The 115,343-nt window shown below is 42.5% G+C and carries 80 protein-coding genes, 1 tRNA gene and 2 pseudogenes (2 of these 83 only partly in view); 33 read left to right on the top strand and 50 right to left on the bottom strand.

The window, feature by feature from the left end; genetic code table 11:
* The 8 genes and pseudogenes from INE92_RS18245 to INE92_RS18210 form a co-directional block, all read left to right on the top strand.
* A protein-coding gene (locus tag INE92_RS18245) for a hypothetical protein (protein ID WP_211421214.1) crosses the window boundary here: on the top strand, positions 1 to 4,308 show its 3' portion. 2,250 nt of this gene lie to the left of the window's left edge; 4,308 of the gene's 6,558 nt are visible here — the last part of the coding sequence; the start codon falls outside the window, past its left edge; it ends in the stop codon at positions 4,306 to 4,308.
* A gap of 350 nt (positions 4,309 to 4,658) precedes the next feature.
* Positions 4,659 to 5,294: pseudogene (locus tag INE92_RS18240) on the top strand (LPP20 family lipoprotein); the annotation flags it as partial.
* A gap of 30 nt (positions 5,295 to 5,324) precedes the next feature.
* Positions 5,325 to 5,906 carry an LPP20 family lipoprotein gene (locus INE92_RS18235; RefSeq protein WP_004317057.1) on the top strand — a complete coding sequence of 194 codons (582 nt, stop codon included), beginning with the start codon at positions 5,325 to 5,327 and terminating at the stop codon, positions 5,904 to 5,906.
* Between the two features lie 68 nt (positions 5,907 to 5,974).
* Positions 5,975 to 6,982: a hypothetical protein gene (locus INE92_RS18230; RefSeq protein ID WP_004317059.1), complete on the top strand. Its 1,008-nt coding sequence runs from the start codon at positions 5,975 to 5,977 to the stop codon at positions 6,980 to 6,982.
* Entirely contained in the window at positions 6,979 to 8,553 is a 1,575-nt protein-coding gene (locus INE92_RS18225) for a hypothetical protein (RefSeq protein WP_008770532.1), read from the top strand. The genes INE92_RS18230 and INE92_RS18225 overlap by 4 nt, the downstream gene beginning before the upstream one ends.
* Positions 8,554 to 8,565: 12 nt before the next feature.
* Positions 8,566 to 9,852 (top strand): hypothetical protein, encoded by a 1,287-nt coding sequence (locus tag INE92_RS18220; RefSeq protein WP_004317061.1) that lies wholly within the window; start codon positions 8,566 to 8,568, stop codon positions 9,850 to 9,852.
* Between the two features lie 215 nt (positions 9,853 to 10,067).
* Positions 10,068 to 10,361 (top strand): nucleotidyltransferase family protein, encoded by a 294-nt coding sequence (locus tag INE92_RS18215; RefSeq protein ID WP_004298496.1) that lies wholly within the window; start codon positions 10,068 to 10,070, stop codon positions 10,359 to 10,361.
* On the top strand, positions 10,345 to 10,731 hold the full coding sequence (locus tag INE92_RS18210) for a HepT-like ribonuclease domain-containing protein (RefSeq protein ID WP_004317062.1): 387 nt from the start codon (positions 10,345 to 10,347) through the stop codon (positions 10,729 to 10,731). Before INE92_RS18215 ends, INE92_RS18210 begins: the two co-directional genes overlap by 17 nt.
* Here INE92_RS18210 and INE92_RS18205 read toward each other — a convergent pair.
* The gene (locus INE92_RS18205) at positions 10,695 to 10,904 is read right to left on the bottom strand and encodes a helix-turn-helix domain-containing protein (RefSeq protein WP_232286457.1); all 210 of its coding nucleotides are present in this window, start codon (positions 10,902 to 10,904) and stop codon (positions 10,695 to 10,697) included. The genes INE92_RS18210 and INE92_RS18205 overlap by 37 nt on opposite strands.
* Between INE92_RS18205 and INE92_RS18200 the strand changes: the two genes are divergently transcribed.
* From INE92_RS18200 to INE92_RS18180, 5 genes are all read left to right on the top strand, one after another.
* Positions 10,849 to 11,208, top strand: coding sequence for a Gfo/Idh/MocA family oxidoreductase (locus tag INE92_RS18200; RefSeq protein WP_004312271.1), 360 nt, complete (start codon positions 10,849 to 10,851; stop codon positions 11,206 to 11,208). The two genes, INE92_RS18205 and INE92_RS18200, sit on opposite strands and share 56 nt — an antisense overlap.
* A 68-nt stretch (positions 11,209 to 11,276) precedes the next feature.
* Positions 11,277 to 12,554: a DUF3575 domain-containing protein gene (locus INE92_RS18195; protein ID WP_004312272.1), complete on the top strand. Its 1,278-nt coding sequence runs from the start codon at positions 11,277 to 11,279 to the stop codon at positions 12,552 to 12,554.
* A gap of 9 nt (positions 12,555 to 12,563) precedes the next feature.
* Entirely contained in the window at positions 12,564 to 13,571 is a 1,008-nt protein-coding gene (locus tag INE92_RS18190) for a DUF5119 domain-containing protein (RefSeq protein WP_008775268.1), read from the top strand.
* 54 nt (positions 13,572 to 13,625) lie between these two features.
* The gene (locus INE92_RS18185) at positions 13,626 to 14,591 is read left to right on the top strand and encodes a fimbrillin family protein (RefSeq protein WP_004312274.1); all 966 of its coding nucleotides are present in this window, start codon (positions 13,626 to 13,628) and stop codon (positions 14,589 to 14,591) included.
* Positions 14,592 to 14,855: 264 nt separating this feature from the next.
* Positions 14,856 to 15,695, top strand: a complete 840-nt coding sequence (locus INE92_RS18180; protein WP_134993417.1) for a helix-turn-helix domain-containing protein — start codon at positions 14,856 to 14,858, stop codon at positions 15,693 to 15,695.
* Positions 15,696 to 16,319: 624 nt separating this feature from the next.
* Here the strand turns inward: INE92_RS18180 and INE92_RS18175 are convergent.
* The 4 genes from INE92_RS18175 to INE92_RS18160 form a co-directional block, all read right to left on the bottom strand.
* Complete coding sequence (locus tag INE92_RS18175) at positions 16,320 to 17,075, bottom strand: succinate dehydrogenase/fumarate reductase iron-sulfur subunit (RefSeq protein ID WP_004298485.1); 756 nt, start codon at positions 17,073 to 17,075, stop codon at positions 16,320 to 16,322.
* 36 nt (positions 17,076 to 17,111) lie between these two features.
* Positions 17,112 to 19,091 carry a fumarate reductase/succinate dehydrogenase flavoprotein subunit gene (locus tag INE92_RS18170; protein WP_009038855.1) on the bottom strand — a complete coding sequence of 660 codons (1,980 nt, stop codon included), beginning with the start codon at positions 19,089 to 19,091 and terminating at the stop codon, positions 17,112 to 17,114.
* 37 nt (positions 19,092 to 19,128) lie between these two features.
* On the bottom strand, positions 19,129 to 19,833 hold the full coding sequence (locus INE92_RS18165) for a succinate dehydrogenase/fumarate reductase cytochrome b subunit (protein WP_004298481.1): 705 nt from the start codon (positions 19,831 to 19,833) through the stop codon (positions 19,129 to 19,131).
* Positions 19,834 to 20,044: 211 nt separating this feature from the next.
* Positions 20,045 to 20,914, bottom strand: coding sequence for a helix-turn-helix domain-containing protein (locus tag INE92_RS18160; protein ID WP_004298479.1), 870 nt, complete (start codon positions 20,912 to 20,914; stop codon positions 20,045 to 20,047).
* 273 nt (positions 20,915 to 21,187) lie between these two features.
* Between INE92_RS18160 and INE92_RS18155 the strand changes: the two genes are divergently transcribed.
* Positions 21,188 to 22,150, top strand: coding sequence for a glycoside hydrolase family 18 protein (locus INE92_RS18155; protein ID WP_009038856.1), 963 nt, complete (start codon positions 21,188 to 21,190; stop codon positions 22,148 to 22,150).
* A 332-nt stretch (positions 22,151 to 22,482) separates the two neighbouring features.
* Here INE92_RS18155 and INE92_RS18150 read toward each other — a convergent pair whose 3' ends face one another.
* The gene (locus INE92_RS18150) at positions 22,483 to 26,601 is read right to left on the bottom strand and encodes a hybrid sensor histidine kinase/response regulator transcription factor (RefSeq protein ID WP_009038857.1); all 4,119 of its coding nucleotides are present in this window, start codon (positions 26,599 to 26,601) and stop codon (positions 22,483 to 22,485) included.
* A gap of 190 nt (positions 26,602 to 26,791) precedes the next feature.
* Here INE92_RS18150 and INE92_RS18145 point away from each other — a divergent pair, with 190 nt between their 5' ends.
* From INE92_RS18145 to INE92_RS18125, 5 genes are all read left to right on the top strand, one after another.
* Complete coding sequence (locus INE92_RS18145; RefSeq protein ID WP_008775264.1) at positions 26,792 to 29,923, top strand: SusC/RagA family TonB-linked outer membrane protein; 3,132 nt, start codon at positions 26,792 to 26,794, stop codon at positions 29,921 to 29,923.
* 14 nt (positions 29,924 to 29,937) lie between these two features.
* Positions 29,938 to 31,788 carry a RagB/SusD family nutrient uptake outer membrane protein gene (locus INE92_RS18140; protein WP_065539838.1) on the top strand — a complete coding sequence of 617 codons (1,851 nt, stop codon included), beginning with the start codon at positions 29,938 to 29,940 and terminating at the stop codon, positions 31,786 to 31,788.
* A 13-nt stretch (positions 31,789 to 31,801) separates the two neighbouring features.
* Positions 31,802 to 32,476: a DUF3823 domain-containing protein gene (locus tag INE92_RS18135; RefSeq protein WP_008642297.1), complete on the top strand. Its 675-nt coding sequence runs from the start codon at positions 31,802 to 31,804 to the stop codon at positions 32,474 to 32,476.
* A 68-nt stretch (positions 32,477 to 32,544) separates the two neighbouring features.
* Positions 32,545 to 33,552 carry a family 43 glycosylhydrolase gene (locus tag INE92_RS18130; RefSeq protein WP_008646688.1) on the top strand — a complete coding sequence of 336 codons (1,008 nt, stop codon included), beginning with the start codon at positions 32,545 to 32,547 and terminating at the stop codon, positions 33,550 to 33,552.
* A gap of 89 nt (positions 33,553 to 33,641) precedes the next feature.
* Positions 33,642 to 35,228 (top strand): glycoside hydrolase, encoded by a 1,587-nt coding sequence (locus INE92_RS18125; RefSeq protein WP_009038860.1) that lies wholly within the window; start codon positions 33,642 to 33,644, stop codon positions 35,226 to 35,228.
* A 171-nt stretch (positions 35,229 to 35,399) separates the two neighbouring features.
* On the opposite strand, the gene INE92_RS18120 is transcribed toward INE92_RS18125, so the two are convergent.
* From INE92_RS18120 to INE92_RS18035, 18 genes are all read right to left on the bottom strand, one after another.
* The gene (locus tag INE92_RS18120) at positions 35,400 to 36,038 is read right to left on the bottom strand and encodes an HU family DNA-binding protein (protein WP_009038861.1); all 639 of its coding nucleotides are present in this window, start codon (positions 36,036 to 36,038) and stop codon (positions 35,400 to 35,402) included.
* 677 nt (positions 36,039 to 36,715) lie between these two features.
* Entirely contained in the window at positions 36,716 to 38,311 is a 1,596-nt protein-coding gene (locus INE92_RS18115) for a S41 family peptidase (RefSeq protein ID WP_009038862.1), read from the bottom strand.
* 69 nt (positions 38,312 to 38,380) lie between these two features.
* Positions 38,381 to 38,836: a pantetheine-phosphate adenylyltransferase gene (gene coaD, locus INE92_RS18110; RefSeq protein ID WP_004311084.1), complete on the bottom strand. Its 456-nt coding sequence runs from the start codon at positions 38,834 to 38,836 to the stop codon at positions 38,381 to 38,383.
* Complete coding sequence (locus tag INE92_RS18105; protein WP_008642302.1) at positions 38,833 to 40,710, bottom strand: DNA topoisomerase IV subunit B; 1,878 nt, start codon at positions 40,708 to 40,710, stop codon at positions 38,833 to 38,835. The genes coaD and INE92_RS18105 overlap by 4 nt, the downstream gene beginning before the upstream one ends.
* Positions 40,711 to 40,719: 9 nt before the next feature.
* The gene (locus tag INE92_RS18100) at positions 40,720 to 41,856 is read right to left on the bottom strand and encodes a GNAT family N-acetyltransferase (RefSeq protein WP_008642303.1); all 1,137 of its coding nucleotides are present in this window, start codon (positions 41,854 to 41,856) and stop codon (positions 40,720 to 40,722) included.
* A gap of 177 nt (positions 41,857 to 42,033) precedes the next feature.
* Positions 42,034 to 43,953: a sialate O-acetylesterase gene (locus tag INE92_RS18095; RefSeq protein ID WP_211421213.1), complete on the bottom strand. Its 1,920-nt coding sequence runs from the start codon at positions 43,951 to 43,953 to the stop codon at positions 42,034 to 42,036.
* Positions 43,954 to 43,971: 18 nt separating this feature from the next.
* A complete protein-coding gene (locus tag INE92_RS18090; protein WP_004317074.1) occupies positions 43,972 to 44,751 on the bottom strand; it encodes a DUF5040 domain-containing protein in 780 nt (259 codons plus the stop codon).
* Positions 44,752 to 44,753: 2 nt separating this feature from the next.
* Positions 44,754 to 47,486 (bottom strand): alpha-L-rhamnosidase, encoded by a 2,733-nt coding sequence (locus INE92_RS18085; protein WP_211421212.1) that lies wholly within the window; start codon positions 47,484 to 47,486, stop codon positions 44,754 to 44,756.
* Positions 47,446 to 48,840, bottom strand: a complete 1,395-nt coding sequence (locus INE92_RS18080; RefSeq protein ID WP_004298410.1) for an MFS transporter — start codon at positions 48,838 to 48,840, stop codon at positions 47,446 to 47,448. Before INE92_RS18080 ends, INE92_RS18085 begins: the two co-directional genes overlap by 41 nt.
* 10 nt (positions 48,841 to 48,850) lie before the next feature.
* The gene (locus INE92_RS18075) at positions 48,851 to 50,020 is read right to left on the bottom strand and encodes a glycoside hydrolase family 130 protein (protein ID WP_211421211.1); all 1,170 of its coding nucleotides are present in this window, start codon (positions 50,018 to 50,020) and stop codon (positions 48,851 to 48,853) included.
* Between the two features lie 26 nt (positions 50,021 to 50,046).
* Positions 50,047 to 51,408: an apiosidase-like domain-containing protein gene (locus INE92_RS18070; RefSeq protein WP_211421210.1), complete on the bottom strand. Its 1,362-nt coding sequence runs from the start codon at positions 51,406 to 51,408 to the stop codon at positions 50,047 to 50,049.
* A 4-nt stretch (positions 51,409 to 51,412) separates the two neighbouring features.
* On the bottom strand, positions 51,413 to 52,453 hold the full coding sequence (locus INE92_RS18065) for a glycoside hydrolase family 5 protein (protein WP_120144415.1): 1,041 nt from the start codon (positions 52,451 to 52,453) through the stop codon (positions 51,413 to 51,415).
* A gap of 10 nt (positions 52,454 to 52,463) precedes the next feature.
* A complete protein-coding gene (locus INE92_RS18060; protein ID WP_211421209.1) occupies positions 52,464 to 55,034 on the bottom strand; it encodes a glycoside hydrolase family 2 protein in 2,571 nt (856 codons plus the stop codon).
* Between the two features lie 18 nt (positions 55,035 to 55,052).
* Positions 55,053 to 56,138, bottom strand: coding sequence for a glycoside hydrolase family 5 protein (locus INE92_RS18055; protein WP_004298400.1), 1,086 nt, complete (start codon positions 56,136 to 56,138; stop codon positions 55,053 to 55,055).
* Positions 56,139 to 56,197: 59 nt separating this feature from the next.
* Positions 56,198 to 57,370, bottom strand: a complete 1,173-nt coding sequence (locus INE92_RS18050) for a glycan-binding surface protein (protein WP_211421208.1) — start codon at positions 57,368 to 57,370, stop codon at positions 56,198 to 56,200.
* A gap of 29 nt (positions 57,371 to 57,399) precedes the next feature.
* Positions 57,400 to 59,163, bottom strand: coding sequence for a RagB/SusD family nutrient uptake outer membrane protein (locus tag INE92_RS18045; protein WP_212702073.1), 1,764 nt, complete (start codon positions 59,161 to 59,163; stop codon positions 57,400 to 57,402).
* A 12-nt stretch (positions 59,164 to 59,175) separates the two neighbouring features.
* Positions 59,176 to 62,427, bottom strand: a complete 3,252-nt coding sequence (locus INE92_RS18040) for a SusC/RagA family TonB-linked outer membrane protein (RefSeq protein ID WP_004298393.1) — start codon at positions 62,425 to 62,427, stop codon at positions 59,176 to 59,178.
* 119 nt (positions 62,428 to 62,546) lie between these two features.
* Complete coding sequence (locus tag INE92_RS18035; RefSeq protein ID WP_117809046.1) at positions 62,547 to 63,524, bottom strand: glycoside hydrolase family 5 protein; 978 nt, start codon at positions 63,522 to 63,524, stop codon at positions 62,547 to 62,549.
* A 311-nt stretch (positions 63,525 to 63,835) separates the two neighbouring features.
* On the opposite strand from INE92_RS18035, the gene INE92_RS18030 reads away from it, so the two are divergent.
* The gene (locus tag INE92_RS18030; protein WP_008770544.1) at positions 63,836 to 65,833 is read left to right on the top strand and encodes a DUF2961 domain-containing protein; all 1,998 of its coding nucleotides are present in this window, start codon (positions 63,836 to 63,838) and stop codon (positions 65,831 to 65,833) included.
* On the opposite strand, the gene INE92_RS18025 is transcribed toward INE92_RS18030, so the two are convergent.
* Positions 65,830 to 66,819, bottom strand: coding sequence for a calcium/sodium antiporter (locus INE92_RS18025; RefSeq protein ID WP_141408604.1), 990 nt, complete (start codon positions 66,817 to 66,819; stop codon positions 65,830 to 65,832). The two genes, INE92_RS18030 and INE92_RS18025, sit on opposite strands and share 4 nt — an antisense overlap.
* Before the next feature lie 127 nt (positions 66,820 to 66,946).
* Here INE92_RS18025 and INE92_RS18020 point away from each other — a divergent pair, with 127 nt between their 5' ends.
* Complete coding sequence (locus INE92_RS18020; RefSeq protein ID WP_004317084.1) at positions 66,947 to 68,803, top strand: mechanosensitive ion channel family protein; 1,857 nt, start codon at positions 66,947 to 66,949, stop codon at positions 68,801 to 68,803.
* Positions 68,804 to 69,008: 205 nt separating this feature from the next.
* On the opposite strand, the gene INE92_RS18015 is transcribed toward INE92_RS18020, so the two are convergent.
* The 9 genes from INE92_RS18015 to INE92_RS17975 form a co-directional block, all read right to left on the bottom strand.
* On the bottom strand, positions 69,009 to 69,941 hold the full coding sequence (locus tag INE92_RS18015) for a metallophosphoesterase (RefSeq protein WP_004317085.1): 933 nt from the start codon (positions 69,939 to 69,941) through the stop codon (positions 69,009 to 69,011).
* A gap of 167 nt (positions 69,942 to 70,108) precedes the next feature.
* The gene (locus INE92_RS18010; RefSeq protein ID WP_008997600.1) at positions 70,109 to 72,919 is read right to left on the bottom strand and encodes a TonB-dependent receptor; all 2,811 of its coding nucleotides are present in this window, start codon (positions 72,917 to 72,919) and stop codon (positions 70,109 to 70,111) included.
* A 191-nt stretch (positions 72,920 to 73,110) separates the two neighbouring features.
* Entirely contained in the window at positions 73,111 to 73,599 is a 489-nt protein-coding gene (locus INE92_RS18005) for a hypothetical protein (RefSeq protein ID WP_004317088.1), read from the bottom strand.
* A gap of 20 nt (positions 73,600 to 73,619) precedes the next feature.
* Positions 73,620 to 74,273, bottom strand: a complete 654-nt coding sequence (locus INE92_RS18000; RefSeq protein ID WP_004317090.1) for a hypothetical protein — start codon at positions 74,271 to 74,273, stop codon at positions 73,620 to 73,622.
* 47 nt (positions 74,274 to 74,320) lie between these two features.
* Positions 74,321 to 75,511 (bottom strand): class I SAM-dependent methyltransferase, encoded by a 1,191-nt coding sequence (locus INE92_RS17995; RefSeq protein ID WP_009038869.1) that lies wholly within the window; start codon positions 75,509 to 75,511, stop codon positions 74,321 to 74,323.
* A gap of 69 nt (positions 75,512 to 75,580) precedes the next feature.
* The gene (locus INE92_RS17990) at positions 75,581 to 76,360 is read right to left on the bottom strand and encodes a M15 family metallopeptidase (RefSeq protein WP_009038870.1); all 780 of its coding nucleotides are present in this window, start codon (positions 76,358 to 76,360) and stop codon (positions 75,581 to 75,583) included.
* 211 nt (positions 76,361 to 76,571) lie between these two features.
* Complete coding sequence (locus INE92_RS17985) at positions 76,572 to 79,475, bottom strand: DUF6493 family protein (protein WP_032850984.1); 2,904 nt, start codon at positions 79,473 to 79,475, stop codon at positions 76,572 to 76,574.
* A 13-nt stretch (positions 79,476 to 79,488) separates the two neighbouring features.
* Positions 79,489 to 82,476, bottom strand: coding sequence for a DUF6493 family protein (locus INE92_RS17980; RefSeq protein ID WP_015531826.1), 2,988 nt, complete (start codon positions 82,474 to 82,476; stop codon positions 79,489 to 79,491).
* Positions 82,464 to 83,819 carry an SWIM zinc finger family protein gene (locus INE92_RS17975; protein ID WP_195436737.1) on the bottom strand — a complete coding sequence of 452 codons (1,356 nt, stop codon included), beginning with the start codon at positions 83,817 to 83,819 and terminating at the stop codon, positions 82,464 to 82,466. The genes INE92_RS17980 and INE92_RS17975 overlap by 13 nt, the downstream gene beginning before the upstream one ends.
* Positions 83,820 to 84,411: 592 nt before the next feature.
* On the opposite strand from INE92_RS17975, the gene INE92_RS17970 reads away from it, so the two are divergent.
* On the top strand, positions 84,412 to 84,915 hold the full coding sequence (locus tag INE92_RS17970) for an RNA polymerase sigma factor (RefSeq protein ID WP_004296608.1): 504 nt from the start codon (positions 84,412 to 84,414) through the stop codon (positions 84,913 to 84,915).
* 163 nt (positions 84,916 to 85,078) lie between these two features.
* The gene (locus INE92_RS17965; protein WP_195436738.1) at positions 85,079 to 85,855 is read left to right on the top strand and encodes a Cof-type HAD-IIB family hydrolase; all 777 of its coding nucleotides are present in this window, start codon (positions 85,079 to 85,081) and stop codon (positions 85,853 to 85,855) included.
* A 112-nt stretch (positions 85,856 to 85,967) separates the two neighbouring features.
* On the opposite strand, the gene INE92_RS17960 is transcribed toward INE92_RS17965, so the two are convergent.
* From INE92_RS17960 to INE92_RS17940, 5 genes are all read right to left on the bottom strand, one after another.
* Positions 85,968 to 86,041 (bottom strand) — tRNA-Ile (locus INE92_RS17960).
* Positions 86,042 to 86,132: 91 nt separating this feature from the next.
* Positions 86,133 to 86,444 carry a DUF4491 family protein gene (locus tag INE92_RS17955; protein WP_004296605.1) on the bottom strand — a complete coding sequence of 104 codons (312 nt, stop codon included), beginning with the start codon at positions 86,442 to 86,444 and terminating at the stop codon, positions 86,133 to 86,135.
* Positions 86,445 to 86,449: 5 nt separating this feature from the next.
* A complete protein-coding gene (locus INE92_RS17950; protein WP_004302580.1) occupies positions 86,450 to 86,914 on the bottom strand; it encodes an Lrp/AsnC family transcriptional regulator in 465 nt (154 codons plus the stop codon).
* Between the two features lie 160 nt (positions 86,915 to 87,074).
* Positions 87,075 to 87,953, bottom strand: coding sequence for an FKBP-type peptidyl-prolyl cis-trans isomerase (locus INE92_RS17945; RefSeq protein WP_015531823.1), 879 nt, complete (start codon positions 87,951 to 87,953; stop codon positions 87,075 to 87,077).
* 20 nt (positions 87,954 to 87,973) lie between these two features.
* Positions 87,974 to 88,558 (bottom strand): FKBP-type peptidyl-prolyl cis-trans isomerase, encoded by a 585-nt coding sequence (locus INE92_RS17940; RefSeq protein ID WP_008023341.1) that lies wholly within the window; start codon positions 88,556 to 88,558, stop codon positions 87,974 to 87,976.
* Between the two features lie 472 nt (positions 88,559 to 89,030).
* Here INE92_RS17940 and INE92_RS17935 point away from each other — a divergent pair, with 472 nt between their 5' ends.
* Positions 89,031 to 89,729: an SIR2 family NAD-dependent protein deacylase gene (locus tag INE92_RS17935; protein WP_195436739.1), complete on the top strand. Its 699-nt coding sequence runs from the start codon at positions 89,031 to 89,033 to the stop codon at positions 89,727 to 89,729.
* Positions 89,730 to 89,747: 18 nt separating this feature from the next.
* On the opposite strand, the gene INE92_RS17930 is transcribed toward INE92_RS17935, so the two are convergent.
* The 3 genes and pseudogenes from INE92_RS17930 to INE92_RS17920 form a co-directional block, all read right to left on the bottom strand.
* The gene (locus INE92_RS17930) at positions 89,748 to 89,972 is read right to left on the bottom strand and encodes a hypothetical protein (protein ID WP_015531822.1); all 225 of its coding nucleotides are present in this window, start codon (positions 89,970 to 89,972) and stop codon (positions 89,748 to 89,750) included.
* Between the two features lie 13 nt (positions 89,973 to 89,985).
* Positions 89,986 to 90,336, bottom strand: a complete 351-nt coding sequence (locus INE92_RS17925; RefSeq protein WP_004296599.1) for a helix-turn-helix domain-containing protein — start codon at positions 90,334 to 90,336, stop codon at positions 89,986 to 89,988.
* A gap of 74 nt (positions 90,337 to 90,410) precedes the next feature.
* Positions 90,411 to 91,184 (bottom strand): annotated as a pseudogene (locus tag INE92_RS17920) (class I SAM-dependent methyltransferase).
* A gap of 442 nt (positions 91,185 to 91,626) precedes the next feature.
* On the opposite strand from INE92_RS17920, the gene INE92_RS17915 reads away from it, so the two are divergent.
* On the top strand, positions 91,627 to 92,484 hold the full coding sequence (locus INE92_RS17915; protein ID WP_015531819.1) for an SGNH/GDSL hydrolase family protein: 858 nt from the start codon (positions 91,627 to 91,629) through the stop codon (positions 92,482 to 92,484).
* Between the two features lie 12 nt (positions 92,485 to 92,496).
* Here INE92_RS17915 and INE92_RS17910 read toward each other — a convergent pair whose 3' ends face one another.
* The 8 genes from INE92_RS17910 to metG all read right to left on the bottom strand — a co-directional run bounded on the left by INE92_RS17910 (position 92,497) and on the right by metG (position 102,152).
* Positions 92,497 to 93,246, bottom strand: a complete 750-nt coding sequence (locus tag INE92_RS17910) for a glycosyltransferase family 2 protein (RefSeq protein WP_009038874.1) — start codon at positions 93,244 to 93,246, stop codon at positions 92,497 to 92,499.
* The gene (locus INE92_RS17905) at positions 93,239 to 94,504 is read right to left on the bottom strand and encodes a glycosyltransferase family 4 protein (protein ID WP_015531818.1); all 1,266 of its coding nucleotides are present in this window, start codon (positions 94,502 to 94,504) and stop codon (positions 93,239 to 93,241) included. The genes INE92_RS17910 and INE92_RS17905 overlap by 8 nt, the downstream gene beginning before the upstream one ends.
* 10 nt (positions 94,505 to 94,514) lie before the next feature.
* Positions 94,515 to 95,633, bottom strand: coding sequence for a glycosyltransferase family 4 protein (locus INE92_RS17900; RefSeq protein WP_008642337.1), 1,119 nt, complete (start codon positions 95,631 to 95,633; stop codon positions 94,515 to 94,517).
* On the bottom strand, positions 95,606 to 96,628 hold the full coding sequence (locus INE92_RS17895; protein ID WP_015531817.1) for a hypothetical protein: 1,023 nt from the start codon (positions 96,626 to 96,628) through the stop codon (positions 95,606 to 95,608). The genes INE92_RS17900 and INE92_RS17895 overlap by 28 nt, the downstream gene beginning before the upstream one ends.
* Positions 96,625 to 97,488, bottom strand: a complete 864-nt coding sequence (locus INE92_RS17890) for a LicD family protein (RefSeq protein WP_015531816.1) — start codon at positions 97,486 to 97,488, stop codon at positions 96,625 to 96,627. The genes INE92_RS17895 and INE92_RS17890 overlap by 4 nt, the downstream gene beginning before the upstream one ends.
* Positions 97,489 to 97,543: 55 nt before the next feature.
* Positions 97,544 to 98,596, bottom strand: coding sequence for a hypothetical protein (locus tag INE92_RS17885; protein WP_074908628.1), 1,053 nt, complete (start codon positions 98,594 to 98,596; stop codon positions 97,544 to 97,546).
* Complete coding sequence (locus INE92_RS17880; RefSeq protein ID WP_151935984.1) at positions 98,583 to 100,040, bottom strand: lipopolysaccharide biosynthesis protein; 1,458 nt, start codon at positions 100,038 to 100,040, stop codon at positions 98,583 to 98,585. The genes INE92_RS17885 and INE92_RS17880 overlap by 14 nt, the downstream gene beginning before the upstream one ends.
* Positions 100,041 to 100,112: 72 nt before the next feature.
* On the bottom strand, positions 100,113 to 102,152 hold the full coding sequence (gene metG, locus INE92_RS17875; protein ID WP_004317103.1) for a methionine--tRNA ligase: 2,040 nt from the start codon (positions 102,150 to 102,152) through the stop codon (positions 100,113 to 100,115).
* Positions 102,153 to 103,088: 936 nt separating this feature from the next.
* On the opposite strand from metG, the gene INE92_RS17870 reads away from it, so the two are divergent.
* From INE92_RS17870 to INE92_RS17840, 8 genes are all read left to right on the top strand, one after another.
* Positions 103,089 to 105,149 (top strand): acetate--CoA ligase family protein, encoded by a 2,061-nt coding sequence (locus tag INE92_RS17870; RefSeq protein WP_015531813.1) that lies wholly within the window; start codon positions 103,089 to 103,091, stop codon positions 105,147 to 105,149.
* A 196-nt stretch (positions 105,150 to 105,345) separates the two neighbouring features.
* Positions 105,346 to 105,672 (top strand): Glycosyl hydrolases family 43., encoded by a 327-nt coding sequence (locus tag INE92_RS17865; RefSeq protein WP_015531812.1) that lies wholly within the window; start codon positions 105,346 to 105,348, stop codon positions 105,670 to 105,672.
* A gap of 121 nt (positions 105,673 to 105,793) precedes the next feature.
* Positions 105,794 to 107,089, top strand: coding sequence for a Gfo/Idh/MocA family oxidoreductase (locus tag INE92_RS17860; RefSeq protein WP_004317105.1), 1,296 nt, complete (start codon positions 105,794 to 105,796; stop codon positions 107,087 to 107,089).
* Positions 107,086 to 107,331, top strand: a complete 246-nt coding sequence (locus tag INE92_RS26970; RefSeq protein WP_008016134.1) for a hypothetical protein — start codon at positions 107,086 to 107,088, stop codon at positions 107,329 to 107,331. Before INE92_RS17860 ends, INE92_RS26970 begins: the two co-directional genes overlap by 4 nt.
* A gap of 60 nt (positions 107,332 to 107,391) precedes the next feature.
* Positions 107,392 to 108,810, top strand: a complete 1,419-nt coding sequence (locus tag INE92_RS17855; protein ID WP_004317106.1) for a Gfo/Idh/MocA family oxidoreductase — start codon at positions 107,392 to 107,394, stop codon at positions 108,808 to 108,810.
* Positions 108,811 to 108,875: 65 nt separating this feature from the next.
* Positions 108,876 to 110,225 carry a 3-keto-disaccharide hydrolase gene (locus INE92_RS17850; RefSeq protein ID WP_004317107.1) on the top strand — a complete coding sequence of 450 codons (1,350 nt, stop codon included), beginning with the start codon at positions 108,876 to 108,878 and terminating at the stop codon, positions 110,223 to 110,225.
* A 167-nt stretch (positions 110,226 to 110,392) separates the two neighbouring features.
* A complete protein-coding gene (locus INE92_RS17845; RefSeq protein ID WP_004317108.1) occupies positions 110,393 to 111,190 on the top strand; it encodes an FAD:protein FMN transferase in 798 nt (265 codons plus the stop codon).
* 500 nt (positions 111,191 to 111,690) lie between these two features.
* Positions 111,691 to 115,343: the 5' portion of a hybrid sensor histidine kinase/response regulator transcription factor gene (locus tag INE92_RS17840; protein WP_008770548.1), read on the top strand. 376 nt of this gene lie beyond the right edge of the window; only the first 3,653 of its 4,029 coding nucleotides appear in the window; it begins with the start codon at positions 111,691 to 111,693; the stop codon falls past the right edge of the window.

Raw genomic sequence — 115,343 nt, 5'->3', positions numbered from 1 at the left:
AGTGATACGCTGAACGTGCTGGATGCACTGGCCCAACTTAATAATAAAAAGGCGAACAAACTGATCCAGGAACTGCGCTTTTACAATGGTGAGAACCGCTCGCTGGACTTTATTGCACGAAACTTCTTCGGACGCATTCAGGGTACGTCTTCCGTAAACTATGCGCGAAAGAACTGGCGTTGGTATTTCCAGAAGACGGCTCCGGGCTATACAGCTACGATGAGCTATGGGGAAATCGACGCAAACGGCAAGCAGAGCAGCCCGACGGCTACGGAAGGAAAGAAGAACCTGTTCCGCCTTCGTACGAACTCAGTAGGGGCGAAACTGGCGTGTCCAAAGTGTGACTTCTCAGACTCATCCATGACCACCAATACCGGTGGTGCCAAATTTATTAACGATGGGATGAAGGAGATGGGTATCCTCACCCCGGCACAGCAGTATGTGGCAGACCACTCGGACACTTGCAAGGATGACATTCGCTCGGCCATTGACGGTTTGCCGTGTGACTTGTTTGTGGCCAAGAGTATCGACGAGGAACTGACGTATTACGGCCAATATAACATGAACAACGAGAAATCAGACTCCTACCCGATATTCGGGCAGGATAAGACGATTGGCGGTGAACAGTGGGGCACCGGTGACACCTTGAACTACCTGCAGGCGAACGGCGATCAGCCTAAGGAATATATCCCTATCTGCATCGAAACACTGAACAATTCGAACGACCTGTGCTTGTTTCACTGGCTTCCCTCAACGGAGCCGGACCATACGGACTTCATGGACTTCAACTTTGACAACGGATTTGAGTTCAACCACCCGAAAGATGTGTTTTGGGCCGATGGCGGTGGTGATGCCGAGGAGGAACCGAACCTGAAGGAGCATCTTGGACAGAATGACAAGTACGATAAGATGTACAAGGCGCTGGACCGCATGATGGGATTCCTTTACCGATGCGTAAAGGAAACACCGGCAGGAAAGAACCTGACATACAACAAGGAAACGCACACCTTCGACGGGGTGGACTATGAGGATGACGGCGACAAGTTCCCGACGGCCAAGTGGGTGAGCCCTACCTTCCAGAAAGAGGCTGACAAGTACTTCAACCTGGCTAATCTGGCGGCTTATTACCTGTATGTGCAGTTCAATCTGGGCGTGGACCAGTTGGCGAAGAATATGCTGCTGCGCACGTGGGACGGTGTGATGTGGTGGATAACCTATTACGACGGGGACTGCCAGTTGGGTAGCGACAACAAGTCGTTCTTGACAGGCAAGTACAACGATAACCGGCAGACAAAGCGCGACGGTGCCTACGTAATGCAGGGCCACAACAGCTGGCTGTGGAACCTGATGCTGGGCAACAAGATGCCTTTCATGGAGGAAATCATGACCAAGGGTGTGAAGGGCGGTACGAGCTTTATGAGTGCATTTTCCATTCAGAAGGCCTTGGACCACTTCGATACGGAGCAGATGAAGCGGTGGTGCTCGCGCTTGTACAATAAGAGCGGACTCTTCAAGTATGTGTACCCGTTCTTGAACGAGATGCCGGTGGGTGCGGACGGTGCTAAACAGACGTATCCGCAGATTTACGGTCTGAAGGGTTCATTGAAAGCGCACCGGAACTACTTCATTCAGCGCCGGTACGACCTGAAGCAGGTGGAGTACGGCTATGTATCTACGCTGGGTGCCCAGTTCTACCAGAGTACGGCATCGCTGGACAAGGCTTATAAGCTGCAGCCGATGCAGTATCGGCTGACTATTCCGTACCGTGTGCAGATTTCTACGTCTAACGGAGTACAGGCAGACAGCGGTGTGGTGGACGGTGATGTACTGCATACGCTGCAGATGACCCGTTCGTTCGGCGAGAATGACCCGCTGACGATTGTCGGTGCAGCTAAAATAAAGGAACTGGTATGGCATGAGGATGCATTCGCAATTGGTTTCAATTTTGGTTTGCTGACGAACCTTGTGAAATTGGACATGAGCGTGGAGAAAGCCAGCGGGTACCGGAACGGTTCGTTCATGGCCTCGACGAACGGGATGCTGCTGCTGGAAGAAGTGAACATGCGGAATAACCAGCTTGCTCGGAACGGGGACAACGGGAACGTGGCCACCCTGGATTTGAGCTGGCAGGGGCGGCTGAAGAAACTGGACGTAAGAGGTACGGGGCTGACACGAGTGAAACTGGCCACCGGTGCGCCCGTTGTGCAGTTATGCCTGCCGGACACGATCGAGGAGCTGTTTCTGGAATATCTGACCAAGCTGCAGGACAGCGGCCTGGTGCTGGAAGGTATCAACAACGTACGCGGCTACCGCTATACGAACTGCCCCGGCATTGACGGGTTTGCCATGCTGGAACGCCTGCATCAGGCCAAACTGAACGGCAGCGGCAAGCTGGAGCGCTTTGTGCTGGAGATAGACCGGGAAGACGACGGAACGCTGCTGAAGAAGTATTTCGATTACGGAACGTACACGCAGACGGGTGCGGTGGATGACCGGCATTCGGGCCTTCGCGGTAAGCTGACGCTGACGAAGTATCTGGCTGACGAGGAACTGGAGAAGTATGCCGCCCGTTATCCGGAACTGACGATCAAGCAGCCGCCTTATACGATGATTGAGTTTGACGACAGTGTGGCCGACGATGCCAATGTTTCGAACCTGGACAACAAGACGGGGTACAAATTCGGCAATACGTACAAAATGAGCGGGCATGTGAATGCTATCCTGTCCAAGCGCCACCGCGTATTGGCCAAGGTGACCAAGATGCCCACGAGCCGGAAGGTGGAGATGGCCGGGCAGCAGGTGGAAGTGAACAACCCGGACGGGGTGATGACCTATTTCCCCCTGCATGACGAAAGTTCGAACTTCTATGCCGATGCGGAGGATATGAACGACTGCACGGTGGCGAAGCTGGACGGCAGCGAGGGTGACTGGATGATGTATGAACCGTTCTACTGGAGCAAGGGTATCAATGACTATCTGAACAACAAGAAGTATGCCTGCTACAGCAGTTATCCGGAGGACGAAATGCCCCCGATTCCGGAGGCGACAGTACTGACGCTGGATGCCATCAAGGAAACGCAGGGCGGCTGGCTGGGTGAACGCAAGATCATGAGCGGAAAGCCCACGCTGAAGGAATCCTATACGACGGACAAGGCCTATTCGGTATGTAAGGTGGACGTAGCCGGTTACAAGCGCGTGCGCTTCCCGAGCGTTCCCGGTACGGGGCTTATCGGCAGTGTGTTTGTGGATGATGCAGGAAACATCCTGAAGAGTATCGTGGTGCCGACCATCGGCTTGAAGTTTGAGGCCGGCATGTATCTGATAGCAGACGTTCCGGAGCGTGCGACCGCTCTGCATTTCTCCATTCTGAACACGGCTGAGTTTGACTGCGTGGTACTGAGCAACAGCGACAAGATAGAGGACATGGAACCGGATTGGGTGCCCAATGAGGAGCATCTGTGTGCCGTTGTGGGCAGTTCTGTAGTGGGCAGCAAGTTGCGCGCCTGCATAACCGGCGGCTCGACCACTGCCAGCATGACGTGGACGGACTTCCACTATTACAGCCAGCAGCGTGGCATGCAGCAGATAGATGCGCTGATGCACAGCCGCATCGCGAACCTGAGCTATGCAAAGTACGGGCGTAGGGACATGCAGGAACAATGCGGTGCCGGTCAGCATAACAATAACCGGACAACGGGTGGAACGGCAGAACACGGGATGACAGACACCATCGGCTACGATGAAGCGTATGCCATCAACAACAAAATCACGAATTCGCTGATTGAAGATCTGGTGCACCAGTTTGCCTGGTATAAGAGCCGTGACGAATACGGACAGGCGACTGTGGTGCAGGTGAACAATATCTGCTGCCTGGGCTATGAGGACATCTACGGCAACAAGTATGACATGATGGACGGCGTGGATCTGCCGCCCGGCAGCGGCAATGTGGGCAAATGGCGCATCTGGATGCCAGACGGCACGGTGCGCTGGGTGCAGGGGAAAAAGGACAGCGGACAGTGGATTTCAGGCGTGGCACACGGCAAGTATATGGACATGGTTCCGGTAGGTAATTTGAATGGATCATCTTCTACCTACTATACCGACATGTACTGGATAAGTACCGCCACAGTCCGTGTGGTCTTTCGCGGGTACTACGATGCGTACGCGGCTGGCGGTGTGTCGGGTGCGAATGCGAATAACGATGCTTCGAGTACGTATGCGCATATCGGCTCGCGTCTGGCCTTCCGCGGCAAAATCGTCCGGGCGCAAAGCGTGGCAGCGTACAAGGCGATACGCGAGGTGGCGTAAGCGCAAAGCGCCAAAGCGTGGAGCGAAGCGACTAAAACGAAAGAACGGGATTCGGATGGTTTCCGAATCCCGTTTAAAAGGTATTCAAATACCGGCGAAGCCGGTCGAATTTTTTTAGAATATTGATAGGGTAGGGGAATACAAAACTAAACTGATTTGAGGGTAGACAACCTCAATTTAACTATGTAAAGATAGTGATTTTTGCTGATATTTGCAAGTGATTTATCTGTTATTTTTAGCTTATGGATGGCCTGCCCAAATGGGATAAAGAGTGCTTTAAATTATACATTTCGTTTTGTGAAATGAACTTTTCGTTTTAAAATGCGCGAACATTTCGATTTGCGGATTATACATTAGTACCTGAAAATAAGTCCGCTTCTCAAGGCAAGAATATGGCGGCGCGTGAATTGATAAAACGGTTGAACCGGGAGTTTGCACGTGAATTGAAGAAAATAACATTCGACAGAACCGGAAAGATTCCGGAAAGACAGAAGATGTTGCCGGATGTTCCTGTTCCGATAGTCGGTGCTTCCGTACCGGAAAAAGAAGCTGATCCGGTTATATCTGTCCCTGTTGTGGTGCCGGAAGTTATTCCTGCTCCTTTGGTTCCGGTTAAGTCCGCCAAACCAGAGAATCAAAAGGCAATTCGGGTTGAATGGTTGGATGGTGTCTTTGTTGAATTTGACAAACTTGCAACTTTAGGAGACAAATCGAGGATACATCTTAAGATTGTGAATACAAATGCTGACGATTGCGAAGTGGACTTATATAGTGGAAATCTGACGGTTATAAACGAAAAAGGTGAAGAATCTCCGATTGTCAGTGTCAAACTGGGTTCTAAGTTCAATGACCGCAGAGTCACTGCGCTCATTGTGCCTGATCTGCCTACGGAGATGGTTATTGAGGTAAGTAAGTTGCAATCTGTGGCACTGCTGCAATTGAAGGATTTCAAAAATAATATAGTGAAGTTGAGAGGCTTGAAATGAATCATATATTAACATTAAAAAAGACTTGAAATGAAAAGAATTAATTTATTGGGAACAGCATTGCTAACCATTGCTGTTATGACAAGTTGCGGTAGTTCAAAACCTGTAACACAAACAGTGCAGCAACCGGCAGTGCAACAGGACGTAGAAATTAATGTTCCTTGTTCGGGACCGGAATTTCAAACGAACAAAGAGTATTTTAGAGCTAGTTCGATGGGACTTTCTACGGATATGTCTATTGCAAAGAAAAAAGCGATGACGGAGGCCCGGGCTGAAATTGCTACTGCTATCAATGCAAAAGTGAAATCGGTAACCGATAGTTATGTTTCCTCTTATCAGCAAGGTGAAAATGATGAAAGCAAAAGTCGTTATCAATCATTGACCCGTACGGTAGTGGAACAGGAATTGAGCGGTACGCGTGTAATTTGTGAAAAAACCATGAAGACTCCTGATGGTAAATACAAAGTATATGTCTCTCTTGAACTGGCAGGAGAGGAAATCATGAATGCTATGGCAAATCGTATTAAGAATGATGACAAATTGCGCATTGACTTTGAATATGAAAAGTTCAAAAAGGTATTTGAAGAAGAAATGAGTAAAAACGCCCAATAATCAGCTTGTTTAGAACACAGAGGATAGTAATGATCTCTTTAATAACTACCCAACTATTTGAAGATTGAATGATGAAACTTAATTTGTCGGATATAAGATATAATTGGGTAGTTATTTTTATTATCCAGTTGCTTTTGTCTCCCGGTATTGATGTGTTTTCACAGGCAATGCCTGTTGATACAGTTTATAACCAATCTTATGACTGGAGACCGGGACAGCGGGAGACTTTGCCGGAATGGGTGTTTGCTTCTCAACGGAAAGGCCGGGTAGTTGGTATATCTGATCCTTGTATGAAATCCGAAGCTGCAAGGATGCTTGCTTTGCAAAGAGCGGCTTATCTGTATTCATTGCAGCAAGGGGTACAATTGAGACTTCTCTCGGACGTTTTTTCCACCATGGAGACTGCCAGTAATACATACGAAGACCAAAGAGACAAAATGCTTGTATTGGGAGTGATCGAACATCCCGTTCAACATGTTTCCTACCGGATTGAGCATGAATATACTTCTATATTTGGAGAGAAATTTCTGGAGGTATCTTTTACTCCATCGAATGATAGTTGCGATTTTTCTTATCATTCCATTAGTGAGTTGATGCTTTTGTTTACGAAAGAAAGGGTTGAGGAAGAAGAGGTGAAATTCAATTTATTGTTGGAATCGGATAGTTGTAGGGAGCAATCAGACCAGTCATGGTTTCAGCTTAAGGGAACACAGTCGTCTCCTCAAATAATTTCATATATGAACGGAGTTGAAATTTGTTCTTCACAAGAAGACTGTTGGTATGAAGATGTCGGTTTCGGAGGTCAGGGCGGACTGGAGAAGATGGATATGAGGAATGCCTTTTGGAATGCCTATATGTCTTCTTTAGTGAAGGCGTTGTTGTTATATCCGTTTTCTGATGTAAATGTCAAGCAGGTGGACGATCGTTTCAATGGCGGCACTGATTCCGGTTGTGGTTTGTATCGGGAGAAGGTTGTCGCTGTCTTGTCTATTTCCCCCTTTATCAAAGATATACGGAATAATAAGCTGTATGTGGATTGGCAGATAACAGAACAACAAAATATAATAAGGAAATGAGGAAAAATAGGATACGAATACTATCTATGGTAGTTTTTTCATTGTGTTTGCCGTTTAGTCTTTTTGCGCAAATAGATAAAGACATGAAGGAGTTTGACGATTTTGTGAAGCAGCAGCAAAAAGAGTTTGATGATTTTGTGAGCGAACAGAATAAGGAATTTGCCGAATTTCTGAAAGAAACCTGGAAAGAGTATGACTTGCAGAAGCCGGTGGCACGTCCTCAAAGGCCGGAGCCTGTAAAACCGGTCAGCTTTGACCATAAGAAGCCGGCAACAAAACCGCAAGAGGTTAAAGTAGGGGAGGTGACACGACTCCCCATTCCGACAGTGACTCCAAGTGCGACATTTTCTCCTTCAAAGGGGAAAACACAGGTTCCGGTTGTACCGGGAGGTAAAGATGTGGCTGTAGAACCGGAAAAGGATTTTGCGGTGCTCCCTGAAATAAAACCGGAAGTGAAGCCTGAAGAAACCGTTCCGGCCAAACGCTCACTTTCCGGTGTAGAGTTTTCGTTCTACAGTAAAGATTGTGTTGTCAATGCTTCATTGAAGAACCGGCTCACTTTAAAAGGGATTGCAGAGAAAGATATTTCTGCCGGATGGGAGACGTTATCGCGTAGCAACTATCAGCCTTTGATAGACGACTGTTTGGCTTTTAAAAAGGATAATGCCCTGAATGACTATGGTTATCTGCTGTTGACGAGGAAAGTGGCTACTGAACTATGTGGAAGTACTCATTCCGATGAAATAGCTCTTATGCAAATGTTTCTCCTTTCTCAATCGGGATATAGGGTTAAGGTGGCGCGTATGGATAACCGCCTTACTTTATTCTATGCTTCGGGTAACATGATTTATGCTACCTGTTTTATTACTTTGAATGGAGTAAACTATTACAGGTTTGATACTACCCCGAATAAAACTAATTCTATTTACACTTACAACCGTGATTTCGCCAATGCGAAGAACCCGGTAAATATGAATATCACTACTCCCCAACCCTTTTCAGGAACTTACGTGGAGAAAACGTTGCAAGCGAAAGCTTATCCATCCGTCAAAGTCTGCTCGAAAGTAAATTCGGGACTTATTTCTTTCTATAAGGATTATCCGCAATGTGACTTTTCTGTCTATGTGGGAGCTCCTGTCAGTCAGGAAGTACAACAGACGGTGCTTCCATCATTGCAAGCTGCCATACAAGGGAAAAAACAATCGGAAGCCGCTAATATACTGATTAATTTCGTGCAGACAGCTTTTGATTATAAGACAGATGGTGACCAGTTTGGTTATGAAAAGCCTTTCTTTGTGGATGAGCTGTTCTACTATCCTTATTCCGATTGCGAAGACCGTGCTGTGTTATACTCTTATTTGGTACGTACTCTTATGGGGCTTGATGTTGTATTGTTGGAATATCCCAATCACATGGCAACAGCGGTCTGTTTTGATGAAAACATTGACGGAGATTATATAACTGTAAGCGGAAAGAAGTACATTATTTGTGATCCTACTTATATCGGAGCTTCTATCGGGCTTGCCATGTCGCAATTTAAGAACGTGGCAGCCAAGGTGTTGAAATATTAATTTTATTATATTATGAAGAATATTAAAAAGTATTTGTGTGCCATTGTAATGATGGTTATTTCGATGACTGCATTTGCGCAGGAAGATGTTTTTAACGGTGACTGGCTAGGAGCAAATAAAGAAGGCGATTTAAAGGTTGCGTTCACATTGAATTGTGATGGTAATTGGCAATTGAATCCTTATAATGAGAATGCCAGATGCAATGGATTTATGGAAGTGAATATGCTGGAACCCGGTGGAAGGGAATCTTTGATGGCAACTTATGAGTTTTACGTCGAGAGTATGAACGGGAATGAACTGACTCTTTCTTTTGTAGGCGGACGTCCGGAGGTTGATGCCGGGATTTCCGGTCAATGCAAAGTCGTTTATAAGGATGATAAGTTGTCGTTTACCGGACTTGATAAAGGCGGAAAAGATGCTGCCTTTAATGGATTGACACTTGTAAAAAGCGGTAGTGGAGCTGATGCAATAGCTGATGCTGCGGCGGATGACGGAGTTCCTTTGGGAGTAAAGATATTGGCTGTTCTCCAACTGATTTTGTATATTGCCGTTGTTTTATTTATTGTGGGGCATATGTTTTTTGTATGGTATAAGGGCGCACGTTATAAAGAGGTTTTTACGGTAGAAGGAATGTTGAATAAACGCCTTGCAGCCGGAATGCCGGAGAAAATGACGGATGAAGAGATAACGGAGGCGTGGAAACTGATGGATGAGGCATTCGCTACTTGGACGGTGATTGAAAAAACAGATGATGATGAATTCAGAAAGCCGACAAAGATGAAGCAAATTAAGAAATCTGTTCTTTTGATTGATCAGGTTATCGGTATGTGTCCTACTGACGCTGATGTCATAGAACGCTTAAACTCATTGACTGATGTGATTAATAGTGGTGAAGAACGTCATTTTGATGGTTCCAGGAAATTAATCTGGTTAGGTGTCATTGTGGGTATCTTGATGTATTGGATGATGGGAGTCGGTATGATGTTTTCTACTTTAATAGCTACCGGTTTGTATGTGGTAGCGAGCAGGACGCCTCAATTCTTAATTGATAAGCGGGCACTTCGTGGCGGTGGAAACATTCATAATGGTATTTTTGCCGGAGTGTTCGGGTTATTGGCAGGAGCGCAGACAGTGCGGACAATATACAAGTTTAATGATGGTCATAAAGAATATTCTGATGATCATTCACAACATTGGATTGCTTTGGCAATCGGACTTGTCGTTTTGTTTGTATTGGCAATGATGATGGCGTTCTGGGCACTTCTGAACTATTTACGTAATTATGTTCTGTACTTTTGATGGATAAAACTAACATGATTGTTAATAATGGATTCGGCAGCATAATTAGGCTATTTATGTTTTGAAGTAGAATTTAGAGTAGTAGGTGTACAGGGGATCGATGAAAATTTGATGACCTGTGCATCTTTTTTTAATTAGTGATACCACAAAATATGATTAAGAATTTGCTAATTCCAATATTAATTTTAATATTTGCATTATAACAATAGTGTCAGTTGAAAACAAAAGATGAAATAATCGCTATTCTCCGGAATTTTAAGGAAGAATTTGGGGAGAGATATGGAATTGAAAAGTTAGGACTTTTTGGTTCTGTGGCTCGTGGTGAGCAGAAAGAGGATAGTGATATTGATATTTGTGTAAAGCTTCAAGATCCGGATTATTTTACTCGAATGGAAATAAAAGAGTCATTAGAAGAGCGTTTTAATGCAAAAGTGGATGTCGTGTCTTTAACCGCAATTATGCGTAGTTTATTTCGCAATCATATAGAGAAAGATGCAATCTATATCTAATGCTGACATATTGGATATGCTTCTTTTTGTAGAAGAGCGTATTAATACAACTATAGAAAGATGTGGTAGTGTCATTTCTGTAAATGATTTCTTAGCTTCTCCTGATAAGATGGATATTTTTGATGCAACTTGTATGCGTTTGCAAACCATAGGTGAGACTGTTAAGAATATAGATAATCTGACTAATCATGAATTATTGATAAATTATGCCGGTACTCCATGGAGGAGCATCATTGGACTGCGCAATATTATTTCTCATGAATATTTATCTATTGACCCCGAAGAAATTTTTAAAATAGTAAAAGTGCATCTGCCTGGATTGCTTCTTGCAATTCAGCAGATCAGGAATGATATTGCTGCTAGTATATGAGACCTTTGTAGCTTTCCTATTTTTTTATTATGCAAACGGTAGTCTTTAGGTGCCACTCCTATCCGCTTTGTAAACTTCTTATAGAAATGTGATCTATTCATAAACCCACTTTGATACATGATTTCTTCAATGGTGAGTGAAGTGGTCACAAGAAGTCTTGATGCAAAATTGATCCGTTGTTCTTTAATGAAGTTTTTGGGTGGGGATAAAATATCTCGTAGAAAATTCTTGGCGACTCCCGATCATAGCTATTTCCCGATTTGTATGGAGGCGATGAAGCTTGGCATCCATGTGTATGTGGAAAAGCCGCTTGTCAGAACTTCCTATGAATGTGAACTGCTGATGCAGGCGGAACAGAAGTACGGTGTTATCACGCAGATGAGTTACCAAGGACATTCTTTCTGTTTATTATTGACCTTAAACTCTCAAAACTTGCAAAATCGTTTCAATCGTTTCACAGAATCTTTCATGTCTTGATTTTTGTTTTAAAAGTATGATTCGGTTTGTTTTCTAACTTCTATATTTGTCAGCAGAAACGAACGACAATGAAACATGGTATCTATATATTGGCTATTCTTATGGTTTTATTAGGCCTTCCAGAAAGTGGGTATGCTTCGATTCCATTTTTCGCTGTTGCGAATGATACAATCCGGCGGGTAATGATATATTTTGATGCGAATGATGCGGGAGTGAATTCATGTTATAAAAGTAATAATCAGGCAATTGCAACTTTGGATTCTTTGCTTTCCGGGAATTTGGGTACGAAATATGTAACTGCGCTTAATGTGAAAACTTTTGTTTCTCCTGATGGCAATGAGTCTTATAATAGAGGTTTGGCTGCCCGAAGAAATGATTCGATAAAGGAATTCTTACAACGGTATAATTCGGATGTTAGTGTTGATAAGATTCATTTTTTTTCAGAGGGAGAGGATTGGTCGGAGTTTCGTAAGTTGGTGGCATCCGACTCCAACTTGCCGGATCGGGAAGAAGTGCTGATGTTGATTGATTATCATAAGAATGATATCGACAAACGGAAGCGACTGTTGCGAAAATTGAATCGGGGAATTGCTTACCGATACATTGTTCACAATATTTTTCCGGAACTGCGGCGATCGGTTATTACGATTGTTGGAGAAACTTCGAAATTAGGTAAAGAGGCTTTTGAACCGGTATCTTCTGTCTTCGGGTTGTTTGTTTCAAATCAGGAAGAGGCGCTTCCGAAAGATCAACCTGATAAGTCTGTGGGAGAAAGTGAAGAAAAACAGGCCTGTGAGGTCGATATATCGGAGACAGAAGGGCCGGTGAAAAGCCAAACTGTACTTGCAGTGAAGAATAATCTGTTATATGATTTGGCATTGGCACCGAATATAGAAGTAGAAATTCCGATAGGTAAGAGGTGGTCTTTGAATACTGAATATAAATGTCCGTGGTGGCTGAATAGTAAACACGATTTCTGCTATCAGCTCCTTTCTGGAGGGATGGAAGGACGTTGTTGGCTGGGAAACCGGCAGAAACGCAACCGACTGACCGGACATTTTATAGGACTTTATGCTGAAGGTGGAATATACGATTTCCAGTTACGTGGAGATGGGTATCAGGGTAAGTACTATGGAGCTGCCGGAGTGACTTATGGATATGCACGGCAATTGGCACGGCATTTTTCTCTAGAGTTCAGTCTTGGCATAGGGTATTTGACAACAGAATATAAGAAATATACTCCTTATGAGGGAGATATTATATGGACAAACAGTGGGCGTTATAACTTTATTGGCCCTACCAAGGCGAAAGTTTCTTTGGTATGGTTGATAACAACAAAGAGATAGGAGGGCGCAATGCGAAATACAAGATACAGGTTTCTTGTGCTTTTGTCCTCGCTGCTGATGCTGACCGGGTGTAGCCGTCGCGATATATTGGATGATTATCCCGTAAGTGGGGTAGATATAAAGCTGGATTGGGATGGAATGACAGATCAACTGCCGGAGGGAGTTCGGGTGATTTTTTATCCGAAGAACGGAGAAGGCAGGAAAGTAGATAAATACCTTTCGGTACGAGGTGGAGAAATGAAAGTTCCTCCGGGACGGTATTCGGTAGTAACTATGGGTTATAACTTTAACTCGGATCGTATACGAATTAGAGGAGAAGAGTCCTATGAATCTATAGAAGCTTATACAGAATATTGCAATGATTTGGGGATTGCAGGAATGGAAAAGATGGTTTGGTCACCCGATTCGTTGTATGTATTGAATATAGATGAGCTGAAAATAGAGAAGAGTGAAGAAGTGCTTCATTTAGACTGGAAGATGGAATCTGTAGTGAAGAAATATTTTTTTGCAGTAGAGGCTAAAGGTTTGGAGTATGTTGCAACAGTGGTAGGGAGCATTGATGGATTATCCGATTGTTACTGTATAGGCAAAGGTCGTGGAGTGTGTAGCTCACAACCTATCTACTTTGAGGTAAAGAAGGGAGACAATAAGGTAACGGCATCTTTCACCGCTTTCAAACAAGTAAAGGAAATGACAATGCCGACGCGAATGTCAATATCAGAGAGGGAAACTTCTAGTGAGAAAGATGCTATAATATTAATATTGAAATTTATCAAAACAGATAATACAGTTCAGGAAGCAACAATTGATGTTACTGAAATAATAGGTACACTTGAAAATGCTGGAACAGGGGAAGATGGAAAACCAACCCCACCACCGGAGATTGAGTTACCGCCTGATGATAAGATTGAAGTTGATAAGCCGGAAACACCACCGAATCCTGATGGAGGTGGAGGAATGGGTGGCAATGTTGATGGATGGGGACCCGAAGATAATGTTGAGTTACCCGTGAAATGAAATAGACGCTATAAACAAAATATAACAATATTATAAACTTAAAAAAATACAGTTATGAAGAAGATTTTATTGGCAGTAACAGCTGCTTTGGCAATTACGGGTTGCTCACAGAATGAAGAGTTTGAAGCCCCTTCACAGAAGGCCGAAATTAATTTTAATACGGCGGTAACTAGAGCTACTGAACTGGATATAGACGGTTTAAAGAGTTCTGGCTTTCAGGTTTACGCGTATAATACGAAGGCAGAGGAGATGAGTGCTACGGTGACTCTTTCGACACCATGGATAAATGGTTCTGCTACTTATTCGGATTCTAAATGGACGGTATCTGGAGGTCCATATTATTGGCCTCTTGCAGAAAATCTGCAATTCTTTGCATACTCTCCAAAAGACGGAGTTACATATACAGCTCCGAATGGTACTACTGATAAAGGATATCCTAAGTTTACTTATACAGTGGGAAATACAGCTGCCCTTCAAAAGGATTTAGTGATTGCATCTGTGGCAAATGCTCAAAAGAAGACAAATGAAGCAGCAACAGATGTTTCTTTAACTTTTAAACATGCATTGACTCAAGTAAATATCGAGGTGACAAAAGAGGCTGGTTATACCTATACTATATCTAAAGTGGAATTGACTGGAATTAAGGGAAGTGGAACATTTACATATGCAGGTGTTAACGCAGGGACTTGGACTGCAGGTACAGAGACAAGTGTCTCTTATGCATATGAACTTGGGGCTTTTTCAGATGATAAGACAGCTGTAAAAGCAGGTAATGCGTTGATGTTAATACCGCAAGCTCTTACTGATGCAAAAATATCTATAGAATATACCGTAGAGAAAGATGGAAGTAAGATTGCTGAAAATAGTAAGGAAGTATCTTTGACAAGTACTGCTGCATGGGCGTTTGGAAAGAAAATACTATATAAACTAACATTGCCTATTGGTGCTCAAGAAGTTGGTATCACTGCAACTGTTACTGGTTGGGATGCTGAAGATCCTGTAACTCCAACTGTTGACTAACACAAGATTAAATCTATGGAACCGATGTAATTTGTATGTTACATCGGTTCTTCTTGTGTTTTGGAATTATGATAGAAAATATAGCCTAGTTTCTCCAGAAAAAGACTGGGAATTTTAATTCTATATGTTACTTACATTTTTGTAGTGGATACCTTTTTTCTCTTACCTAACCTCTTTTTCACTTTTCTCTCTTTTTTTATGGCAATATGAAAAATTTCATATATTTTGCTGTTAACGTAAAATAAATGCAAACACAGCCAGCGTATGCCATCTATTTGTCAAGGAACTTGGGATTGCCAAATATGTCCAAAAGCGGTGAGTAATGCCATTACTCATGTGATTTATCAGCGTGGTTTTCATAAACCGGCTCAAAAGTGTGAAGAAAATCTTATCCTTTTTTTGATGAAGGGAGAAATACTGGTCAATAGTAAGGAATATGCAGGGACCATGCTTAAGGGAGGTGAATTTATCCTTCAGGCCATTGGTTCTATGTTTGAGATGCTTGTTATGACTGAATGTGAGTGCATTTATTATCGTTTTATTCAGCCGGAACTGTTTTGTGATTTCCGTTTTAATCATATCATGAAGGAAGTATCTCCTCCACTTATTTATACTCCATTAAAAATAATACCTGAATTGCAATATTTCCTTAATGGGTCTATCACTTATCTGAAAGGGGATAAAGTCTGTCGGGATTTGCTATCTCTGAAACGAAAAGAATTAGCGTTTGTGTTGGGATACTATTATTCTGATTATGATCTTTCGAGCTTGGTGCATCCACTTTCCAAGTACGTAAACAGTTTCCAATACTTCGTTATTCAAAACTATAAGAAAGTAAAGACAGTAGAAGAACTCGCTCAATTAGGCGGATATACTCTTAGTACATTCCGTCGTATTTTCAATAACGTCTTTCATGAACCTGTTTATGAATGGATGCTGGCACGGCGTAAAGAAGGTATTCTCGACGACTTGAATAACTCTAAATATAGCATTTCGGAGATATGCTATAAATATGGCTTTGAATCTTTACCCCATTTTTCTAATTTCTGCAAGAAATCTTTTGGTGCCTCTCCACGTAATTTACGTAGGCAAGACATTTCATAAATGCAACTATGTAAGATAATTGCGGTTCACCGGTTTCACCCAATTCTCTAAATGCCGATGAATAAGGTAACAGCGGGTGAAAGCAAGGAAGAAATTCAGGTGAAACTGAACCTTTCCGGTTTCACCTATTGAGTTTATTCATACCGACTGTTGGACATATAGATCCAAGATGCTGGATATATAGCTCCAAGATGCTGGATATATAGATGCAACAACTCAAGTATTAACACATGAGAACTAAGGTGTTAAGACCTGGCGGCCAAAGTGTTATATCCGCACAGTTCACTCATTAACACCTGAAAGCGGATTTGCTATAAGCATATCCGGATTAGCTATAATGATAATTGTTTTAGCTCAAGGGATATTTTAATAAGACAGGTGAAAGCGATAACGAATGATTTTACCTTATTTCAATCCTCGCTTTCACCCGTAATTCTCTCATTCATAACAGTTTCGGCTATAAGGTGAAATCGGTGAAACTTATGAATTAAAAGTTCATGTTACTGATCCGTATTAATAATAATTGTGATCTACTCATACATAAAGAAATCCCCTGTCGGACTAGCCGGCAGGGGATTCTGTCATTAATCAAATTAAGCTCTCGCTATTGAAATCTAGCAATTTCTAGTCTTTTAATTTTGCGATGATGAAGTCGCGGTTCAAGCGGGCGATGTTGCTGATAGAGATGTTCTTCGGACATTCAGCTTCACAAGCACGAGTGTTTGTACAGTTACCGAATCCCAGTTCGTCCATCTTTGACAACATAGCTTTTGCCCGACGCAAAGCTTCCGGTTTACCTTGCGGCAGCAAGTTCAACTGGCTGACTTTTGCAGAAACGAACAACATAGCAGAACCATTCTTACATGCAGCTACACAAGCACCGCAACCGATACAAGAAGCAGCATCCATAGCTTCGTCAGCGATAGGTTTCGCAATCAGGATAGCGTTAGCATCCTGCGGAGCACCTGTGCGTACGCTTACATAACCACCAGCTTGCATAATCTTGTCGTATGCAGTACGGTCTACCATCAAATCCTTGATGACAGGGAAACCAGCCGAACGCCAAGGTTCAACAGTGATGGTATCACCGTCGTTGAAACGACGCATATAGATTTGGCAAGTAGTAGCACCTGTTGCAGGACCGTGCGGGTGTCCGTTGATGTAAAGAGAACACATACCGCAAATACCTTCGCGGCAGTCATGGTCGAATACTACCGGTTCTTTTCTTTCGCTGATGAGCTGTTCGTTCAGAATATCCAGCATTTCGAGGAAGGAAGTATCGCCAGGGATATCTTTCATTTGGTAGGTTTCAAAAGCACCTTTAGCCTTCGGACCAGCTTGGCGCCATACCTTCAGTGTAAATGATATATTTTTATCCATTTTCTTCTAATTCTTTTAAATGTTTAACTTCACCGATTAGCTCTTGTAGTTACGGGTTTGAACCTTGATAGCTTCGTATACCAACGGCTCTTTGTATAATACCGGAGCTTTTTCATCGTCACCTTGATATTCCCAACATGCTACATAGAAGAAGTTTTCGTCATCACGTTTAGCTTCTCCTTCTTCAGTCTGGTATTCTTCACGGAAGTGACCACCACAACTTTCGTTACGGTTCAATGCATCGTAAGCAACAAGCTCACCCATAGTGATGAAGTCGTACAGACGGATTGCTTTGTCAAGCTCTACGTTCATACCTTCCTTAGAACCGGGGATAAACAAGTTCGTTTCGAATTCCTTGCGGATTTCTTTCAGTTCGGCGATACCTTTCTTCAGGCCTTCTGCCGTACGTCCCATACCTACATATTCCCACATGACATGACCCAGTTTCTTGTGGATAGAATCAACAGATTCTTTACCCTGGATGCTCATGAACTTGTCAATCTTAGCTTGAACTGCTTTTTCAGCTTCAGCAAATTCAGGAAGATCGGTAGAGAAACGAGGAACAGTGATCTGGTCTGCCAGATAGTTCTGGATAGTGTAAGGCAATACGAAGTAACCGTCAGCCAAACCTTGCATCAATGCAGAAGCACCGAGGCGGTTTGCACCATGGTCGGAGAAGTTACATTCACCGATAGCGAACAGACCCTTGATAGTGGTTTGCAGTTCGTAGTCTACCCAGATACCACCCATTGTATAGTGGATAGCCGGATAAATCATCATCGGGTTATAATATTTCACACCACTGATTTCTTTAGCCAGTTCGCCCGGATTAACATCAGTGATTTCTTCGTACATATCGAAGAGGTTACCATAACGTTGAAGAACAACGTCGATACCCAAACGGTTGATAGCTTCAGAGAAGTCGAGGAATACGGCCAAACCTGTGTTGTTTACACCGAAACCAGCGTCGCAACGTTCTTTAGCGGCACGGCTGGCAACGTCACGCGGAACCAGGTTACCGAATGCCGGATAGCGGCGTTCCAAATAATAGTCGCGGTCTTCTTCCGGAATATCACTTCCTTTGATTTCGCCTTTCTGGAGTTTTACAGCATCTTCTTTCTTCTTCGGAACCCAGATACGACCGTCGTTACGGAGAGATTCAGACATCAAAGTCAGCTTAGACTGCTTGTCACCATGTACCGGAATACAAGTCGGGTGAATCTGAACGTATGCAGGATTTGCGAATACAGCACCCTTGCGGTAGCAAGAGATAGCAGCTGTACAGTTACAACCCATAGCGTTAGTAGACAGGAAGTAAGCGTTACCATAACCACCAGTAGCGATTACTACAGCGTGAGCGGCGAAACGTTCCAATTCGCCTGTTACAAGATTTTTTGCGATGATACCGCGGGCACGTCCGTCAACGATGACAACATCCTGCATTTCGTAGCGGGTATACAGTTTAACAGTACCTACGTTTACCTGACGGCTCAATGCAGAGTAAGCACCCAGCAGCAACTGCTGACCAGTCTGGCCTTTAGCGTAGAAAGTACGGGATACCTGTGCGCCACCGAAAGAACGGTTATCTAGTGTACCGCCATATTCGCGAGCGAAAGGAACACCTTGCGCTACACATTGGTCGATGATAGCGTTAGACACTTCAGCCAAACGATATACGTTTGCTTCACGGGCACGATAGTCGCCACCTTTTACAGTATCGTAGAACAGACGGTAAACCGAGTCACCATCATTTTGATAATTCTTTGCAGCATTGATACCACCCTGTGCAGCGATAGAGTGTGCACGACGGGGAGAATCCTGAATACAGAAATTGAATACTCTGAAACCCATTTCACCAAGTGAAGCAGCGGCAGAAGCACCTGCCAGACCCGTACCCACAACGATGATGTCCAAACGACGTTTATTAGCGGGGTTCACCAATTTCTGGTGAGCTTTATAGTTGGTCCATTTCTCAGCCACCGGGCCTTCTGGAATTTTTGAATCTATCTTGATCATAATATTATTTACAATTTAATCATTTACAATTTACTATTTAGCAAGCACCGCCACAAATCAGTGTTTTCACGAAGAATACCACTACTACCAGTGCGAAACCGAGTACAACAATCGTAGAATAGATGTTAGAAATACATTTCCAACGATTGATCCATACTTTGTTGTTCCATCCCAGTGATTGCATAGAGCTCCAGAAACCGTGAGTCAGGTGGAACCACAAAGCAAACAGCCAAACGAGGTAAAGAACTACGTAAACCGGGCTAGAGAAAGTCTGCTGGATGTGATAAGCACCGTTAGCGGCATAAGCCAGCGTCAGTGTATCAGCGTGCATGCCCATGTTGTGCATCAGTTCCGGCAACTGCATTTTTGCCCAGAAGTTGAAGAGGTGCAAACCAAGACCTACGATGACGATCAGACCCAGCACCAACATGTTTTGAGATGCCCATTCTACAGTTTTCGGTTTGTCAACCACTGCATAGCGTTCGCTACCACGCGCTTTGCGATTCTGCATGGTCAGCCAGAATGCGTAGATGATGTGAATCACGAAAAGAGCAGCCAGTCCTGCGGTAGCCACTAATGCATACCAGTTTGCTCCCAGGAACTCACAAATCATGTTGTAACCATCAGCCGAGATGATCGCAACCAAGTTCATCGCCATGTGAAATGTTAGAAACAGGACAAGGGCGATACCGGTAACGCTCATCACCACTTTCCTTCCTACAGATGAATTACTTAACCACATAAATGATTGAATTTAAATTATTTAATTGTTAGAACTAAAATTTCGACGTTTTACACCTCTTACGGACTGCAAAAATAGGGGAAATAGATTGATTGAGCAAGGAATTAAAGAAATAATTCTTTAATAATGGATCAATACGCCAATGTGTCAATATGCCAGCCAGTATGCGCGCATGGTGCAACTGATTGGCACATTAGTAGGATGGGACTGTTTATTGTACCTTTCCGATTTTCTCACCACCGGCTGCTTTTTTGCGTAAAGCGCGTGGGGTATCGCCAAAAGAGTCTTTACAGAAGTGTGCGAAATGCGACAGGGAGTCGAATCCGTATCTGTTACAGATTTCAGTGATTCGCATTTTGGTGTGCTGCAGGTCTTCCAGGATTCCTTCCCGTTTCTTTTCCAGTATCCATTCGTATACGGGCACACCATAGAGGTTTTTGAAAAGGCGGCGGAAAGTAGTGGTCGTATATCCTCCCAGATGCGCAAATTCTTCCACGTTCTTCACGTTGCTGTAATTCTGCATGACGAAATAGTGGAAACTTTCCGTATAAGTGCTGATCGGATAGAAGAATGAACCCAGTTGGGGCAGCGGATAGAAGTTGGTAATCAAGAAAACCAGTTCTTTGCATTTTAAGTCGATATACTTGCTGCAAGGGTTTTCTTCAGCGAGGAATTCGGGCATACTGGTGACAAGGTGGTAAAGCCTTTCGCTCATAATCAGTGGAGTGTAGGTCAAAGGAGCTTCCGCCTGTTCCATCATTTCCTTATATCGGTCTTCGCAAAGCAAAGGCAGTTCGTTGAACCAGTAGACAACGTATTCAACATCTGTCAGTGCCAGTATTTCGACCTTGGAGCCAATAGCTTGCAAAACAATTTGTCTCTCGCGTAACGTTATTCCGGGATGCTCTTCGCTATTGATAAGTAATTCGCCCTTTATCATAAAAAGCATACAATTCTGCGTACACTTATCCTTGGGGATATGCTCTCCTTTAGGTAAGTTTCTATATACAAGGATATTCTCAACATTTTTTGGACATCCCGTACAGTTGGTATATTGTATGCAAAATGAATCTCCTGGCATGAGTTTTATGCGTGATTTATTATCTTAACGGAACAAAGATAGGCTTTTTTTGCGGAAAATGGAACTCTTTCTTTTATTTATGTTTTAGTAGAAACCTGCAAATATTATTCTTATCCCTTTGGATGATGTTAGAGAATTCAATATTTATCTGTTGTAAATTTCTGAATAGAAAACTTTATGTTGATTTTTGGAAGTATTATAGTTGTTTTTGAACATCTGTTTGCTTTTGATATGCGTATTTTTGCGATCTAAACGTTTTAATTATCAATCATTATGCTAATGCTAAGAAAAATTGTATTCTTCCTTTTTGTGTTTGTTGGATTATCATTGTTTGCACAACAAGACTATATGGTCAGTTCTTATGTGCGGGGTAATTTTTACAACCGTGGTCGTATCTCTACAGAAAGCTTGCGGGCAAGTGACGACCTTATTTTCTTGAATGTTCATCCTAATAAAGACGGATCATTGTCATTTGAGAATCCACGTGCATTTCAGGGAAAAGGGGTGACCACTTGGGAAGGTTTGATTAAATCGGTTCGTGCAAAAGTAAAAGGTACAAAAGTGAAAATACGTTTGGGAGCTTCCAGTGGCGAATGGAAAGCGATGGTGGCCGATGAGGCCGCTCGTACGACGTTTGCAAAGAACATAAAGACTGTACTGGAAAAGAATAAACTGGATGGCATTGATCTTGATTTTGAGTGGGCAGAAAATGAGAAAGAATATAAAGATTATAGTTTGGCTATCCTGAAGATGCGGGAAGTGTTGGGAAACAAGTATCTTTTCAGTGTATCTCTGCATCCTGTTTGTTATAAGATTAGTAAGGAAGCTATTGAAGCTGTTGATTTTATTTCACTTCAGTGCTATGGTCCTTCACCGGTTCGTTTTCCGATAGAGAAATATTGTTCGGATATACAGATGGTATTGGAGTATGGTATTCCGAAGGAAAAACTGGTGGCAGGAGTTCCTTTTTATGGGGTGACCAAAGATAATTCAAAGAAGACAGAGGCTTATTTCAATTTTGTACAGGATGGATTGATTACAAGCCCGGCACAGAATGAAGTGGTATATCAGGGAGATACTTATGTATTTGACGGTCAGGATAACATTCGTATCAAAACCCGTTATGCAAAGGAACAGAAGCTGAAAGGTATGATGAGTTGGGATTTAGCTACGGATTTGCCGTTAAGTGACAGCAGGTCATTACTAAAAACAATGACTGAAGAATTGAGGGAATGACTTAGTTCGTACGACTGCTGCTTGTGAATCCTTTTTGTAGATGCTGTCTAACAGGCTCTGTTTTAATAGGTTCCTCCCCTCCTTTATTATAATTAGATTTATAAAGAATGTGTTAAAACACTTTTCTTTAGAGAAATACTTCTGCCGCATCGTTTGAAGTGGCCTCCAAAAAAGTTGGACGGTTTATAAATTAGCAAGATAGATAAAGAGTTCGGTATTAGCACCGGACTCTTTCCTTTTAATTTAGGCATTATGACTTTACCCTCTTCTTTTTCGGTAGGAGCTTAATTCGTTTTTCAAAACGTATTAAATGTAAATGGCTCTCTCCCTTTTTATGATTGTATGATCTGCTTCAGGTAGTCCGAAGGCGAGACGCCAAATTCCTCTTTAAAGCATTGACGGAAATACCCCGTACTGTTCATTCCTACCTTATAGGCGATTTCAGAGATGTTGAACTTCCCTTCAAGCAATAAACGTTCTGCATTCTGCATTTTCACTTTCCGGATATATTCGTTGGTCGATAATCCTGTCAGTGCTTTCATTTTCCGGTAGAGGGTGGAACCGCTCATACACATCTTGTCTGAAAGATAGGTAATATCAATTTTCTCCGAAGAGAGGTTTTCTTCGATTAAAAGGGTGATTTTTTCAATAAATTCATTATCCAGCTTGCTTAGAGCTTCGGCGATTACGATACGTTTTTCTTTTAAATCTGCCTGATTGCCCGGAACGGATTGTGTCTGGAATTGAGCTATCAGTTTCTTTCTTGATTCCAGCAGATTATTGATACGGCTACGCAGCAGAGAAGCACTGAAAGGCTTTGTCAGATAAGAATCGGCTCCTACCTCATATCCTTCTTCTTTATCTTGCAGAGAATCCTTGGCTGTCAATAAGATGACAGGGATATGACTGGTTCGTACGTCCTCTTTCAATTGCCGGCAGAGGGTGATACCGTCCATGACAGGCATCATAATATCGCTGACTACAATATCTGGGATGCGGCTAAGAGCTTGTTGCTTCCCTTCTTCTCCATTGTAGGCGGTGAGTACTTCGAACGAATCAGCGAAGGACTCGGCGATATATTTCTGTATCTCTTCATTGTCTTCTACAATCAACAGGATTGGTTTGCCGGTATCCAGTGTGGTTTCTTGTGGATATTCAAGGCTTGCTTCCTGATTCGTATCTTCTTGAATCGGTTCTGTAGAATCTGCGTGTAAAGCATTGGGATAGATATTATCCGTCAATAGGCTGATATAGAAGGTACTTCCTTCGTTTTGCATACTTTCTGCCCGGATTTCTCCTTCATGCAGGGTGACCAGATTTTTCACTAGGGCCAAGCCAATGCCTGTTCCGGATGCCTGATGCTTGCCGCTTTCCTGATAATAACGGTCAAAAATATGTGGCAGGGCTTCAGCAGAAATTCCATATCCCGTGTCACTGACTTTTATCTCCGTATAAGCAACTTCATTGCGCATTGTCTGATACAAACTTAGAGTGACGCGTCCCTGTTCCGTATATTTGATCGCATTGGAAATCAGGTTGTCCAAAACGATGGTAATGATTTCCTTATCAAAGAAAAGGAGCATTTCTTCTTTCTCTATCTGAATCTGGAAATCAATCCTGGTCTTTTGATTTAGTTCTTTGTATTTAAGCCCTATCTCATAGATCAGAGGAGCGATATTGCCTTTGCTGACACACAATTTCTTGTTTTGTGTCTCTGTCTTCCGGAATTCCAGTATTTGATTAATCAAGTTGAGCAGCCGTAGTGCACTCTGATGAATGACAGATAACTTCTGGGCTTGTTTTGCCGGAAGTGAGGTTTCTTTTTGCATATCTTCCAAGGGACCGAGGATTAAGGTCAACGGTGTACGTAGTTCATGGGTGATATTGGTGTAGAACCGCAAACGTTCCTGGTTCAATTCCTGTTCCTGCTCATGGTTTTTCTTTTCCAAAGTATAGAGGCTTTCCAAATCCAGCTTCTTTTTATATGCATGCAGGATAAGATAAATGATGCTGATAGATACCAAAATATAGATAAGTTTTGCCCACCATGTCAGCCAAAGAGGGGGATTGACACGGATGGTAAGTGAAGTCGCTTCTTCCGGCCATTCCTGATTATGTACCCTTGCTTTGATGAGGAATTCATATTTTCCCGGAGGAATGTTTCGGAAAGTGACGCTGTTGTTCTCATTGACGGTGTACCATGAGTTTTCAAGCCCTTTCAGCATATAAACATATTCCACTTGGTTGACTAGTGAGTAGTTTTGTACGTTAAATGTAAGTCCAAAGCTATTTTGCGCATGACTTAGTTCTACATTCTGTCCTTTGGATAAATTGATAATCATGTCATTATTTTCCAGGTTGCTCAATCGTCCGAGTATTTTCATTTCTGTGATAACTGCTGCCGGAGCTGGTTGTTCGTTCATGGTGATATCGGGATTGAAGCAGCATACTCCATTGATAGAACCGAAATAAATCCATCCGTTCTTGTTTTGTGTTACACAACTGCTTGAGAAACTTCCCGCCGGTACATCATCAGAGTGACCATAGTTGTAAAAACAGTCTTTGCTTGTAACATAACAGCTGATCCCTTTGTTGTTACTAAACCAGATATTTCCTTTTTTGTCTTCTGCTATAGCGCAGATATTCGTATTGATCAAGCCGTCTTTCCGTTGATAAGTCTTATAATTCAGTTCATCGGTAGACAGGAAACAAACCAATCCCTCTCCTGTTCCTATCCACATTCTTTTTTGTTTATCTTGTATGATCTGGTTGATAGTATTGGAACAGAAACCATCCCTTTGAGTGAACGTTTTGATTTTTTGTAAGTCCGGAGTGTATATACCAAGTCCGTCTCCGAAAGTCCCAATCCAGAAACGCCCTTTCTCATCTTGAGCTATGGAGCGTATAAAGTTGCTTTGTAGTTCGCTGTTTTCTGTATTATAATGTCGGATAATCTCCATTGTAAGAGGGTTCAATACAACAATCCCTCCACTGTATCCTACCCAAATGTTGTGTTGGGCATCTTCATAGATCGTACGAACATCCTGATTAGACTGCCCCATAAGAGAGATGGAACGGAATTTTTTATTCCGGTTATCATAATAGCTGATTCCCCCTTGGTAGGAACCAAACCATAAATTACCTTTTGAATCCTGCAAAGAGGCTAATATAAAATTCGAAGGAATATTTCCACTCTCTTTTTTATAGATAGCGATACGTTTCTCTCCTTCAAATACATTGATTCCTCCACCGTCTGTTCCGATCCAAACCCGTCCTTGTCTGTCCATACAGAGGCTACTGGCTACTTTATTGTTCAAACTGTTCTCATTGTTTGGAATAGGAGAATAGCTCAATGTGGTGAACAAAGGTGATTTACTGCTGATAAAATTGATTCCTCCTCCCCATGTTCCTATCCAAATGTTATCAAAAGAATCCTGAAATATGCATCGGGCACTTGCGTTAGAGAGGCTTCGGCTATCGTCACCTTCCTGTATGTATTCAAGAGAAATCTCCTCTGGTGAGAGAAACATACTTTGTTTTAGGTTCAATATAGCAATGCCATTCAGCTCGGAGGCAATCCAAAGCTTATTATCTTTTAGTTGGCGGATAGATAATATACGACTGCATAAAGTGTCATACTTGTCATTCTTGTTTTTTTTGAACGTAATGAAGTTTTCATTAGCAGCATTATATAGGGCCAATCCTTTATTTGTACCTAACCAGATATTTCCGTTCGTATCTTTTATAATACAAAACACATCATTACCGGGTAAACTCATTGGGTTTCCGGCTTCGTTCCGGAAGTTTTTTACACTTTTATCTTTAAGAGAAAGAATACTGAACCCGCTTCCGACATGTCCGATATACAAATTCCCATCACCTCCGTCCAATACTGTCCATGTTTGCTCACAGGGTAGATCGGGAACTGTATTTTTATTATAATGAGTGAATTGTCCGCTGGTGATATCAAGATATTCTATACCTCTATAATAGGTACTAATCCATAAACCATCATCATGTTGAGTGGAAGGAGAAATGTCTGTTACGTCATTCGTAATCAAACTATGTGGATTCTTCGGGTTATGCTGATAAGCGGTAAATGTTTGCTCATTATAATTATATGCATTTAGTCCGTCTCGTTGAGTGGCTATCCAAATAATGGGACGTTTCGTGTCAGCATACACCCGGTTAAGCTCGTTGCCGGTGATTCCCTGATTGTCCTGTGTCAAATCATTTTTATAGTAAGTAGTAAAGCGGGTACCGTCAAACTTATTAAGTCCTTCTTCTGTGGCAAACCATAAGAACCCTTGTTTATCTTGTGTAATGCTGACTACATAATTATTTGATAATCCTTGCTCTATCCCCAATCTTTTTACGGAATGAGACTGGGCTATCAACTGAAAAGTTGATAACAAGAATAAAAATAGAATAGAAGCAATGTGTTTTTTCATAACTCGTGCTTATTTGTTTCAATTACAAGTCCAAAAATAGGAATAAATATTTTATTTAGAGTATACAAATCGTTCATTGCATGATTTGTGTAGTTCTTCTGCATGATTTTTGTTTATTCAGTCTATATCAATGACGTATATTTGTGTTCGAAAAAACAACAAAAAATGTTTAATCTTTAAATTCTAATTTATGAGGTATTTAAGAATCTTATGCATATGTGTCATACAGCTGTTTCTGTCTGCTGTTGCATTTGCACAAACACAAGTTACAGGACATGTAGCTGATGTAAGGGGAGAGGATATCATTGGTGCCAATGTAACTGTAAAGGGAACTTCTAATGGGACAATTACAGACATCGATGGTAATTTTACAATTAATGTAGATGATAAGAATGGAACACTGGCAGTCTCATTTATTGGTTATAAGACTAAAGAAGTGAAGATTGGCGAAAAGGCACGTCTTCAGATTGTTCTTGAAGAAGATACCGAAACTTTGGATGAAGTTGTAGTGGTAGGTTATGGTACACAAACCAAGAAAAGTTTGACCGGAGCAATCAGTGATGTCAAGTCTGATGCGTTGACACGTTCTGTTTCTACTACTACTGCCGGAGCGTTGTCCGGTAAAATAGCAGGTGTATCTACACGTGCTGTGGATGCTCGTCCGGGTAGGGGAATTAATCTCGAAATTCGTAATATGGGTAGTCCGCTGTTTGTAATTGATGGTATTCCTTATGGAGGTATGAATAGTCGTGACTGGTTGCAGGCATCGGATGTTTCCGGTAGTGATGTCTTTAATGCTCTAAACATTGAAGATATTGAAAGTATCACAGTCTTGAAGGATGCTTCTGCTGCTATTTACGGTTTGCGTGCATCAAATGGTGTGGTTTTGGTAACTACCAAGAAAGGTAAAAAGAATGATAAGGTAAGTATCAATGTAAATGGATATTATGGCTGGCAAAACCTGACCCGTTTCCCGAAATTGGCAAATGCGGGACAATATGTAAGAGGGCTGGCTGAAGCAGCGCAGAACAGAGGCGAAGATCCAAGCAAGCTATATAGCCCCGAAGAACTGGCGAAATGGGAAGCTGGTACGGAACCGGGATATAAGAGTTATGACTATTATGATATGGTGATGAGAAAAAATGTGCCGCAGTATCACATCAATGCTAATGTGACGGGTGGCTCTGAAAAGACTAACTACTACCTTTCTGTAGCCCATACCGGACAGGATGCTATGATGCGTGACTTCAAATATGAACGTACTAACCTTCAGTTGAATATTGATACAAAGATTACAGACCGTTTTACGATCGGTGCACAGATCAGCGGTAAATACGAAAAGACCGAAGATGTAGGTTTGCCTGGCGGTGATGGATATTATTCGGCTATTTTGTCTATGTTCAAAATGCAACCGATTGAAAGTCCTTATGCTAATGATAATCCGGAGTATATCAATAATGTACATGAGAATGGTTACAATCCGGCAGCTTTTAGCCGTGATATTGCCGGCTATAAAGATAATCTGACTCGTAATGCCAATATCAATGCTTATGCGCAGTATGATTTCTCATTTGGTTTGACTGCAAAGGCTACTTTCTCGTACAATTATACTAACAGTCGTTTTGACGGTTATCAATATGCTTATCAGATTTATACCTACGATAAAGAGAAAGATACTTATAATGGAACTCCTGCCGTAGGACGTTGGAGAAGTCAAATTGATCGTAGCGTTCCTGCGCGTTATATGCAGTTACAATTGAATTATGCCAAACAGATTAAGAATCACAATATTTCGGCTGTTTTGGGTTATGAAGCCTCCGATTACGATTGGACTAAGAAGACTTATGGAACAGAACCTTCTACCGACTATTTGCCGCTATTGCAGTTCGATGAACTTAACAGTTTCGGTGATGAATGGAGCTACGAGGCACGTGCCGGATGGATTGGCCGTATCAATTACGATTTTGCTCATAAATATCTGGTCGAATTACTGGCTCGTTATGATGGTTCTTATCTTTATGCAGCGAATAATCGTTGGGGATTCTTCCCGGGTGTATCTATCGGTTGGAGAATCTCGGAAGAGAAATTCTTTGAAAAGTTGAGACCAGTTGTAGATGATTTAAAGATTCGTGCTTCTATTGGTCAGACAGGTACAGAAAAAGATGTAAAGTTGTTCGATTACTTGAGTGGTTATACCTGGAATAATGGTAACGCTGTATTGGATGGTGAACTGGTTACCGGACTGAATCAAAGAGGATTGCCTATTACAAATTTGTCCTGGACTAAGAATACGACATCGAATATCGGTTTTGATTTGACTATGTTCAATAATCGTTTGAAGATCACAGCCGATGCTTTCCGTAAGGATATTACTGGTGTGCCGGCTGCTCGCTATGATGTATTGCTTCCGAGCGAAGTAGGCTATTCGTTACCTAACGAAAATTTGAACAAACAAGCTTATATCGGTGCGGAGGGTATGGTTACATGGACCGACCATATCGGTGATTTGAACTATACTGTAAGCGGTAACTTTACTTTCTCACGTTACAAAAGTATTGAGACTTACAAACCGCGTTTTAATAACTCTTGGGACGAATACCGCAATTCGGCGGAAGGCCGTTGGGGAGGTATTTATTGGGGGTATCAGGTTATCGGACAATTCCAGTCGGAAGAAGAAATTCGTAATTATCCGGTAAACCTGGATGGAAATAATAACCGCACCCTGCTTCCCGGTGACTTTATCTATAAAGATGTGAATGGTGATGGCATCATCAATGGTATGGATGAGCGCCCTATCGGTTATCCTGAAGGCTGGGCACCTATCATGTCATTTGGTGGTAATATTGGTTTGCAGTGGAAGGGCATTGACTTGAATATCGACCTTTCCGGTGGTGCTATGCAAGGATGGAGACAGAACTATGAGTTGGCCAATGCATATCATGGCAACGGAAACTCTCCGGTTTATTTGTTGGAAGACCGTTGGCATCGTGCCGACTTGTATGATCCGGATAGTGAATGGATACCGGGACGTTATCCGGCCATCCGTAAAGGTGAATTCAGCTATAACAATAAGAATAGTGACTTTTGGTTGCACAACGTACGCTATCTGCGTATCAAGAACCTGGAAGTGGGTTACAGCCTGCCGGCTCAACTGTTGAGACCGATCCGTGCACAGAAGGTACGTGTTTATGCGAATGTTTCTAACTTGTGTTCGTTCGACAATGTGGGTAAGTTTGGAGTCGATCCTGAAATTACCGCCGCAGCTGCAGTGGTATATCCGCAACAACGTACATTCCTCCTTGGATTTAATATTACATACTAAAAACGAAAGTGATCATGAAAAGCAAATCTATAAAAATACTTCTGATGGGAGCTGCCATCACTTCCATGTTGTCGAGTTGTGGTGACAGTTGGTTCGAAAGAGAACCCAAAAACATTCTTACTAATGAGTTGGTATGGAATGATCCGAACATGATTAAATCGCAGTTGGCCAATCTTTATAATCGTATTCCACAGTTGCACGGTGATTTCAATACCGGTGGTATGTGTGAAACAGACGATGCGATGTATTGTGGTACATTAGATCAGAATTATCGTAACGAACTGCGTTATGGAAACGATTACGGACGCTGGTGGGATTACGGACTGATACGTGACATCAATATGTCTATTGAGAATATCGATAAGTATGGAACCGATATTTCGGCAGATGAGAAACTTCAGTTCAAGGCAGAGTTCCGTTTTATCCGCGCCTACGTTTATTTTGAGCTTGTAAGACGTATGGGTGGTGTACCATTGATTACAACGACTTTGGAGTATGACTTTAGCGGAGATCCTTCTTATTTACGCAATCCACGTGCAAAGGAACACGAAATATATGATTTTGTATATAGTGAATGTGAAGCGATTAAGTCGCAATTGGGTAATAAAGGCAGTCAGACTCGTGCCAACTATTACACAGCGTTAGCGTTAGAAAGTCGCGCTATGTTGTATGCCGGTTCTATCGCTAAGTACAACGCGCTGAAAACTCCTAATATTGTGACTTCCGGTGGAGAAGTGGGTATTCCGTCCGATATGGCAGATGATTACTATCGCAAATCATTGACAGCTTCGCAAGAGATTATCACAAAAGGTGGATATGAACTTTATGAGAAGGAGTCAGATAAAGGGGTGAACTTCTATAAGATGCTTATGGACAAGACCCTGAATAAGGAAGCAATTTGGGTGAAAGATTATAAGAATCCTCTGAAGGTGCATAGCTTCGGTTATGATAATGTAGTTCATCATTTAAGAGAGGATAACGACAACTCTTCTTGCATCGGCCCGTCACTAGGATTGGTAGAGGCTTTCGATTATCTGGATGGAACTCCGGGAACGTTACATTATAAGAATGGTGATGATTATGTAGTATATGACACTCCAAGCGATATTTTTGCCAATAAGGATGAACGTTTGTATGGTACGATTATCTATCCGGGTTCCAAGTTCAGAAATCAAGATGTGGATATTCAGGCAGGAGTAGCAGTTTGGAACGATAAGACCGGTTCTTATGACTTGCTGACAGACCCGAAATTGGGAAGTTTTTATGAAGATAATAAAACTTTTGTCGGCCAGGACGGACCTCAAACCAACAGTCCTAATGTGAGCAACACCGGATTCTATATCCGTAAGTTTATCAGTGAGGCTTCCGGTTACACTCTCCGTAACTACGCTGAAAACTGGTGGCCTTGGTTCCGTTTGGGTGAAATCTATTTGAATGCCGCCGAAGCTGCTTTCGAATTGAATGACGAGCCGACAGCTTTACCCTACATCAACCGCTTGCGTCAGCGTGCCGGTTTCCCGGCCAACAGCTTGACAAGCTTGACAATAGAAAAGATTCAGAACGAACGTCGTGTGGAACTGGCTTTCGAAGATCACCGTTATTTTGATATGAAACGATGGAGAATAGCTGATATTACCTGGAACGGAAATATTGATAATGATAAAGCTATCGTATATGGTTTATATCCTTATCGTATTGCAGTGGCAAAACCGGGAACACAGGATCAGGACAAGTACATTTTCGTAAAGACCAGATCCGAACGTTTCAAGGTGGCAAGAACCTTCCAGCAGTCCAACTATTATTCATTCATTGCTGATGATGTAATTAATAACAATCCGACGATTGTTAAGAATCCATTCCAATAAAAAATAAGAGATTATGAAAAAGATTATACCTTTCTTTATTATGATATGTTGTTTGTTGGCAGTAAGCAGTTGCAGCTACGACAACTTTGAGGAACCTAAAGCCACATTAACCGGAAAAGCTATTTATGATGGTGAGGCAGTAGGGGTTAGAAGCGGAAGTTCCGAATTTGCTTTGTTTCAGGATGGTTATGCTCTGAAAGGTTCTATTCCGGTGTATATTGCCCAAGATGGAAGTTATTCCGTGTCGCTTTTCAATGGTGATTACAAATTGGTGCGTATGGGTAATGCACCTTGGGAAAGGCCTTCTAATGATACGATCTATATTAGCGTAAAAGGAAACACTGTGCAGGATATTCCTGTGACGCCGTATTTCTTTGTCAGAAACGTGTCTTTTGCTAAAAACGGTAACAAGATTACAGCACGTTTCACCATTAACAAAGTGGTTGCCAATGCCAATATGGAAAACGTAGGTATCTATCTAGGTACAGGTATTTTGACGGATGAGAAGCAGAAAGAAGCAGAGTTGAAGTTGGGTAATGCTGTTTCACTCGATCAGGAAAACACAGCTGAAATTGAAATCCCGAGTGGTTTGGTAAACGAATCGTATCTTTACGCCCGTGTGGGAGTCAAATCGGACAAATCATCAGAATATTGCTATAGTCAGTCTATTAAGGTAGCATTGAAATAAATAGTATCAAGAATATAATACTTGAGGGGGAAGTATCGCAACCTGATATTTCCCCCTTTATCTAATGAATGAAAATAATGATAGTAACGATTAAACAAACTCTAATTGCGTTCGGCCTGCTGTTAGCGGTGACATTTCCTGCTTTCGCACAATCAGGGAATCCTGTCTTGCCGGGTTTTCATGCCGATCCTGAAATCTTGTATTCTAATAAGACAAAGAAATACTACATTTATTCTACTACAGACGGTCAGCCTGGATGGGGTGGTTGGTATTTTACTGTTTTTTCGTCCGTCGACTTGAAGAATTGGAAGGATGAAGGAGTCATGCTGGATTTAAAGTCAGACCAAGTGCCTTGGGCGGATGGTAATGCGTGGGCACCATGTATAGAGGAAAAGTTAGTAGGAGATCAATATAAATATTTCTTTTATTACAGTGGAAATCCTAAGACAGGAGGAGGAAAGCAGATTGGAGTGGCTACAAGTGATTCGCCTGCAGGACCGTTTGTTGACTTGGGACATCCTATTATAACGGATTCGCCTACAGGACACGGGCAACAGATTGATGTGGATGTATTCACCGATCCGGCTTCGGGGAAGTCATATTTGTATTGGGGAAACGGTTATATGGCAGGTGCAGAGCTTAATGATGATATGATTTCAATTAAGAAAGAGACTATCACAGTGATGACTCCCGAAGGAGGAACGCTACAGGATTATGCGTATCGTGAGGCTGCTTATGTGTTTTATCGTAACGGGCTTTACTATTTCATGTGGTCGGTAGACGATACCGGCTCTCCTAATTATCATGTAGCTTATGGCACTTCGACATCACCTTTGGGGCCGATTAAAGTGGCCAAGAGCCCTGTCGTATTGATTCAAAACCCGGAGAAGGAAATATATGGCCCTGCTCATAATTCCATATTACAGGTTCCCGGTACTGATAAGTGGTATATTGTTTATCATCGCATTAATAAGAATTATCTGAAGAGTGATCCCGGTGTTCATCGTGAAGTATGCATAGATCGTATGGAATTTAATGAAGATGGGAGCATTAAACAAGTAATACCCACCCGTTAGTTATATCTTTTCGGATTTCAATAGATTGTTTGTATGTTTTTAGAACTGTATTGTGTGATTTGAATAATTAAAAATTTTAGATGGATAGGATGAAAGGTAAAAAGATTTTAGCCGCTTTAGGCTTCTTCTCAATAGCCAGTGTGGCAGGTGGATGTTCCCAACCTGCCCCCGAAATACGTTATCAGATAGAAACAGACCAACTCTGTCAGACGATGGCATACTTCAGTGCTTCCGATGCCTGGAGTATGCAATTCATCGGGCTTTGGCCGCAGGAGAAACAAAACCAAATAGCCGACTGGTTGTTCAGCACGGAGAATGACGCCAACGGACAACCGAAAGGTATCGGCCTGTCACTCTGGCGTTTCAATGTCGGAGCAGGTAGCAAGGAGCAAGGAGAGAACAGTCAGATTGCTTCTCCCTGGATGCGTGCCGAATGTTTCCTGAATCCCGACGGAACATACGACTGGAACAAACAACAAGGTCAACGCAACTTCCTGAAACTGGCTAAAGAACGGGGAGTCAACAAATTTCTGGCTTTCTTGAATTCGCCTCCCATATATTACACACAGAACGGATTGGCTACCAACACCGGACGTGGAGGTACGGCGAACCTGAAACCGGATTGTTATGAAAAGTACGCTCGTTTTCTGGCAGATGTAGTGCAGGGAGTAGAACAACACGATGGCATCAAGTTCAACTATATCTGTCCTTTCAATGAACCGGACGGACACTGGAACTGGGTCGGTCCGAAGCAGGAAGGCTGTCCGGCAACGAATAGGGAAGTAGCCCGCACGGTTCGTCTGTTGAGCAAAGAGTTTGTAGACCGGGACATGGATACACAGATTCTGGTCAATGAGTCTTCCGATTATCGTTGTATGTTCCGCACTCACGAAACGGATTGGCAACGGGGGTATCAGATTCAGGCTTTCTTCTGCCCGGATAGTGTGGATACGTATTTGGGAGATACTCCGAATGTTCCTCGTCTGATGCTCGGGCATAGCTATTGGACAAATACACCTTTAAGCGATCTGCGCAATATCCGTCTTCAACTACGGGATACACTAGATAAATACAATGTTGACTTCTGGCAGACGGAAACTTGTATTATGGGCAATGATGAAGAGATCGGTGGCGGAGGTGGTTTCGACCGTACCATGAAAACGGCACTTTATGTAGCACGCATCATTCATCACGATATTGTATATGCGGGAGCAAAAAGTTGGCAATGGTGGCGTGCCATTGGCGGTGATTACAAAGATGGATTGATTCGCGAATGTACTACGGACAATAATTTCTTAGATGGCAGAGTAGAAGACTCCAAACTGATGTGGGCTTTAGGTAATTATAGTCGTTTTATCCGTCCGGGGGCAATCCGGTTATCCGTTTCGGCTTTCGATCAAACAGACGCTTTGATTCCTGATGGCGACACCGACCAGCAAGGATTGATGTGTTCTGCTTATAAGAATGTAGACGGAACGTATGTGATGGTAGTTATTAATTATGCCAATGAAGAAAAAGAGTTTTCTATTCATAAAGGAAAAGTAGGAAATACGCAATGGCAGATTTATCGTACTTCGGATAAAGAAGGGGAAAATTTGCTTCCGGTGGGGACAGTGAAAAGTGGAAAGATTGTTCAGATTCCGGCGCGTTCTATTATAACGCTTCAGGGCAAATAAAAAACTGTCTCATATTTTTGAGTGGTATATTTGTACGCCTGCCCATTGCTAATTAAGATAGTAATTAACTTGTGTAATTTTTGCACAAGTTAGACGAAAATAGAGGGAAATTCAGTTGTTGCAAAATTTGCGACAACTGAATTTCCCTTTTTTATTTCTTTTGATTTCCTTTTATTCATCTGTCTTTATCTCCGCCTTGCCATAATATCCCGGCATCGGCACATAAATCGGATTATAATAAGTATTGATATTCTTCAACTTCTTCTCCTCCTCTTTCAGCCGTTTGATTTGCCGTGCGGCAGTGGTAGGGGTAAAGCCGCACAATCCTTGAAAGTCGCGACGGGTTAATACAGGGTTGCTCTTGAAGTAGTTTGTCAGCAATTTGTCTATCTCGTCATTTGAAAGGACAGCCGAATGGGGTTTCAGTTTACTTCGCTCCACATGAACAACACTGACTGACCTTTTTAGTTTGGCATCCGCTTTAAAGCTGATATTGGCTTTGAGTTTTATCTGATTCGCTTTTAGTTTGGGCGAAGTGATAGGTTCTTGACTATTCAGCTTTATCTGGAAATAACCGATGCCATCCAAATGGACGCTTTGTCCTTCCCGAAGACGATCTCCCATAAAATGACTTAGGGATTCGAGAACTGACTTTACATCCCCTTCAGTTAGAGAAGTTGCTATCTGGATTTCTTTTGCCAAATAGTCTGTGTCAATGTGTTGGAAGTTGACTACACGTGCGTGATACACTTCTTTGTCTTCCTCATCCTTGGGACGGGGAGTCTTGTACAATTCAAATTGTATTGCCATTATTAATTTGTTTTCGCCTTATACATTACTACGTACCTTTAATTTACCATTGCAAGCCTATAAGGACATTGTTTTCTGTTGTTGCAAAGCTAATCGATCATCTTCGGACTTAGGGGGAGGGTGTTATATAGCTGTTGTTTGTTTGTTATCAAGCGGCTTTTATAAGTTATCCTGCCTTTATTCTTGGATTAAGGCATAGGGATAGTTGTCTTCCGGTGCCTTTATCATTAGTTTCCCACGGCCGTGGAGAGATCTCTTCATGGCTGTGGTAGTATCTTTCCACGGCCGTGGTAGGAATTCGCCACGGCCATGAAGAATGAACTATATCGGTAGCAAAGATAAACTATATCAGGGAGAAAAGCAAACTATCTCTGCTTGTTTGAGGTATTTATGCGCTTTGTTCTATCTGATAGATATAGGGCAGGGGAGAATTAAACTATTCAACAAAAACAAGCTATCTTATGCATATAGGGCCTTTATTCGGCTATTTTGTAGATGATAGATAACCTGTTTTTGCTGGTAAAAGTATGATAGATACCTTTTTTAAAAGCTATCTATCATACTTATTTCTTTGATAATGAGAAGAGTATCAAAATGAATGATACTTATGATAGATATTTTTTCACTATAGTGAGTATATATGTCCACCGAACTGAAAAATGGTGTCTTATGATTGTTTACTGAATACCCTGTTTCAGCTTCTTCTGGTACTCATCCGAATTCAGTATCTCCAGCGCCTTTTGTATACTCTCATTGGTGGTATTCATTACCCGGAAATATTCGTTCATATCCCAAAGATCACGGGCTATTAGTGCTTTAAGCTGCGTCTTGATAAGAGGGAGCGACTTCTGATATTGCTCTTCATTGAATTTCACTCCTTCTTTCTCTCCTATTTCCTTTAAAATGGCGAGCATATCATCATCGACTACGAACTTCTCATCAAACGATTCGAACTTTTTATATTTGTTTTTCAACTCTTTCCGGTGCCCTTCGATAAACTGCATGGTGAATTTAATCACGGCTCCTTTAGCTACCAGATTACGGTGATAATCCGTATAAAGAGTAGTGTCGATAGGTACGAAATAGTCCGGCATGATACCCCCTCCGCCATAAACAGTGCGTCCTAGCTTCTTGGTTTGTGCTTTCAGTGAATCAGGGAAGTGGATGCTGTCAGCATTCATCAGTTCACCGTGGTTGAAACGTTCTATCAGATCCTTGTTGTAATCGACAGTACTGTCGTATGGTTTCTGGATGGAACGTCCCGATGGAGTATAATAGCGTGCAATAGTCAAACGAATCATGGAACCGTCCGGCAGGTCGATAGGACGTTGCACCAATCCTTTGCCGAAAGAACGGCGTCCTACGATAATTCCTCTATCCCAATCCTGCACTGCACCGCTGACAATTTCGCTGGCGGAAGCCGTATATTCATCTACTAGGATGATAAGACGTCCATTACGGAAATCTCCGTTTCCTTTGGCGTAGAAATCACTGCGTTTGGCAGTCCGTCCTTCCGTGTAGACAATCAATTCTTTTTGCCCCAGGAATTCGTTGGCAAGGTCGATGGCTGCATTCAGGTAACCTCCTCCGTTTCCTTGCAGGTCGAGAATCAGGTCCTTCATACCTTGTTTCTGAAGGCTTGTCATTGCTTTCTTGAATTCTTCGGCAGTGGTTGCTCCGAAGCGGTTGATGCGGATATAACCTGTTTTAGGCTGAATCATGTAAGAAGCATCGAGGCTAAGGATAGGTATTTTATCTCTTTTCACTGTGAACAATAAAGGATCTTGTACGCCACGACGAACGATAGTCAGGTTGACTTTAGAACCTTTCGGACCACGAAGACGCTTCATAATATCTTCCGTACTCATTTTCACTCCGGCAATGGCGCTGTCATTGACCGCAACAATACGGTCACCGGCAAGGATGCCGACTTTTTCGGAAGGTCCGTTGCTGACGGGTTGCACTACTAACAGGGTATCTTCAATCATCTGAAACTGAACTCCAATACCTTCGAAGTTACCTTGAAGAGGTTCGTTCATTTTCTTCACTTCTTCTGCGTCCGAGTAGGTAGAGTGCGGGTCGAGTTGTGCCAGCATCTTGATGATGGCTTCTTCCACCAACTTGTCTTCATCTACTTTGTCTACATAGAAATGGGAGATTGCGAACTCTGCCATTTGTAGCTTGCGCATGGCTTCAGAACCGAAATTTTGGGCCTGTAAGGCTGATACTGCCCACAGGCAAGCCAAAAGGACGTATATTTTAATCTTATTCATAATCTTACTTTATATTAATAGCCGAGTATTAACAACCGGGCACAGATACGCCTGCATCCTTCTCAACTCTCAACTTATCCTCATTCCTTTGGGAATAAACTGGCTGATATCTTTATTATAAGTCAATAATTCGCGTACAATCGTTGAGCTGACGCAAGTCAGTTCCGGTTCTGTGAAGAGCAGGATCGTTTCAATGCCTGCCAGTTTGCGGTTGATGTCCGCAATCGTTTCTTCATACTCGAAATCTTTCACTGTACGGATACCGCGGACAATAAACCTGGCCCCTACTTCCTGCGCAAAATCAATGGTCAGACAGTCGTAGGACATCACTTTTATACGAGGCTCATCCTTGTAAAGTTCCCGAATCATTTCCTCTCTTTTCTCAATGGGAAAGTATGTATTCTTGTTCTCATTGATACCGATTCCTATCACGATTTCGTCCATAAAGGTGAGTGCACGTTCCACTACCGAATAATGTCCGATGGTGAAGGGGTCAAAAGTACCCGGGAATATTGCTTTTCTCATGATGCCAAATCTTCTTCTATAACCAGATTATCTATAATAAAGTTCTGTCGTTCCATGGTATTTTTACCCATGTAGAATTCAAGTAGTTCTTTCACTGCGTCTGTCTTTCGCAAAGAAACTTGCTCCAGACGCATGTCTTTACCGATGAAATGCTTGAACTCGTCCGGTGAAATCTCTCCTAAACCTTTAAATCGCGTGATCTCCGGATTCGGGCTTAGTTCGTTAATTGCATTGACACGCTCTTCTTCACTATAACAATAGATTGTTTTTTTCTTATTGCGTACACGGAACAAAGGCGTTTGCAGTATATATACGTGGCCTTTTTTTATAAGGTCAGGGAAGAATTGCAGGAAGAAAGTAATTAGCAGCAGGCGGATATGCATACCGTCCACATCGGCATCGGTTGCTACGATGACTTTGTTGTAGCGTAGTCCGTCCAAACCATCTTCTATATTCAAGGCTGCCTGAAGCAGATTAAATTCTTCGTTCTCGTAGACCACTTTCTTGGTTAACCCGAAAGAATTCAGTGGTTTACCACGTAGACTGAACACTGCTTGCGTGTTCACATCACGGCTTTTGGTGATGGAACCACTTGCAGAGTCCCCCTCGGTGATAAAGATGCAGGAGTCTTCTTCCAGTCCTTTTCCTTTCGGGTCGTTGAGGTGAATACGGCAGTCGCGCAATTTGCGGTTGTGCAGGTTTGCCTTTTTTGCACGTTCACGGGCAAGTTTGGTTACACCTGCAATGGCTTTACGCTCTTTCTCGGATTCTTGGATCTTTTGTTGTATCGCTTCGGCTACATCCGCATTCTTGTGCAAGAAGTTGTCCACTTCCTGTTTGATAAAGTCGCCTACATATTTATTGACTGTCACTCCGCCGGGAACCATATTGGTAGAACCCAGCTTCGTTTTCGTCTGACTCTCAAAGATAGGCTCTTCCACATTGACGGCAATGGCAGCAACCAGTCCGTTACGAATGTCGGTATAGTCCATGTTCTTGTTAAAGAACTCTTTGATGGTGCGGGCGATGTGTTCCTTGAAAGCACTCTGATGCGTACCTCCTTGGGTGGTATGCTGACCGTTGACGAAGGAGTAATATTCTTCTCCGTATTGTCCGGTATGCGTGAAGGCGATTTCGATGTCTTCCCCTTTCAGGTGGATGATCGGGTAAAGTCCGGTTGCCGTCATATTGTCGTTCAAAAGGTCTACCAGACCATTGCGTGACAGGATACGGTGTCCGTTATAGATAATGGCAAGCCCGGTATTGAGGTACGTGTAGTTACGTAGCATTGTCTCAATAAATTCAGGCTTGAAACTGTAATTCAGGAATAATGTATTATCCGGTTCGAAGAAGATGTAAGTTCCGTTTTCCTCTTCGGTATTCTGCGTTTCGTCGGTTAGCAGGTTTCCTTTTGAGAAAGTGGCGATACGTACTTTACCGTCGCGGTAACTGCGTACCTCAAAACGGGAGCTCAAGGCATTGACGGCTTTCACACCGACACCGTTTAGTCCGACACTTTTTTTAAATGCCTTGCTGTCGTACTTACCACCGGTGTTCAGCATGCTGACGGCTTCGATGAGTTTTCCCTGCGGGATGCCTCGTCCGTAGTCGCGTACGCTGACACGGAGGTTTTCTTCAACGGTAATCTCGATTTTCTTACCGGCTTGCATTTTGAACTCGTCAATACTGTTGTCAATTACTTCTTTCAGGAGGACATAGATTCCGTCTTCGGCATGTGCACCGTCGCCCAGCCTTCCGATATACATACCGGGGCGTGTGCGTACATGTTCCATGTCACTTAGGTGACGGATGTTGTCGTCAGTGTACTCTACTGCATTGTTGTTGTCTACAGGTATCAATTCGTTCTCTTCCATAGCTGTTTTTTATTTTATCTCTTTGATGAACGCACGGCGGCGCTTATGTTGTTGAGTCTCAAAGTAATCCCATTGTGCCTGAACTTTTCCGTTCAGTTCCAGTTCGGGGTTGCTTTCCGCAAAGATAAAACCTAATTTTTGATAAACTGGAATTAAATCGGAAAATAACAAAGCGTTAACACCTTTGTTTTGATATTCCGGTTTCACTGCAACGAGTAGCAGATCAAGCATTTTGGCACGGCGTTTCATAAATAGTGCCTTTAACAGATAGAACCATCCGAGTGGCAACAGACGTCCGTGTGATTTCTGTAAAGCCTCGGCGAGAGATGGCATGGAGATACCTACACAGACCAATTCGTCATTGGCATCAGTAATCAGTGTAACCATGCGTAAGTCAAGGATCGGCAGATACATTTTCACGTATTGGTCAATTTGCCGCTGTGTCAACGGAGAATAGCCATAAAGAGGACTATATGCTTCATTCATCAGCTCGAAAATCTTCTGTCCGTAGTCTTTGGCTATTTTTCTTCCGGAAGTATATTTCTTTATCTTGAGGTTATATTTTCGTTGGATCAGTTCGGAGATACGTTTATGCTTGTCGGGAATGGCATCCGGTATGTAGATTTTGTATTCCACCCAGTCGGCGTCTTTCTCGAAGCCTAACTTTTCCATGTGTACAGGATAGTACGGGTGGTTGTAGATAGTAGCCATGGTACTAAGTTGGTCGAATCCTTCAACTAACATACCTTCCGCATCGAAATCAGTAAATCCGAGAGGACCGGCAATGTGAGTCATGCCTCGTTCTTTTCCCCATTCTTCCACCGTTTTGATGAGTGCGGATGATACTTCGGGATCGTCGATGAAGTCTATCCATCCGAAACGAACGTTTTTACATTCCCACTTCTCGTTCGCCTGATTATTGATGATTGCAGCTACACGTCCTACTATTTTATCGTCCCGGTATGCGAGGAAATAATCTGCTTCACAGAATTCGAATGCTGCGTTTTTCTTCTTGTTGAAGGTGTTGAGCATGTCGTCATAGAGGTCAGGCACAGAGTAAGGGTTACCCTTGTACATTCTGTAATTGAAACGGATAAATTTCTTAAGTTCTCTCTTTGTGGAGACTTTCTTGATTGTAATAGCCATATCTCGTATTTATGATTTGAGCAGGCAAAGATACGTGATAATCTTTAAATTACAACGTGTGGGAAAGAGAAAATATAGTCTCTGGATGATTAGGGAGTGGACTGTAAATATGAAAAATACCGGAAATGATGATCATACATTCATTGCCGGTATTCTTTTTCTGTTTTTGTAGGCCGTTTATTGGCTGATGTGTCCTTCGAAAGGCGAGGCAGGTAAACCGGCTGCGTTGTATAAGTTAGCATCATCGGGATTATCTCCCCAAGCATATCGTACAGAGACCGGTTGCTGTATTTCCTTATTCCATACTATTACTTTATTGTTTTCGATTTTAGCCTGTGCCCATTGGTATTTTCCATTTACGCCGGCAATGGCGAATCCTGATAAATAGCCATATTTATTACGAGCTACTAGTTGTTCGTCACAAGCGTTAAAGGTGAGCTCCAGTGCATCTCCGATTCTTTTTACCGACTGGAATATCGGGCCGGTGCAAACAATAGAGTTATATCCGTAATCATTGTGGAGAGCATGCAAAGCAAGTCGTTTACCTACATCTTGTTTGTTGCGGGGATGTATGTCATTTTCTTCACCGATGTCTATAATGACGGCCTGTCCTGTATGTGGTAAGGCCAGTGTCTTCGACTGTGTATCTCGCAGGTTTGCCCAATGACTTTCGGAAGGCTGCTTGGCCGGAGACATGAAGTTTGCTAATTGAACCCAATAAAATGGGAATTCGTTATTCCATCTGCTTCTCCAGTCTTTAATTAAAGCCGGAAATAAATCAATGTATTCGTTGGCTCGGGCGGCATTGTTTTCTCCCTGATACCAGATTACCCCTTTCATCCCCAAACCTACCAGCGGATGAATCATTGCGTTGAACAGCAAAGAAGGAAAAGCGTTAGGACCATATTCTACATAATCATATTGTGCACTCGATACTGCAACTTTATACTTCCAATTATCACACAAAGGGAAAATTCGGTTGTTGATTTTCAGGTATACTTCATCTTTAGGACCATATAGACCGCCTCCTCCACGATAGTCGGATATTTTAATAGTGATGGTATTCTGTTCCTTTATTACTTCTGCCGGAATCTTATATAGACGTTTCAGGTCATATCCTACCGTTCGTCCTACTTCATGTCCGTTAACCCAGGTAATGTCATCGTCATCGATAGTACCGAGACTCAATTCTGCATCCTGTCCTAAACAGTTGGCCGGTATGGAAAACTGATAAGTAAACCATACAACTCCATCTATACCGGATAACTCTTCATTTGACCATAATGACGGAACAATATGTTCCTTCCAGTTTTCTGTAGGGGTGTTTTCTAAATACCATTTCTCTTTTTCTCCCGGTTCGTTTATGATGGCTTGTTCGAATTCTTTTTTGACTTTGTCACTGTGCTTGATGTATTCTTCGAATTCAGAAGAGCGCATACGGGCTAATGATTTTTCATATTTCGGGAAATGCTCTATCACTTCCATGCTCATCCAGGTTTCGATGTCCGTACCACCCCATGAGGAGTTGATGAATCCGATAGGAATATTGAGTTTTTGGTATAATTCACGCGCAAAGAAATAGCCGACAGCTGAAAAATCAGAAGCGGAGGCGGGTGAACATACTTCCCATTTACCTTTTAAGTCGGTTTTAGGAGTGTGCCCCATTTCTTGAATTACGTTGAATGAACGGATTTGAGGGTAATTGGCAGCTGCGACTTCTTCGGTAGCATGATTAGCGCTACGCAGACGAAACTCCATATTTGACTGTCCGCTACAAATCCATACTTCACCGATTAAAATATCTGTAAATGATAAAGTCTGCTTGAGGCTTTTTACATTTAGAGTATACGGTCCACCGGCTTGCATAGGAGGTAGGCTGACTGACCATTTCCCATTTTTATCGGTTCGGGTACTCTTTTGAGCATTTCCTAATGTTACGCTAATTCGCTCACCGGCACTGGCAGTTCCCCATATATTGATTGGCTTCTCACGTTGCAGCACCATGTGGTCTGAAAAGAAAGAAGGTACGGAAAGCTGTGCCATTATTTGTGATAGGACAAATAACAAGCAAACTGTTAATGATAGAAGTTTTTTCATCCGATGAGTATTTGGTGATTATTCATTAATATATTCTTTGGGAAGCAATATCTTACGAAGCGTATCGGCAAAGATTGCAGCCATGCGCTGTTGAATAAATGAATGTTCTCCATGTGGCGGATGCCATCCAAATACTTCTCCATGAGTCTCTTGTGAATCCCCAGTGTAAATTAGGCTATATTGTTTTCCTGTAACCGGATGTTTCTGGTTTTTGGAGAATCCGATGTATCTGTCGAATTCAACTACTGGGAATCCCCATTTTTCTGCCAGTTTTCGGACCGAAGTGTTGAATATCGGACGACTGTCATGCCAATGAGTACATAAGACAATAGAAGCAGGTTTCCCATAAGGAGTGTTATAATATCTGGATTTTGGATTAAATTTCTGGTTATAACAGTCTGATATGTAGCGCTTGATGACATAATCATAGCAAACGGCATAGTCGGAAGCATCAAAAGGAGTTTTATAATCCTTGTAGTTCTCTTTTAAGTTTGCTTCGTTATATACGTCTTTTTCATGTACTTGCATCAAGACGAATACATCAATGTTATCGAACTCTTCCGGGGTATAGAGAGTGCCGTCCAGCATTTTATTTGCAGTGTGAGCAATAGATTCTGCACTTACAGCCCGATTGATGGGGATGGCGTGAAGGGCACGACATCCCATTTCAAACCACTTATTGTTAGGTTCGGCAAAAGATGCTCCGGATAATAAAATGGTATAAGTGTCTTTATTTTGGGCTATTCCTGCTAAAGCGAGCAGGCAAATGAATGTGAATAAGGTGATTCTTTTGTACATAGTTATCGTTGATTGATTAATTGGTGAATAAAATCAAGTTCAAGTGAATGTTTTCCGGCTTGTAAAGTTATCGATTTTTGGGGTTCTGGCATTGTAAAAGGAACAAATGTTGCAGAAGTGCCTGCCGGAATATCGATTGTATAACGGATGCAGTCATTAGTTTGACGAACCCAGTTGATATTTAACCAGCCATAGGGAGTATTATAGCGTATGGTAAGTTCATTCATGTCTGCCGGAAAGAAAGGTTTTAGCAAAATATGCTTGAATCCGGGATGTTTTTCATCTATCTGAATTCCTCCCAGTCCTTTGTATAGCCATGCTCCTATTTCTCCGAACATAATATGGTTATATGAGTTGTCGATAACGACATCTGTCCGCCAATTTTCATGTAGAGTTGTAGCACCTTGTTTGATCCAGTACCCCCAGGAAGGATAGGTGTCTTGTGATGCGACTTTGTAAGCTGTTTCCGCATATCCGTTATCTGACAGGGCGGAAAGTAGGGCCTTGCTTCCTAATAAACCTACGTCCAGATGATAATCGTCTTTTTCTACCAATTCATGTAGTCTGGCAGCAACTTTCTTTTTATCTTCTTCCGGAACGATTCCCCAGTATAATGGCATGGCAAGTTCTGTCTGTGTTCCCCCTGCATATATTCCTGTTTCCTTATTGAGAAAACTGGTGTTGATAGCTTCTTTTATTTTTTGTGCCAGCGTGTTATAATAGGAGGCATCTTCGGCATATCCGAAAAGTCTGGCTGCTTTGGCTAGAATACAGACGTCCGTATAATAATAGATAGAGGAAGTCAAGGTTATATTGCTTTTTGAGCGTACAGGTACCCAGTCGCCCAGTCCCCAGTCTGTAAGATGATTGGTTGATATGGATTCTATATAGGAGACATATTTTTTGATTGATCCGTACATGCGGCGGAGTAATGTGGTATCTCCGTAAAATCGATAAATTTCCCAAGGGATAATGGCGACAGCACTCGTCCAGTCGACCCCGTTGGCCCAATCATAGCCCCATACGGAAGTTGGGATGATACATGGGAGGATTCCGTTGTCTTTTTGTTCATCACAAAAGTCGTTCATCCATTTCTCATATATAGAGATACCATCGAAATTGTATAATCCTGTTTCTATGGCAATATGTGCGTCTCCTGTCCAGCCATTTTTTTCCCGTTGAGGGCAGTCAGTCGGGTAACCGAACAAGTTGGCTAAATAGGAACTGTTAGTGGCTTTCCATATTTTGTTTAGCAGATCGGATGACGAAGACCAGTAGCCGATGGCCGGAACATCACTGTGCATTTCTACTGCAATAAGATTTTCGTCGGATAATTGAATGGGGGCAGATGATGAGACTTCTACAAACTGAAAACCTTTGTAGTTGAATTTGGGCATGAATCTATCTTGCTTTCCGCTAAGTATGACGATGTCTGTTTGAAAAGGATCGCTGTCGTCTGTCGGCCGGTAGTGATAATCTATATTTGCCATGTTTACCATACCGTTTTTGTCTAAAAGTTCCCCGTGTTTCAGGTGCAGTTTTGTTCCTTTTTTTCCTTTCACTTTTAGCTCGGTGACACCTGCAATGTTTTGGGGGAAATGATAGACGTAGCAGCTGTCATTTATTTTTTTACATTGAGTTGCTGTATAGCGGGCCGTTTCACGAATCGGATGCATAACTTGTGATTTGATCGTTTCCGTAGGCGATTCGGTTTCTTGTGCATGATACCATCCGGTAGCGTTGAATCCGGGGGAGTCCCAGCCTGCTAATTCTTTCTGTGCATCATAATGCTCGGCTGTATAGATGCTGTTGAAAATAACCGGGCTGTCAGTTGTTTGCCAGGTTGAGTCAGTACCCAGATATTCTGTTGTTCCATCTGTGTAACGCAGATGGAGTTGTGCTGTGAATTTAGGGCGGTTTCTCCATGAAGCCTTGTCGAAAAACCATACTGCTGTGGATTGATGATTATACCAGCCGTTCCCCAGTTGTACTCCTATTACATTTTCACCCAGAGATAGTAATGACGTAACATCATGAGTGACTGATAGTATACGTTTGTCGAAATGTGTATACATAGGGTCAAGGAAATGATTTCCTGCCCGTTGCCCGTTGACAGAGAGCTCATGCAGGCCTGCCGATGCAATAGTGAGTAAGGCTTGCTCGATTGTTTTGTCTAATTGGAAGCTCTTTCTATAATAGGGTGCCGGACGGTATGTGATGTCATGTTTGTCAGTAATCCATTTCCCTTTCCAGTTGTCAGATGATAAACATCCTGTTGTGAAGGAGGATATAGGGGAAAATGTAGTTTTCTGTTTGGAAGAGGTTTGATAGCCTATTTTCCAATAATACGTTGTATATGAATCTAATGGTTGTCCATCATAGGAGACTCTTATGGGAGCTCCTATGATGGATTTGTTCCAATAACCGGACTGTCTGCCTGATAATTGAGTACTGTCTGTTGATAGCCATATCTCAACTCTGTTGATACTATCTTCCTCTAGCAGCGGAAGTTTCCAGGAGAGTCTGGGAGTTTGAGTATCTACTCCTACAGGAACGGGTATATTCTCACATTTTAATTCAAATGGCGTTTTTAGCTCTTGAAGTGCACATGAGAATAGGGTTGTACCCAATAGTAAATACAAATAGGACCGAATTGAAATATGAGCCATATTGGTTAGTTGGTTAGTGATGAATTTACTTTTTTCTTCTCTCTTCGAGTTCTGTTGATATTTCATATAATCTTTTTTCATTTAACGGATAACGTGAAATGAAGAATGCTGATAGCATGGTGGCAATTGCCGGGAAGATACTCATCATCATACAAATGCCGGTTTGAGCAAAGTCGGATTGGATTACATTTGCTTTGAAACCGAAATAGGCCAGTAGCCATCCGGTCAAAGCACCTCCGATTGTCCAACCGAACTTTTGAGACATGGACGAAGAAGAGAATATCAGGCCGGTTGCCCGTCTTCCGGTTTTCCATTCGGAATAGTCTGATATATCTGCATACATAGACCATAATAAAGGAGAAATAATACCCGCACAGATACTTATTAAGACCTGTAAACAAAGAATTCCCCAGATAAAATCTTTAGGAAGGAAGTAGAATAAAACACTTAGAATGGTAGCGCCAACCATTGCTACAAAATAAGTTTTCTTTTTACCGATTCTTTTGGTGAGTGATGGCACAAACATGATTCCGAGGATATTGGCGGCTTGTCCTAATACCAAGTAGATCGTGATTAGAGTAATGGCACTATTCATGAATGAGAAAGAGAATGTATCGGAGCTGTCTACATAATATTTGAAATAGAATACAGCAGAACCGTCACGAAGAGAATTGAACACTAATGCCATGATTCCTGCGCATAAAAGAATCCACCAGGGTTTGTTTCTGCCCAAATCTTTCAGATCTTCTTTCAGTGATCCTTTTTCTTCCTTTATGGGCTGCACTCTTTCTTTTGTCCATAGAAAAGTTAATAAGAACATTCCACTAGCCATAATCGCAAATACGACTGCAGCCATCTGCCAGCCGAAAGCGATGTCAGGTATATTTTCCGTTATCTTCATTTTACTGAATATATCAACCAGTGGCTCAATGAGGAATAGTACCAGAATACTTCCTCCAAAAGCAAATGTCATGCGGTAGGAGGAGAACTCTGTGCGTACTTGTGGATTGGCAGACATTACTCCTAATAGAGATGCGTACGGAACATTGATTAATGAATATACCATCATCATAAGGGTATATGTGGCATAGGCAAATATTATTTTGGTAGTCATGTTATCTCCAAAAGATGAGAAGGTCAGTATACCACAGATGCCGAATGGTATGGCTATCCATAGTAGGTAGGGGCGGAATTTACCCCAGCGTGAGTTTGTCCGGTCGCCTAATATTCCGACAAACGGATCGAGGAAAGTGTCCCAAATGCGTGTGATAAGGAACATTGTTCCTACCACTGCCGAAGAGATACCTACCACGTCTGTGTAGAAGAATAGCAGATACATTGTGAATAACTTCCAAAACATGGAAGAAGCAGCATCTCCTAATCCATACCCGATTTTTTCTCTTAGTTTTATGTTTTCCATGGTGATGTATTTATTGTTTCAGGTATTGTTTATTGTGGTTTACCATAGTAATGATCCGCTTCACAGATTCTATAGAACGGAAACCGTCGGTTGGTGTGTGCAGACAATAATCTACAAGCTGGCTTACTGTTGATTCGGCTACATGAAGACGGGTGTCCGAAGACGCATAATAGATATAAATTTTTCCGTTATCATCTTCAATCCATCCGTTTGAGAATAATACATTCGATACATCACCGATTCTTTCTTCTCCTATAGGGGCCATGAAATAACCTGCAGGTTCAGCTATAATTTCTGTCGGATCTTCTAAAGAAGTCATGTATAAGTATAATACATAGCGTAATCCGGCTGCGCATCCTCTTACACCATGTGCTAAATGTAACCATCCTTGTGGAGTTTTAATGGGGTGTGGCCCTTCTCCATTTTTTACCTCCTTGATCGTATGATAAAACCGTTTATTGATGATTTTTTCCTCTTTTATTTCGGCATGACAGATGTCATCTATGAGTGCCCATCCGATACCTCCTCCATTGCCGGCGTCAATAAAACCATCTTGAGGGCGGGTATACAGGGCATACTTCCCATTCACAAATTCCGGATGAAGCACTACGTTACGTTGCTGGCTCGGAGATTTCAGATCCGGCAAGCGTTGCCATATTTTTAGGTCTTTTGTTCGTGCAATACCTGCAACGGCTACTGCGGAAGATAAATCACCGGCTGGAGCGTTTGTATCTTTGCGTTCCGCACAAAAAATGCCATAAATCCATCCATCTTCATGTGCGGTCAGGCGCATATCGTACATATTGGTATCAGGAATGTCTGTCTCCGGCATTTCTATCGGATAATCCCAAAAACGAAATCCGTCTACGGGACTATTACTTTCTGCTACTGCAAAGAATGATTTTCGGTCTGCTCCTTCCACACGCGCCACAAGATAGTATTTATGATTGATCTTGATGGCTCCCGTATTCATTACAGCGTTGATACCAATTCTTTCTTCCATGAATGGGTTTTGTTTTTCATCAAAATCATACTTCCAGATGAGTGGTGCATGTTCTGCTGTTAATACAGGGTGGTAGTAACGTTTATATATACCGTTGCTATTGTTACATATCTCATTTTTTCGGTTGATAAGAGCTTCATAATTTTGTGTTAGCTCTTCTAATCTATTACTTTTCATATTCTATAGTTATTTTTCTCGGTTAATTATTCTATAATTAAAACCCAGTCATTTCCTTTTCCCTTTGTGGGAGAGGATACGGGAATGGTATCTGCTGTTGTATTTTGATGGAATGTGATTCTTCCATTGCGAGGATTCATCCACTTTAAAGACCGTTTGGATGCCTTCATTGAAGGCAAATAAATCGTTCTCTCTCCACCTTGTGGAAAATATACTAATAAGTAGTCTTTGTTGCCGAATGCTACGGGATAGTTTTTATTTTCTAAAGGTATATTGCCAAAGATGGTTTGTTGGTTTTTTCCTTGAGTAAAGTCAAATTTTTCCCATAATCTGCGAAAGTGAATTAAGTCCCATGCTCCTTGTTTATCCATTGATTGGTACCATGGAGTGTCGGCGTCACATTTAGGCTCACGTCCGGTATCAAACATCTGCCATATATCATTACAGCCGTATGTATATCCACAAGCTCCGCTGAACATACTTTGGTAAAGTGTATGGCGGATATCATCATCTCCAAATCTTCCATTTTCTTTTTTGAAATTGATCGGAATATTTTCATATCGGGGTTCTCCGTCCATGCATGGCTTGTGTGGTTCCTTTTTTAAATCGGGCAAAAGCAGACGTTGATAGATTGCGAAATCTTGTTGTGCGTGTCCGGATTGACACATATTAAAATCCAGCCACGAAGCATTGTGAAACCAGAACGAGGATGAGTGCTCTCCATGAGGATGATAGGTCATCAAATGGTTTTTGTCTACACTTTTAATACCGGTTGCTAATGCATTCCAAATGGCAAAGTTTTTTCCGTCTCCACTTCGATCACCTCCTATTATCCATATCAGATTGGGTGCGTTCAGATAGCGTTCTCCTAACCATTTGCCGTATCTATATGCATTTTCCGGTGTAAAAATCTCCGGTCCTTTTCCCCATTGTTTGTCTACCTTATCTCCCCAGGTTGGTAGTAGAGCTATGTATAAACCTTTGGCTGCTGCCAGAGAAATAACTTTGTCTACATGAGTGAAATAGCCGGGAGCGGGCTTGTCAATATTGCCGTCAATTAACTTAGGTTCTCCGTTAGATGAAACATCCATATCATCTAATTCATCCAGGATTACCGTTTGTATGACGGTAAATCCTTTTTCTCTGCGATTCTCCAAATATAGTTCAGTCTCTTTGTCATTTAAGCGGCTGATGAGTTCCCATGCTGTATCTCCCATGTAGAGAAAAGGAGTTCCGTCACTGTATTCTAGGTAACGTCCTGAAGAATTTACCCTTAAGTTTCCTTTGGATAGATTCGTGGCGTTTCCTGTCCACCGGTCTTCTTGGGCGGAAGTTCCAGTTATACAAAACATGAGTAAAATATAGCAGATGGAGAATCGTTTGAACATAATTCTATTTTTTAAAGGTACTTGTATATTTCTCAATGATAGGCATTTGCGGTCTGTCTTTCCCGTCTTTGGGGGTAATTGCCATGAAATAGGTATCCCACCACGGACCCGCAGCCCAATATGTACCATTGATTCCGTTTTCTTGTAAATATCCCAAGAATAAGTCGAGGGTTTCATTCCAACGGGGATCATTGTCGGGGATTCCATATTCTCCGATAAAACCATGGAATTTATTCTGTTTAATCCATTCTACAAATGGTTTTACCCGGTCGATTCCTTTCTCCGGATAACATTCTTCCTCTTCGTATGAATATTTGTACGTACCGGATGCATCCTTGTCAAAATATACATGAGCTTCAAAAGCAAGGTTATTAGCTGGGTCTTTTAAGAATTTGAGTGTATCACTCTGCTCGATCCAACGCTCTGCTGATGACCAGTCGTTGCCGCCTACCATAATAAGCGTATTTGTGTCGACTTCTCGTATGGCATTGATGGACGCTTGCGCCATGTCGAACCACTTGGTTTCCGGGGCCAGATCATGTGGCTCGTTCATTAGCCCGTAACCATATATGTTTTTAAAAGTGGAGAATTCTTTAGCGATAGCTTGCCAGAAAGAAGCCAGGTCTTCGATTGTTAATCCGTTGTTTCCAATGAGGGTATGTTCGTTGTTCATGAAGCGGCGACAGTAATTATGTAAGTCAAGAATAACCACCATATCGCGTTTCTCTGCTGCTCTGACCAATTCTTTCATTTTATTGAGGTCGTGCTGGTTTAGCGGTCCTTTTAAGTCAAGTTGTAGCCGTTCCCATTTGAATGGTAACCGGATAAGTTTCAGCCCTTTCTTTTGCCAATATTCGAGGTCTTGATCTGTCGGGTAGGTATAGTCTTTATTATACTCACCGGGGAAAGATGAACCGAAGTCCGCGCATGCCAAGTTTACTCCGTAAGGTTCACCTGTCTCTTTTACCGGAGGTTGATTACTTTTACATCCATTTAGAGTAAGAAGGCTAAGTAGTAGAAAAGCCGAAATAAAAACTTTTTTCATAATGTTCTGTTTAATAGGGTGATTGAAGATTCCAGCCTTTTACAATAACTGGAGATTCCAAATTTATTTTTAATATTTTTGATTCCTGTGGGTTAAGCCATATATAGTTCTCCGAAACGATAAGTTGGTCCATTTTTTCTGGTACTTCTACGTGTACTCCGATAGCAGGGTGCTTTCCTGTATTTGTTAAAGTCACCATATTACCTGTGCGTTCCATTTTAATTTCTGTTTGGGGCATTGATACGATGGAGCCCGGACGTACTTCGTAATTGGTAAAGTAATAATTCCGATATATGTTTTTGTTATCTTTGATTATGTCCAGAACAAAGAATAGCATGGTCGATTTGGTTTGTTCTCTATTCAGATTTATTTCTCCTAGTTTTTTGACGACATTATCATCGCCGATACCGTTGAAAGTATGGGTGGCAACAGTATCTAGTAATGCATTGTATATAGACACTTTGACTTGATAAGGTTCTTTCTCTAATGTTTGGCAGTCATCAAGTAGATAGACAGGAAGACTGACTTCTTGACTGGCAAGGTTGCTGCGGTCAAATAGCATGACTGCTGCTAACGGGGCAAAAGACTTTTGCACAAAATAGTGAACGGGTTTTATGATACCATAATAGTCTACACATGACCATGATACACCAGGATAGTTATCGTTCATCTTATAATAAAGTGCTCCGGTAGTATGAGGCCATAATGTGCGTGCCCGTTCTAATGTATGGCGCACTCCTACTACTTGTGCTAACTGTGACCCGAGTATGAAAGAAGCCAGCGAGTCCTTCGGCATAAAATAACCGGAATATTGAGTAAGTTTCTCCATTTCTCTCATCGTTCCGAAGATAGGAGTGTGGTGCGTGAAATTACCGCTCCTTTGGGGAGGCCACACTTCTTTTTCCTCGTCCAAATATCTACGCACTGTCTCGATGTGAGGCAATGATGCTATCCCAAATTCTCCCCAAAAAGGAGCGGTCATATTCAAATTGTGATTAAGATGAGCATCGTCCCACCAGCAGTTGTAATTGTGCAGGCTGCCTCCCCAGGCTTCCCCACGATGGAAGGGACGTGTTCCGTCAAGTTCTATACTAAGTCGTCCCATCATGTCAATTGCAGGTCCGAATGGTTTATCTGATTCATTCCCTGCTCCCCACATAATAAGAGAAGGGTGATTTCTTAATCGTTTGGTATTTCTTTCCACTGTTTCTTGCAGGATAGTGTACGGTTGCGTGTTATGGCTATTCCAGGCCGTTGGCCATTCTTGCATGACTAAAATACCATATTTATCGCATAATTCGTAAAAATCATCGGTTTCGGGCATTCCTCCTCCCCAGGCTCTTAACATTTGTATGTGCTGCCTTTGGGCTATCTGGAGCAAATGTTCGTATTTATTTCTTGAGAAGTCCATTAATGCATCCATAGTGCACCAGCCTGTTCCTTTTATGAACATCGGCTTGCCATTGATGACGAATGTCCAGTTATAATAATCTTCTTTAGCACCATCAATTAATGGTCTCATCTCAATAGTCCGTATACCGAACGACGTTTTTATATGGGCTGTCTTCCCTTTTTGTGGAACGAAGAATAGGTTGAGGTCATATAGTGATTGTTCTCCTCTGTCATTGGGCCACCAAAGATGCGGATCTTTGATTTGAAAGTCTAAAGATAAAGTTTCCTGTTTTTTCGGACTATTTATGTCGAAACGATAATATTGTGTTATTCCTTTGAAGTTCTTGGGAGATACTTCTGCATATAATACTCCTTTTAATGGAGATGATTTTTTATGCAGATCAAGAGTTAAGCGCATTTGACCATCGAGCGAACGAGTAGCGATGAAGGGTGATTCTATTTCTACTGCGGCTTGTTCTTTTAATTGAACACTACGCCAGATTCCTAATGATGGGATTTGTGCATAATGCCATCCATAAACGCAATTGAATACAACTGTATATTTCCAACTTTCATTTGCGTTGGGAGGCCAGTTGCCCAGAAACATTTGAGGGATGGCTTCTAGTTTTACTATGAGAGTGTTTTTATTCTTTAAATAGTTACCTATTGAAAAATCGGGCCCTCCGAACATACCTTCGTGTGTTCCTAAAAGTTTTCCATTGAGCCATATTGTACATTTGTTAGCAATTCCGCCAAAAGATAATATACAGTGAGATGAGGGGGAGTCTAGTTCGAACTCCCGCTTCATCCACCATGTCTTGTAAGATTGTTTTTCTGCAATAGAGTCATTCTGTCCGATGTATGGATCGGGTATGATTCCATTTTCTACTAATGCGGTGTGAATACTACCAGGCACATGGGCAGGTATTTGATCTGTCCAGATAGTGTGTAAACGTTCTTTTTCAGTTCCTCCTTCTGCCAGTTGCCAGGTTCCGTCCAAAAAGATGTTTGCAGGAGTATCTCTGACAAGAGGAATATTTCCTGTTTCAGTCATCTGTATACCTTTTACTCCCATTGGAGATAGCTTTGCTGCAAAGCTTTCTCTGTCTATCTCATCCATTGATTTTTGTGCAATAACCATTGGAGTGGATAGCAGTAAAGTGATAATAGTGATGATTCGAGTTCTCATGGACAGTATTTATTCTGATTATTGTTGTGTACTTTTATATTTCAGGAGCGTGCTTAATTGCGGACGATCCTGTGTGTAATTATTGGTCGGTTGGACAGATAAGGGATAATCACCCCATCGTGGACCGGCAGACCAGTAAGTTCCGTTTATTCCATTTTCTTGTAGATATTTAAGTGCTGCATCAAGAATATCCATCCAACGGCCGTCAGTATCAGGTATACCATATTCACCAACGAATCCACGTTTATTATTTTCTTTCAGCCAGTCAACAAAAGGTTTCAAACGAGCCACCCCTGTTTGAACGGTTGCACCATCTTCATCATATCCTTTATTATAGTTTCCGGAAGAATCCGAATCGAAATATATATGTGCCTGGAATATCAGGTTATTACTTGGATCTGTAAGAGTTTTCAGATTGTCACTGCATTCTTTCCATCGTCTGGCAGAGCTGAATTCGTCTCCGCTAACTATGATGGTCGTTTTAGTATCTATAGTGCGGATGGCATTAATGCAGGCTTGGGCTATGTTAACCCATGGTGTCGATGCCAGCATTTCGTAGGGCTCATTCATGATGTCGTAACCCCAGATATTTTTATAGTCTTTAAACTCTTTTGCCAGTTTCTTCCATACGTCACAGAAATTGTCAACAGTGCATCGTGCATTACCAATGATTGCATATTGATTATTTTGTGAACTTTGACCGTCGCAATATACACAATATCTTCCAAAGTTATGCATATCCAGAAGTATCTGTATGTTTCTATCTTCAGCGGCTTTGACGAATTTCTTCATTTTTGCCAGCTCTGTTGCATTTAATTCCCCATTCATTGTGGGTTGTATACGTTCCCAACGAAAAGGAAAACGTACCAGATAAAGGCCTTTGGCTTTAAAGTAATCCAAGTCTTTTTCTGTGGGATAACCATAGTGGGTACCATCCACCCCCGGATACACATTCCCAAATTCAGCTCCTGACAGGTTAACTCCAAAATAAGCTGTTTGTTTGGTTGGTTGAGGCTCATCACTATTTTCTTCTTCGTCTGATTTGGAACAAGATGAAAATAGAAGTGCTACAATCGTTACTAATGAAAATAAGTCTTTTAGCATAAATCGAATCTTTTTGATTATGAGGGAACGCCCATATTAAAGCGTTCCCTTTTTTATTTTTACTTATGAACAAATCTGAAATTACACATACTTAAATCAAAATCCTGTGCAGATTCAGGAGAGAATATGATTTTGAAAGCTGTGTTGGTACTGGGATCGATGGAACTGGGCAACAATGATTCTGTGTCAGCACTGATCCGTACTGTTTGCCATCCGCCATAAGTATTGACCGGAATTCCTCCTTTGGAAGGATACCATCCATAATCTCCTAAGATGATACGCGCTTGGACTGATATCGGGAATTTAGCTCCAGTACAGATTTCAAATCTTAAATCGTATGATGAAAGATCTGCGGCTACTTCTGCTGGTACAGTAATATATCCGGCCCACATCACCATCCATCCCCAAGCGTTCACGGAATTATTGAATCGAATATATTTTCCTCCTTCTACTAATGGTTCCGGTTGTCCTTCTAATGTGCCGTCACATAAGAAATTTTTCGGGGCATCAGGGAATTGGCTGGAATGTGTAAAAGCACCGCTTCCCGGCCAATTATTGAAATCAAAAAGTTGAGATACTCCCGGATCCATGTATGTGAGCTTGTATGCTTCATCCATATTGGCTCCTTTTATAGTAAGGGTAGATTTTGGAGTGGCATTTGCCGGGATTTCTATTGTCAGTTCTGTACGAGTGGCATCGATTACATTTACCGGTAAATTACCTAGATTAACAATTGCTTCTTCGATTGTAATACCGTAAAGGTCAAAGTTGTCACCTGTAATAACTGTCGTATCTCCTGGTTGGGTAAATTCATTCTTGAGTCCATTGATTGTTAAATCAGGGATGGAAACAACAAAAGGAATACTTAGTTCTCCGTGTTTGGTTGTAATATAAATCGTGTTTGTCACTTCTTTAGGAAGTGCACGAGGAATAGGTGCGAGAAGCATATTGTAGGTCGAATATACCTCCTTGCTGTCCACTTCGATATCATTGAATTTTAGAGAGGTGATGTCTCCAAGATTTGTTCCCTCAATTCGTACTACTTGTTCGAAATTCGCTCCCTCAATGGGAAATTCAGCATCTGTTGCCAAAGCAACTTTGTCTACAGTCGGAGCACCTGTTGACGGTTTGTTTTCTTTGGCTTTCAGATCGTCGACTTCAACAATATCCGTACAGGATGTTAAAGCAAATATGGATGCTGCGATTATTGCAAAATATTTTATTTTCTTCATAATCTGTTTTATTACATGGTTATAAGTGATTAATCCCAGCCAGGATTATTCTCATTAATTCCTTGGTTCGTCAGGATTTCAAGAGTCGGAATCGGGAATAGCAGATGTTTACTGGAACGTTGTTTTACGTTATTGGCTTCATCCATTCCGCCTAGAGCATTCATTGCCTGCAAATAAATTCCCCAACGTATTAAATCCCAACGACGATCGCCTTCCAAGGCTAATTCCATTGCACGTTCTTCAAGGATTGCAGAACGCAGGCGGGTTTTATCTGTAAAGTTTGCCAGTTCTTTACCTGTTGCGTTACTACGGGTGCGGACATCATTTAAAGCGTCTACCGATTCTTTTGTCGGACCATTTAATTCATTAGCTGCTTCTGCAAAAATTAGAACAACATCAGCATAACGTAAAAATGGGTAATTGGCATCTGTACGAGGTTGAGTCTGATCGGCTATTTGTTGTGAATATTTAGTGGTGAAAGCAAAGAACTGTTCTGAACCTGCTTCATCACATCTCCATCCGGAGGTTACTTTAGGATTATCGAACGGAGGCTCTTTGGCTTCAACCATACGTTGCCATTTCCCGAAGTTCGGATAGTATGAACCACCACCCCAACTTGTATCGGAGTTCTGACGTATCCAACAATGCAACACTCCTTTGTCCACGCGGTAGTCTTTTTCTTCAAACAATAGATACCAGTGTTTTCTACATCCTACCGTTAAACTATTGTCTATGTTTCCTGCTGCATTGAGTCTGCCACAGTAGTGCGAGCTGAATAGTGTACCGTATAATTCATCACCGGATTTAGTTTGTAAACCGAATAAGTGTTCACTACAAGTTTTGCCGGAAGGAGACCAAATCAAATCATAGTCCTCAAGTTTGTGTGTCCCATATTCTCCTCCGATTACATCTCCCGCAACTTCGTAGGCCAGTCTGTAATATTCTTGAGAAGAAAAGCTTTCGTAACCGGCAACTTGATCCTTGGAGAATGTTGTCGGAACAGGTTCTGTATACACTTTGGTCATAGTACCATTTACATTCTGCATAACAAACGGTGCACCGGTTTTTACTGTTATTTGTTCTCCGGTAGACATGGAAGCAGAACCGATAGTTGCATATACTTTGGCTAACAAACCTGCTGCAGTTGCAGCACAGACTCTTCCGGGTTTAAAGCCATTATCTGTGTTTTTATAAATCATATCTTTAGCATCTTTAAGCAAAGGTATGATTGTTTCCGTGTAGACTTGTGCAATCGGAATACGCGGATTGTTAGTATATTGTCCGGATTCGTTTACACTGACCGAATAAATAGGGATAGCTCCATAAGCACGTACCAAGTAGAAATATGCCCATGCTTTAAGAAAATAACATTCTCCTAATGCATTCTTTTTAAATTCTTCCGATACATTCTGCATCTTATTGATTTCAGAGACCGCTATATTTGCCCGGTTAATCAACGAGTACATTCCGGTCCAAAGTACATCGGCCTGTCCGTCACCTCCCTGGAAGTTACCACTTCCAAACTGGCTGAACTGCCATACTGCACCGGAAATATAGTCACAGTCATAGTCCAGCGGTCGTGGGAAACTACCGTATCTGAACATGGCTTCGTGTAATGTATTATATACTCCTGTTACCCACATGTCGGCACCATTATCAGAATCCTCAACATCTTCAGGGACAATGAAGTCGAAAGGCTTTTCTTCGATCATACTTTCGCATGATGTCATTACTGCTCCGGATAATAGGAGACTGGATGCCATCAGATATATGAATATATTTTTCTTTTTCATCATTTCTTGAGATTATAAAGTTAATTTAAAACCTATTGAATATGTTCTGCTGCTCGGGTATGAGAAAATATCAACTCCTCTTCTAGAAGCGTCAGAACCAAAGGCGTTTACATCCGGATCAAACCAACTATAACCTGTAATCGTGAATACGTTTGTTACTGTACCGAAAACAGACAAATTGCTAATACCTTTTATGACTGAACCGAAATTGTAGTTTAAGTTGATTGTTTTTAGTCTGAAGTAAGAACCATCTTCTACATAACGATCGGAGAGTTTCATGTCACGAGTCATTGCAGTAGTGACGCGAGGCCATCTGGCGTTAGCTGCATTCTCTGGTGTCCAGCGTGAATCATAAGCATCTTGAGTGATGTTTGCAATACTGCTCATTCCGATATTAGTCAAGTTTCCGTTAAAAATATCATTTCCATGAGTTCCTTGGAAGAACAATCCCAAAGTCAGATTTTTCCATCGCAAATTGGCGTTCAAACCATAAATAAAATCAGGATTGGTATCACCGATGATGGCGCGGTCTTCTGACGTTATTTTTCCGTCATTGTTTTTGTCCAGATATTTGATTTCACCGATCATTCTGCGAGCCTCATCATCAGATGCTTTAGCATATATTGGATCTGCACGGACTTCTGCTATATTATCATAGAAGCCGTCTTCTATATAGCCGAAGATTGTTCCGATAGGTAGTCCGTTTCTTTGCAGAAATACTTCTTTGGCACTATACCATAATTGGTTAGCATATTGGTCAGCTGTTAAACCTCCGATTTCATTTTTATTAAAAGAGATGTTGCCGTCGAAGTCTAGGCTCCAGTCTTTTTTATCTAATGCAATGATTTTACCAGTTAGTTCAAGTCCTTTGTTTTTTACATGGCCGAAATTCGTCCACATTGTAGTATAACCAGTACTGTTCGGTATAGATACATTTTGTAGCAGGTCATTGGTTTTCTTGTAATAATAGTTAGCGGATAAACTAATTCTGTTATTCCAGAATCCCATGTCGAGTCCGACATTATATTGATCGGTTGTTTCCCATTTGAGTTTATCATTCAAAGGACCTTTGTAAGTTTGTCCTGCAAATCCGCTGCTTAATGTTCCGTCCAGAGGGTAATTGGATGGTGCAAGTGAAGCGATAGTCTGATAACTGCTGATAGCTTGATTACCGGTTTGACCGTAGCTGAGTCGCAACTTTAAGTTACTGAATATATTCAGGTTTTTGATGAATTCTTCTTCCGATATGGTCCATGCTACTGCTCCTGAAGCGAAGTTCGCGAATTTATTTCCCGGAGCGAAACGACTTGAACCGTCACGACGGAATGATGCTGTGAAAATATAACGATCCTTGAATGTGTAGTTGGCACGTCCTAATAAAGAGACTAGAACTGCTTGTCCTCGATAGCTGGCCGGTGTTTCAATATTTAATGCCTGACTCATATCGAAGTCTTGTGTGATGTCAGTCGGGAAGTTGGATGCATTCATTGTTTTTCCACCCCAGTCCGATTTTTCGTAAGTGAAACCGGCTACTACATTGAGATGATGTAACTTATTAAGTGTCTTATCGAAAGTAATCAATGATTCTGCTGTTAAGTTTTGCCAGAAATTATCACTTTTACCAGCACGTCCGTTGGATGCTTTACCTTCTCCTGTTTCACGATTGTAGTAACTTGCGCGATCGTTTACTGAATAACTGATACCTAGATTCTGACGGAATTTCAAACAGTCGAGGATTTTAATCTCGGCAAACGCAGAAGTAAATACATTGATTGACTTCAGCTCATCTTTAGCTGTATTAACGTATGTACGTGGATTGGCTGACAACCATGCATAAGAATCATCTTCTGTCTTGTCTCCTACATATAATGTCGGTAAATAAAGCATGGCAGAACGGATGATACTATAATCATAAGAATTTGACTTGGCAAACTTAGTTAACGAACGGGTGAAGTTGATATTTAGTCCCGTATTTAACCAAGGTTTCACATGGCTTCCGATGTTGGCACGAACAGCAAAACGTTCATAACCAGAATTCTTGATAATACCTGTCTGGTCTGTATAGTTGCCTGAAAATGCATAGTTGCTCTTTTCATTTCCTCCTGATACACTAAGATTGTATTCCTGTGTTAATGCATCTTGTAAGATCTCGTCCATCCAGTTGGTGCCTTCTACCCATTCTTTATTGCCGTATTCGTCTTCGCGATAACCCGGATTGAGATAATCTTCCGGTGAAGCATAGTATTTACCGGAATTGGGAACGATTTTATCGTTCTCGTCGCGACGGTAGTTCCATTTACCACGATAAGGAAGGTATGAATAAGGAAGATTGTCATAAGCAGCTCCATTGATTACACCCTCATTTACATAATTAGCATAGGTGTAAGCATCCAGCATTTTAACCATTTTGGCTATTTTGGAAAGTCCGAAATTGGCCGAGAACTCAACTTTAGCGTCTCCGGCACGACCTCTTTTAGTGGTAATCAATACGACACCATTCGCTCCGCGAGAACCGTAAATGGCTGTTGCAGAAGCATCCTTTAAAATGTCGATTGATTCGATGTCATTAGGGTTGATCAATGACAGAGGATTAGTGGTGGAGTTGTTGCCCTCGTTGGCTTTACTGCTTGGAGTATCTCCTACCTCAAACGGAATACCGTCGACAATGTAAAGTGGTTGTGAATTTGTAGAGAATGAGTTAGCACCACGTATGGTGATACTTACACCTGAACCGGGAGCACCATCACTCTGGTTTACTTGTACACCAGCTAATTTACCTTGTAGGGCTTGGGAAATGCTGGTCGGGTTACCAAGCATCAAGTCATCACTTTTAATAGAAGCAACGGCTCCGGATAAATCTTTTTTCCTCATTGTACCATAGCCGATAACTACTACTTCATCCAAAGATTGAGTATCATCTTTGAGTGAAACATTGATTGTTTTACGGTTTCCTACAGTGACTTCTGTTGTTTTATAACCGATAAAAGTATACTGAAGAACAGATTTTTGGCTTTCTACTGTTATAGTATATTTACCATTTAAATCACTGATGGTACCATTGTTTTTTTTAACTCCTAACTCAACAATATTAACTCCGGGAAGAGGTTCACCTTTACTGTCTGTTACAGTACCTTTAATTTCAATACCTGCTGCTGATGCAGCTGTATTTATCATCCAGAACATAATCAAAAAGAGCCAGACTCCTTTTGATCCTTTTAGCATCCGCACTTTTGAGCGGGGAAAAGAAAAGAGATTCTTTTTCATTTTTATCAAATTTAAAATTAACTTTAGTATAAAATCTCGTACATTTATTATTGATGCAAAGCTAGTAAATAAGGAATGTAAATTATTGACGTTATTTGCCTAAAACTGATATTATTTTATCATTCTTTATTTTTATAAATATGTGAGTTGTATTGTCGGATAAACTTACGGCTTTGACGTCCTGCAGGTTTTATTAAAGACTCGTCCCATCCTCCGTTTTTGTTTGCTCGCGGAAGAATCATGGAGCAAGTTTCGTTCTTGTCTGAAATGGACCAGTTAACCCAGCTGATCTTTTTGCTTTCCAGCCATTCTACCCAACGAGTCCATTCGGGTATATCTAATGGGCCATCGCCAGTACATTCCATGCCTGCACATTCAGACACAAAAATGGGAATTCCTTTTTCCCATGCTGCTTCAGCTCTATCCCGTAACTCTTGTTTATGAGTGGCGGCATAGAAATGGAGGGTATACATTATATTATTGAATCCTTCTAAAGGACTTTCTGCTACCAGGTGTAAGTCTTGGTCCCAGTGTGGGCTGCCTACAAGAATAATATTATCAGGATCATATTTACGTATTTCAGAGATAATATCAGTTGCATATTCTTTCACACTTTCCCAACTGTCTTCCATAGGTTCGTTGTATATTTCATAAATAATATGAGGATATTTTCCGTATTTCTGTGCCATCATTGAGAAAAATGCTTTTGCTTCTTTTTTTTGTGGATAATAAGTATGCCAGTCGATTATTATATAGAGGTCGTTTTTAATTGCCGCTTTAATCACTTTATTCATGCATTTTAATGCAAATTCCGGATTTTCAATGTAGTTGTCTTCAATAACTGTTCCCATGGCGGCGCGTAAAACGGTACATTTCCAATCTTTTTTCAACCATTTCACAGATTGCTTATTGTAAAATCTGGGCCATAGGTTGTGCCAGCCATAACTAACCCCTCTTAATACAATAGGGTCTCCGGTTTGGCTGCATAATTGATTACCTTTTACTTGTAGTTGTCCCCATTGTTTTACAGGATCTTTACTGTAACTGAATAATGATATCATGGAGAATAAGGTGATAAACAAAATGACTTTCTTCATTTTCATAATAAATTAGGTATAACATATAAGATGGACGTTGCAAAGTAAGCACAAAAAAAATATGTAAAAAAGTGCTTTGTTATCATATACTGATACTTTTCTTACTATTTATTTAAGGCAAGAGTATATTACCTTATTATATATATACAAAAAAGATTAAGCCGGAAAATAAATATGATAACAGATGGCTTGAAGGTTAAAATAGTATATTGATTTGATAATAAAGTGGTTGTATGCTTATATAAGTTGCCGTACTTTTATGAATTAAATTTTATAGATAGATTCATGTTTTATTTTATATTTATCACCTTATGAAAAGAAGTATTTTTTTAGTTTGTTTTGTTGTTTTCGGGGTTGTGTCATTGTCGGCAATTGGCTCGATAGTCTCTGTAGCACAGTCGGGTTGGCAGACTGATAGTATATCTTATGGTATATCTCGAATGGTTGATATTGCATCTTTGCCCCTGTTAGATCGTGGAATCTCTGTCCATTATGAAGGTAGTATTGATAAAAGAGGAAAGAATGCCGACTGGGACTGGAGTCTTTACCAGGATCAACGTGGAGAATGGGTAATATTTGATGTTGATGGTCCGGGATGTATTTATAATCTTGTACAACATCGCTATATGAGTTCAAGTGATCCGCTCTTCCGTTTTTATTTTGATGGAGAAGAAACACCTCGTTTTAGTTTACATTTATCTGAATTCGGAGAGAAAGAGCCTTTTATAAAACCTTTGGCTGAAAGTTATATTGGCCCGTTTGATAACGGAAGAGGGCCCATACGTGTTGCACGGAGTTTTGTTCCAATGCCGTTTAACAAGGGATGCCGTGTAACTACCGATGTGAAACTGGAAGGTTATGAAAGAACCAAAGGTGAAGGAGGTTGGGGACATGTTGTATACCACACTTATGCGGACAATGGTATCAAGACCTTTACCGGGAAGGAGAATTATGATACTTTGATACAATTATGGAAGAAACAAGGTAGTAATCTTTTGTGCAAAGATCAATTGGCATATCATCGTAAGTCGGAACAAAAGATTAATGCTGGCGAATCCATTACTTTATTGGATGAAAAAGGAGAGGGAGCTATTGGTTCTTTAAAATTTTATCTTCCGGAGATTAATGAGCAGCACTTGCAGGATGTATGGATTCATATGTTTTGGGATGCTCATCAGCAACCCGATATTTCTTGTCCTTTAGCGTGTTTGGGAGGCAACTCTTTGGGCTTTCACGATACCAACTATTTGCTGTCAGGATATAACACAGACGGTTGGTTTTATAATTATTTTCCAATGCCATATTGGAAGCATGCGAAGATAATAATTGAAAATCGTAGTGGCGTTCCTGTTTCTTTAGGATTCTCAGAAATAGCTGTTTCCAGGTCGGTTTATCCCACATCTAATACCGGATACTTTCGTAATACACCATATTATACCCGAAAACATGTGGCAGGAATAGATAGTCCGATAGCTGCTATTCAAGGAAGAGGGAAGATGGTTGCTGCTCATGTTACATGTCATGCCGAACGTTCACATATCATTTCTTGCGAGGGGGATGTTCGTGTATATATTGACGGCAAACGAACACCACAAGTTGAGAGTGACGGTTCTGAAAGTTATGTTTGTTATGGTTGGGGATTTCCGACCCCGCCTGAAGTGCATCCAATGGGAGGGTATGACGGTCTTTCGGATAACCCATGGTCTATGACTCGTTTTTGTATAGGCGATAGTTATCCTTTCTATTCAGAACTGAAGTTTGGAATAGAGTCGGGCGAATATAACAATCAGTATTTGGAACACTCGGGTACTATATTCTATTATGGTCAAGATAAAAATGTACTGGTGAAAACTGATAGTTTGGATTTAAACTCTTCTCGTTCTATTAAACGGCACTCTTATAAAGCTATGGGTAATGTACGCAGAACAAAATTGGAAAGTTTCTTTGAGGGAAATGAGGATCGTATTTTATATGTAGGAGAAACCGTCCGGTTTGAAAGTTTTAGTAGTTTTAGAGTGAATATATCTTCTCAAAATGAAGGAGTGCGTTTGCGTAGGTTGAGCGACCAAAACGATGTTCGACAAGCAGCCCGTGTTTTTGTTGATGGTGAAGAGGTTACAGAACGTTTATGGTATGTAGCTGATAGTAACCCTTATAAACGCTGGCTGGAAGATGACTTTGAAATTCCAGCCAAGTATACTAAGGGAAAGAAATCATTAAATATTCGTATCGTACCAGTTTCTATGTCTAAAGAGGGAAAAAATACTTGGAATGAAGCTGAGTATCAGGTGTTTTGTTATAATAATTAAATATTATAAATCAATACCACCGTGTACGCCACATAACAAAGTATCATAATCCCTCCTTCGATTCTTGTGATAGTCCTTTTGGCAAAGAACAGCCCGAATAACCAGAGCAGGATACCGGAACCTACTAGCGTAAACAGGTCGAAGTTGGTAATTCCGCTAAGATGGAGAGGAGTGATGCTGGCGCTACATCCCAGTACAAAGAATATATTGAAGAGGTTACTACCGATCACATTTCCAATGGCAATTTCCGGATTCTTCTTTAATGCGGCAACGATAGACGTAGCCAGTTCAGGAAGAGAAGTACCTCCTGCAACCAGTGTCAATCCGATAATCGATTCGCTGACACCCAGGTTGCGGGCGATGCCTGTGGCGCCGTCAACAAACAACTGACCTCCAAAAATGAGGGCAGCCAAACCTCCGATGATATAAAGAATGGATTTCCACCAGGGGAGTGATTTGATTTCTGTCTCCTCTTCTATGGTCGGAGCTTCTATCTGTCCCGCCTGTTCTGTTGTGCTCGGCTTGGAGGCGATGGCAAAGGTGTAACCCATGAAGATAACAAAAAAACAAAGCAATAATAAGCCGTCTACTCTGTTCAGGATATTCTCCGGAGCTTTATCCAGGAATACATCATTGGCACAAATCAGCAAGACAATAGAAGAAAGTATGCAGAGTGGTATCTCTTTTCTAAGTGTATTGCGGGTGATGACAATCGGGGCGAATAAGGCCGTGCAGCCCACAATCATCAACGTATTGAAAATGTTACTTCCCACCACGTTGCCTATGGCAATATCCGCGCTGCCTTTGATGGCAGAAGATACACTGACCGTCAGTTCCGGGGCAGAAGTGCCGAATGCAACGATGGTAAGTCCGATCACGATGGGAGGGATATGAAAACGCTTGGCTACCGAGGCGGCACCGTCTGTTAATCCGTTGGCTCCTAGAAGAATGAGGATTAATCCCCCGATAAGTAATAATATATTCATGCTTTTTTCTCTTTTAGTGGCAAAGATAATCAATTTGGAAATGGTAATGTCAAAAACAATCCGTATGTTTGCTCTGTTTTTAATGAAATGTTAGATTAACCTTAATTATAATCAAGGAATATAAGGTATGGAAATAAATAAAATAAAACGGTCGTTACTGGTGTTGTTCTTTTCTTTCCTGGCAATCGGGGCGCAAGCACAGTTGGAACAGGCGGTTAAGAAGATATTTGCCGGAGATACAATAACGGGCGGACATGTTCCTTTGAAACGGGATTCGGACTCTATCCATCTGGTAAATATGCAGAAATCATTGGAAGAAGCCCGGCTCAATGAGGCGAATATGAGGATGGAAATGGAGCAGATGAAACTCCAGATGGCTACCGCCGACTCCGTAAAATATGCACAGCAACGACAGCGTATCGACTCCCTGCGGCAGTTCACAAAAGGAATACCGGTAGTGGCGGACGGTGATACCTTATTTTACCTTTTCACCAAACGGGGTGGATATACTCCCCAGCAACGTGCCCAAATGACCGGTGCGGCAATTGAAGAAATAGGAAGACGCTTCAATCTACAACCCGATTCTGTGGCTATCGACCATTCGGACATAGTTTCCGATTTGATGTACGGCAGCAAAGTATTGCTTTCTCTTACCGATCAGGATGCCTTATGGGAAGGAGTTTCCCGTGATTCGCTAGCTAAGGAAAGACAGCAGAGTGTCATTACCAAACTGCATGAGATGAAAGCCGAGCACGGACTTTGGCGAATGGCAAAGCGTGTGCTCTATTTTGTGTTGGTAATTACAGGACAGTATTTCCTGTTCCGCTTGACCAACTGGTTGTTCCGTAAACTGAAAGCGCGTATCCTGCGCCTGAAAGACACGAAGATAAAACCGGTAGCCATCCAGGGATATGAATTGCTGGATGCGCAGAAACAGGCGAATCTGTTAGTATTCCTGTCCAGTATCGGGCGGTATATACTGATGGGATTGCAGCTACTGTTTACCGTACCGTTGATTTTTATCATCTTCCCACAGACAGAAGGACTGGCATATCAACTGTTGGGCTATATATGGAATCCGATTCGCGGTATCTTTGTGGGTATTATCGATTATGTGCCCAAACTGTTTACCATCATCGTCATCTGGTATGCCGTGAAGTATTTGGTACGTCTCGTCTTGTATCTGGCACGTGAAGTGGAAGCAGGACGACTCAAAATCAACGGCTTCTATCCGGACTGGGCGATGCCGACTTTCCATATCGCCCGTTTCCTGCTCTATGCATTTATGATTGCGATGATTTATCCTTATCTTCCGGGCTCCGATTCCGGTGTGTTCCAAGGGATTTCGGTATTTGTCGGATTGATCGTTTCGCTCGGATCAAGTACGGTTATCGGTAATATTATTGCCGGACTGGTGATTACTTATATGCGTCCGTTCAAGATGGGCGACCGGATCAAATTGAATGATACCACCGGAGATATCATCGAAAAAACTCCTCTTGTCACCCGCATCCGGACTCCTAAAAATGAGGTTGTGACTGTTCCCAATTCATTTATCATGTCGTCTCATACAGTAAACTACAGTACTTCAGCGCGTGAATATGGATTGATTATTCACTCGGAAGTATCTATCGGTTATGATATTCCCTGGCGGCAGGTTAATCAGATACTGATTGATGCTGCGTTGAACACTCCCGGAGTGGTGGATGATCCGCGTCCGTTTGTGTTGGAAACTTCGTTGAGCGACTGGTATCCGGTCTATCAAATTAATGCTTATATCAAACAGGCAGATAAGATGGCACAGATTTATTCGGATTTGCATCAGAACATTCAGGATAAATTTAATGAGGCCGGCATTGAAATTATGTCACCGCACTATATGGCAGTTCGGGATGGGAATGAATCGACAATTCAGAAAGGCGCTGTGAAAAACAGCGGTCCTGCGAAGACAGCGGAGCAGGGTGATGTATCGGAAAAGGCATAGAGTTACGTCCCGATGATGATTGCGCATCCGGAGAACACTAATAAGATGAAGTAAGTAGCTGACTATTGGTTGGCTGCAAACGTATATTATCCCACAAAATAGGTTCAAGGGTAATTATATAAAGAAGCGTCCCTTTCATCGCGAAAGGAACGCCTCGGGTTGTGTGTTTTTTCACTGAGAGTAGAATTTATATCATCAAGAGAATTTATTTCTTTCGGGTCACCGTATAAAGTATATTCCCTTTTTTATCTATCATACGAAGGTTGAGCTCTTTTTTGTCGATAGAGCAGACAGAGAAACCCGGTTCGGGGCTGCAGAACTTTGTACCTTCGATAGGTTCCACTTTGCGTGCCAGTGAGCCGGAGGAGTTAACGACATAATCGATGTCACTTCCCGGAACCCGGATATGCTGGAAGTTATGGATGTGTCCGCAGATGTACATATCTACCTTGTGCTTGCGTAAGATGGTGTCAACCCGTTTCTGCATGTCCAGTCGTTCGCTTTCCTCTTTGGGAGTATAAGCGTAGATGGGATGGTGTCCGGCTACGATAACCCAGTCTTCTTTTGCATTGGCAAGCACAGATTCCAGCCAGGATAGTTGCTTGTTGACATCCTGTTTGCAGGCATCGGGATATTTATCACTTTCCTGGCGGTATTTCTCAATCAGAGGAGTCGTGTCAATCCAGACGATGCGGATGGTGGCACCTTTCTCTTCGAATGTTTGGGTGTAATAACGGGCGGGCATTGTCCAGCGGCGGCTGATATGGGTGTAATCCAATACGGCTTGCGTGTTTCCGCGATATTCATGGTTTCCCAGGATAGGGAACCAGTCGATCATTAGTTCCGGATGGGAGTAGATTAATTCGTAGTTGGTCATCCACAAAGGGTCGTTCACGCTGCGAACTCCTTCGAAGTGATGGACATCTCCGGTGGCCAGAACAAATTCAGGACCGATCTCTTCGCCCATCGTACCCATTAATTCGGCTATTGGCTTTTGGTCGTAATATCCGTTGCGGCCTAAATCATTCGCTACGTAGAAGTTAAACTTCTTGTCAAATATAGAGTAGTCCGTCAACTGTGCCTGAACGAATGTACAGACGGAGACTAATGCGAGAATCAATAAACTCTTAATTTTCATATTCATATTCTGTTGTATATTAGTTGTTTATATATAGATAGTTATTCTGAATCTTTTGGCTTGTTGGTTTAAAAGGAAGAGAACGTTTCTTTTAAACCAATGCTCTGTTCCTTTTAAACCAACGGGGGCTTCCTTTTAAAGGAATGAATATCGTTGTTTGGCTCGCATCAGAAGTTCACTTTTACGCCGGCGTTTATCTTTACACCGTAGTGTTCAGACTGCATGGTACGGTCTTTAGTGCCCTGATAATAACGCAATGGTTGGTTCAATAAGTTGGTAGCATCTGCGTAGAATGTTGTTTTGAACTTCTTGCCGAATGTATAGCTTGCGTTCAGGTCCATATAGTTCACGGCATCATAGTAACGGTCTAGTGCGGCAACTTCTCCCATTTCGTCGATAAAGCTGGATGCAAAGTTGTAGGAGAGACGTACGTTAAAACCTTTCTTTTCGAAGTAGAGTGAGGCGTTTGCCGTATGTTCGGGAGAACCGGGTAAGGAGAGGTCTTTCTCATTTTCGCGCCCTTCGAAATTGAAGTTGTTCACTTTGGTGTGAGTGTAGGTGTATGTACCGTAAAATCCGATGCATTTCAATGCCGGAGCGATGAAGCTGAAATCACGTTGATAAGCCAGTTCCACACCAAGCAAGTCGGCATCACCTGCGTTTTTGGGTTGGGTGAACTTCTTGTATTCATTGTTTTGGTAGGTATAGTCACCAATCACCTGATCGACAATGAAATCGTTGATTTTCTTATAGAAGATACCTGCACTGACCAGACCGACGCTCTTGAAATAGTAATCGGCACTTAAATCGAAGTTGTATGAGAGGGTGGGAGTCAGGTCAGAATTACCCATCACGAGTTCATTGTCGCTGCGGTTGATATTGACACATGGAATTAATGCGGAATATTTGGGGCGGCTCAATGTTTCTGTGAAAGAGGCGCGAACTTTGAAATCATCGGTCACATCGTATTTCAATAATACGCTGGGGAGCCAGTTGACATAGTTGTTTTTATGATCTCCGGTCGGTTCAAGCGTTTCGTTTTCCTCTTCATCCACCATCCAGTTCCAGCCGTCGTATTTGATATGAGTGGCTTCCATGCGGAGACCCAGCATCATTTTTAGTTTCTTTCCCAGGTTTTGGTCGAAGCGGAAAAAAGCGGAAGTCACATTCTCTTTAGCATGATAGTTGCCGGAAGATTCTTCGAGCACCTGTTCACCCTCCATGTTTTTCAGGTCGAGCGAACCCAGATATTCTTTGGATACGAAATCGGTGGCTTTATACTGATTGCCGGGCATGAAGCCGTCGCGAATCTCACTCGTGAGGTTGTCCATATACGCTGTTTTGTATGCATCCTTGTAGGCGTCTGCGTAGTCGTAGACGGTTACATCGCGATTTTTAGTCTTGGATGCATATTTGGCTCCGAATTTCAGGCTGTTTCCATAGATTCCGTTGGCCAGCGGCAGTTCGAAATCTACTTTGAACTTCAGGTCTTTTTCGTAGATTTCCTGGTTGCTTTCGGTTAGTTCTTTCACTTTCCATTTTCCTCTTTCACCGTCCACTTCTCCGTTGTGCAGGTTTACATCGGTTGTCACATACGGAAAACGGCCGCCTGCATCCACGATGTCAAATCCGAGAAAGTCTTGTTTCAGATTGAAGTATCTTTCGTTCGGACGGTCTTCGCTGGCACGTGCGTAAGAAGCTCCCCAGTTCATTGACAGTTTGCCGAACTGATGTTCTCCGCCCAGGCTGAAATCCATTGTCTGTTGCAGTTCCAAGCGGGCGTTTTTGTTGTTGGGAGTACCTCCCTTAGTCTCTATTTGGGCAGATTGCTGCATTTCGCCTTCATCGTCCGGTCCTGTTTTGTCGAGGTCTTTGTAGGTGACGCGATAGCGGTTTTCCCAGTCGTGACGGCGGTTGTAGATGCCTTGCAGTGTCAGTCGGTGATTCGGGTTTATTTCGTAATCGAAAGCCAGTGAGTAGCTTTGGCGTTCACGTGTCACGTAGTACTGGCGTTTTTGTGCTTCTACCATTACTACTTCTCCTTTCTTATTCACATCGTATTCAAATTCTACATCATCCGAACCTACCGGAGCATTTTGATAAGAAACGGCTGCCATCATTCCCAATTTGTCGTTGAAGAAGCGGTCGCCATAAGTGAAACCCAGGTTCAGTTGGGCTTTCTGGCTAATCCAGTTGTATCCGGTTCCTGCTGTGGCACTGATGGTTCGTTTATAAGGAGTACTTTTAGTAATCAGATTGATAGAACCGCCAATGGCATCTCCATCCATATCCGAGGTGACTACCTTGCTTACTTCGATGGTTTGTATCATATCGGCAGGAATAAGGTCGAGCTGCACATTACGTGTGTCGCCTTCGGCAGAAGGGAGACGGTTGCCGTTGATTGTTACAGAACTAAGATCGGCCGAAGTTCCGCGTACTTGTCCGAAGCGGGCTTCTCCCTGATCGTATTGTACGTTAATACCATTGATACGCTTCAGTGCGTCTCCGATATTGGAGTCAGGGAATTTACCCACCTGATCGGCTGAAACGACATTGGTGATCCCTAGTGTGTTCTTCTGCGAGTTGATGGCGCGGCGTTGCCCCTGAAAAGCTCCGCCTACTACTACCTCTTGCAGTTCGAGTCCTTCATTCAGGATTACGTCTTTTTCGAGTGTCTTTCCGGCCGGAATGGTGATTTTCATTTCAACGGGTGAGTAGCCTACGTAGCTTACTTTTACGGTGTATGTGCCCGGAGTAAGATTGGCGAAAGTATAATAACCGTTGACATCACTGGTCACCCCGGTATGTAGCTTTTCGATATAGATGGATGCTCCCGGAAGGGTCTGTTTGGAAGTATCTACGATGCGTCCGCGGATAGTGCCTTGTTTGACTACGTTCACTTTTTCTTCTGCGAAAGTGTTACCGCTTGTGCTCATGACCAAAAGAACAAATGAGACAAATTTCAAAAATCGTTTCATAAATGTTAGCGTGCGTTAATTATTTGCTGCAAAAGTAGAGGGTTGACGTTTCTTACTTTTTACAGTTGGTTGAAGAACGCGTAACAAATATGCTACGTTTGTATTACAGCTTCCGGAACCGGTGATTGACGGGTTTTCTATCCTGGGAAACTATGGATTTTGCGGAAATGCATAGGCTGTATCAGATTATATCAGGATTGGGCTCCGGTATTACTGTTGTGTTCCGTATAATGAATATCAAAACGTCCGTTAGTCAGCCGTTTGCCGTTACCGAATGTGACACTGATAATTTTCATTTCTGTGTCGAAACGGCTTATGAAAGCTGTTCCGTCTTCCAGCTCTTCTCTTCCGAACTCTATATCGGTAATCGTTGATTCTTTGCCTTCTTGGGGCGATAAAATAGTGAAAGATAGATTGATACCGGGCTTTACGGAAACACTAACAGAGAGTTTGTCTTCTTCTGTGTAATAGTGGAATGAATCATACGTCCATACATACGAGTGTCCCCAATTCAGGTATCGCCCTCCCACATAAATCCAGCCGTCCATCAGGCAACCGAATGTGTTGGCTCCTGTAGTGGTGGCAGAAGGCAAAACGGTGATGTCGATCGATTCATCTTCCGTTTCTTTACAGCTCCAGAGGCTGATGATGGAAAAGAGAATGAGTATATATTTCTTCATAGTGCTTTTTTTAGTGGATGTTAGAAATAATAGGATAATCCCGTAGTGATGTTTAGTCGCGTGAGGTTGACATCATCATTTGAATTGAGTTTTACAGTAACCTTTTCTTCGTGATAGTAAGTCCTTATTCTAAGTAGCTCACTATACATATATTGTACTCCTAAACTGACTCCCAGGTTGGAATTCAGCTTATAGGTAAGATTGGCATTGGTGAGGAGACCGATAGTGAAGGCTCTCACTTTTCGTGTGTTGCCGAATACCTCGCTGTTGTTCCGCAGAATGACTCCGCCGGGACCGGTTGTCACCCGGATTTGCCAATGTTTGGTATTGGCATTACACATTCCGATTTGCGTGCCGATGAAATGAACCCATAAATGGTCTTTTCCTTCAGGATGGCTTCCTTTGGAAGAAAATCCGGTGTAGATTCCTCCGAAGATAAAGCGTTTGAGAGGACGGAAATGGTATTGTCCATCCCAGCTTACGCCTTGTGCAAGTGTACGTTGGTAGCTGTGGGTACTTAACGTTAGTGTGGGAGGATTATGAAACATCACACCGTAGCCGGCATGGAACGAGAACTCATGTCGCTCAAAATCTCTCTGTGAGAAAAGTGGAGTGTGACAGGACAGAGTGAATACGATTAATAATAGAATCGCTTTTATGGGTGTTTGATTCATCTGAATTAGTTTAGATTGTGTTTCTTTTCGCAAAAATAGCAAATAGTTCAGACTTTCTCACAGCGGATGATAACTTTTTGTCCATTATTTAATGTGCTGGCAAATAAGTAGGTATCTCCTCCCTCTGTCAGATGGAGCCGTTTGCGAAGTTCGGCTACTGTGGCGGGAAAGTTGCGGACAGTCACATTTGCTTTTTTCAGGTCTGCCAGATTCTCTTTTACTTCTTTTTTATTGAAACTGCACTGGTTGACAATCCGGAAGATTCTTCCGGGGAAGTTTTCAATAAAAGTATCGGAGGTATAAAGATGACTGTTGGGATGCAGTTTCCGGACGGGGTAGGCTGCGGCAATGCTGCGGAAGGCACCGGCTTTCAGAAGAGATGCATTCGGTTCGTAAAGGTAATCGCCTAAAGAATCGGTATAAGTACATTGGCTACGCTGCTCCTGTTCGCGGGTGAATACGAAGTGCTGTTCTTCTTGAGTCCCTTTCGTGAAGAGGTTTACACAATGAATGGTGATTTCCGCCGGTGATGTTTGTCCGAGTAGGATGAGTAGTTCCTTACATTCGTTGTTGACGGATAGGATATGAACTTCCTGTGTATGTTTCAGCTCTTTCAGTGCCAATGAAAGATCGAGCATGGGAGAGAGTTTTATCATTATCCGGCTGGCTTTGCTAAGCAGAAGATCTTCAAGCTCGGCTACGTTCGGTTCGCAGTCGGCGATGGAGACCGTTTTTCCGCCGTGTTCATTGCGGCGGGCAGGGTCGAGGAAGATACAATCTACGGGGGACATTGTTTGCAGATAGGCTACTCCATCCTCATTTCTTACGTTTATATGGTTTAGATTCAGGATGGGAAAGTTGTGTGCCGCTATTTCACAAAGCTCTTCCTGGCGTTCTACATAAGTGGCGGACTTGAATCCGGTGGCAAGAAAAGAACAGTCTATGCCGAAGCCTCCGGTGAGGTCGGTCAGCGAATCTCCCTGAAAAAGACGGGCTTTGTAGCGGGCAGTGATTTCAGAAGAGCATTGCTCTAGCGACAGATGTTTCGGATACCATATCTCTTCTATTTCTCGCCATGAAGGAATCTTTTCGGCGGCAACCTGTCTTCCTGCAATTTGGGTGATGGCAGTCGGCATATTTATATCCGGATACTTTTTAGCTTGTAAAGCTAGTGTACGTACATCGTCCGATGAATGTTCGCGGATAAAAAGTTGAGTTTCGGGGGAGATTTGTATCATGGCGTTATTGTGTTATAGGATATTACAATGAATCGTTGAGCACCGGTTATGATCTTGCTGAGCGCCGATTTATGGTATTAACTTATATTTCTGTCTGGCTACATCCCGGCTGCAAAAATTGAAATGCCACCACTCGCTGGGTAATGCACGAAACCCGGCTTCTTTCATTACTTTTCGCAGCAGTATCCGGTTCTGACGTTCTGTTTCACTCATTTTTCCGTTATGTACCAGTTCGTTTTCGTTTGTGATGTGTGCTTCCACACCTAAATGGTCTACTTGGGTTCCCATAGGTAAAGGCTGCCCTAAAGAGTCTTGAATACTGATGTCTACTGCCAGTCCGTAGTTGTGTAGTCCGCCTCCACGGTTTGGGTTAGAGACATATTTGTATTTGGATGTTCCTTTCACTACGTTCCACATCTTCTTTTGTACCGACATGGGGCGGGCTGCATCGTAAATGATAAGACTATAAGACGGGTGAAGCTCTTTCAAGGCTTTTTGTGCTTCTATAAGAGCGTATGCCGCATCCGGATGCAAATAGGCTTCCGTTAAGTTGTCGTAAAGCACTTCGCCAGTGAAATTATCAGCTTGCGTATACATTAACTTAACAACGAGGCTGCTATCCAGATCGGTTACGTTGACGAGTCCCAGTGAATCCATGTAGAGAGCCATTGCGCTTCGCTTTGGCGGTGGCGGTAAGACGGTGGCACTTTCTTCGCCGGATTGCATATCGTCCGTCGTATATTCATATTCCGTCAGGGCGGGGTTCTCCTTTTCCTTTTGGCTGGAAAAGAAGGAGCATCCTGTCAGCAGCAAACAGAAGATAGCTAAACTATATTTTAGAATAATCATTCAACCTTTTGTATTTAGTGTGCCAAAGATACTTCTTTTTGGCTTTTGCTCCAATAAGCTACCTTTAAATCCTGATTGTTTAAGTGGTCAGGTCGTGCCACTATATTGGCACAGTTATGTCTCTACGTTGGCACAACTTTGCCACTTCGATGGCACAGCCGTGCCAATACGGTGGCACAAAGTAAGAGATTAAGTAGTTGCAACAATCTTCTTAATGTTGGATATTAGCCACTGCTTTCTTCAGATTAGCGCCCCCTTTCCAAACATCCAACAGGTGCAAAACCTGTTCGTCTTTGGCTTTGCTGTGGTTGATTGATAACAGTTCCGCATAGATCTCCAACAACTTCTTTAAATCTTTGATCGGCTTCTCCGGAAGTCCGGTCAGCATTGCTACGATTAGATTCTCCAATTCCCGGTTGTGCAGGGGACTGACATTCATCATTTGTTGCTGTATCAGGTCGGTGAGTCTTTTCAGCGGTCCCCAGCCGGTATGTTGATGTGAACCTAAGATTTTACCTATGCGCTTACTGTCTATGCATCCTTTGCCGACACGGTCTATCCAGATTTCGGCGGCATAAGAACGGGAAGTCTTATCTGCTACCAACATACAACTGGCTTCCAGTATGTAAGACGCCTCATGCCAGGTGTGTCTTAACTGATGAAGTGCTTCGATGGTGGCTTTGGTGATGCCTATTTCCCTAACCTCATTTAACATCGGATCGTAAATGGCACTGCGGATACACCATACTAATAATGGTTCCGGCATATTGGGAGTTAACCATGCTAAACGTGGCAAGTCATTTTGTATATCGTCGAAGCGCTCTATCAGCGGATACATTTCGACCACTAACGGATGCGAATCGTATGAATGGTAACTGATTCTCTCATTATATTCATCTTTATTGACGACATGAGAGTTTTTGCTTTCCGGAATATCGAAAGTAAGAGTTGCGGAGGTCCATTCTACTACTTGCTTGTTGTAATCGGTATATGAGTGAGTACGCAGATAAGTTCTCCACGTAAAGTTTCCAGTCAGGAACTCGCGTGGACCTTTATTGTATGAGAAATCTTTGAATTCGGAGTAGATTGTTTCCGGCGACTTGATTAGTCCTGCTGTCATCCACCAGGAAGGATGGGTGAAGGGTGCTTGAGGGAGTGCGTTTTCTGCTCCCAACAAGAAAGAAAGTAAACGTTGGTATTCTCCCTTTAAGTCTTGAAGGAGGATAGGGAGCTCTTGTGATGAATCATCCAGTGCCATTCGCGAGAGTGCCGTTTGCATATCCATATCGTCTGGCTCGGCGTTTGCCTGCTGATATTGTTTTAATCTTTCTATCAGGGTTGCCGGGGCAATAAACATAGGCATATGGGTGGGAGTGGACAATAGGGGTAAAGGTTTCTCCTTACTCTCCAAAAGATCTAGTGTCCGGCATAATAGCTGCTTGTGAACAGGGAATTTCTCTTTTTGGTTCGTTTTCTGACGGATGGTGAGTTTCTGCAGATTACGATAGTTCCATTTACCTTTCTGCAGTTCGTCTTTCTGTACCATTTTCTGATGCAAGTCACTTAGCTCTTTTGCTTCTTTAGGGAAGCGTTTAACCAGTAGCTTTGCATAGTCAAGGAGGAAAGTTGCCATTAGTTGGTCTAATAGGCCGTTTCGTGAACTTCCTCCGCTTATCAGTAGTTTGTAAGCGCGTTGAAGGATGGGTGTCCATTGTGAGATTTGTTTTGTGTCTTGTTGATGGTCCCATTGCACTAAGGCGCCGAGGAGCAGGTCGAAATGATAGATCTCGTTCCCATCCAGCACTTGGCTGGCAAGAAATAGCAGGTCTTCGGGGGAAGCAATTTCCTGTATTCGGTTGTCCTCACGGATGATGGGGAGTATCGGTTCATACATGAAAGAGGCGGAATTGTTGTCGGGCTGTCCGAAGTGTGCGGGAGTCGCCTTATTATGGGCAGAAGTATCGTCAGACTCGTTATTCTCCAGATAAGCCTTCAGTTCTTTTTTAGTGTTTGCCAACATCGTTTCTGTATATACGGAGAGTGCTTCTCTTAATGTGGCAGATTCCGTCTCTCCATACGCCAGGATCAGTTTGACTATTTTGCTTTGAGTAGATTCTTCCCGGCTCATCAACCCTTGTGCGGCAACACAACAGATGGCGTCACGAAATTCTTTTCTTTCTTTTGCCAGTTTATTGAGTACGGCCAATGTGTTTTGGTGAATTGCCTTCACATCTGAAGCGAAAAGAACGGAAGTCTGACTTAGAAACTCTTCGATCCGAAATTGCGGATGATTGCATAAGCCCTTCAGCAGTCCGAGCATGATATTGACCGGGCGGCTGTGAGGGGCGGACAGGACGGCTAATATTTCCGGTTGTAACGCGAGTTGTTCTTCTATGCTGGGGGTAAGTGCGGTAAACATGCCTGCAAACCAGCCGCATAGGTTCTTGTTCATATTTCGGTTGACAGCGAGCAGAGATTCTCTTAATACACGCATACGGTCTAGTTTCCCGTTTTCGATAAGATATTTGTAAGGATAGTAGGGGTGTCCGCCATTTCGGTTATCCATCCAGTTCTGTCCACAGTCGTACTCAAAGAGATACCAAATATGTTCTTTAAGTGTGATTTCGCGTTTTTGCAGTATAGCAGTGGTGTTGATGTAGCTTACCAGATAACCCGCAATGGTTTGTGGAGAAGGTGTCACAGTAAGTATTCCCTGCTCTATCCAATCCATCAGGACTTCGTAATCCATTCCGTAGAAACCGCCGAATTCTTTGCCTTCACCTTCTTTGAAGAAGCTGTCGAGCCAGGAGGGGACGTACCACGGGATCAATTCATTCAGTTGCTCGGTGTTGATTCCCCATTGGTGTTTACGGAATTCTTTCAGCGAATAGATAACGAGAGCGGTAAGATTGATGATACGATGCTGTGCGGAAGTCCCCCGTGTACCGTATGTGTTCTCGTTAAGTTGCACGAATTTACTGTAGTATTCTTCCAGTTTGTTCAGGCGGGGTACCAGGCTCTTTCGTTCTTCCTGTGTGAGTCCTTGCAGAAAGGGGATGATGGCATCACCCTGTTGCTTTTCTACTATTTCGTTGAGGCGTTCTTCTAGGGTCATAATCATGAATTAATTATAGTTTGTTGAGTGAAGTGGTCACTTTCTTCAAATTGCTGTTCGTTGCCCATTCTTGCAGGCGTTGCAAGAGTTGTTCGTTTGTAACTTTGCTGCGGTTGATGGTCAATAGTTCCAGATAGAGTTCGAGCAGTTGTTTGAGTCCGGTGACGGGTTTGTCGGGCAATCCGCTGATAAATACAGTGAGCAGTTCTTCCAGTTGGCGGTTGTGGAAAGCGCTTCGTTTGTACATGCTTTCGTACACTTGTGTGGTGAAGCGTTTTAACGGAGCAAGTTCCATGTTGATAAGCCGGGCCAGGATTTCTCCTACCCGGTGGTTGTTTATTCTTCCTGTGGAGAGTCCTTCTACCCATAACTCCGCTGCATAGGAACGGACTGTTTTGTCTACAAAAAGTAGCGAGCCGCTTAATAGGAGTAGACTCATTTCTTTGAGCTGGCAATGGAAAGACAACAACATGCGCAAGGCACAGGCAAGGGTACGTTTGCTGTCTTCCTGTGGACTGCCGAAAGCCATGTAATGGGAGATAATCTGGGCTATCAACGGTTCCGGACGGTTAGGGTAACAACACAATAGAGGTTCCATGTAGCGGGAGTCATCCATGTTGTATTTACTGTTAATAATCAGATGTTCCTGCCATAGCTGATGGCTGTTGCGTTCGATATATTTGTGCCATTTGTGAAAATCAAGTTGGAGCAGGCGTCTGTCCGTTTCGTATGAGTTTTCTTTGGGTTTCACTTCTTTCCACTCGTAGTCTCCTGTCAGATGGTTGTGTGGCAATGTGTTACAGGCGAAAGACTTGAATGCTTCAAATTCCGTCTCCGGTGCTTTTACCAGTCCGGCGGCTACCCAAGCGGTCGGATGGTTGTAGGGCGGTTCGGGTTGCGTGTTTTCGTCCAATAGGAACAGGCAGAGATGCAGGTACTCATCTTGTAACAGTTGCCGGGTGGTGACGATGGCTTCTTCTTTGTCTTCCAGAGCACAACGGGCAATAGCCAGTTGGAAATCCCACGAACAAGGTTTCTTTCCTGCTTCCTGATATACGGCAAGCCGGCGTATCAGTTCGGTGGCTTGTAGGTATGCCGGGGTATGGGTGGGAGTAGAAAGCAGAGGCAATGAATTTCCTCCTTTTATTTGGCGGATCACACCCAGCCATAACTGTTTGATAGGGGTGAAACAGGTTGCGTTGCTGTAACCGGGTTTCCAGTTGGCAAGTCGTTTGAAGGAACGTTCGTCGTAAGCTCCCCTGTTTTTATCTATTCCTTTCAGCCTTTCTTCCAGCCGGGTGAACATGTTTCTCAAAACTCCTGTGTTGGAGTTGTCTGTCTGTGCCCATAAGCGTTGGTATTCCAACAGGAAAGTGGCAAGAAGATCTTCGTATGGTTCCCAACTATTGGCAACAATATTGGCTGCCCGTTGGAAAATAGGTTCCATCCGGTTGAGGTCTTCTTTATCCAGTTGGGGATGGAAAGCAATGATAGCGGCAATCGTTGTTTCTATCTCCCAGTTCTCCTCCATGTCGAACAAACGGCTAAGCTGAAACAGGAAATCTTCTTTGTCGGCAGGGAATGGAATACGGTTGTCTTCCCGGCAAATGCGGATGGCTTCCAGAGATGGCTCTTCGGAGAGGAGGGAGTTATCGGTACTATTTTCATCTGTACTATTTCTTTCTGTATTCTTTCCTTCTGTATGAAGAATGTCTTCTGTCACACCTGTATCTGTTGCATTTGCTTCTTTTGCAAGGTGTGGTTCTGTAGACTGTGAATCTATAGACTGTGGCTTGAAAGATGCGAGTATCGCTTGCACGCTTTGAAACATCTCCGGTTGATAAGACTGTAGTGTTTCTTGGAGATTGGACGAAGAGGCATCCCCATACTTTGAAATAAAGTTGGCAGCTTTCTTTTGCAGGCTTTCGTCCTTCTTCAAGAATAGTTGGCAGAGAGTGATACAACAAGGCTCTTTCATCTCGGAATGTTGCGCAACGATCTTTTCAAAGATGGAGTAAATGGTTAATAGCGAGTTTTTGGGACTGGAGAAGAAAAGGATGGTTGCCCGTTCGATGAATTCCTGATAACGGAATCCTTCTTCGTCTGCAATGCTCTTCAACTGTTGCAACATTATATTTACCGGCTTGGTGTAGGAAGAAGTGAATGTTTGCATGATCTCTTCCTGTAAGGATAACGATTCTCCGGTGGTCGGTTGCAGCGTTTCAAAGAATCTGGCAAACCATCCTGCCATGTCTTTTTTGAAGCTCCGGTGAAAAGTGGCGAGGGTGGCTCTTAGTAGCCGTTCTCTATCCAGATGGCCGTCCAGTGAAAAGCGATAGAGGGCCGCGCTGATACTTTCATCCCGTATTGTGATTCCTTTTTTATAAGCATTTTTGGCACAATCATCCTGATAACCGATGATTGATTCGTGTTCGAAAAGCGTCCAGATGTGTTCTTTCAGTGTAATATCCCGTTTGAGTAGTAGTTCACTGTTGAAAGTATCGTCTCCTTTGGGATTCTTATTTCTGATGCGGGTAATCCAGGGGAGTACATGTGCAATACGGCTTGGAGCGATTTCTTTGAGGTAACCCATATCCATGAGCTGCATCAGTTCTTCGTAATTGAGATCGAAATTGAACCATGTTTTGTCATCGTTGATAAAATCTGTCAGCCAGGCAGGGTTGTAAAGCGGGAGTAGTTTGCAAAGCATATCAAACTTCACATGATATGCCATATCCATCTCCCGTCTGTTGGCACATACAAACTGTACTGCCGATAGAAAATGTGCCCGTGCCGCACTACAGGTTGTCTCACTGCTGAAACCAGCGAATCTGCCTTTTATCCATTGCAATTCCCGGATAAGCGGCAGCAACTTCCGCCTGTCCTTCATTGGCAACTCCAATAATCTCTTGATAAAAGGGATTAATATTTTCTCTTCATTCTCCGGAGTATCCACATAGGCTTTGGATAACTTCTCCAGTTCTTTTTTTAGTTCTTCCATTGCGCTAGTTTCTTTACTGCCAAAATATGTTTGCAAGCTCCCCGTTCTCCCTGATTACTGCTGAACCAAGTGCAAGTGCAACGTTCTTTTTCGTTCTCCCTGTCCAGAATGACGGTATGCCTCACTCCTCCGCTTCCTGCAACACGGGCTTCCGTCCGGTTGCCATCATTCGCAATGATTTCTACTTTGTCTTCTTCCAGCAACTTTTCTGCAGCTATCATTCGCGGGTTGAGGCTCAAAATACGTTCGGTTTTGAAAGGCAGGCGGCGGTAGAAGAAACTGTTTTCATCCAAATCGAATCCCAGCAAACCCATTGCTGCCAATCGTGCCGAGAGAGAATCTACCTTATCCAGGTCAATATGCTCTTCTATGGCAAAAAGCGTAGGGTTGAACTGTTGGTTGGCGTAACTGTATTTATCCATCGCCTCTATCCATCTTTCAGGTACATCTTCGAGCAGAGATTCCAGTGCGGCACCTTCTCCGGAGAATCCTCTCCAACATTCGCGGGAAAGAGAAAGGCTGAAGCGGACCGGACCGAAATAGAGTTGCCAGATAGTAGATTGCATGGTAGGATGTGCAAATACTTTCAGTTCATCAGCAAACGGAAGCAAGGGTTCGAGTAAGCGCAAACGGTGGAGTCCTCCGATGCAGATGGCATTCATACTTTTCACCGGTGAAAAGGCCGGTTTTTGACCGCGCATCACTAAATAATAGTCACATTTCACACTACTTTTCGGTAGTGTCTGGAAGAGTTGTAAGGTTTGTATGCGATTGAAGGAATAGACCTTTTCGGCAACGGATTGATAAATCTGTACCGTAGTCAGTCCCTTTATCCATTTTACGGGAAGAGGCACTTTTCGCTCTATCACCTTCTCACCTTTATTATAGAGTCCCACTTCTTTGGGGCCGACCGACATTACTACATTTTCTTGTCTGCCTATTCCTCCTAAAGCGGAAATCATTCCGGGATTAAAATCTACATTCGTTGTCCCGTTTTCCAAGAATTCTCCGTTGTGTCCGTCAGGAAGTACATCGACCCTGGCGTATACACCTGCACAATTAGAAAATCCTTCAAAGCGCAGACGGTTATTTCCAGCTGTTACAATCGGATCTTTCAGCATTGTAAGTTGTGCCGGTGTCAGGTTGAAACTGGACTGCACAACATTGGATAACGCAATGAGGCAGCGTGCCGTCATATAAGGTTGCGTCAGCTTTCCCCAAAAGAAACAGGGGGCTTCTCTCTTTTCTATTTCGCTATATTTGGCAAGAAACAGTTCGTCCTGATCGGCCGACCGTTGCAATGTGGAAGGAGCTGCATATTGATAAGAAATAGTATCAGTCATAGATAATAAATTGGTATTTGGTTGTACATTGCCCAAATATAGAAATTAATTCTTACGTGAAAAAAGAAGTTGGAGAATTTACATCACTTTGGAATGTGTGATATTATAGAATATCACCGAAAGACTAATTTATGCCTCTTTTGTACTAAGTTATGAAATACAATTCTTTATAGTTGGGCACAATTTTTTATACATAAAACAATTATTCTTTATAACTATTCTTAAATCATGCGTTCCTTTTTACCAGAAAGTAATATTTTTGTCCCCATAAAAAGAATGTTTAAGCGACATATTCTAAATTAAGTCTTATGAATTTTTTAATATAAAAAGACAGCTGTTTGTGAAAATCGCTAATATTGTTTGTTTTGTTTGTGTTATCCCATTTTGAGTCAGGTGTGACTTCAAAATGGGATTTTTGCTATACCGGCCATTAAAACCACCTGAATACTATCAAAAATGACCTAAATTCTATCAACCGATAGATTTTCCCCTAAACAATGTCTGTTCTTCACCTGCCACATTTGTTGAAAACCCGTAAACTTGCAACATCAAAATTATAACAACGAATACTCACAATTTAAAAATAGCGTATATGAAAAGTTTAAGCTTCAGGAAAGATCTGATAGGAGTACAGGATGAATTACTCCGCTTCGCATACAAACTGACAACCGATCGTGAAGAAGCAAACGATTTGTTACAGGAAACCTCATTAAAAGCATTGGATAACGAAGACAAATATACCCCCGACACAAATTTTAAAGGATGGATGTATACTATAATGCGGAACATCTTTATTAATAATTACCGCAAAGTAGTGCGCGATCAGACATTTGTCGATCAGACTGAAAACCTCTATCATCTGAATCTGCCACAAGAGTCAGGTTTTGAAAGTACAGAAAGAGCTTACGATTTAAAGGAAATGCACCGCGTAGTCAATGCTCTGCCTAAAGAATACAGGGTTCCGTTTGCTATGCACGTTTCAGGATTCAAGTACCGTGAGATTGCAGAGAAGTTGAATCTTCCGTTAGGTACTGTAAAAAGCCGCATATTCTTTACCCGTCAGAAATTGCAGGAAGAGTTGAAGGACTTCCGCTAAACGTTAACTATCATTTTTCAGTAGGTATCAATAGGTATAAGGCAAAAGGATCTCGTTTCCTTTTGCCTTTTTTGTTTTATGTATTGGAGGTATACCTGCTATGGGGATTTTTTCAGTAACTTTGTCGCTGGGTAATAGACTGTAAATAAAAAATATAGATGTTATGATAAAAGCAATCATGCTCGATGTAGATGGAACATTAGTGAGTTTTGAAACTCATAAAATATTGCAATCTTCTGTTGAAGCTCTTAAGAAGATTCATGACCGTGGGATTCGAATAGTCATTGCTACCGGTAGAGCGGCAGGCGACCTTCATGAAATAGCTGCTGTTCCGTATGATGGAATTATTGCATTGAATGGAGCTGACTGTGTCTTACTGGATGGCACTGTGATAAGGAGACACCTTATTCCAAAGGATGATTTTAAGAAAGCCATGGAAATAACAAAAGCTTTTGATTTCGCAGTTGCTATTGAACTGGATGAAGGCGTGTTTGTCAATCGGCTGACTCCGACTGTCGAACGGATAGCCAAAATCGTGGAACATCCCATCCCCGCCGTTGTAGACATTGAAGAACTATTTGACAGAAAAGAGTGTTGCCAGCTTTGTTTTTATATCGATGATGAAATGGAACAGCAAGTAATGCCGCTTCTGCCTAACCTTTCCTTATCACGCTGGCATCCCTTATTTGCTGATGTGAACCTTGCAGGAATCAGTAAGGCAACCGGACTTTCAGCTTTTGCCGATTATTATGGAATTGAGATGGCGGAAATAATGGCTTGCGGTGATGGCGGTAATGATATTCCTATGCTGAAAGTTGCCGGAATCGGGGTAGCTATGGGAAATGCATCGGAGACTGTCAAGGCGTCAGCCGATTTTGTTACTGATACCGTTGAGAATGACGGTTTGTGTAAGGCTTTGAAGCACTTTGGAATCATTTAGTATTGATATTCTTATTTCAATATGGAGCACTGTTCCTAATTTTGTAAATCTCATTATTCTGACCGTATAAAAGAAAAACTCCTGTAAGTATTTCACTTACAGGAGTTTTTCGTGGGCCATCTTGGGCTTGAACCAAGGACCTCCAGATTATGAGTCTGTTGCTCTAACCAACTGAGCTAAAAGCCCGATGTATCCATTAACTGGATGCGGTGACAAAAGTAGTATTTTCCGTCGAATTATGCAAATTCTTTCGAGAAAAAACTATCATCCTCTGCTACTAGAACTTATATTTGCGCTTCGGATTCTTGGGGAACCATCCTTTTTGTACCCGTTCTTCCTGTTCGAAAACCTCTTTGATCGTCCAGAAGGAAGAAAACGCAAACACGCCTAATAAAGAAGATAAGATCACATTATCGATACTTAAGGAGGCAATCACACCGGCAATGCCGAGTACCAGGAATATCCACCAGCATTTTGTGCCCCAGTAATATTCGGCCTTTACCACGACGGGGTGAAAAAGGCCGATAATCAAAAAGGTACAGATTCCGATGAATAACCCTGCAAGGTGATATTCATTTAGAAACTCCATCACAATTATTTTTCAACGCGGATGGGAATCTCTTTCTTGATACTCTGTTCCAGAGAAATCAGAGTCTCGGTAGCTACTACACCTGGTATTTCTTGCATTTTGTTATTCAGCAAATCCATCAGATGTTCGTTGTCGCATGCATAAAGTTTTGTCAGCATTGTGTACGGGCCTGTAGTGAAATGACATTCCACTATTTCGGGAATCTTTTGTAATTCCGCTACGACAGATTTGTACATGGAGCCTTTTTCCAGCTTGATACCCACGTATGTACAAGTTCTGTAGCCCAATGATTTCGGGTTCACATGGTAACCAGAGCCTACAATGACACCTAGGTCAATCAGTCTTTGCACGCGCTGATGGATAGCTGCGCGTGATACTCCACATTCGGCTGCTACGTCTTTAAAAGGGATGCGGGCATTCTGGGAGATAATCTCTAGGATCTGCCTGTCGAGGTTGTCTATTCTTTCCATAATAATAAATTGTAATTTCCTGTTGTTATCAAATAGTAAGCAAATATAGAGATTTATTTTAATTATTCTTCTTTTCGGAGAAAAAAAATAGGAAAAAGCAAAAAAAAGAGGCACAAACGTTTTGTGCCTCTTTCCTTTTTCTATTTAGAAAAGAACTTTTTTATTTCTTATCTTTTTCGATGCTCAACAGTTCAACTTCGAAAATCAAAGTAGAGAACGGTTTGATTTGGTTGCCAGATTCTCTTGCACCGTAAGCAAGTTCTTGTGGGATATAAAGTTCCCATTTAGAACCTACAGGCATCATAGTCAAAGCTTCTGTCCAACCTTTGATTACTTGGTTAGCACGGAAAGTAGACGGTTCGTTACGTTTGTAAGAGCTGTCGAATTCTGTTCCGTCGATCAAAGTACCTTTGTAGTTCACTTTCACTTTGCAAGTGTCAGCAGGAATTTCACCTTTACCTTCAGTGATTACTTTGTATTGCAGACCGCTTGCAGTTGTTTTTACGCCGTCTTTAGTCTTGTTTTCAGCAAGGAATTTTTCGTTTTCAGCTTTATAGTCAGCATATTTTTCTTCCAAAGCTTTTGCTTTGATAGTTTCCATAGCTGTACGAGTATATTCTTGAGCTGCTTCCATAGTCATTACGCCGCCTTTTTCCAAAGTACCTGCGATGAAACCTGCCATGAAGTTTTCTTTGCTGATAGTTTTAGTAGAGTCTGTACCAAACAATTCCTGGTTGATACCTTTCATCATCTGGTTGCTGATTTGCTGACCGATTTGCAGACCTGCCATGTAAGCGATGTCTTTTTTGCTAGTCTTGTTTGCACCTTCATTCAAACCTTTGATGAATTCTGCCATATAAGCAGTATCAACGTCCAGACGACCTGTCAGATAGCCTTTCAAACCTTGAGTCTGCGCCATACCGATAGAATACGACAGTGAGTCGATGTCTGTTTTCAGATTTGCTTTAGGAGCTTGAGCTGTACAAGAAGCAAGGCTTGCTGCAGCGGCGATTGCCATAAAAATACTAACTTTTTTCATTTTGCTTTGAAATTTTTTATTTATAATACTTCGAGTAATTCTACTTCAAAAATGAGTGTGCTGTGAGGAGGAATCATTTCTCCGGCACCTCTTGCGCCATAAGCGAGTTCTGACGGAATATACAGTTTCCATTTGGAACCTTCCGGCATCAGCTGCAAAGCTTCCACCCATCCCGGGATTACTTGGTTGACGCCGAATACAGCCGGTTCTCCGCGTTGGATAGAGCTGTCGAACAGTGTACCGTCGATCAATGTACCTTCATAGTGGCATCTTACCTGATCGGTAGCTTTCGGCTTTTTACCTGTACCTTCTTTGATGATTTCATATTGTAGTCCGCTGGGAAGGACAACTACGCCCGGTCCTTTTTTGTTTTCTTCGAGGAATGCCTGTCCCTGCTCAATAGCAACGGCACTCATCTTAGATTCCAATTCTTCGAAATATTTGTTCACTATTTCGCGGGCTTCATTGTGGCTGATAGCTGTCTGATTACCTTCTAATACATCTTTGATTGCTTGTGCGAAATCATCTACCGCAAGGTTTTCGATTCCCATGCTTGATAAGTTTTGACCAATTCCGAGGCCAATAGAGTAACTGAATTTATCCATATAATGTTTTTTGTTGGCGATTGAAATGTATCACCTTCATGGTTTTAGCTTTCAATCAATTGCAAATTTATGAAACGCAAAAGTACGTGTTTTATTTGAATGATTTAGCATTTGCTATTTAAAAATTCTTATATCTGTGAAAGTTAATCGCTTTTCTTTAAAGAATTAGTTTTTTGTTCGTAGGATTTAATCGGTTTATTCTGATTATTTAGGTTTGTTTATGCAGATAATTAATCGTCTGACTATAGTTTACTTTTCGTCTAACTATAGTCAGACGAAAGAATAACTATAGTCAGATGTAAATATAACTATAGTCAGACGAATAAATCTTAGTATGTCTGACACTAACTATCTGTATCTTTCATCTTAAAGTTTCGTATATATCAGGTTAGATTAAGCGTAAGAAAGTCTTCTTTTATTCGATGATTCTGATTACATTTGTGTGGCTATTAAAAAAGAAGGAGGAATAGTAATGAAAAATCTGGTAGTTTTGACGGGTGCCGGTATGAGTGCCGAGAGTGGGATCAGTACATTTCGGGATGCGGGCGGTTTGTGGGATAAATATCCTGTGGAGCAGGTGGCTACTCCTGAAGGTTATCAGCGGGACCCGGCTCTGGTGATTAATTTCTATAATGAACGCCGGAAACAGTTGTTGGAGGTGAAACCGAACCGTGGACATGAGTTGTTGGCGGAACTGGAGAAAAGTTTCCATGTAACGGTGGTGACGCAGAATGTAGATAATCTGCATGAACGCGCAGGAAGTAGCCACATTATTCATCTGCATGGCGAACTGACAAAAGTATGTTCCAGCAGAGATCCATATAATCCTCAATTTATAAAAGAGCTGAAACCGGAAGAATATGAAGTGAAGATGGGAGACAAGGCCGGTGACGGCACTCAATTACGACCTTTCATTGTATGGTTTGGAGAAGCTGTGCCGGAAATTGAAACAGCTATCCGCTATGTGGAGAGAGCGGATATTTTCGTCATTATCGGTACATCGCTTAATGTATATCCTGCGGCGGGGCTGCTTCATTATGTACCGAGAGGAGCAGAGGTGTATCTGATTGATCCGAAACCGGTAGATACGCATACTTCCCGTTCGATACATGTAATTCAGAAGGGGGCTTCTGAAGGAATGGGTGAATTGAAACAATTGTTGGGAGTTTGAGACTTCTTTCCCTCCGTTTTATTCCAGTTCGCTGGCAAAAATATGATTATTCCGGAGTATTTCTGATATTTCGAGTGCAGTGATACCACTGCACTCGATTCTTAATATTTTCTCCCAGTCCTCAAAGTCCACATTCCATTTGTCTATTTGAGGGAACTCTGCCAAAAGTTTTCCTATGCGTTTGATGTCACATCTTTTGGTGATAGAAGTTCGAAAAATCAGAATCTTATTTTCTTTTTCCATATTCTTTAGCGTTTTATTTTAGTGAGCGGAACTCCCGGATCGTCATACTGAAATGCAGCCTGAAATTGCGACTTAACAGCGAAAGGCTGCTAAAGCCGCAAAGGGCGGCAATTTCGGTGGCGGAAAGTTCCTTGTTTTGTTTTAATAATAGGGCTGCTTTTTCAATCCGGGTGCGTTTGATATAATCCGTAGGCGTTTCGCCGGTCAGGATTGTAAATACGCGGTGGAAGTGGAAAGGAGAAAAGCATGCGATACCCGCCATTTTCTGTAATGATAACGGCTGGTCAATGTTTTGATGGATATAGTCGGTCACTTTGTTGATCCGTAACTGATATTCTTCCTTATTTATATCTTTCGTTTCCATATCTTCTGCAAAATAAAGGATAATAAATGCCGGAGAGTTATCCTATCTTGCTAACTTCTCCGGCAGATAGTCAATTATCTTTTTTGTCCTATATAGAATACATAGCCGTAGTATTCCTTATACTTATTATATAGGCTCTCTTCGTGTCGTTGACCGGCGATGAGGTCTGCGGCAGCTTCATTTCCTGCATATTCCTTCAGAAAGGCTTCCTGAACCGGGAATTGGGGAGCATAGAAATGCTCGGTCCAGCAATTTTCCGGTAAGATGAAATGGGCTGTCGGGATATATCCGGCTTTCTCCATTTGTGCTATTTTTCTCGGAATCGTATCGATTTCCGGGTAATTAGCCATCCAGAAGTCGTCTATTTCGGAGGGGCGTTCCGGGGTGAACTAGGATGCTTCCGTTACAGCGATGAATCCGTTCTTTTTCAGGAACTTATTCCATTCATTCATGCCGCGTTCGAATCCTATATTATAGATAGCTCCTTCGGACCAGATCAGATCGAGTTCTTCCTCTTGAAACGGCAAAGCGTCCATAGAACCGACAATGCCTTTTACTCTGTCTTCGCAATGGGCTTCTATTGCATTTCTGTTGAATATTTCGATGAAGTCGGGGAAAAGATCGATGCCTGTAATTTGCCCTTTCGTATAGTTGGCTAATGCCATTGTCTGCCCGCCTGTGCCACAGCCAATATCGGCTATTCTGGCATTGTCAGATAGTTCGTTGGTGAAACTTAAGGCTTTTTGTGTGACTTCAGGGCTTCCCGGACCTTGACGTTTTAGTCCTTTGAAGTAATTACATATCAGTGTAAAATCGAATTCGTGGATTGTTTTTAATTCGTTACTCATTGTTTTTTAATGTTTTAGCAGTACGGTAAATGAAGGCATGTGACGATGCTTGTGACCATTTGACCATACAAATAGTTTAAAATTTAGATATAGAAAATAACTCTGACAAGAATATGTCAGAAAACATAAGGGATAATCTGTAATGAGAGGAAGGCTTACAGATTATTTACAGAACGGAATCCTTATGGAATGAAAATGAGTTAAACATCCAATTTTTCTTTTAGTTTGTGACAAAGATAGGATTTTAGGTGTAAAACTCAATGATAACTTTGATGAAAAAATACTGTAAACCTGCATTTTAGCAAGAATCGTCAAATAGAGACCCGTTTGTCTGTCCGGTTGTATGGATGAGATTGACTGCCCAAATTGATTGAAACTACCTATTTTTGAATTACATTTGCAGGATATTAGATACAAATCTCTCATTTAATGTATAATACCGATGAAAAGCAAATTATTACTCGCATGTACCATTCTGTTTTTCTGTTCCTCTTTTCTGTGCGGACAGAATCAAACATCTAAAGTTGCAAACTCTGCTGAAACGAATAATGGAGCTGTCCGGCATCCGTGGCAAGGAAAAAGAGTGGGATATTTAGGAGACTCTATTACAGATCCCAACTGCTATGGTGACAAAATAAAGAAATACTGGGATTTCCTGCAGGAATGGCTGGGGATTACTCCTTATGTATATGGTATCAGCGGCAGACAATGGAATGATGTGCCCCGTCAGGCCGAGAAACTAAAGCAGGAACACGGTGGAGAAGTGGATGCTATCTTGATTCTGATGGGTACGAATGATTTTAATGACGGTGTGCCTATCGGAGAGTGGTTTACGGAAACAGAAGAACAGGTGATGGCAGCCCGCGGACAGGTCAAAAAGCTGGAAACCCGCAAGAAACGTACGCCTATAATGGATGGAAACACGTATAAAGGACGTATCAACATCGGAATCCACAGGCTGAAACAACTGTTTCCGGATAAGCAGATTGTACTATTAACCCCGTTGCACCGCTCACTGGCGGATTTTGGAGAGAAGAACGTGCAACCGGATGAAAACTATCAGAATAGTTGTGGTGAATATGTGGATGCCTACGTGCAGGCCGTCAAGGAAGCCGGTAATGTGTGGGGAGTGCCCGTAATTGATTTTAATGCGGTAACCGGGCTGAACCCGATGGTGGAAGAGCAACTGATTTACTTCTACGACGCAGGATATGACCGTTTACATCCTAGTACAAAGGGGCAGCTACGTATGGCACGTACGCTGATGTACCAGTTGCTTGCGTTGCCTGCAACATTTTAAAGAGAACCAGCTTTACCGGTGAATCACCGCACGGATCACAAACCATATATGATGTGCTACGGTGCCAATCAACCCGTAGTGCTTTGCCATGATGCGAAATCTCTCTTTCAGGGAGGCTTTCTGATTGCGGGTAGTCATTCCTTCATCCAGATAATCGATAATCGTCAGATGGGTATTGTGTAAGGTGCGCGCTTTCTTCATAATACGGATGCACCAGTCGAAATCGGCAGAAAAACGATATTTCAAGTTGTAGGGCTCTACCAGCGTATGACGGGGAAAGAATGCCTGATGGCAGACTAACATACCCTGTTTGAAACTTTTCCAGGTAAGCGTTTCGGGAGCGGACAATCTGCGCATCCGCAGGAAATGCCTGTCCTGGTCTACGATAGCGGTTTCTCCGTAAAGCACATCGGGCAGTTCGCTGCCGTTGATGGTATGCACCATTTGTTGTAGTGTGTCGTCCTCGTGAAAACAGTCGCCCGCGTTCAGGAAACAGAGATAATCGCCGCTGGCAAGGGCGATGCCTTTATTCATGGCGTCATACAGCCCTTTGTCCGGTTCGCTGACAACGGTGTGTATGTGCGGGCGGTAGCGGTTGATAATAGAAATGGTTCCATCCTTGGAAGCTCCATCTACGATGATGTATTCTATATGATGATAGGTTTGTGAAATGACACTCTGAATCGTGTCTTCCAATACCTTTTCAGCATTGTACGTCACCGTAATGATAGAGAACTTGGGAGTAGGATGGACACTATGCATATTTCCCCGTTATTTTATTGTAGACATCTGTATATTTCTTTGCGACGATGCTCTCCGAATAATTGCCCAAGACCTTGCGGCAGGCTTGTGCGGAGAGTTCATCGTATTCCGGTTCCGTCAATATCCAATGTATGCCGTTGGCAAAATCTTCTGAAGATTTGTATTGTGCCACATAACCGTTGTGCAGATGATCGATCATTTCGGGGATACCTCCTACATTAAAGCCGACACAGGGTACTCCGCAGGCCATTGCTTCCATAATCATGTTAGGAAGATTCTCTTCCAGAGACGGGATGGCGAAGAGGTCTACGGCATTGTAGATATTTACTATCTCATGCTCATTCTTGATGTAAGGGAGCGGGTAGACATGGAAAGGAAGCTGCTCCTGCAATTGCTGTGACTGGTTGCCGAATACGACTACCCCCAGTGACTCTTTCCATTCCGGATGCTTTTCTGCCAGCAGTTTGCAGGCTTCAATGAGATAGTCGACTCCTTTTCGTTTGTCGGTGATCTTTAACGAGCCGAACAGAACCAGTTTCTTACCTTCCGGCAACATGAACTTGGCACGTGCTTCTTTTTTGTTCATGGGTTTGAACAGGTTGGTATTAATAGCGTTCGGAATATTGGTGACGCTTTTTCCTTCAAACAATGCGCTGGTCTGTGCTTGTTCCTTCAGCCAGTGACTGCACGTGACGAAATGGATGGGAGCGTAGCTGTATAACTTTTGTTTTTTGCGGAAAGTGCGGTAAGATAAATCTTTCCGGCCACCGCCTTTGTAGATGTAAGGGCAGTCGTGACACTCTTGCTGATAGTTTTTACACTCCCGTGCGTAGTGGCAGATGCCGGTACATGGCCACATATCGTGCATGGTCCATACCACAGGTTTGCCGGAAGTGAGTATTTTCCGTATATCTTTCAGCGAGAGCATTCCTTGGTTGACCCAATGCAGATGGATCACGTCGGCTTGGCGAAATTCCGGGAGTGAGGTGATGTCTGTACCTGTGTTGGCAATGTCAACGTCGAACAGATGGTATCGGCGGAAACGATTGGCACTCCAGATAACGATCCGTTCCCACATGAACTTCCACACTTGCAACCAGTTACTTTTTAAGCGGACCACACTGATTTGGTCGGTCTGCTTGTCACGCACCAGCATTTTGGCTTTGATACCGTTGTTTTTCAGTGACTCCATCAACCGGCTTGCTGCAATGGCCGCTCCTCCTATTCGTTCAGATGTATTTATTATCAGGACTCTCATGGGCAAAAGTTTATGCAAATGTACGGTTTTTAGAGGAAATGTTTGATATTTCCAACAAGCTTTCTGCTATTTCGCGCGAAAAGATTTCGAGGTTGAAGCGTTCTTCTGCCAGTTTGCGTGCATTCTCTCCCATGCGTCGTGCCTCTTCGGGATGGTCGGCGATGTAGCGGATAGCGTCTATCCAGCCTTGTACATCGTTATATTCTACGGTGATGCCGATTTCTTCCTTGTCGATGTCGATTTCGAAGTTGGGGTTGCGCGAGCAGATGACGGGGATGCCGAGGGCAAATGCTTCTACGAGAGTGGTCAGTCCTACGGTGTAGGGGAAGTCCAGACAGCAGATGACGATGCAGCTTTTGCGGGCTACCAGTTTTCCCAGTTCGTAGGGAATCACTCCGTCGGTGTAGTGGATGTGGATGGAGTCGGGCACTGAATAGCGGTCGAGTATCTTTTTATAGTTGATGTTGCCGCATGAGACGGCAATGTACAGATCCAATTCCTCGTTGGTTGCGGAGAATGACTGGAGCAAGGTGTCCACGTCCCGGTTCTCTTTGCCGGTGGAGATAAATCCTTCGGGTTTCCGATCGGGCATTTCTGCCAGCAGATGGTCGTAGAAAGGAAGGTCCGGGCCCCAATGTATCAGTTTCAGTTTGTGGGACGGAGCTTTCCGGGTTTTCTGCGAGTCCTGAATCAGCTTCCGGCTGAATAGGAACATTTGGTCGATACCTTTGTAAAAAAGGCGGGAGATTTGTTCGCGCCAGGGTTTGGGGTTGGTGACGACGGCCGTGTGATGCCAGATGACAATAGGTTTGCGGTACAGTCCCAGCGCACGGAGGAAGATGACGGGTTCTATCCCCCGGAAAGAGGTGGCATAGAGCACGTCGTATTTTTCTTTGCAGAAGAGAATCTCTTTGGTGGCGTAAAACATGAGTTTCAGGCGGCCGGAGAAGTATTTGCATTTGTGCATCACGGAGCGTATTCCGTAATTTTCCAGCAGAGGAAGTCCGTATAAAATATGTCCGGGGAATTTATATTCTTTCCATTCCTCGTAACTTTCCCGTGTGAGGCGGGTATGGTAAAAATAAATAGTAAGCAACGTATTTAGTGGTGCTTGTTTCTTTTCAGCCATTTGTTTATTCGGTTTTTGACAGCTTTCGTAATGATGGAGAAATTACCGTATTTCAGGTTGAGGAACAGTTCTTCGAACGAACGCCCTATCTTGATCCATGGATGATCCCAGCCCATGATGCGGTAAACCTTCTCTTTGTAGGCTACGTTTTCAATGACGTAGCGGGGATGCCGCAGCGGAAAGTCCACCTCGTAACGCTTCATGGTGAAGATGCGGCGATAGCCCTTGGGCAGGGTGTGGACCGAGCCGGCAAAATGGGTGGAATCTGCCGTTGCTCCGAGGTTGTTTATCATGTTGCGGGTAGGCACGATGCTTAGTCCGGAGTTGAACAGGATAGAGGCGTGGAAGATGGTTTCATAAAAGGCTTTCTGCTGTTCCCGGTGACGCTGGCACATATAGATAAAGTCGCTCCGGAATTTGCGTTCCTTGATGAGTTGCTCAAGCTGCTGCATGTTGAAGGAGTCGTCCAGGAAACTGTAAAACTCGTCCCATTGGTCGACTACCCGTTTCCAGCTCGCCCATCCCCAGATGGAAAAGGTGGTGGCGAAGAAATAGTCGGATGGCATATCCTGGGTGATTTCTTCGGGGTTGAATCCGGCAATCATGCTGATGCGGGTGTCGTGTTCGTATTTATCCAGCATCTCCTTGCAGAATTGGAAAAAGGAGACGGAGGGCACATCGTCGTCTTCCAATACGATGCACTTGTCGACTTTGGAGAAGGCCCATTTTTGCGAAATGTATTCTGAAGGGTCACAGCCGAAATTCTTTTCCTGATAAAGCTGTTCTACTTCACATTCCCAGTCTATCTGTGATACGATTTCACGGCAGGCTTCTATTCCGGGCAAATCGCGCTCGTTTCGTGCTCCGTCCTGATAGAGGAAGAGCCGGGACGGACGTGCTTTCTTCACTTGCTCGAACACTTGCGACAGTTGTTGCGGGCGGTTGAAGAACAGGATAAGTACCGGGACGTCTACTAAAGCGGATTTCATATTCATAGTTCTTGTTTTGGGGTTGTACTGAATGACAGGGCGGCAGGATAGTGGTTGTTCACTTTCTCCTGTTCTTCCTTGGTAAATCGATGCAAGGTCGGGTAGTTGTATCGCAGGAACCCTTCCAGGTCATCGGGAGTGGTCACGGTGAGGGGACCGAATTTCACCGGTTGCAGGTGGCGGAGGCTTTCTACGGTCACGTGGTCGGCGGTTGCCATGACGTTGTTGTAGTAGCGGGTGTTTCGTGAGTTGAAACAGCTTTGCACGGATACTAGCATCCGGTAAATTGCTTTTTTAGAGAAAAGAGAGTCGACTATTCTGTTCAGGAGACAGGAGAAGGCTCCCCGGTTTGTAGGGTTCTCTATTTCACATTTGCCGAAGTGTTTCCACATCCATATCTCTTTTCCCATCAGGCAGCATTTGAGGAAGCCGAGTATGCCGGATTGCATTTGCCGCAACAGTTTGTTGTCGGGAATCCTGTCGAACGGGAAGATATCTACAAAGATGCCCGGATGCATCGGGACGTTCTTGAACATTTCTTCTACGAAAAGGGTGTTGTTTTTCTTAACCTTCGCGTAGTAATAGGGGGTGTGAGGGTCTGTCTCTATCCATGAAAGGAAGTAGGAAGGACCCAGTTCTCCGGGTGCTACTTTTAAGAATTTGTTGTAATTCTCCCGCGTCATGCCGATGTCTATATCATCATCCCAGGGGAGAATTCCCTGATCGTAGAGTGCGCCGATGGCTGTGCCGCCTATCACAAAATAGGGAATATCGTGCTTCTGACACACCCGGATGGTTTCTCCCAATATGTCGTAAAGTTCGGCATGTAATAAATCAAGCTCTTCGGCTGTATATTTCTTGTTCATCGGAAATGGTTAATGCACGTTGTCTTGCAAATGTAGTAATTATATTGCTAAGTTACTATAACTTTAAGTTTCCTTGCATAAATTTGGTGGCCACTCGCCCACGTCCCGGAATGGGGAGGACGGATGCTTGCGGAAAGTCCTTGAGCAGACAGTCTGCCGGATTGATCTCCGGATAGAACTTCTTCAACAGGAACAGGCTGGGACCGGTGGTGATACTTCCTATAAAGACGGAAGCATCCATCAATAGCTGTATTGAGCAGAGGAAACGTGCCATTTGCTTCTGTTTCAGTTCTTTGGTGGTCTGTGTGAAGGCGCTGTTGACGTATCCTTGCTCGTTGGGGCTGCAAAGGGTGTACCAGTGTATGTCCGGGGCAAGGGTTTGCACTTGCTCGAAGAGGCGGTAGTCGTCGGTCAATACAAAGACGTCGCGGATGGCTGTTTTTTCTTTGATGAGGCGTATGTAGTGTTCCGGTGGCAGCAGGTTGGTTTCGGTTATCTTGTCTCCTCCGCGTATCTGGCATCCTGCGTATTGAGGCGGAAGTTGCAGGGTGGCGGCAAATTGGCGACATTCCTGTGCGGTGGTGTCGTTGAGTTTCCAGGTGATTTCCGTCAGTTTTTGGAAGGTGTGGAGGTAGTCACCGTCTATTCCCAGTTCGAGGATATGGAAGCGCTGGTTGGGGTTGAACGTCACTTGGAAGTTGAGCAACACCGGTTTACCATACGTGAAGAAAGCAAGGGCTTTTCCGATGATGTTCTTGCAGGTTACTTTCAGTTTCCATTTCAGTAACTTCGTTTTAGATAATTTTTTGTCTTGCATCAATGCTTGCCATGAAGGCAGGCGATGGGTGTTGTAGGTGTGGTGAAACGGTTCGTGCACTTGCTCGCAGAAAGGTGCGAAACAGTCTTCCCAGCCCTTTTCCCATCCGAAGTTGGCGTCGTCGGAGTAAAGCTTGAACTGTATTTTGTGTTGCAGGCAATAGAGCATTGCATGGAGCATATAGGTATATTCGGTAAAGAATCCGGCGTCTATACCTATGTGATAGATCATTGTCTTTTTGAAAGAACTGTTCAGAAGGCGGTATTTGGTGGCAAGATCATTGGGGTTCATGTGTCTTCTTTTTGATGAAATACTGGATGCTTTCTTTAAAGGTGACCGAACGACTGCCCCACATGGCGGCTATGTAGAGTGCTGCTGCGAGCACTATCTTGCTTGCCAGGCGGAGATAAATATTCTCGATGGAACGGGTGGAATAATAGGTGATTACCATCACCGTGGCGGCAATGACAGCGTATGGAAGTATGTCTATCAGTGCATGGCGCAGCTTTAGTCCGATTTCTTGCCATACGAAGTAGTGCCACGTCAGTAGCCACAGTATATTGGTGGATACATAGACGGCGAGCATGGCATAGATCCCGTGTGAATGGACTAACAGAACGCCTGACAGTAGAATAATGCCGAGCGCTATGGTGTTCCACATATAGATGCGGGATTTTCCTTTGCTGATGATGAGTTGCTGATAGAGGTATGCGATGGGAGTGAAGGCTCCGCTGATACACAGAATCTGCATGATGGATATGCTGGAATACCACTTGTCGGTGATGGTGATGATAATCAGCTCTTCTGATACGATTCCCAGTCCGAGCATGGCGGGAAACGAGACGAAAGCGGTGAAACGCAGCATTTTGCGGAATACCCGTTTTTGCCGTTCAAGGTCGTCCGACACTTTGGTGAGTACCGGTTGCGCCACTCCGTTTATCATGCCGGATATAAAGAGCTGTCCCATGCCGCACCATTTATTGGCCTGGTTGTAATATCCTACTTCCTTTTCGGTGTAGAACTTACCCAGTATCACAGAGAACAGGTTGTTGTTGATGTGATTGAATACATTGGTTACCAATAGCTTTCCGCTGAATCCGAACATTTCCTTAATCGGGGTGAAATTGAATTGCAAGCTCGGTCGCCAACGGGTGAAATGCCAGTAACAGGCTGTGTTGACGGCTACATAAACGATGCTTTGCGTGGCAATACCCCAATAAGAGAAACCGAAGTAGGCAAGAGTGATTCCGGTGATTCCGGATACGGTAAGCCCGATAACGGAAGACAGGGCCCGCTGTTTCACCATCAGGTTTCGCAGAAGATAGGCACTGTGGGATATTCCCAGGCTGGCTATGAAGAATCCGATGAAGGAATAACGTGCCAGCGGTGTCAGTTCGGGAGTATGGTAAAAATCGGCAATGAGCGGTGCGCACAGGAATAACAGTAGATACAAGGATAAGCTGATGGCTGCATTGAACCAGAAGACAGCATTGTAATCGTTATGTGTCACTTCCTTCTTGTTGACAAGGGCGGCTGTGAAACCGCTCTCCTGTATCGAACTGGCAATGAGGGAGAAGATAGCCAACATTCCCACCATTCCATAGTCTGCCGGAGTGAGCAACCGTGCGAGGAATATTCCGAAAAGCAGGTTTAACAACTGCTGTATGCCGTTGCTGAATCCTCCCCAAAATAGTCCTTTGGCTGTCTTTTCTTTTAGTGACTGATTCTCGCTCATGTTATTTGCAAAGAATACATGAAAAGGCTATGCGCAATGATAGCTTTTCATGTATTCCCTATTTAAGTTTTATTATTTTACTTCGCTACCCGGCTTCACCTCACGTCCCGGCATGATAACTGCCAGACTGCCGTCGTTGTTTTCGGCACTTAGAATCATGCCTTCGCTGACGATGCCTTTCAGTTTGCGCGGAGCAAGGTTGGCGATGAAGCAAACCTGTTTGCCTACCAGTTCTTCCGGTTGATAATGCTTGGCAATACCCGATACGATAGTACGTGTTTCCAGTCCGTCGTCGATTTTGAATTGAAGCAATTTATCCGCTTTCGGCACTTTCTGACATTCAAGAATGGTACCTACACGGATATCCAGTTTCGTGAAGTCGTCGAATTCGATGTTCGGGCGGATAGGATTAGCCTTGTAGTTGGCTTCTTCGTTTGCTTTCTTTGTATCAAGCAATTTTTGTACTTGTGCTTCGATAGTAGCGTCCTCAATCTTTTCGAACAATAATTCCGGTTTGTTCAATTGGTGACCTACAGGCAGAAGGTTGTCACGTCCCAGTTCAGACCATTCGAAAGTATTCATGTTCAGCATTTTGCGGAGTTTTTCCGAGCTGAACGGCAGGAACGGATCGAAAGCGATGGCAAGGTTGGCAACCAGTTGCAGGGAGATGTTGAGGATGGTACCTACACGCTCCATATCTGTTTTTGCCAGTTTCCACGGTTCGGTGTCGGCCAGGTATTTGTTGCCGATACGTGCCAGGTTCATGGCTTCTTTCTGTGCGTCGCGGAATTTGAATACGTCGAGCAGTTTTTCCACTTCTGCTTTTACGTCTGCAAATTCTTTCAGTGTTTCCTTGTCGTAGTCGGTCAGTTCACCTTGTGCAGGTACGCGCCCGTCGAAGTATTTTTGAGTCAATACCATTGCACGGTTCACGAAGTTACCGTATACGGCTACCAGTTCGTTATTATTGCGTGCCTGGAAGTCTTTCCAGGTGAAGTCGTTGTCTTTCGTTTCCGGTGCGTTGGCGGTCAGTACGTAGCGGAGTACGTCCTGTTTGCCGGGGAAGTCCGCCAGGTATTCGTGCAACCATACAGCCCAGTTGCGGGAAGTGGAGATTTTGTCTCCTTCGAGGTTGAGGAATTCGTTGCTCGGCACGTTGTCCGGCAGGATATAGCTGCCTTCTGCTTTCAGCATGGCGGGGAATACGATGCAGTGGAACACGATGTTGTCTTTCCCGATGAAATGGATCAGGCGGGTTTCAGGATCTTTCCACCATGTTTCCCAGCTGTCGGGGAGAAGTTCTTTGGTGTTGGATATGTAGCCAATAGGTGCGTCAAACCATACATAAAGCACTTTTCCTTCTGCTCCTTCTACGGGAACAGGGATACCCCAGTCGAGGTCACGGCTCACGGCACGTGGTTGCAGTCCCATGTCGAGCCAGCTTTTGCATTGGCCGTATACGTTGGGACGCCATTCTTTGTGATCTTCCAGAATCCATTTGCGCAGCCATCCTTCGTGCTTGTCGAGAGGAAGATACCAGTGTTTGGTTTCTTTCATCACCGGTTTGCTGCCGCTGATAGCACTTTTCGGGTTGATAAGATCCGTAGGAGAAAGTGAGGTTCCGCATTTTTCGCATTGGTCGCCGTAAGCGCCTTCGGAATGGCAGTGGGGACATTCTCCGGTGATATAACGGTCGGCAAGGAATGTTTTTGCTTCCTCGTCGTAATATTGTTCAGACGTTTTCTCGATGAATTCGCCTTTATCGTACAATGTTTTGAAGAAATCCGAAGCCAATTGGTGATGCGTCGGCGAAGTGGTGCGGCTATACACGTCGAATGAGATACCGAATTCTTCGAATGATTTTTTTATCAGCGAATGATAACGGTCTACTACATCCTGCGGAGTAATTCCTTCTTTCTTGGCACGAATCGTGATAGGTACCCCGTGTTCGTCCGAACCTCCGATGAATAATACATCTTCTTTTTTCAGACGCAGATAACGCACATAAATATCTGCCGGTACGTATACACCAGCCAAGTGACCGATATGGACAGGACCGTTCGCATACGGCAGTGCCGATGTGACGGTGGTTCTTTTAAATTTCTTTTCCATTATATAGTGTGATTTTTGTTGTTTTCAACTTTGTAATGTGCAAAGATAATGACTTTTCACCACAGATTACACGGATTAACACAGATTATTTCATTGAAAAGTGGTCACAGAATGAAACAGGAACGTTTCGTAATAAAAAAACAGGTAAAAAGAAAGTGTTTTACCCTAATATAAGTTGGCTAGAAAATAGCCAATTTGTATCGGGGTATTTTTATATTTTCTATTATGTTCTATTTTTAAGATTGAAACAGATTAGGAGTATCTAAACTGTATTCTAATAAAAGAAGTGACGTATAAAATACTGTATGAATATGCGGAATAAGTCATCTTTCTTGAATACAAATGAGTGAATATTCATGATTGTTGATAGAATCATGAATCATTTCTTTTAAAGGAAGACTTCGTTCCTTTTAAAGAAACGGTTTATTGGTCAGTGAGAAGTGCTTCCTTGCTTTTAAACGAAAGGACAAAAGGGTATTTAGAATACTTGTTTTGTGCTGGTTGCTGTCGAATAGGTAACATGTGAGTTGTTTCTATTTGAACTTATATTTGCAATAATCTGCTCCTGAAATTAGGAATTTTGCCTTTTTGATGTTGAATCGAATGATTTAAAGTCTGTTTTGTGTGAATATGGATTATGCAACTTGCTTATCCTTCAAGTTTTCCAATATACTCCGGACTCATCTTGTATATTTTTGATTCTGTATGAGTTTTATGTCCATTTTTTCTGCATAAAGTGATATTCTGTTCTAATGATAAGAATTACATGGTAAGATTATAGCTTTGCATTTCAATAAGTCAGTATAATCTATATAATTTCTTGCTCATTTCCTCTTTTATCATCTATTTCCATCTATATTTCTCCCCTTTTTCTTTCTTTTTTCTCGTAAGAAAGAATATATTTGTACCTAAGTTAAACGAAAACCAAAGCATGATATGATAACAACCCAGTTGCTTCGTCCTGAAAGTATTGTCGTAGTAGGGGCATCGAATAATGTGCATAAGCCGGGTGGCGCAATATTAAAGAATTTGATAAACGGAGGTTATCAGGGAGAACTTCGGGCGGTGAATCCGAAGGAAAAGGAAGTGCAGGGAGTTCCCGCCTTTGCGGATGTGAATGATCTGCCGGACACAGATCTGGCGGTGTTGGCTGTGCCTGCCTTGATGTGTCCTGATATGGTGGAAACATTGGCTAGCAAGAAACAAACCAGGGCATTTATCATACTCTCGGCTGGTTTTGGTGAAGAAACCCACGAAGGGGCGCTGTTGGAAGAACGTATTTTGGAAACAGTTAATAAATACGGCGCTTCACTGATTGGTCCTAATTGCATCGGATTGATGAATACATGGCATCATAGTGTATTCAGCCAGCCCATTCCTAATTTAAACCCCAAAGGGGTGGACTTGATTTCCAGCTCCGGTGCTACGGCGGTATTTATTCTCGAAAGTGCCGTAACAAAAGGTTTGCAGTTCAATTCAGTCTGGTCGGTGGGAAACGCCAAGCAGATCGGTGTAGAAGATGTATTGCAATTTATGGATGAGAACTTCGATCCCGAAAAAGATTCTCATCTGAAACTACTCTATATTGAAAGTATTCAGAATCCGGACAGGCTGTTATTCCATGCTTCGTCTTTGATTAGAAAAGGGTGCAAGATTGCGGCAATCAAAGCCGGAAGTTCGGAGAGCGGAAGCCGGGCGGCATCTTCCCATACAGGAGCAATCGCCAGTTCCGATTCGGCAGTAGAGGCTTTGTTCCGTAAAGCAGGCATTGTGCGTTGCTTCTCTCGTGAAGAATTGACTACTGTGGGTTGCGTGTTTACTTTACCCGAATTGAAAGGAAAGAATTTTGCCATTATCACTCATGCCGGAGGGCCGGGAGTGATGCTGACAGATGCGTTGAGTAAAGGCGGACTGAATGTGCCTAAGCTGGAGGGAGAAGTAGCCGAGGAACTAAAAGCCCAACTATTCCCCGGTGCTGCCGTCGGAAATCCTATTGATATTCTGGCTACCGGAACACCGGAACATCTGCGCCTTTGCATTGACTACTGCGAGGAAAAGCTTGACAATATAGACGCCATGATGGCCATCTTCGGAACTCCGGGATTGGTTACTATGTTTGAAATGTATGATGTGCTTCACGAAAAGATGCAGACTTGCAAGAAACCGATTTTTCCCATTCTTCCTTCCATTAATACAGCCGGAGCAGAGGTTTCCGCCTTCCTGGCAAAAGGGCATGTGAATTTTGCAGACGAAGTGACCCTGGGTACTGCTCTTTCACGTATCGTCAATGCTCCTAAACCGGCAGTTCCTGAAATAGAATTGTTCGGAGTGGACGTTCCGAGGATTCGTCGTATTATTGATTCGATTCCGGAGGATGGTTATATCGCTCCCAATTATGTACAGGCATTGTTGCATGCTGCCGGTATTCCGTTGGTAGATGAATTTGTTTCCGATAATAAAGAGGAGATAGTAGCTTTTGCCCGTCGGTGCGGATTTCCGGTAGTTGCCAAGGTTGTTGGTCCTGTGCACAAATCAGATGTCGGCGGTGTCGTTCTGAACATTAAAAGTGAGCAACATCTGGCACTGGAATTCGATCGTATGATGCAGATACCTGATGCAAGAGCAATTATGGTACAGCCGATGCTGAAAGGTACGGAACTGTTTGTTGGCGCAAAATATGAAGAGAAGTTCGGTCACGTGGTACTTTGTGGTTTGGGAGGTATTTTTGTGGAGGTGCTGAAAGATGTATCTTCCGGTTTGGCTCCGCTTTCTTACGAAGAAGCTTATTCAATGATTCATTCTTTGCGTGCTTATAAAATCATTCAGGGAACACGTGGGCAAAAGGGAGTCAACGAAGATAAATTTGCTGAAATTATTGTCCGTTTGTCCACTTTACTACGTTTCGCTACAGAGATCAAAGAAATGGATATAAATCCGCTCTTAGCAACAGAAAAGGCCGTTGTAGCAGTTGATGCGCGTATCAGAATAGAAAAATAGGACTATTCTTTCATTCATTGAGACATAGTTTTTATATATATTTCGAGAAATATTATTCCAAGATCCAAACTTTCTCCATCTTATTTTGCCAAGTGTTTCCAAAACAATTTGGAGTATTGCCAATGGATTTTGTAAGTTAATATTGATTTAGAACTATAAAGATTAGGTAAAAAGAATCTCTTAAAAGAATGATTTGATGAAAAAGTATGTAAATTTGTTCGTCTTCGTATTCATGATAGATGCCTGTTTTTCACGGGGGGGGGGGAAAGCACAGACAAAGTCTGCAGTGGGTTATAAAAATCTGATTGTAGATATTGCCAGGCCTGACTCTACGGTGAGTAAAGCTGCGGATGGGTGTTTTTATGTGTATGTTACCGAATTTACCAGAAATGTTCCGATAATGAAGTCGAAAGATTTGGTAGAATGGATGTATTGCAACACGGCATTCCCGATAAGACTCGTCCTTGGTTTGAGCCTAAAGATGGAATTTGGGCACCCGATATTAAAATTATATGGACGGTAAATATGTGTTGTATTATGTAATGTCGGTGTGAGGAGGATCTCCTTCTTACGAAACACAAAAAGCACCTGTATTTAATAACTGATTTTCAAATAAACCAATTATAATCTTAAATACCACAAGCATGAAACATACCCCTATTAGCAGGCGGGATTTTCTAAAGAATTTAGGCATAGCCGGGGCTGGCACTCTTCTTGCAGCAAGCCCTTGGCTTTCTGCTTTTTCGGAGGTGATGAACACCTCAAACGAGAAGTGTCGTCTGGCAATTATCGGGCCTGGTTCCCGGGGACGGTTTTTAATGGGATTTTTAGCTAAGAACCCCAAAGTCGATATTGTAGCATTGTGCGACATTTATAAACCGTCTATTGAGAACGCATTGAAACTTGCACCTAATGCCAAAGTGTATGGTGATTACCGGGAAGTGTTGGAAGATAAGTCGATAGATGCTATACTCGTAGCTACTTCTCTTAGCTCGCATTGTAAGATCGTATTGGATGCTTTCGACGCAGGAAAGCATGTGTTCTGTGAAAAGTCAATAGGTTTCACGATGGAAGAGTGTTACCGTATGTATCAGAAGCATCGTAGCACGGGAAAGATTTTCTTCACAGGACAACAGCGTCTGTTCGATCCTCGTTACATTAAAGCAATGGAGATGATTCATGCAGGTACCTTTGGTGAAATAAATGCCATCCGTACTTTCTGGAATCGGAATGGGGATTGGAGACGTTCGGTACCTTCACCCAATTTGGAACGCCTGATAAATTGGCGTCTTTACAAAGAGTTCTCAAAAGGACTGATGACGGAACTCGCTTGCCATCAACTTCAGATCGGAAGCTGGGCTTTGCGTAAGATACCCGAAAAGGTGATGGGACACGGTGCCATCACTTATTGGAAAGACGGCAGAGATGTGTATGACAATGTGAGCTGTGTATATGTGTTTGATGATGGGGTAAAGATGACATTTGACTCTGTTATTTCCAATAAATTCTATGGACTGGAAGAACAGATCATGGGTAATCTCGGAACGGTAGAACCGGAAAAGGGAAAATATTACTTTGAAAGTGTAGCTCCTGCACCGGCCTTCCTGCAAATGGTGAATGACTGGGAAAACAAAGTGTTTGACTCTCTGCCTTTTGCCGGAACAAGCTGGGCGCCGGAAACAGCAAACGAAAACAAAGGAGAATTCATTATCGGAGAACGTCCCAAGAGCGATGGTACATCATTGTTGTTGGAAGCTTTTGTTGAGGCCGTCATAACACAAAAACAACCTAAAAACATCGCAGAAGAAGGGTATTATGCAAGTATGCTCTGTTTGTTGGGACATCAGGCATTGGAAGAAGAACGGACACTCTATTTCCCTGATGAGTATAAAATAGACTATCTGAACCATCAATCTGTAAAAACATCCGAAGCAATATGAAAGACACGATTGTAACCGCACGACGTAAGAAAATAGAGTTAATCACTTTACTCGTTTGTTTCGTAGTATCTAATTTGCTACATCTTTATGCAATTATTGCTTATCATGCACCATTTACGGAGATGATAACGTCTATTTTTTATATAATTATATTTACTTTTGTGCTTTATGCTTTCTGGGGGATTTTGCGTCTCTTGTTTTATGGAATGCAAGCACTATTTAAAAAGAAAAGCAGGAGTTGATAGTTTTCTTGCATAATTTTAAAGAAGAACTTAATCAATATCAATGAAAATAAATAATTTATGGTAACACGAAGGGATTTTTTGAAAACGATGTCGATGGCTTCAGCCGGATTGGCATTGGGAACCGGTGATTTATTACATGCGCAAACTGCTTCACCTAAAAAAGGAAGAGGTGACAAAGTGAAGATTGCTTATATCGGCATTGGTAACCGTGGAGAGCAGATTATTGAAGACTTTGCACGGACAGGTATGGTGGAAGTGGTGGCTTTATGTGATGTAGATATGGGTGCCAAACATACACAAAAGATAATGGCTAAATATCCGAAAGCAAAGCAGTTTAGGGATTTTCGCCAAATGTTTGATAAGGCCGGTAACGAATTTGATGCTGTAGCAATTGCTACTCCCGACCATTCGCATTTCCCGATCAGTATGCTGGCTTTGGCATCCGGAAAGCACGTATATGTAGAGAAACCGCTGGCACGTACCTTCTATGAAGCGGAACTGTTGATGCAAGCTGCGCTTAAACGTCCGAACTTGGTTACTCAAGTAGGAAATCAGGGACATTCTGAAGCAAACTATTTCCAGTTTAAAGCCTGGATGGATGCGGGAATTATCAAAGACGTTACTGCTATCACTGCCCACATGAATAACCCACGTCGTTGGCATAAATGGGACACTAATATTTATAAACTTCCTTCCGGTCAGCAACTGCCGAAAGATCTGGATTGGGACACTTGGCTCGGAGTTACTCCTTATCACGAGTATAATAAAGATTATCATTTGGGACAATGGCGTTGTTGGTATGATTTTGGTATGGGAGCATTGGGCGACTGGGGAGCACATATCCTCGACACGGCTCACGAATTCCTGGAACTGGGATTGCCATACGAAGTCACTATGCAATATGCAAAAGGGCATAATGATTACTTCTTCCCGTATTCTTCCACGATTCTCTTCCGTTTCCCGCAGCGTAAAGGAATGCCACCGGTAGATATTACCTGGTATGATGGTTTGGATAATCTTCCTCCTATTCCTGCCGGTTATGGAGTTTCGGGACTAGATCCGAACATCCCGGTAACTAATCAGGGAGATACTCCGAAGTCTAAGTTGAATCCAGGAAAGATCATTTATACTAAGGATTTGATCTTCAAGGGTGGTAGTCATGGAAGCACTTTGTCTATAATTCCGGAGGAGAAAGCAAAAGAGATGGCAGACAAGTTGCCGAAGGTTCCTAAAAGTCCTTCCAATCACTTCGAGAACTTCTTGTTGGCATGTAACGGTATTGAAAAGACACGCTCACCGTTCGAAATCAATGGAGTGTTGAGTCAGGTATTCTCACTGGGGGTGATGGCTCAACGACTTAATACACAGTTGTTCTTTGATCCTCGTACGAAGCAGATTACAAATAATGAATTTGCTAATGCAATGCTGGCGGGACTTCCACCGCGTAAAGGTTGGGATGAATTTTGTAAATTATAAATAGAAAATAGCCTTTTCCATTCCTTCTTCTAATATAAGGGAGTGGGAAAGACTAATCAATGATTATGAAGAAGAATATCGTATTAACTTTACTTTTATTCTGTACCGCTTCTTTAGGTGCGCAGAATTGGGAACCTCTTTTCAATGAGAAAAACCTGAAAGGATGGAAGAAATTGAATGGCAAAGCCGAGTATAAAATTGTAGATGGTGCCATTGTCGGTGTATCTAAAATGGGAACACCCAATACTTTTTTGGCAACGACAAAGAATTATGGTGACTTTATCCTTGAGTTTGACTTCAAGGTAGATGACGGTTTAAATTCCGGAGTACAGCTTCGTAGTGAAAGCAAGAAAGATTATAAGAAAGGTCGTGTACACGGTTATCAGTTTGAGATCGATCCTTCCAAACGCGCTTGGTCAGGTGGTATCTATGATGAGGCACGTAGAAACTGGCTTTATCCTTTGACGCTGAATCCGTCGGCAAAAACCGCTTTTAAGAATAATGCATGGAATAAAGCTCGTATTGAGGCTGTGGGTAACTCAATCCGTACTTGGATAAACGGAGTACCTTGTGCTAATATCTGGGATGATATGACTCCTGTGGGCTTCATTGCTTTGCAAGTGCATGCCATTGGAAATGCGGCAGATGAAGGTAAAACTGTTAGTTGGAAAGATATCCGCATTTGTACGACAGACGTAGAACGCTATCAGACACCGGAAGCGCAAGCTGCACCGGAAGTGAATCTGATTGCCAACACGATTTCTCCGAATGAAGCAAAAGAAGGATGGACTCTATTATGGGATGGTAAGACTACTGATGGATGGAGAGGAGCTAAGCTTTCTACTTTCCCTGCAAAAGGCTGGAAGATAGAAGATGGAATTCTGAAAGTAATGAAGAGTGGTGGCGCTGAATCTGCTAATGGCGGTGATATTGTGACTACCCGTAAATACAAGAACTTTATTCTGAAAGTAGATTTTAAGATTACCGAAGGTGCCAATAGCGGAATTAAATATTTCGTAAACCCGGATATGAATAAAGGTGCAGGCTCTGCTATCGGTTGTGAATTCCAGATTCTTGATGATGACAAACATCCTGATGCAAAACTGGGTGTGAAAGGTAACAGAAAGCTAGGTTCGTTGTATGATTTGATTCCGGCTCCTAAGAATAAACCTTTCAACAAGAAAGAGTTTAATACTGCTACCATTATCGTAAAAGGTAACCATGTAGAACATTGGTTGAACGGAGTTAAATTGATTGAATATGATCGTAACAATGATATGTGGAATGCATTGGTAGCATACAGTAAATATAAAAACTGGCCTAATTTCGGAAATCCGGAGGAAGGAAATATACTTCTTCAGGATCACGGAGACGAAGTATGGTTCAAGAACGTGAAAATTAAAGAACTGAAGTAAGGCGTATTCCATATTATTGTGGGAGATACGTCAAAATTCTTTATGACTTTTTATTCAGGCACGGATTGCGCGAATTTCACGGTTGTTCTAATGAAATAGCAATCGTGTAATTTGGGTAATCCGTGCCTAATTTGTCCTGCTATACGATGCAAGTCCCTATTCAACATATGTATAAGCCGTCCCATGAAGGCAGTGGACTGCTTTATGCCTGGTTTCTTTCCATGCATACACGGGTGGATATTATCCTGTATAGCAAGAAAACGGAAGGAGAATTGTTGTTTGTGGTCAATTGTATTTATGATGCATTGTGCCGGTTGGAAAAGATGGCGAACTTTTATAATCCGGCCAGTGAATTGGCTTATGTCAACCGGACAGCTTTTGTTTCTCCGGTCGTTCTTAGCGAAGAACTCTATTCAATGATTGATCTATGTCTGGAATATAATGGGAAGACTCTGGGGTGTTTTGATATTACAGTCCATTCAGAAAATTACAATCAGAACACGATACAATCGGTCCATTTATCAGCTGAAGATCATAGTATCTATTTTTCACGACCGGGAGTTGCTGTCAACTTATCTGGTTTCCTCAAAGGGTATGCTTTGGAAACAATTAAAAGCATATTGAATGAGTGTGTGATAGAAAATGCATTGATAAATATGGGAAACAGTTCCGTCCTTGCTTTAGGTAATCATCCGGTAGGAACGGGATGGAAAGTCAATAATATACTTCTTCATAATGAGTGTCTTACAACCTCTGGTAATGACTCTCCTGAACGTCGGCATATTGTTTCTCCTCGAGATGGAAAATTGGTGGAAGGTGCTCGACAGATATCTGTAGTTACAACTAATGGGGCAATAGGAGAAATATTGTCTACCGCTTTGTTTGCTGCTGACAGCGAACTGCGCAAGGATTTACTGGCTGAATTCTCTTCTGTATTAAGCCAGTTTTTCTTGATTGGTTATTAGGTATTTCTCTGATGTGCTAATATTTGTTTTCCTAAGTAGCTATGTTTGATTTTAAAGTATTCTGATGGGTTTTTCAATTATTAATAATTAAGGAGGTAGTTATTAATAGTTGAGGTGATAACTACTGATATCTGACAGGGCTTTTTGGGGCATATAGATACAAAATAGATACGGTAACTATTGTCAGGGAATGAGAACGCTATATGATAGAGATGCTCAATAATTCTGTTTCAGGTATAAATAAGGTATTGTTATTGCTAAAAGTGACAGTGTGGTACTTTGCGGTTTGGGAGGTGTTTTTGTGGAGGTGCTGAAAGATGTGTCTTCCGGTCTGGTTCCTTTTTTAGCTACACCAAAAGCCGTTGTAGCAGTTGACGCGGCGTATCCGAATAGAAAAATAGGACTATTCTTTCATTCATTGAGACATATTTACTATCTTTCCGCTGTGATTTTGCCTACATTTGGTAACTCAAACGGAAGGATAGAAAATATGTATATTTATGAAGAAAGTTCTAATACTTTTAATCTGTTTAATAGGCTATCAGATAAGCTGCCATGCACAAATGGCGGATGAACATTATTATTTTAAAAATCTAAGTGTACAAAACGGCTTATCCCAGAATACGGTTAATGCGATTTTGCAGGACAGGCAAGGCTTTATGTGGTTCGGCACCAAAGATGGCTTGAATAGATATGACGGTTTATCATTCCGTAAATTCAAACATGATGACCGTACTCGACGGAGTATCGGAAATAATTTTATCACAGCACTTTATGAAGATACGAAAGGAGATATTTGGGTAGGTACTGACGTGGGACTTTATATCTATGATCCTGAAAAAGACTCTTTCCGGCACTTTACCGAATTGAGTGAGGAAAACACTAAAATAGAACATACTGTAACCGCAATTTCCGGAGACAACGAAGGATGCGTTTGGGTGGCAGTGGAATCACAGGGACTGTTCTGTTATAATCTCGAGAAAGGAGAGCTTCAAAACTATACCTTACAGAACTTCTCCTTTCTTACTACTAATGTTGAGACCTTTGCTTTTGACAATAGCGGAACCCTTTGGATCGGCTGTTATGGTGATGGACTATTCTATTCGAAAGACCGTCTGCAAACCCTTCATCCTTATCTTTCGCCTCTGGATAACAAGGAATTTTATGCGAACGACGTAGTGACCTGTATTGTGAAAGGTGCATACAATTGTCTGTATGTAGGTTCTTTAAAGGGAGGGGTGAAAGAGCTGAACCTGACCTCTAACAAATTGCATGACTTGCTTTCAGAAGATGAAAGTGGAGAGCCTGTTTTCTGTCGTGAACTGTTGGTCGCTTCTGACAATGAACTATGGATTGGTGCAGAGTCGGGACTTTATATTTATAATTTCCGGTTAAGTAAGTACGCCCATTTGCGCAGTTCGATCAATGACCCTTATTCTTTATCCGATAATGCCATTTATTCATTGTGTAAAGATCGTGAGGGTGGCATATGGATTGGTTCTTACTTTGGTGGTATAAACTACTATCCCCGTTTTTATACGAACTTCGAGAAATATTATCCCAAAGGGACTGATAAAGGTTTGCATGGGAAACGGGTACGTGAGTTCTGTCAGGATAACCAAGGAATTCTGTGGATTGGTACAGAAGATGGCGGTCTGAATCGTTTTAATCCTAAGACCAAGACTTTTTCTTTTTTTACACCAAGCAATGCTTTTACAAATGTTCATGGGCTGTGTTTAGTTGATGATAACCTTTGGGTGGGCACTTTTTCGAAAGGAGTGAAAGTGGTGGATACGCGTACGGGAGCTATTGTGAAAACCTATCAGAAGACAGATTCGCCCCGCTCATTGATAGATAACAGTGTTTTCTCTATTTGTAGAACGACGACAGGGGATATTTATCTGGGTACTTTATTCGGTTTGTTGCGTTATAATAGACAATCTGACGATTTTGACCGGATACCAGAGCTGAATGGCCGGTTTGTATATGACATAAAAGAAGATTTCGGAGGAAACCTTTGGCTGGCCACTTATGCAAACGGCGCTTACTGTTATAATGTAAGCGAGAAGAAATGGAAGAATTATCTGCACAATGAAAATGATCCGAAAAGCCTTCCGTATGATAAAGTGGTAAGTATCTTCGAAGATTCTCACCGGCAAGTTTGGTTGACAACTCAAGGCGGAGGGTTCTGCCTGTTCCACCCGGAAACGGAAACTTTTACCAGCTATAATCTGGCAGACGGATTGCCAAACGATGTTGTTTATCAGATTGTAGAAGATAAAGACGGATTTTTCTGGTTGACAACGAATAATGGGCTCGTATGTTTCCAACCTACTACCGGAACAATGAAAGTATATACTACCTCTAATGGTCTGCTGGGCGATCAGTTTAATTACCGCTCCAGTCTGGAGACGGAAGACGGTACGATTTATTTGGGAAGTATCGACGGTTTTATCGCTTTCAACCCGAAAACTTTTTCAGAGAATAGGTCGCTTCCATCTATTGTGATTACGGATTTCCTGTTGTTTGGTAAAGAAGTGTATGTCGGTGAACCGGGATCTCCATTGAAAAAGAGTATCACTTTCTCTGATGAACTCATTCTCCAGTCTAACCAGAACTCTTTTTCTTTCCGGGTAACAGCATTAGACTTTCAAGCTCCAAGAATGAGTAAAATCATGTATAAACTGGATGGTTTTGATGCAGATTGGCTGACAATTGGCGAAAGTCCTATCGTTACTTATTCCAATCTGCGATATGGCAATTATACATTCAAGGTGAAAGTTTCTAATAGTGACGGAGTATGGAATGAAAACGAAATATCATTAAAAGTGCATATCCTTCCGCCTTTTTATTTTTCTGCTTGGGCTTATTTTGTGTATGCTTTGTTGATTATAGGTTGTTCTTTGTATATAATTATGTATTTCAAAAGACGTAGTAATAATAAGCATCGCAGGCAGATGGAGAAGTTTGAGCAGGAGAAGGAGCGTGAGGTTTATCATGCAAAGATTGACTTTTTCACGAATGTAGCTCATGAGATACGTACACCGCTGACATTGATTAAAGGTCCGTTGGAAAACATCATACTGAAAAAACAAGTGGATGCTGAAACCCGTGAGGACTTGAACGTCATGAAACAGAACACGGAACGATTACTTAATCTGACCAATCAGCTACTTGACTTTCGCAAGACGGAAAGCCAGGGATTCCGGTTGAACTTTGCAAAATGCAATATAACGGAAGTACTGAAAGAAACCCATGTACGTTTCACTTCTCTTGCAAAACAGAAAGGGTTGGATTTTACCCTACAGGTTCCAGAGAAGGACTTCTATGCTCATGTTAATCAGGAAGCATTTACGAAGATTATTAGCAATCTGCTGAACAATGGAATGAAATATGCCGAAAGTTATGTACATGTAATGTTGGAAGCTCCCCAAAGGGATGATAATAATCTATTCCGTATTCGCACAGTGAACGATGGAGTAATTATTCCTGATGCAATGAAAGAGGAGATTTTTAAACCTTTTGTTCGTTTTAATGAACAAGAGGACGGAAAGGTGACTACCGGTACTGGAATCGGTTTAGCACTCTCCCGCTCGCTGGCTGAATTCCATCTGGGAACGTTGGTTATGGAGGCAGGAGAGGAAAGTAATATTTTCTGTTTGACTTTACCGGTTGTTCAGGATACGACAATCACTTTGACTCCGGAGGCGGAGGTTGAAATTGAAAGGGTTAACGAAATTCCTGCAGAGCAGGCAGGAAAGAAAGATAATCGCCCCGCTGTGCTGGTAGTGGAAGATAATCCTGATATGCTAACTTTTGTTGTCCGTCAATTGTCGAGAGATTATACAGTGCTGACAGCCACTAATGGTGCAGAAGCCTTACAGGTGCTCGATGGCAATTATGTGAACTTAGTGATAAGTGATGTTGTGATGCCCGTGATGGATGGTTTTGAATTATGTAAGACTATTAAGTCAGATTTGAATTACAGTCATATTCCTGTCATCCTGCTGACTGCCAAGACCAATATACAATCAAAGATAGAAGGGATGGAACTGGGGGCAGATGCTTATATTGAAAAACCTTTCTCTGTAGAATATCTGCAAGCATGTGCTTCTAATCTTATTCAGAATAGGGAAAAATTACGTCAGGCTTT

It is taken from the genome of Bacteroides xylanisolvens (assembly GCF_018289135.1).
GTDB classification, from domain to species: Bacteria; Bacteroidota; Bacteroidia; order Bacteroidales; family Bacteroidaceae; genus Bacteroides; species Bacteroides xylanisolvens.
The sequence above is the reverse complement of the archived record's forward strand: the minus strand, read 5'-3'. Positions and strand labels throughout refer to the sequence as shown.

Coding starts and splice junctions, on each gene's coding strand:
- INE92_RS18235 (WP_004317057.1), top strand. CDS start 5,325: ATGAAAAGAATTAATTTATTGGGAACAGCATTGCTAACCATTGCTGTT.
- INE92_RS18230 (WP_004317059.1), top strand. CDS start 5,975: ATGATGAAACTTAATTTGTCGGATATAAGATATAATTGGGTAGTTATT.
- INE92_RS18225 (WP_008770532.1), top strand. CDS start 6,979: ATGAGGAAAAATAGGATACGAATACTATCTATGGTAGTTTTTTCATTG.
- INE92_RS18220 (WP_004317061.1), top strand. CDS start 8,566: ATGAAGAATATTAAAAAGTATTTGTGTGCCATTGTAATGATGGTTATT.
- INE92_RS18210 (WP_004317062.1), top strand. CDS start 10,345: ATGCAATCTATATCTAATGCTGACATATTGGATATGCTTCTTTTTGTA.
- INE92_RS18200 (WP_004312271.1), top strand. CDS start 10,849: ATGATTTCTTCAATGGTGAGTGAAGTGGTCACAAGAAGTCTTGATGCA.
- INE92_RS18195 (WP_004312272.1), top strand. CDS start 11,277: ATGAAACATGGTATCTATATATTGGCTATTCTTATGGTTTTATTAGGC.
- INE92_RS18190 (WP_008775268.1), top strand. CDS start 12,564: ATGCGAAATACAAGATACAGGTTTCTTGTGCTTTTGTCCTCGCTGCTG.
- INE92_RS18185 (WP_004312274.1), top strand. CDS start 13,626: ATGAAGAAGATTTTATTGGCAGTAACAGCTGCTTTGGCAATTACGGGT.
- INE92_RS18180 (WP_134993417.1), top strand. CDS start 14,856: ATGCCATCTATTTGTCAAGGAACTTGGGATTGCCAAATATGTCCAAAA.
- INE92_RS18175 (WP_004298485.1), bottom strand. CDS start 17,075: ATGGATAAAAATATATCATTTACACTGAAGGTATGGCGCCAAGCTGGT.
- INE92_RS18170 (WP_009038855.1), bottom strand. CDS start 19,091: ATGATCAAGATAGATTCAAAAATTCCAGAAGGCCCGGTGGCTGAGAAA.
- INE92_RS18165 (WP_004298481.1), bottom strand. CDS start 19,833: ATGTGGTTAAGTAATTCATCTGTAGGAAGGAAAGTGGTGATGAGCGTT.
- INE92_RS18160 (WP_004298479.1), bottom strand. CDS start 20,914: ATGCCAGGAGATTCATTTTGCATACAATATACCAACTGTACGGGATGT.
- INE92_RS18155 (WP_009038856.1), top strand. CDS start 21,188: ATGCTAATGCTAAGAAAAATTGTATTCTTCCTTTTTGTGTTTGTTGGA.
- INE92_RS18150 (WP_009038857.1), bottom strand. CDS start 26,601: ATGAAAAAACACATTGCTTCTATTCTATTTTTATTCTTGTTATCAACT.
- INE92_RS18145 (WP_008775264.1), top strand. CDS start 26,792: ATGAGGTATTTAAGAATCTTATGCATATGTGTCATACAGCTGTTTCTG.
- INE92_RS18140 (WP_065539838.1), top strand. CDS start 29,938: ATGAAAAGCAAATCTATAAAAATACTTCTGATGGGAGCTGCCATCACT.
- INE92_RS18135 (WP_008642297.1), top strand. CDS start 31,802: ATGAAAAAGATTATACCTTTCTTTATTATGATATGTTGTTTGTTGGCA.
- INE92_RS18130 (WP_008646688.1), top strand. CDS start 32,545: ATGAAAATAATGATAGTAACGATTAAACAAACTCTAATTGCGTTCGGC.
- INE92_RS18125 (WP_009038860.1), top strand. CDS start 33,642: ATGAAAGGTAAAAAGATTTTAGCCGCTTTAGGCTTCTTCTCAATAGCC.
- INE92_RS18120 (WP_009038861.1), bottom strand. CDS start 36,038: ATGGCAATACAATTTGAATTGTACAAGACTCCCCGTCCCAAGGATGAG.
- INE92_RS18115 (WP_009038862.1), bottom strand. CDS start 38,311: ATGAATAAGATTAAAATATACGTCCTTTTGGCTTGCCTGTGGGCAGTA.
- coaD (WP_004311084.1), bottom strand. CDS start 38,836: ATGAGAAAAGCAATATTCCCGGGTACTTTTGACCCCTTCACCATCGGA.
- INE92_RS18105 (WP_008642302.1), bottom strand. CDS start 40,710: ATGGAAGAGAACGAATTGATACCTGTAGACAACAACAATGCAGTAGAG.
- INE92_RS18100 (WP_008642303.1), bottom strand. CDS start 41,856: ATGGCTATTACAATCAAGAAAGTCTCCACAAAGAGAGAACTTAAGAAA.
- INE92_RS18095 (WP_211421213.1), bottom strand. CDS start 43,953: ATGAAAAAACTTCTATCATTAACAGTTTGCTTGTTATTTGTCCTATCA.
- INE92_RS18090 (WP_004317074.1), bottom strand. CDS start 44,751: ATGTACAAAAGAATCACCTTATTCACATTCATTTGCCTGCTCGCTTTA.
- INE92_RS18085 (WP_211421212.1), bottom strand. CDS start 47,486: ATGAAATATCAACAGAACTCGAAGAGAGAAGAAAAAAGTAAATTCATC.
- INE92_RS18080 (WP_004298410.1), bottom strand. CDS start 48,840: ATGGAAAACATAAAACTAAGAGAAAAAATCGGGTATGGATTAGGAGAT.
- INE92_RS18075 (WP_211421211.1), bottom strand. CDS start 50,020: ATGAAAAGTAATAGATTAGAAGAGCTAACACAAAATTATGAAGCTCTT.
- INE92_RS18070 (WP_211421210.1), bottom strand. CDS start 51,408: ATGTTCAAACGATTCTCCATCTGCTATATTTTACTCATGTTTTGTATA.
- INE92_RS18065 (WP_120144415.1), bottom strand. CDS start 52,453: ATGAAAAAAGTTTTTATTTCGGCTTTTCTACTACTTAGCCTTCTTACT.
- INE92_RS18060 (WP_211421209.1), bottom strand. CDS start 55,034: ATGAGAACTCGAATCATCACTATTATCACTTTACTGCTATCCACTCCA.
- INE92_RS18055 (WP_004298400.1), bottom strand. CDS start 56,138: ATGCTAAAAGACTTATTTTCATTAGTAACGATTGTAGCACTTCTATTT.
- INE92_RS18050 (WP_211421208.1), bottom strand. CDS start 57,370: ATGAAGAAAATAAAATATTTTGCAATAATCGCAGCATCCATATTTGCT.
- INE92_RS18045 (WP_212702073.1), bottom strand. CDS start 59,163: ATGAAAAAGAAAAATATATTCATATATCTGATGGCATCCAGTCTCCTA.
- INE92_RS18040 (WP_004298393.1), bottom strand. CDS start 62,427: ATGAAAAAGAATCTCTTTTCTTTTCCCCGCTCAAAAGTGCGGATGCTA.
- INE92_RS18035 (WP_117809046.1), bottom strand. CDS start 63,524: ATGAAGAAAGTCATTTTGTTTATCACCTTATTCTCCATGATATCATTA.
- INE92_RS18030 (WP_008770544.1), top strand. CDS start 63,836: ATGAAAAGAAGTATTTTTTTAGTTTGTTTTGTTGTTTTCGGGGTTGTG.
- INE92_RS18025 (WP_141408604.1), bottom strand. CDS start 66,819: ATGAATATATTATTACTTATCGGGGGATTAATCCTCATTCTTCTAGGA.
- INE92_RS18020 (WP_004317084.1), top strand. CDS start 66,947: ATGGAAATAAATAAAATAAAACGGTCGTTACTGGTGTTGTTCTTTTCT.
- INE92_RS18015 (WP_004317085.1), bottom strand. CDS start 69,941: ATGAAAATTAAGAGTTTATTGATTCTCGCATTAGTCTCCGTCTGTACA.
- INE92_RS18010 (WP_008997600.1), bottom strand. CDS start 72,919: ATGAAACGATTTTTGAAATTTGTCTCATTTGTTCTTTTGGTCATGAGC.
- INE92_RS18005 (WP_004317088.1), bottom strand. CDS start 73,599: ATGAAGAAATATATACTCATTCTCTTTTCCATCATCAGCCTCTGGAGC.
- INE92_RS18000 (WP_004317090.1), bottom strand. CDS start 74,273: ATGAATCAAACACCCATAAAAGCGATTCTATTATTAATCGTATTCACT.
- INE92_RS17995 (WP_009038869.1), bottom strand. CDS start 75,511: ATGATACAAATCTCCCCCGAAACTCAACTTTTTATCCGCGAACATTCA.
- INE92_RS17990 (WP_009038870.1), bottom strand. CDS start 76,360: ATGATTATTCTAAAATATAGTTTAGCTATCTTCTGTTTGCTGCTGACA.
- INE92_RS17985 (WP_032850984.1), bottom strand. CDS start 79,475: ATGACCCTAGAAGAACGCCTCAACGAAATAGTAGAAAAGCAACAGGGT.
- INE92_RS17980 (WP_015531826.1), bottom strand. CDS start 82,476: ATGGAAGAACTAAAAAAAGAACTGGAGAAGTTATCCAAAGCCTATGTG.
- INE92_RS17975 (WP_195436737.1), bottom strand. CDS start 83,819: ATGACTGATACTATTTCTTATCAATATGCAGCTCCTTCCACATTGCAA.
- INE92_RS17970 (WP_004296608.1), top strand. CDS start 84,412: ATGAAAAGTTTAAGCTTCAGGAAAGATCTGATAGGAGTACAGGATGAA.
- INE92_RS17965 (WP_195436738.1), top strand. CDS start 85,079: ATGATAAAAGCAATCATGCTCGATGTAGATGGAACATTAGTGAGTTTT.
- INE92_RS17955 (WP_004296605.1), bottom strand. CDS start 86,444: ATGGAGTTTCTAAATGAATATCACCTTGCAGGGTTATTCATCGGAATC.
- INE92_RS17950 (WP_004302580.1), bottom strand. CDS start 86,914: ATGGAAAGAATAGACAACCTCGACAGGCAGATCCTAGAGATTATCTCC.
- INE92_RS17945 (WP_015531823.1), bottom strand. CDS start 87,953: ATGAAAAAAGTTAGTATTTTTATGGCAATCGCCGCTGCAGCAAGCCTT.
- INE92_RS17940 (WP_008023341.1), bottom strand. CDS start 88,558: ATGGATAAATTCAGTTACTCTATTGGCCTCGGAATTGGTCAAAACTTA.
- INE92_RS17935 (WP_195436739.1), top strand. CDS start 89,031: ATGAAAAATCTGGTAGTTTTGACGGGTGCCGGTATGAGTGCCGAGAGT.
- INE92_RS17930 (WP_015531822.1), bottom strand. CDS start 89,972: ATGGAAAAAGAAAATAAGATTCTGATTTTTCGAACTTCTATCACCAAA.
- INE92_RS17925 (WP_004296599.1), bottom strand. CDS start 90,336: ATGGAAACGAAAGATATAAATAAGGAAGAATATCAGTTACGGATCAAC.
- INE92_RS17915 (WP_015531819.1), top strand. CDS start 91,627: ATGAAAAGCAAATTATTACTCGCATGTACCATTCTGTTTTTCTGTTCC.
- INE92_RS17910 (WP_009038874.1), bottom strand. CDS start 93,246: ATGCATAGTGTCCATCCTACTCCCAAGTTCTCTATCATTACGGTGACG.
- INE92_RS17905 (WP_015531818.1), bottom strand. CDS start 94,504: ATGAGAGTCCTGATAATAAATACATCTGAACGAATAGGAGGAGCGGCC.
- INE92_RS17900 (WP_008642337.1), bottom strand. CDS start 95,633: ATGGCTGAAAAGAAACAAGCACCACTAAATACGTTGCTTACTATTTAT.
- INE92_RS17895 (WP_015531817.1), bottom strand. CDS start 96,628: ATGAATATGAAATCCGCTTTAGTAGACGTCCCGGTACTTATCCTGTTC.
- INE92_RS17890 (WP_015531816.1), bottom strand. CDS start 97,488: ATGAACAAGAAATATACAGCCGAAGAGCTTGATTTATTACATGCCGAA.
- INE92_RS17885 (WP_074908628.1), bottom strand. CDS start 98,596: ATGAACCCCAATGATCTTGCCACCAAATACCGCCTTCTGAACAGTTCT.
- INE92_RS17880 (WP_151935984.1), bottom strand. CDS start 100,040: ATGAGCGAGAATCAGTCACTAAAAGAAAAGACAGCCAAAGGACTATTT.
- metG (WP_004317103.1), bottom strand. CDS start 102,152: ATGGAAAAGAAATTTAAAAGAACCACCGTCACATCGGCACTGCCGTAT.
- INE92_RS17870 (WP_015531813.1), top strand. CDS start 103,089: ATGATAACAACCCAGTTGCTTCGTCCTGAAAGTATTGTCGTAGTAGGG.
- INE92_RS17865 (WP_015531812.1), top strand. CDS start 105,346: ATGAAAAAGTATGTAAATTTGTTCGTCTTCGTATTCATGATAGATGCC.
- INE92_RS17860 (WP_004317105.1), top strand. CDS start 105,794: ATGAAACATACCCCTATTAGCAGGCGGGATTTTCTAAAGAATTTAGGC.
- INE92_RS26970 (WP_008016134.1), top strand. CDS start 107,086: ATGAAAGACACGATTGTAACCGCACGACGTAAGAAAATAGAGTTAATC.
- INE92_RS17855 (WP_004317106.1), top strand. CDS start 107,392: ATGGTAACACGAAGGGATTTTTTGAAAACGATGTCGATGGCTTCAGCC.
- INE92_RS17850 (WP_004317107.1), top strand. CDS start 108,876: ATGAAGAAGAATATCGTATTAACTTTACTTTTATTCTGTACCGCTTCT.
- INE92_RS17845 (WP_004317108.1), top strand. CDS start 110,393: ATGTATAAGCCGTCCCATGAAGGCAGTGGACTGCTTTATGCCTGGTTT.